The 115,343-nt window shown below is 36.8% G+C and carries 100 protein-coding genes, 1 other RNA gene, 4 pseudogenes and 2 riboswitches (1 of these 107 running past the window's edge); of the genes and pseudogenes, 84 read left to right on the top strand and 21 right to left on the bottom strand.

Going from position 1 to position 115,343, the window contains the following annotated elements:
• The 8 genes and pseudogenes from ACQKMV_RS09030 to ACQKMV_RS08995 all read left to right on the top strand — a co-directional run.
• Positions 1-379: pseudogene (locus tag ACQKMV_RS09030) on the top strand (CPBP family intramembrane glutamic endopeptidase) (it extends 382 nt beyond the left edge of the window).
• Between the two features lie 370 nt (positions 380-749).
• A complete protein-coding gene (gene panB / locus ACQKMV_RS09025) occupies positions 750-1,586 on the top strand; it encodes a 3-methyl-2-oxobutanoate hydroxymethyltransferase (protein ID WP_427503497.1) in 837 nt (278 codons plus the stop codon).
• The gene (panC, locus tag ACQKMV_RS09020) at positions 1,586-2,440 is read left to right on the top strand and encodes a pantoate--beta-alanine ligase (protein WP_427503496.1); all 855 of its coding nucleotides are present in this window, start codon (positions 1,586-1,588) and stop codon (positions 2,438-2,440) included. Before panB ends, panC begins: the two co-directional genes overlap by 1 nt.
• A gap of 1 nt (position 2,441) precedes the next feature.
• Positions 2,442-2,825, top strand: a complete 384-nt coding sequence (gene panD, locus ACQKMV_RS09015) for an aspartate 1-decarboxylase (RefSeq protein WP_427503494.1) — start codon at positions 2,442-2,444, stop codon at positions 2,823-2,825.
• A 464-nt stretch (positions 2,826-3,289) separates the two neighbouring features.
• Positions 3,290-6,061, top strand: a complete 2,772-nt coding sequence (dinG, locus tag ACQKMV_RS09010) for an ATP-dependent DNA helicase DinG (protein ID WP_427503493.1) — start codon at positions 3,290-3,292, stop codon at positions 6,059-6,061.
• Positions 6,062-6,474: 413 nt separating this feature from the next.
• Positions 6,475-6,963 (top strand): cupin domain-containing protein, encoded by a 489-nt coding sequence (locus ACQKMV_RS09005; protein WP_427503492.1) that lies wholly within the window; start codon positions 6,475-6,477, stop codon positions 6,961-6,963.
• A 109-nt stretch (positions 6,964-7,072) separates the two neighbouring features.
• Entirely contained in the window at positions 7,073-8,851 is a 1,779-nt protein-coding gene (locus ACQKMV_RS09000; protein WP_427503491.1) for an aminopeptidase P family protein, read from the top strand.
• Positions 8,852-8,877: 26 nt separating this feature from the next.
• Positions 8,878-9,111, top strand: a complete 234-nt coding sequence (locus ACQKMV_RS08995) for a hypothetical protein (protein WP_427503489.1) — start codon at positions 8,878-8,880, stop codon at positions 9,109-9,111.
• Between the two features lie 52 nt (positions 9,112-9,163).
• On the opposite strand, the gene ACQKMV_RS08990 is transcribed toward ACQKMV_RS08995, so the two are convergent.
• The gene (locus ACQKMV_RS08990; protein WP_427503696.1) at positions 9,164-10,966 is read right to left on the bottom strand and encodes a sensor domain-containing diguanylate cyclase; all 1,803 of its coding nucleotides are present in this window, start codon (positions 10,964-10,966) and stop codon (positions 9,164-9,166) included.
• Between the two features lie 468 nt (positions 10,967-11,434).
• Here ACQKMV_RS08990 and ACQKMV_RS08985 point away from each other — a divergent pair, with 468 nt between their 5' ends.
• Positions 11,435-11,803 (top strand): DUF378 domain-containing protein, encoded by a 369-nt coding sequence (locus ACQKMV_RS08985; protein WP_427503488.1) that lies wholly within the window; start codon positions 11,435-11,437, stop codon positions 11,801-11,803.
• Positions 11,804-11,958: 155 nt separating this feature from the next.
• Here the strand turns inward: ACQKMV_RS08985 and ACQKMV_RS08980 are convergent.
• A pseudogene (locus ACQKMV_RS08980) lies at positions 11,959-12,270 on the bottom strand (transposase); the annotation flags it as partial.
• Positions 12,271-12,858: 588 nt separating this feature from the next.
• Positions 12,859-14,028 carry a PucR family transcriptional regulator gene (locus ACQKMV_RS08975; RefSeq protein ID WP_427503487.1) on the bottom strand — a complete coding sequence of 390 codons (1,170 nt, stop codon included), beginning with the start codon at positions 14,026-14,028 and terminating at the stop codon, positions 12,859-12,861.
• A gap of 140 nt (positions 14,029-14,168) precedes the next feature.
• Between ACQKMV_RS08975 and ACQKMV_RS08970 the strand changes: the two genes are divergently transcribed.
• The 7 genes from ACQKMV_RS08970 (at position 14,169) to ACQKMV_RS08940 (ending at position 23,773) form a co-directional block, all read left to right on the top strand.
• Positions 14,169-15,413 carry a Zn-dependent hydrolase gene (locus tag ACQKMV_RS08970; RefSeq protein ID WP_427503486.1) on the top strand — a complete coding sequence of 415 codons (1,245 nt, stop codon included), beginning with the start codon at positions 14,169-14,171 and terminating at the stop codon, positions 15,411-15,413.
• A gap of 78 nt (positions 15,414-15,491) precedes the next feature.
• A complete protein-coding gene (gene hydA / locus ACQKMV_RS08965) occupies positions 15,492-16,895 on the top strand; it encodes a dihydropyrimidinase (protein ID WP_427424588.1) in 1,404 nt (467 codons plus the stop codon).
• A gap of 381 nt (positions 16,896-17,276) precedes the next feature.
• Positions 17,277-18,659, top strand: a complete 1,383-nt coding sequence (locus ACQKMV_RS08960) for an NAD(P)-dependent oxidoreductase (protein ID WP_427503485.1) — start codon at positions 17,277-17,279, stop codon at positions 18,657-18,659.
• 236 nt (positions 18,660-18,895) lie between these two features.
• Entirely contained in the window at positions 18,896-20,158 is a 1,263-nt protein-coding gene (gene preA, locus ACQKMV_RS08955) for an NAD-dependent dihydropyrimidine dehydrogenase subunit PreA (protein ID WP_427503484.1), read from the top strand.
• 109 nt (positions 20,159-20,267) lie between these two features.
• A complete protein-coding gene (locus tag ACQKMV_RS08950) occupies positions 20,268-21,788 on the top strand; it encodes an NCS1 family transporter (RefSeq protein WP_427503482.1) in 1,521 nt (506 codons plus the stop codon).
• A 57-nt stretch (positions 21,789-21,845) separates the two neighbouring features.
• Complete coding sequence (locus ACQKMV_RS08945) at positions 21,846-22,055, top strand: hypothetical protein (protein ID WP_427503480.1); 210 nt, start codon at positions 21,846-21,848, stop codon at positions 22,053-22,055.
• A 350-nt stretch (positions 22,056-22,405) separates the two neighbouring features.
• Positions 22,406-23,773: an amino acid permease gene (locus tag ACQKMV_RS08940; RefSeq protein WP_427503479.1), complete on the top strand. Its 1,368-nt coding sequence runs from the start codon at positions 22,406-22,408 to the stop codon at positions 23,771-23,773.
• 54 nt (positions 23,774-23,827) lie between these two features.
• Here the strand turns inward: ACQKMV_RS08940 and pgeF are convergent, their stop codons facing one another.
• Positions 23,828-24,589, bottom strand: coding sequence for a peptidoglycan editing factor PgeF (gene pgeF / locus ACQKMV_RS08935; RefSeq protein ID WP_427503477.1), 762 nt, complete (start codon positions 24,587-24,589; stop codon positions 23,828-23,830).
• Positions 24,590-24,750: 161 nt separating this feature from the next.
• Here pgeF and ACQKMV_RS08930 point away from each other — a divergent pair, with 161 nt between their 5' ends.
• From ACQKMV_RS08930 to ACQKMV_RS08910, 5 genes are all read left to right on the top strand, one after another.
• On the top strand, positions 24,751-25,374 hold the full coding sequence (locus ACQKMV_RS08930) for a hypothetical protein (protein ID WP_427503476.1): 624 nt from the start codon (positions 24,751-24,753) through the stop codon (positions 25,372-25,374).
• Positions 25,375-25,878: 504 nt separating this feature from the next.
• The gene (gene safA, locus ACQKMV_RS08925; RefSeq protein WP_427503475.1) at positions 25,879-26,487 is read left to right on the top strand and encodes a SafA/ExsA family spore coat assembly protein; all 609 of its coding nucleotides are present in this window, start codon (positions 25,879-25,881) and stop codon (positions 26,485-26,487) included.
• Between the two features lie 430 nt (positions 26,488-26,917).
• Positions 26,918-27,046: an S-layer homology domain-containing protein gene (locus ACQKMV_RS08920; RefSeq protein ID WP_427503473.1), complete on the top strand. Its 129-nt coding sequence runs from the start codon at positions 26,918-26,920 to the stop codon at positions 27,044-27,046.
• A 137-nt stretch (positions 27,047-27,183) separates the two neighbouring features.
• Positions 27,184-28,179: a VanW family protein gene (locus tag ACQKMV_RS08915; protein WP_427503472.1), complete on the top strand. Its 996-nt coding sequence runs from the start codon at positions 27,184-27,186 to the stop codon at positions 28,177-28,179.
• Between the two features lie 107 nt (positions 28,180-28,286).
• Complete coding sequence (locus ACQKMV_RS08910) at positions 28,287-29,111, top strand: methyl-accepting chemotaxis protein (RefSeq protein ID WP_427503471.1); 825 nt, start codon at positions 28,287-28,289, stop codon at positions 29,109-29,111.
• Between the two features lie 47 nt (positions 29,112-29,158).
• On the opposite strand, the gene ACQKMV_RS08905 is transcribed toward ACQKMV_RS08910, so the two are convergent.
• From ACQKMV_RS08905 to ACQKMV_RS08895, 3 genes are all read right to left on the bottom strand, one after another.
• Positions 29,159-29,776, bottom strand: coding sequence for an HAD hydrolase-like protein (locus ACQKMV_RS08905; RefSeq protein ID WP_427424573.1), 618 nt, complete (start codon positions 29,774-29,776; stop codon positions 29,159-29,161).
• Between the two features lie 288 nt (positions 29,777-30,064).
• Positions 30,065-30,841: a YibE/F family protein gene (locus tag ACQKMV_RS08900; protein ID WP_427503470.1), complete on the bottom strand. Its 777-nt coding sequence runs from the start codon at positions 30,839-30,841 to the stop codon at positions 30,065-30,067.
• Entirely contained in the window at positions 30,841-31,911 is a 1,071-nt protein-coding gene (locus ACQKMV_RS08895; RefSeq protein ID WP_427503695.1) for a YibE/F family protein, read from the bottom strand. The genes ACQKMV_RS08900 and ACQKMV_RS08895 overlap by 1 nt, the downstream gene beginning before the upstream one ends.
• A gap of 324 nt (positions 31,912-32,235) precedes the next feature.
• Between ACQKMV_RS08895 and ACQKMV_RS08890 the strand changes: the two are divergent.
• The 15 genes and pseudogenes from ACQKMV_RS08890 to ACQKMV_RS08820 all read left to right on the top strand — a co-directional run.
• Positions 32,236-32,507: pseudogene (locus ACQKMV_RS08890) on the top strand (SDR family oxidoreductase); the annotation flags it as partial.
• A gap of 126 nt (positions 32,508-32,633) precedes the next feature.
• The gene (locus tag ACQKMV_RS08885; RefSeq protein ID WP_427503469.1) at positions 32,634-32,786 is read left to right on the top strand and encodes a hypothetical protein; all 153 of its coding nucleotides are present in this window, start codon (positions 32,634-32,636) and stop codon (positions 32,784-32,786) included.
• A gap of 474 nt (positions 32,787-33,260) precedes the next feature.
• Positions 33,261-34,886: a ribosomal protection-like ABC-F family protein gene (abc-f, locus tag ACQKMV_RS08880; protein ID WP_427503468.1), complete on the top strand. Its 1,626-nt coding sequence runs from the start codon at positions 33,261-33,263 to the stop codon at positions 34,884-34,886.
• 71 nt (positions 34,887-34,957) lie between these two features.
• Positions 34,958-35,716: an SDR family NAD(P)-dependent oxidoreductase gene (locus ACQKMV_RS08875; protein WP_427503466.1), complete on the top strand. Its 759-nt coding sequence runs from the start codon at positions 34,958-34,960 to the stop codon at positions 35,714-35,716.
• 197 nt (positions 35,717-35,913) lie between these two features.
• Positions 35,914-36,039, top strand: a riboswitch (FMN riboswitch).
• Between the two features lie 125 nt (positions 36,040-36,164).
• Positions 36,165-36,290: riboswitch (FMN riboswitch) on the top strand.
• 140 nt (positions 36,291-36,430) lie between these two features.
• Positions 36,431-37,069, top strand: coding sequence for a riboflavin synthase (gene ribE, locus ACQKMV_RS08870; RefSeq protein ID WP_427503464.1), 639 nt, complete (start codon positions 36,431-36,433; stop codon positions 37,067-37,069).
• A gap of 29 nt (positions 37,070-37,098) precedes the next feature.
• Positions 37,099-37,692: pseudogene (gene ribB / locus ACQKMV_RS08865) on the top strand (3,4-dihydroxy-2-butanone-4-phosphate synthase); the annotation flags it as partial.
• A gap of 363 nt (positions 37,693-38,055) precedes the next feature.
• Positions 38,056-38,523 (top strand): 6,7-dimethyl-8-ribityllumazine synthase, encoded by a 468-nt coding sequence (gene ribH / locus ACQKMV_RS08860; RefSeq protein WP_370082743.1) that lies wholly within the window; start codon positions 38,056-38,058, stop codon positions 38,521-38,523.
• 170 nt (positions 38,524-38,693) lie between these two features.
• Positions 38,694-40,136 (top strand): spore germination protein, encoded by a 1,443-nt coding sequence (locus tag ACQKMV_RS08855; protein ID WP_427503463.1) that lies wholly within the window; start codon positions 38,694-38,696, stop codon positions 40,134-40,136.
• A 127-nt stretch (positions 40,137-40,263) separates the two neighbouring features.
• Complete coding sequence (locus ACQKMV_RS08850) at positions 40,264-41,307, top strand: C45 family autoproteolytic acyltransferase/hydolase (RefSeq protein ID WP_427503462.1); 1,044 nt, start codon at positions 40,264-40,266, stop codon at positions 41,305-41,307.
• A gap of 600 nt (positions 41,308-41,907) precedes the next feature.
• Positions 41,908-43,215, top strand: a complete 1,308-nt coding sequence (locus ACQKMV_RS08845) for a Spo0B domain-containing protein (protein WP_427503461.1) — start codon at positions 41,908-41,910, stop codon at positions 43,213-43,215.
• Positions 43,216-43,564: 349 nt separating this feature from the next.
• The gene (locus tag ACQKMV_RS08840; protein ID WP_427503459.1) at positions 43,565-44,119 is read left to right on the top strand and encodes a histidine phosphatase family protein; all 555 of its coding nucleotides are present in this window, start codon (positions 43,565-43,567) and stop codon (positions 44,117-44,119) included.
• 20 nt (positions 44,120-44,139) lie between these two features.
• Positions 44,140-44,988 carry a GNAT family N-acetyltransferase gene (locus ACQKMV_RS08835; protein WP_427503457.1) on the top strand — a complete coding sequence of 283 codons (849 nt, stop codon included), beginning with the start codon at positions 44,140-44,142 and terminating at the stop codon, positions 44,986-44,988.
• A 232-nt stretch (positions 44,989-45,220) separates the two neighbouring features.
• Entirely contained in the window at positions 45,221-45,442 is a 222-nt protein-coding gene (locus ACQKMV_RS08830) for a DUF2829 domain-containing protein (RefSeq protein ID WP_427424561.1), read from the top strand.
• 55 nt (positions 45,443-45,497) lie between these two features.
• Positions 45,498-46,253: a 3-oxoacyl-ACP reductase gene (locus tag ACQKMV_RS08825; protein WP_427503456.1), complete on the top strand. Its 756-nt coding sequence runs from the start codon at positions 45,498-45,500 to the stop codon at positions 46,251-46,253.
• Positions 46,254-46,405: 152 nt separating this feature from the next.
• Positions 46,406-46,915: a QueT transporter family protein gene (locus tag ACQKMV_RS08820; protein ID WP_427503455.1), complete on the top strand. Its 510-nt coding sequence runs from the start codon at positions 46,406-46,408 to the stop codon at positions 46,913-46,915.
• 167 nt (positions 46,916-47,082) lie between these two features.
• Here the strand turns inward: ACQKMV_RS08820 and ACQKMV_RS08815 are convergent, their stop codons facing one another.
• Together ACQKMV_RS08815 and ACQKMV_RS08810 are read right to left on the bottom strand one after the other, a co-directional pair.
• Complete coding sequence (locus tag ACQKMV_RS08815) at positions 47,083-48,426, bottom strand: TldD/PmbA family protein (protein WP_427503454.1); 1,344 nt, start codon at positions 48,424-48,426, stop codon at positions 47,083-47,085.
• Between the two features lie 3 nt (positions 48,427-48,429).
• Positions 48,430-49,818: a TldD/PmbA family protein gene (locus ACQKMV_RS08810; RefSeq protein ID WP_427503453.1), complete on the bottom strand. Its 1,389-nt coding sequence runs from the start codon at positions 49,816-49,818 to the stop codon at positions 48,430-48,432.
• Positions 49,819-50,036: 218 nt separating this feature from the next.
• Here ACQKMV_RS08810 and ACQKMV_RS08805 point away from each other — a divergent pair, with 218 nt between their 5' ends.
• The 3 genes from ACQKMV_RS08805 (at position 50,037) to ACQKMV_RS08795 (ending at position 52,695) form a co-directional block, all read left to right on the top strand.
• Positions 50,037-50,264, top strand: a complete 228-nt coding sequence (locus ACQKMV_RS08805) for a transcriptional regulator SplA domain-containing protein (RefSeq protein WP_427503694.1) — start codon at positions 50,037-50,039, stop codon at positions 50,262-50,264.
• A gap of 154 nt (positions 50,265-50,418) precedes the next feature.
• Entirely contained in the window at positions 50,419-51,348 is a 930-nt protein-coding gene (locus tag ACQKMV_RS08800; protein WP_427503451.1) for an arginine deiminase family protein, read from the top strand.
• A gap of 24 nt (positions 51,349-51,372) precedes the next feature.
• Positions 51,373-52,695 (top strand): amino acid permease, encoded by a 1,323-nt coding sequence (locus ACQKMV_RS08795; RefSeq protein ID WP_427503450.1) that lies wholly within the window; start codon positions 51,373-51,375, stop codon positions 52,693-52,695.
• On the opposite strand, the gene ACQKMV_RS08790 is transcribed toward ACQKMV_RS08795, so the two are convergent.
• Positions 52,692-53,468, bottom strand: coding sequence for a YqcI/YcgG family protein (locus ACQKMV_RS08790; protein ID WP_427503449.1), 777 nt, complete (start codon positions 53,466-53,468; stop codon positions 52,692-52,694). The genes ACQKMV_RS08795 and ACQKMV_RS08790 overlap by 4 nt on opposite strands.
• 145 nt (positions 53,469-53,613) lie before the next feature.
• On the bottom strand, positions 53,614-54,051 hold the full coding sequence (locus ACQKMV_RS08785; protein ID WP_427503447.1) for a MarR family winged helix-turn-helix transcriptional regulator: 438 nt from the start codon (positions 54,049-54,051) through the stop codon (positions 53,614-53,616).
• 121 nt (positions 54,052-54,172) lie between these two features.
• On the opposite strand from ACQKMV_RS08785, the gene ACQKMV_RS08780 reads away from it, so the two are divergent.
• A complete protein-coding gene (locus ACQKMV_RS08780; protein ID WP_427503445.1) occupies positions 54,173-54,760 on the top strand; it encodes an NAD(P)H-dependent oxidoreductase in 588 nt (195 codons plus the stop codon).
• 72 nt (positions 54,761-54,832) lie between these two features.
• On the opposite strand, the gene ACQKMV_RS08775 is transcribed toward ACQKMV_RS08780, so the two are convergent.
• The 4 genes from ACQKMV_RS08775 to ACQKMV_RS08760 form a co-directional block, all read right to left on the bottom strand.
• The gene (locus tag ACQKMV_RS08775; protein WP_427503444.1) at positions 54,833-55,906 is read right to left on the bottom strand and encodes a HAMP domain-containing sensor histidine kinase; all 1,074 of its coding nucleotides are present in this window, start codon (positions 55,904-55,906) and stop codon (positions 54,833-54,835) included.
• Positions 55,903-56,580 carry a response regulator transcription factor gene (locus tag ACQKMV_RS08770; RefSeq protein ID WP_427503443.1) on the bottom strand — a complete coding sequence of 226 codons (678 nt, stop codon included), beginning with the start codon at positions 56,578-56,580 and terminating at the stop codon, positions 55,903-55,905. Before ACQKMV_RS08770 ends, ACQKMV_RS08775 begins: the two co-directional genes overlap by 4 nt.
• Positions 56,581-56,597: 17 nt before the next feature.
• Positions 56,598-58,352, bottom strand: coding sequence for an ABC transporter ATP-binding protein (locus ACQKMV_RS08765; protein ID WP_427503442.1), 1,755 nt, complete (start codon positions 58,350-58,352; stop codon positions 56,598-56,600).
• Between the two features lie 193 nt (positions 58,353-58,545).
• Positions 58,546-59,748 carry a CynX/NimT family MFS transporter gene (locus tag ACQKMV_RS08760; RefSeq protein ID WP_427503440.1) on the bottom strand — a complete coding sequence of 401 codons (1,203 nt, stop codon included), beginning with the start codon at positions 59,746-59,748 and terminating at the stop codon, positions 58,546-58,548.
• Between the two features lie 106 nt (positions 59,749-59,854).
• Between ACQKMV_RS08760 and ACQKMV_RS08755 the strand changes: the two genes are divergently transcribed.
• The 4 genes from ACQKMV_RS08755 (at position 59,855) to ACQKMV_RS08740 (ending at position 66,392) form a co-directional block, all read left to right on the top strand.
• On the top strand, positions 59,855-60,751 hold the full coding sequence (locus ACQKMV_RS08755) for a LysR family transcriptional regulator (RefSeq protein ID WP_427503439.1): 897 nt from the start codon (positions 59,855-59,857) through the stop codon (positions 60,749-60,751).
• Between the two features lie 389 nt (positions 60,752-61,140).
• Positions 61,141-62,403 carry an MFS transporter gene (locus ACQKMV_RS08750; protein ID WP_427503438.1) on the top strand — a complete coding sequence of 421 codons (1,263 nt, stop codon included), beginning with the start codon at positions 61,141-61,143 and terminating at the stop codon, positions 62,401-62,403.
• A 187-nt stretch (positions 62,404-62,590) separates the two neighbouring features.
• Positions 62,591-63,355, top strand: a complete 765-nt coding sequence (locus ACQKMV_RS08745) for a MerR family transcriptional regulator (RefSeq protein ID WP_427503437.1) — start codon at positions 62,591-62,593, stop codon at positions 63,353-63,355.
• Between the two features lie 43 nt (positions 63,356-63,398).
• A complete protein-coding gene (locus ACQKMV_RS08740) occupies positions 63,399-66,392 on the top strand; it encodes an efflux RND transporter permease subunit (RefSeq protein ID WP_427503436.1) in 2,994 nt (997 codons plus the stop codon).
• A 105-nt stretch (positions 66,393-66,497) separates the two neighbouring features.
• Here the strand turns inward: ACQKMV_RS08740 and ACQKMV_RS08735 are convergent, their stop codons facing one another.
• Positions 66,498-68,546, bottom strand: a complete 2,049-nt coding sequence (locus ACQKMV_RS08735; protein ID WP_427503434.1) for a multicopper oxidase family protein — start codon at positions 68,544-68,546, stop codon at positions 66,498-66,500.
• Between the two features lie 590 nt (positions 68,547-69,136).
• Between ACQKMV_RS08735 and ACQKMV_RS08730 the strand changes: the two genes are divergently transcribed.
• The 6 genes from ACQKMV_RS08730 to ACQKMV_RS08705 all read left to right on the top strand — a co-directional run bounded on the left by ACQKMV_RS08730 (position 69,137) and on the right by ACQKMV_RS08705 (position 74,079).
• A complete protein-coding gene (locus tag ACQKMV_RS08730; RefSeq protein WP_427503433.1) occupies positions 69,137-69,619 on the top strand; it encodes a DUF5590 domain-containing protein in 483 nt (160 codons plus the stop codon).
• A gap of 16 nt (positions 69,620-69,635) precedes the next feature.
• Positions 69,636-70,829, top strand: coding sequence for a pyridoxal phosphate-dependent aminotransferase (locus tag ACQKMV_RS08725; RefSeq protein ID WP_427503432.1), 1,194 nt, complete (start codon positions 69,636-69,638; stop codon positions 70,827-70,829).
• 28 nt (positions 70,830-70,857) lie between these two features.
• A complete protein-coding gene (gene asnS / locus ACQKMV_RS08720) occupies positions 70,858-72,153 on the top strand; it encodes an asparagine--tRNA ligase (protein ID WP_427503431.1) in 1,296 nt (431 codons plus the stop codon).
• Between the two features lie 211 nt (positions 72,154-72,364).
• Positions 72,365-73,093 (top strand): DnaD domain protein, encoded by a 729-nt coding sequence (locus tag ACQKMV_RS08715; RefSeq protein WP_427503430.1) that lies wholly within the window; start codon positions 72,365-72,367, stop codon positions 73,091-73,093.
• Positions 73,094-73,105: 12 nt separating this feature from the next.
• Positions 73,106-73,768, top strand: a complete 663-nt coding sequence (gene nth / locus ACQKMV_RS08710; RefSeq protein ID WP_427503429.1) for an endonuclease III — start codon at positions 73,106-73,108, stop codon at positions 73,766-73,768.
• Entirely contained in the window at positions 73,765-74,079 is a 315-nt protein-coding gene (locus ACQKMV_RS08705) for a YpoC family protein (RefSeq protein ID WP_427503428.1), read from the top strand. The genes nth and ACQKMV_RS08705 overlap by 4 nt, the downstream gene beginning before the upstream one ends.
• Before the next feature lie 490 nt (positions 74,080-74,569).
• Here ACQKMV_RS08705 and ACQKMV_RS08700 read toward each other — a convergent pair whose 3' ends face one another.
• Both ACQKMV_RS08700 and recU read right to left on the bottom strand, forming a co-directional pair.
• Entirely contained in the window at positions 74,570-77,317 is a 2,748-nt protein-coding gene (locus tag ACQKMV_RS08700) for a PBP1A family penicillin-binding protein (RefSeq protein WP_427503426.1), read from the bottom strand.
• The gene (gene recU, locus ACQKMV_RS08695; protein ID WP_427503425.1) at positions 77,314-77,964 is read right to left on the bottom strand and encodes a Holliday junction resolvase RecU; all 651 of its coding nucleotides are present in this window, start codon (positions 77,962-77,964) and stop codon (positions 77,314-77,316) included. Before recU ends, ACQKMV_RS08700 begins: the two co-directional genes overlap by 4 nt.
• Positions 77,965-78,392: 428 nt before the next feature.
• On the opposite strand from recU, the gene ACQKMV_RS08690 reads away from it, so the two are divergent.
• The 5 genes from ACQKMV_RS08690 to ACQKMV_RS08670 all read left to right on the top strand — a co-directional run bounded on the left by ACQKMV_RS08690 (position 78,393) and on the right by ACQKMV_RS08670 (position 83,282).
• Positions 78,393-78,587: an endonuclease gene (locus tag ACQKMV_RS08690; protein ID WP_427424533.1), complete on the top strand. Its 195-nt coding sequence runs from the start codon at positions 78,393-78,395 to the stop codon at positions 78,585-78,587.
• A 580-nt stretch (positions 78,588-79,167) separates the two neighbouring features.
• Positions 79,168-79,551, top strand: coding sequence for a YppE family protein (locus ACQKMV_RS08685; RefSeq protein WP_427503424.1), 384 nt, complete (start codon positions 79,168-79,170; stop codon positions 79,549-79,551).
• Positions 79,526-81,793, top strand: a complete 2,268-nt coding sequence (locus ACQKMV_RS08680; protein ID WP_427503423.1) for a DEAD/DEAH box helicase — start codon at positions 79,526-79,528, stop codon at positions 81,791-81,793. Before ACQKMV_RS08685 ends, ACQKMV_RS08680 begins: the two co-directional genes overlap by 26 nt.
• Before the next feature lie 515 nt (positions 81,794-82,308).
• A complete protein-coding gene (locus tag ACQKMV_RS08675; protein WP_427503422.1) occupies positions 82,309-82,773 on the top strand; it encodes a GNAT family N-acetyltransferase in 465 nt (154 codons plus the stop codon).
• 128 nt (positions 82,774-82,901) lie between these two features.
• On the top strand, positions 82,902-83,282 hold the full coding sequence (locus ACQKMV_RS08670) for a hypothetical protein (protein ID WP_427503421.1): 381 nt from the start codon (positions 82,902-82,904) through the stop codon (positions 83,280-83,282).
• Positions 83,283-83,572: 290 nt separating this feature from the next.
• Here the strand turns inward: ACQKMV_RS08670 and ACQKMV_RS08665 are convergent, their stop codons facing one another.
• Positions 83,573-83,764: a hypothetical protein gene (locus ACQKMV_RS08665; RefSeq protein WP_427503419.1), complete on the bottom strand. Its 192-nt coding sequence runs from the start codon at positions 83,762-83,764 to the stop codon at positions 83,573-83,575.
• A 334-nt stretch (positions 83,765-84,098) separates the two neighbouring features.
• Here ACQKMV_RS08665 and ACQKMV_RS08660 point away from each other — a divergent pair, with 334 nt between their 5' ends.
• From ACQKMV_RS08660 to mdh, 23 genes are all read left to right on the top strand, one after another.
• Positions 84,099-84,749, top strand: coding sequence for a 4'-phosphopantetheinyl transferase family protein (locus tag ACQKMV_RS08660; RefSeq protein WP_427503418.1), 651 nt, complete (start codon positions 84,099-84,101; stop codon positions 84,747-84,749).
• A gap of 522 nt (positions 84,750-85,271) precedes the next feature.
• Entirely contained in the window at positions 85,272-86,528 is a 1,257-nt protein-coding gene (locus ACQKMV_RS08655; RefSeq protein ID WP_427503417.1) for a ribonuclease H-like domain-containing protein, read from the top strand.
• Between the two features lie 118 nt (positions 86,529-86,646).
• A complete protein-coding gene (gene gpsB / locus ACQKMV_RS08650; protein ID WP_427424525.1) occupies positions 86,647-86,943 on the top strand; it encodes a cell division regulator GpsB in 297 nt (98 codons plus the stop codon).
• 62 nt (positions 86,944-87,005) lie between these two features.
• Positions 87,006-87,385, top strand: an RNA gene (gene rnpB, locus ACQKMV_RS08645) — RNase P RNA component class B.
• 294 nt (positions 87,386-87,679) lie between these two features.
• Positions 87,680-89,419: an EAL domain-containing protein gene (locus ACQKMV_RS08640; RefSeq protein ID WP_427503415.1), complete on the top strand. Its 1,740-nt coding sequence runs from the start codon at positions 87,680-87,682 to the stop codon at positions 89,417-89,419.
• Between the two features lie 3 nt (positions 89,420-89,422).
• Positions 89,423-90,559, top strand: coding sequence for a THUMP domain-containing class I SAM-dependent RNA methyltransferase (locus ACQKMV_RS08635; RefSeq protein ID WP_427503414.1), 1,137 nt, complete (start codon positions 89,423-89,425; stop codon positions 90,557-90,559).
• An 85-nt stretch (positions 90,560-90,644) separates the two neighbouring features.
• Entirely contained in the window at positions 90,645-92,552 is a 1,908-nt protein-coding gene (locus tag ACQKMV_RS08630) for an ATP-dependent DNA helicase (protein WP_427503413.1), read from the top strand.
• 255 nt (positions 92,553-92,807) lie between these two features.
• Positions 92,808-94,238, top strand: coding sequence for a sensor histidine kinase (locus tag ACQKMV_RS08625; RefSeq protein WP_427503411.1), 1,431 nt, complete (start codon positions 92,808-92,810; stop codon positions 94,236-94,238).
• Positions 94,231-94,809 (top strand): ANTAR domain-containing response regulator, encoded by a 579-nt coding sequence (locus ACQKMV_RS08620; protein ID WP_427424520.1) that lies wholly within the window; start codon positions 94,231-94,233, stop codon positions 94,807-94,809. The genes ACQKMV_RS08625 and ACQKMV_RS08620 overlap by 8 nt, the downstream gene beginning before the upstream one ends.
• Positions 94,810-95,104: 295 nt before the next feature.
• Positions 95,105-96,352 (top strand): ethanolamine utilization protein EutH, encoded by a 1,248-nt coding sequence (eutH, locus tag ACQKMV_RS08615; RefSeq protein ID WP_427503410.1) that lies wholly within the window; start codon positions 95,105-95,107, stop codon positions 96,350-96,352.
• 28 nt (positions 96,353-96,380) lie between these two features.
• Positions 96,381-96,722: an ethanolamine utilization microcompartment protein EutS gene (eutS, locus tag ACQKMV_RS08610; protein ID WP_053593758.1), complete on the top strand. Its 342-nt coding sequence runs from the start codon at positions 96,381-96,383 to the stop codon at positions 96,720-96,722.
• Positions 96,723-96,732: 10 nt separating this feature from the next.
• Positions 96,733-97,230 carry a EutP/PduV family microcompartment system protein gene (locus ACQKMV_RS08605; RefSeq protein ID WP_427503409.1) on the top strand — a complete coding sequence of 166 codons (498 nt, stop codon included), beginning with the start codon at positions 96,733-96,735 and terminating at the stop codon, positions 97,228-97,230.
• A gap of 20 nt (positions 97,231-97,250) precedes the next feature.
• Positions 97,251-98,675 (top strand): ethanolamine ammonia-lyase reactivating factor EutA, encoded by a 1,425-nt coding sequence (locus tag ACQKMV_RS08600; protein ID WP_427503408.1) that lies wholly within the window; start codon positions 97,251-97,253, stop codon positions 98,673-98,675.
• Between the two features lie 5 nt (positions 98,676-98,680).
• A complete protein-coding gene (locus ACQKMV_RS08595; protein WP_049666575.1) occupies positions 98,681-100,051 on the top strand; it encodes an ethanolamine ammonia-lyase subunit EutB in 1,371 nt (456 codons plus the stop codon).
• Positions 100,052-100,060: 9 nt separating this feature from the next.
• The gene (eutC, locus tag ACQKMV_RS08590) at positions 100,061-101,092 is read left to right on the top strand and encodes an ethanolamine ammonia-lyase subunit EutC (protein ID WP_427503406.1); all 1,032 of its coding nucleotides are present in this window, start codon (positions 100,061-100,063) and stop codon (positions 101,090-101,092) included.
• Between the two features lie 10 nt (positions 101,093-101,102).
• Complete coding sequence (eutL, locus tag ACQKMV_RS08585; protein ID WP_427503405.1) at positions 101,103-101,753, top strand: ethanolamine utilization microcompartment protein EutL; 651 nt, start codon at positions 101,103-101,105, stop codon at positions 101,751-101,753.
• A gap of 14 nt (positions 101,754-101,767) precedes the next feature.
• A complete protein-coding gene (locus tag ACQKMV_RS08580; protein ID WP_427503404.1) occupies positions 101,768-103,258 on the top strand; it encodes an aldehyde dehydrogenase family protein in 1,491 nt (496 codons plus the stop codon).
• A 16-nt stretch (positions 103,259-103,274) separates the two neighbouring features.
• Positions 103,275-103,553 carry a BMC domain-containing protein gene (locus ACQKMV_RS08575; RefSeq protein WP_004269321.1) on the top strand — a complete coding sequence of 93 codons (279 nt, stop codon included), beginning with the start codon at positions 103,275-103,277 and terminating at the stop codon, positions 103,551-103,553.
• A 446-nt stretch (positions 103,554-103,999) separates the two neighbouring features.
• The gene (locus tag ACQKMV_RS08570) at positions 104,000-104,590 is read left to right on the top strand and encodes a phosphate propanoyltransferase (protein WP_427503403.1); all 591 of its coding nucleotides are present in this window, start codon (positions 104,000-104,002) and stop codon (positions 104,588-104,590) included.
• A gap of 12 nt (positions 104,591-104,602) precedes the next feature.
• Positions 104,603-105,469, top strand: a complete 867-nt coding sequence (locus ACQKMV_RS08565) for a phosphate propanoyltransferase (RefSeq protein WP_427503402.1) — start codon at positions 104,603-104,605, stop codon at positions 105,467-105,469.
• 37 nt (positions 105,470-105,506) lie between these two features.
• Positions 105,507-105,791 (top strand): EutN/CcmL family microcompartment protein, encoded by a 285-nt coding sequence (locus tag ACQKMV_RS08560; RefSeq protein ID WP_427424510.1) that lies wholly within the window; start codon positions 105,507-105,509, stop codon positions 105,789-105,791.
• Positions 105,784-106,149, top strand: a complete 366-nt coding sequence (locus ACQKMV_RS08555; protein WP_134019289.1) for a BMC domain-containing protein — start codon at positions 105,784-105,786, stop codon at positions 106,147-106,149. Before ACQKMV_RS08560 ends, ACQKMV_RS08555 begins: the two co-directional genes overlap by 8 nt.
• Positions 106,149-107,093: a malate dehydrogenase gene (gene mdh, locus ACQKMV_RS08550; protein WP_427503400.1), complete on the top strand. Its 945-nt coding sequence runs from the start codon at positions 106,149-106,151 to the stop codon at positions 107,091-107,093. Before ACQKMV_RS08555 ends, mdh begins: the two co-directional genes overlap by 1 nt.
• 261 nt (positions 107,094-107,354) lie before the next feature.
• Here mdh and ACQKMV_RS08545 read toward each other — a convergent pair whose 3' ends face one another.
• Positions 107,355-108,509, bottom strand: a complete 1,155-nt coding sequence (locus tag ACQKMV_RS08545) for an MFS transporter (RefSeq protein ID WP_427503398.1) — start codon at positions 108,507-108,509, stop codon at positions 107,355-107,357.
• A 62-nt stretch (positions 108,510-108,571) separates the two neighbouring features.
• Positions 108,572-109,168 (bottom strand): TetR/AcrR family transcriptional regulator, encoded by a 597-nt coding sequence (locus tag ACQKMV_RS08540; protein WP_427503397.1) that lies wholly within the window; start codon positions 109,166-109,168, stop codon positions 108,572-108,574.
• Between the two features lie 181 nt (positions 109,169-109,349).
• Between ACQKMV_RS08540 and ACQKMV_RS08535 the strand changes: the two genes are divergently transcribed.
• The 6 genes from ACQKMV_RS08535 to ACQKMV_RS08510 all read left to right on the top strand — a co-directional run.
• On the top strand, positions 109,350-110,174 hold the full coding sequence (locus tag ACQKMV_RS08535; RefSeq protein ID WP_427503396.1) for a MerR family transcriptional regulator: 825 nt from the start codon (positions 109,350-109,352) through the stop codon (positions 110,172-110,174).
• Positions 110,175-110,198: 24 nt separating this feature from the next.
• The gene (locus ACQKMV_RS08530) at positions 110,199-111,203 is read left to right on the top strand and encodes a serine hydrolase domain-containing protein (protein ID WP_427503395.1); all 1,005 of its coding nucleotides are present in this window, start codon (positions 110,199-110,201) and stop codon (positions 111,201-111,203) included.
• Positions 111,204-111,522: 319 nt separating this feature from the next.
• Positions 111,523-111,963, top strand: coding sequence for a hypothetical protein (locus ACQKMV_RS08525; protein WP_427503394.1), 441 nt, complete (start codon positions 111,523-111,525; stop codon positions 111,961-111,963).
• 6 nt (positions 111,964-111,969) lie between these two features.
• The gene (locus ACQKMV_RS08520; RefSeq protein WP_427503393.1) at positions 111,970-113,166 is read left to right on the top strand and encodes a sensor histidine kinase; all 1,197 of its coding nucleotides are present in this window, start codon (positions 111,970-111,972) and stop codon (positions 113,164-113,166) included.
• A gap of 13 nt (positions 113,167-113,179) precedes the next feature.
• The gene (locus tag ACQKMV_RS08515) at positions 113,180-113,851 is read left to right on the top strand and encodes a response regulator transcription factor (RefSeq protein WP_427503391.1); all 672 of its coding nucleotides are present in this window, start codon (positions 113,180-113,182) and stop codon (positions 113,849-113,851) included.
• Between the two features lie 137 nt (positions 113,852-113,988).
• Positions 113,989-115,343, top strand: a 1,355-nt coding sequence (locus ACQKMV_RS08510) for a carboxypeptidase M32 (protein WP_427503390.1), incomplete at its 3' end; no start/stop codon positions are given.

Below are 115,343 nucleotides of genomic sequence, written 5' to 3'. Positions count from 1 at the left end.
AATCGGTTGGCGTGGTTTTTTACAGCCTACATTACAAAAAAGATGGTCTCCCTTCACGAGCACAATGATTGTGGGCGTTATTTGGGCAGTCTGGCATCTGCCATTATGGTTTGTCATTGGATCAAATCAAATAAACATGAACTTCCTATGGTTTTCTTTAATAACTTTAGCGTTATCCTTTTTATTGACGATCATTTACCAATCCACTAAAAGTATTTTTCTCTGTATTATTTTCCACGCTTTCACCAATTCATTTTGGGATGTTTTTGTACCAGTGACAAATGTATCGTCAGGTTTATTAATATTATTATTTGCCCTGTTCCTATTTACAATGTTTGAAGTTTATCGAAAATCAATCTTTCAGAAACGGATGATTTGAATTTAGTAATATATATTAACCGTAATTATTAGAAAATAATATTTGAAGATTACAAGTGGAATCTGTTATAGTATGTGCGAAGGGCAGTATCCTTGTGAACGGCACCTTCAAAATGTAAGACCTATTTACAATAAATATCTGCCTTGATCTTTTAATGACAGGGACGGAAGAAAACAAGCGTTCAAAAATATAACTTGATCAATGGAATGGGCAATTCTCTTAAAGAGATTACAATTCCTTTATTTAAGTTATGGCCTCTATTCATGAATAAGAGGTGATTTTTGATAACGAACGAAACACTACCCTTCTGTCCATTTTAGGAACAGAGGGGTTTTTCTGTTTTCTTCCCTTAAAAAAGGAGGACTACATGATGAAAACGACTTCAGATTTTGTAAAGATGAAGGCAGCAGGTGAGAAAATCGTTATGCTTACTGCGTATGATTATCCTGCTGCAAAATTTGCCGAGGAAGCAGGCGTCGATATGATTCTAGTGGGAGATTCACTAGGTATGGTAGTACTAGGCTATGATTCTACAATGCCAGTAACAGTAGCCGATATGGTTCATCATGCAAAAGCAGTGCGCCGCGGGGCAAAGGATACGTTTGTTGTTGTGGATATGCCATTTGGTTCGTACCACGGCGATGTAAACGAAACGTTGAAAACGGCAGTATTCATGATGCAGGAGACGAGAGCTGATGCACTTAAGGTAGAGGGTGCAGGAGATGTTATTCCAGTAATTCGTAAATTAACGTCGGCAGGCATTCCGGTGGTAGCACATTTAGGTTTATTACCACAATCGGCAGGTGTGCTTGGTGGTTACAAAGTACAGGGCAAAACAGCTGAGCAGGCAACGAAACTTATCGAAGATGCGAAACAATGCCAGGAGGCGGGTGCTTGTGCAGTTGTTTTAGAATGTATTCCACATCAGTTAACAGAAATGGTATCTGCTAATCTTATCATTCCAACGATTGGTATTGGAGCTGGAGTAGAGGCTGATGGACAAGTTTTGGTTTATCATGACATGTTAAGCTACGGTTCACATCATGTACCAAAATTTGTGGAACAGTTTGCTAATATGGGACAAGAAGCAAGCCGTGGAATTGCTGGTTACGTGGAAGCGGTAAAGGCGGGTACATTCCCTGCACCGAAGCATTTCTTCACGATGAAAGAGGAAGCATTGGATCAGCTATATGGGGGCGTAAAGTAATGAAAGTTGTAACTACTATCCAGGCACTAACCGTAGAAATCCAAGCAGCTAAGCAAGCTCAAAAAACAATTGGACTCGTTCCAACAATGGGTTATTTACATGAGGGCCATTTAACGCTAGCAAAAACAGCTCGTGCTGAAAATGATTTAGTCGTTATGAGTATATTTGTAAACCCAACGCAATTTGGGCCAAACGAAGACTTTGAAAGCTATCCGCGTGATTTGCCACGCGATACAGCTTTGGCAGAGTCTGCTGGTGTAGATATTGTTTTTGCACCAAGTGTTGAAGAAATGTATCCGCATGACGGTGGTATTCGTATTCATGCAGGTGAACAGGCAACAATTCTTTGTGGGGCGAGCCGTCCAGGACATTTTGATGGTGTTTTACAGGTCGTATCTAAATTATTTCACTTAGCACAGCCTACACGAGCTTATTTCGGACAAAAAGATGCACAGCAGGTTGCTATTATTGCTACGATGGTACGCGATTTTAATTTCCCGTTGGAAATGCGAGTAGTACCCATTGTACGGGAGGAGGACGGCTTAGCGAAATCCTCTCGTAATGTCTATTTAAGTGAAGCGGAGCGTCTTGAGGCACCAGCGATTAATGAAGCGCTACAGCTTGCTCGTGAAAGCTTTTTAGCGAATGGTGATGTAGCGAATGCACTTGCTAAAGCAAAGGTGCACATTGCAGCACGTACACATGGCCACATAGACTATATTGAGCTATTAGCGTATCCAGATTTAACACCAGCAACTGCTGAAACTGAGCAAGTGCTTTTAGCAGTAGCCGTCTATATTGGTAAAACTCGTTTAATTGATAATTGTATCTTTAATGTGAAAGAAGGATTGTAAAATGTTACGAATGATGATGAACAGTAAAATCCACCGTGCTACAGTGACACAAGCAGATTTAAACTATGTTGGATCTATTACGATTGATGAGGATATTTTAGATGCGGTAGGGATGCTACCAAACGAAAAGGTGCACATCGTCAATAACAACAATGGCGCACGCTTTGAAACTTATATTATTGCGGGAGAACGTGGATCAGGCGTTATTTGTGTGAACGGTGCAGCAGCACGTCTAGTACAACGTGGAGATATTGTGATTATTATTTCTTATGTGTATGTAGATAATGCAGAGGCGAAAGATCATAAGCCAACAGTAGCCATTATGGGCGAGGGCAATACAATTAATGAAATGATATCGTATGAGCCAGAAGCAACAGTGATGTAATTGGCTGAGACATAAGTATATATTTAACGTAAAATTGAAAAATTTCACATCAGAAAAGCGCGAGAAATCAACGTTTCTAAAAATTGATTGCTCGCGCTTTTTAAAGTTATGACTAGTGTTGTCCTGGTCTCTTCTATGTTTTAGTAAATAATTATTGGTGAAACGAGATAAACCAAGGGCAATCGCTGATAAACCTTCAACAATCGCTGATAAAATAGCGAAATCGCTGATAAACCTTCAACAATCGCTGATAAACCTCCAAAGATCGCTGATAAAGGTAATAAACTCACCAATAAAACTCTGAAAAAAGATTTCTGAAATTGATTGCTCAAGCTTATTAAAGTTATGAGTAGTTTCGTCCCGGTCTCTTCTTTTTGTGTACTATCTAAAAGGGCAGAGGGATGCCGCTGAGCCAAATATATGATAAAATTCATCTATCTAATGTGAACTGTGAGTTGAGATGTATGATGGAAAGTCAAAAGTATGCAATTGTTGATTTAGAGACGACTGGTCATTCACCGGCAAATGGGGACCGAATGATTCAAATAGCAATTGTAATTATGGAAGATTGGAAAATTGAGCGTACCTTTACGAAGTTTATTTATCCAGGTAAAGCTATTCCAACTTTCATTCAGGATTTAACGCATATTACGGATGAGGATGTAAAGGATGCCTTGCCGTTTGAGGCACATGCCGACTACATATATGAACTGCTTGCTGATTGTGTGTTTGTCGCGCATAATGCGGATTTTGACTTATCTTTTTTACAAGCAGAGTTCAAGCGCGCGGGCTTACCGAAATGGCAGGGTAAAAAGATGGACACGGTTGAGCTTGCCAAAATATTGTTCCCGATGTCGCTAAGCTTTAAGCTAGGTGATTTAGCAGCAGATTTAAATATAGAGCTAACAAATGCACACCGAGCAGATGACGATGCGCGTGCAACAGCTGAGCTTTTTAAACGTTGCTGGAAGGAGTTACTCAGTCTTCCTCAGCTAACCCTTGAACAAATGCATAAACGTTCATTCAGATTGAAATCAAATTTATCTCAGCTTTTCTTCGAGGCTCTTCAAATTAAACGACAGCACGTAACTGCTAATGAAAATGTCTCCTACTACCGCAATTTGGCTATTTGTGATGGACGGAAAAAGCATACAAATAATACGGAGATTGTATCATATCCACAAACAGCAGCTGATAAAACATCTTTAATGGCAAAGGCCATGTTGAATTTTGAGCAACGACCAGCGCAATTCGAGATGATGGACACTATTTGGCAAGCACTAAATGACAAAAGAGAGTGCGTTATAGAGGCCTCAACAGGGATTGGTAAAACAGCGGGCTATCTACTTCCTGCGATTTTGTATGCTCGATCAGTCGATAAAAAAATTGCGATTAGCACATATACATCACATTTGCAGGAGCAGCTTGTTGAGGAAGAGTTACCAAAGATTGAAAAAATCCTTGGCACTAAAGTAAATATTGCTGTTCTAAAGGGCATGCAGCATTATATTGACGTGGCACGCTTTGAGCAATGTATGGCTTATGCTGATGAATCTTATGATGATACCTTTACGATTTTACAAATTCTTGTCTGGCTGACCAAAACAGAAACAGGTGTGTTAAGTGAGCTCAATGTATCTGGTGGTGGACAACTATTTTTAGAGAAAATCCGGAAAATTCCTGATGAAAAACCTTCAAAGGGCATTGATTTCTATGAGCAAGCGTTAAAAAATAGTGAGTTTGCCGATTGTATTGTAACGAATCATTCTATGGTACTCAGTGATTTAGTCCGTCAAACTCCGATTTTTACAGAAATTGACGGATGGATCATTGACGAAGCACATCAATTTATACAGTCTGCCATGCAGCAGGACGAAATTGTCTTCTCCTATACGCAGTGGAAGTACATTTTTGGTCAAGTAGGAACGATGGAGGAAACTGCTTTGTTCCAGCAATTTTGTCAGGCAGCTAAGAAAAAACAACGTGTTCCTATGCAAAGTTTGCAACGATTAGATGCACAATTTATACGCCTGCAACGCACATTCGATGAAACTATTCAACGAGCTGTTCAAAAAATGCAGCAACAAATCAAAGGTAAACAAGCTAGTAGCAAATGCACTTTGTTTTTAGAAGATGTATCGCTAGCAAAAGAACCGCTTTTACAAGTGAGTAAGCTCACACAGCAGTGGCTTGATCTTGCGACAGAAGTAGGGCATGTCTTTGAAAATAATATTGAGCAATTAGATAAAAATGAGCTCTATATTTTATCGGAATGGCATTATTGGATCCGTGAATTAAAGGTAAAAATTGCGGAATGGGAGGAAATTTTCCTATCCCCACAGGTTGATAATTCAGTGTGGTTAGAATTCGATTTACGGAGCGTTCCAGGAAGCTTACATGTCTTTAAAAAGCCTGTTAATGTCACACCTATAATTGAAAAAGTACTTGCACCGCTTCGTAAACAGGCAAGTATTGTGTGGACTTCAGGTACTTTAACTGTGCCAGGTAATGAGCGTTTTGTGACGCGTCAACTCGGTATTTCTGATAGTGTGCAAGTAATAAAGCTACAAGCGCCACCATCCTATTATGCAGGGGCGAAGGCATTTATTGTCACAGATATGCCTGATATTCAACATGTGTCACAGGATGAATATATTGAAGCGGTCGCCCAAGCCATTACACGTACAGTCCGAATGACAGAGGGACGTTGTTTTGTCCTATTTACCTCACAGGATATGCTTCGAAAAACTGTGGACCTTATTCAAGATAGTGAACTCCTTGATGACTATATGCTCTTCGCACAAGGTGTAACTGGTGGTAGCCGTATGCGTATTCTGAAATCATTCCAAAAGTTTAGCCACTCCGTCCTCTTTGGTACAAATAGCTTTTGGGAAGGTGTGGACGTTCCAGGAGACGCACTTGCATCGGTTATTGTTGTGCGCCTGCCGTTCTCCTCGCCAGAAGAACCTGTATTTAAGGCGAGAGCAAAACATATTACCGCACAAGGTCGTAATTCCTTCAATGAGTTATCGCTACCAGAAGCCATCATGCGTTTTAAACAAGGCTTTGGTCGTTTAATCCGTTCATCACAGGATAAAGGAGCCTTCATTGTTTTGGACCGCCGCATTTCAACAAAGTCGTACGGTAAGGAGTTTATCAAGGCTTTACCACCGATTGATGTAAAGAAATTGCAGCTACCGGAGTTGTTAAAGGAACTTAATAATTGGCATAAATAGATGGAATCCCTTTTAGTAGTTAGCTAAAAGGGATTTTTTTGCTGGCTACCCATTGTTCATACAATAGAACGTTAATTAAACGAATTTTATATTTATTAAATTATTTCATAATACATTGAATATTGAATTGATACATATTATATTATTCACGAATATGAAATCAGGGGGAATGATGAATATTGGAATGGAAATAAAGAAAATGAGAACTGAATAGGAATTACTTTGAAAGAGTTAAGTGAAAAAAGCGATCTATCTGCTGGATTTCTGTTCTCAATTAGAAAGGGGGGCTTACAACCATAGCAGTTGATTCACTTGAAAAACTAGCTGATATTTTGAAAGTACATTTTACACATTTTATTGATTATCCACATTAAAGGAAAGATATAGTTTTAAGAAGTTATGAACATGAGATAATGGATTCAGTAGAAGGTGGTTTTGTTAAATATAGTTTAAGTACAAATTTGGAAAATAAACAACTTGTTCCAAGGCTTATAGAAATTCTTCCTCAAAAGAAAGATGAAGAAATATTTTCCTATAAGCATGAGGAAGAAGAGTTCATTTATGTTTTAGAGGGAATATTAACAGTTTACATAAATGGAAAGAGTCATGAAGTGTATCCTGATGACAGTGTTCATATGGGCTCAAATATTGCCTACAATTGGGCTAATTATACAAACAAAAAGATCAAGATCATGGCTGTTAATACGGCCTATTTTTCTATAATAGTGGGTTTAATACTATACCGAAATGACCGACGTCGTATCGGCCCTCACGTTGTTGCTGTCGCTACGCTTTCGCACAGACAAGAACACGTTGTTGCTGTCGCTCACTGCGCTTTCGCACAAAAAATCTGCAGGACTAAGCACAATTTAAAATCCGGACGCAATTACGCCAAGGCGTGATTGATAATAACAAAGTTTACAGCTGTAATAATTAGTATAATACTAGCTACATGGTAGTATGGTCGTGAAAGTAAGGAATTTTGTCTTAAAGAAAACGGAGGTATTGTTAATGAATATCAAGGATAGGGTCGAAAAGTTAAGACAGCTAATGAAAGAAAATCAAATGGATGCTTATATCATTCCTAGTTTTGATGCACATCAGAGTGAATATGTAGCGGAACATTGGAAATGTAGACAATGGATATCAGGATTTACAGGATCTGCAGGTACTGTAGTTATTACATTAGATGATGCTGGATTATGGACAGATGGTAGATACTATATTCAAGCTGAAAAGCAGCTTGAGGGCTCAGGAATCAGATTATTTAGAATGATGGATCCAGGAGTACCATTTTATACAGAATGGCTAGCAGATGTTCTTAAAGAAGGTAGCATTGTGGGCTTTGATGGAAATGTTTTTTCAATTAAACTGGTTAAAAAGATGGAAAAAGATCTAGAGGCAAAGAGAATCGTATTAAATATGAATCAAGATTTAATTGGTGGTCTTTGGGAAGATAGACCAGAGGTTCCTAAAGGACCAATTTTTACACATGACGTAAAATATGCAGGCAAGTCACGAGTAGAAAAATTAAATGAAGTAAGAGAAGAAATGAAAAATAAAGGAGCAAATTATTATATTTTCACTGCTCTTGATGACATTGCATGGCTATTGAATATAAGAGGGTCCGATGTGCCTAACAATCCAGTTGCAATAGCTAATGTAATCGTAGCAGAACATAAATGTTATTTATTTATTGATTCTTGCAAGGTTCCCTCTTTGGTTAAATTAGAACTAGAGGCTGAAGGAATCGAGCTAAAAGCGAATCATGAAATACAAACATTCTTGGGGAATCTTTCAAGTGGAGATGCCATTATTTTAGATTCGAATAAAACAAATATCACATTATATAATGCCATTAACAGTAATACAAAGAAAATTGAAAGTCCTGACATCACAACTAATTTAAAAGCCATTAAAAATGAAGTTGAGATAAAAAATTTAAAATGGTGTGAAATAAAAGATGGTTTAGCCATGGTGAAATTTATAAAATGGCTAAAAAACTTTGTAGATAAAGAAGTAATTACAGAGATTACTGCAGAAGAAAGATTAGAAGATTTCAGAATGGGGCAGGAAGGATATTTTGGACCTAGCTTTGATACGATAGCAGGTTATAAAGAACATGCTGCGATGATGCATTATAAAGCCAATAATGAAACGCAATATACTCTTAAGAATGAAGGTCTTTTTTTAATTGATTCAGGCGGACAGTATTATGATGGAACAACAGATATTACACGAACGATTGTTTTAGGAAAACTTACCGATGAACAAAAAAGAGATTTTACTTTGGTGTTAAAAGGATTTATTGCATTAAGCGCAGTAAAATACTTATATGGAGCAACAGGTTCTAACTTAGATGTTTTAGCAAGACAACCCATTTGGCAGTATGGTTTGGACTATAAATGCGGGACAGGACATGGAGTAGGTTTTTTCTTGAATGTTCATGAAGGACCACAAAGCATAAGAAATAATAATAATGATGTTATATTAGAAAAAGGCATGATTATTACGAATGAACCGGGAATATATCTTGAAGGTAAATATGGAATTAGAATTGAAAATATGATGTTAGTAGTTGAAGACGAGAAAACAGAGTTTGGTCAATTTATGAAGTTTGAAGCAATCACGTATTGCCCTATTGATTTAGACGGTATTGATAAAGATATGTTAACAGAGAGTGAAAAGCAATGGTTAAACAATTATCATCAAGAAGTATACACAAAGCTATCTCCTTATTTAAATGAAGAAGAGCGAGTATGGCTAAGGGAAGAAACTAGGGAAATATAAATAGGTATTGCCGGATAGTAATATTTATGGTTACCCGACAGAAGACTCCCACTTCAAGGAATGAGAAGGGTGTAGCCCATGCTCATGCTGGGAAAGTTATGGCTGCCATTGCTGCTGCGATGCTGGCGCAATCGGAATTAATTGAACAAGCAAAGCAAGAGCTTAAAGAACGTTTAGGAAATGAGATTTATCAAAATCCAATTCCTCAAGATGTTAAACCTTCATACATCCGCAAATACTTATCTAACGTAATCGAATAATTGAAAAAGAGGCGTCAAGACAAGAAATTGTCATCGACGCTTCTTTTGTTTTTTATAACGAAGAGGAGACATGGACATCATCTATTAAAAATTCAACACAGTTTCTGCCTCGTTCTTTTGCTTGATATAACGCTTTATCACATCTTGATAATAATGTATTTCGTGTATCACCATCTACATAGCTAGTTACCCCAAAGCTACTAGTTTTTCGCTGCACAATAGGGAATTGATGATTTTCTAATTGTTGTCGAAGCTTTTCAGAAAGCTTAATAGCACCATCTAGTTTAGTTTGTGGGCAAATAACTAAAAATTCCTCGCCACCCCATCTACCAACTGTATCTTGCTCTCGAATCGTATTTTGTAATATTTCTGCTACATTCATTAAAACTAAGTCGCCTACTTGATGGCCGAACTCATCATTGACTTCTTTAAAAAAATCAATATCTAATAGAATAATAGCGAATGGAGCCTCATGATGTTGGGCTTGTTCAATAGCCTCTTCTAACACATCGTCTAACCTTACACGATTTGGAATTTGAGTAAGGCGATCTGTATTTGCTAATTTTTCAAGCTCAAGTTTTGCTCTTTCTAGCTCTTGTGTTCGTTCTTTTACTTTATGTTCAAGCGTTTCATTGAGCGTTTGTTGCATTTCCTGATGCTCTTTTTTTATGATATTGATTTTATCGCCTAATGCTAATGATAAAAATATTGATTCAAAAATAGCACCAATTGCAGGAATATCCTCAAATATAACTGGATGGAATGGAATAATACTTAAAAAAGCCAATGCTTGTACTATGATGGAACCAAGCAGAACAGTCCAACCTACCATATAAAATCTAGCCATTTTCTGCCCTTTTAACAACACAAATATTCCCGATAGCCAAAGAAAAATAAAGACAACTACAGAAAGAATGATTGTTAAATTATTTGCAATCGCAACATCAGGGACAAAGAATGAAGCAATTAAAGAAAGTAAAGTGATTAATAATAGAAAATTCCCGATTTTGTAGAAGCGGGGTAAGTATTTTTTTAATTCAAGAAACTCTTTGCTAAATAGAATCATACATATAAGTAATATATTTCCACTTATCGCTGCAGATTTTAGAAATAACCATTTAGGCAAATGTTGACCTACTAATTCAATATCTAAAGAATTCAAAGTAGCTTGATAGAGAATAAAACTAAACATATACAAAACATAGTAAAAGTAAGCCTTATCTTTCAACGAAAAAAATAAAAATAAATTGTAAATTAAAAGTGCAGACAAGAACCCATAAAAAATCCCTGTTAAATATTTGTAGTCAATAATCTTATTGATAAAGCCATCCGTTGTGAAAAGATAAGAAATTGAATTTAATGGTAATTCGCCATCTAATTTTATATAAATTTCTTTGACGGATGGGTCATGGAATTGAAATAAATTAGAACGATAATGAATGTTTTGTTCGTCAATATTTGAAATCCCTCTTTTTTGAACACGATAGGAGCCATCTTCTTTCACTAAAAACATTTCAATGCTATCTAGCTTGTCTGTTACCTCTAACCAGTAAGATTCCTGTTTATCTTTTAATAATTCTTCGGTATCTAATCGTAACCAAATCGTATCATTCGTGTGCCAAAAGAATAGATAATCGTCTTTACTAGCGACAAATGAATTGTCATATGTACCACTTAATAAGTCATCTATCGTAATTTTTTTTGAAGAGTCACGAAAAATATCATAATGCTTTCCTAATATAATAGGTTCTGATAGTTCCGCAGCATGACATGGTATGCTGAATTGTGTAAAAGTAACTATAAGTACGATAAAAAAATAAAATAACAGGTTGGTTTTCATAATTTTATTTTTCATCAATCATTCTTTCTCCTATCCCTTTCCTTCAGTCACTGGTAAGTATGTTGATGAAAGGTTAAATAAAGTGCTATAAAAATAGAGTATTATGTAAATATATCACACTTTACCTATGTTTAGGATATTTTACGATTACTAAATAATTGATTAAAAAAGTTACAATAATTTTTAACAAAAGAAGAGAATTAGGTTTATGATGATGAGCAGTAAAAAGCGGTTTATTATCTATGATTCACTAACATTTCCTTTGCTTATAGAAATAGCTTAGCCAAGTATGCCTTTTGTATAAATAAGCGGTTATTGCTAAAAATAAGACCGTCAAAATGGGCGATTTAATTACAATAAGTATTTGTAATTTTATCACTTGTTATGACAGGTTTTTTGCAATTTCGACGCTTTTCATACATGTGAGGAATGAACTTCAAGTGTATAACTGGCTTCGTATCTACAAAAAAAGGAGGTGTAAATATGAGCGTAGTTTATAGAATCGCTTTAGTGTTAGTAATCATTGGAGCAATCAACTGGGGACTTATAGGATTCTTTAGATTTGATTTAGTTGCCTATTTGTTTGGTGGACAAACAGCAGTAATGTCACGATGGATTTATGCATTAGTTGGATTAGCAGGACTAATATCCTTACCGATACTTGTTATGCGATTTGATGAGGATGAAGAATTTGATACTCATACTCGCATAGACAGAAATCCAAGCTATGGTATGGAAGTTGGTGATGAAGCTGATTTTACTGCATTAAAAACAACTAATGTGCTAAAAGAAGAAAAAAAGGATTCACAAAGCAAAAATAAAAACAAAAACAAAAACAAAAATAAAAAATAACCTTAAGTTTATCGATAGTACCTCAAAAAAACTGGTGACCATTTAGTGAGGACACTGAAACTTACGCTTTTATAATAGCGAGCCTTTTTCAGATAAAAATAAGGCACTTCTTGTTCAATTTTGAACAGGAAGTGCCTTATTTCTGTCTCTATTCCTTATTCATTTTCGTTTAGTAACTTTAATATCCGTTTCAAATTGACAGCGAATATCGTTATAGCACCTTGAATTTCCATGCCAAATAGACCCGCAGTCGATGCCGTATCGTACCCGTGACCGTTTTTTAATTCACTATTCTTCGCTTCTACTTATTTGCGGCTAATTGCTTAAATGCTCCGTATTTTGAAATGCCTCTTGTTCGGCATGTGTATCCGACTTAATTGTGACAGAATACGTTTTACTTTTTGCGCCTTCTTATAACAGCCCTCTCTTATTGGACATACTTTGCATTTTTCAATATCAAAATAATATGGGCACCACCTGCACATTAATTCTTTTATTATAAAGGAAAGCGTGACTAAAATAATTGTATGATACATTGCGTTGTTTGGAGAAGCATCGCTCGCCCGCGGAAAGCGAGCGTAATGCTTCGGAAAACAACAGTAGAGTCACAGTGCCAAATGAAAAAAGCGAGGTACTCAACGATTTAATCGTTGAATACCTCGCAATGTGAGAAGATATGGACTTTTTCAGTGCCCTCCCATTTGGTTCGTCAGTTTTTTTGTTTATGGCTAGGAGAAAAGGGAAAATCCGCAAAGATATAAAGGATTGGAACCCAGATAACGAAGCGGATTTTTACTAGAAGTTCTTATATTAGTCTGTCGCATTAGCCGTTATTACTTGGAATGGCGAAGGATTAAATTCTTGGATTGTTCAAGCAAATTGTTGTGGCTTTAGTGAAGAAACGTACATGATTTGGCCCAAACATATGTCTATCATCGAATTTTGAACGTTTCCAGCCTAAAAATCATGATAGCCAACGAGAATTGGAATTGGTACATTAACACCAACCATACCGACTTGAATTTTGGAGCGGAAATCTTCTGGAGATAAACAGTTTATTGGTGTGTCAATATATCTTCAATCAAAAATGCGATATAGAGATTTGTTTTTGTAAATGGGTTATTTAAGTCCATATCTAATAGCATTTCTATTTTTTTTATTTTATATAGGACCGTGTTACGATGAATAAATTGACGTTCACTAATCCTACCAGTACTACCATTTTCCTCGAGAAAAATGCGTAAAAATTGGACATAATCTGTGTTATTCATTTCATCATAGCGATAGAGCTGACCTAAAATGTCTTGACTATATGATTTGATTAATGTTTGATTTTGCACGGCCATAATAATTTTATAGGCACCAATTTCTTTATATTTGTATAGGAAGCGGTTGTTATGAAGCTTTGCTAATTGGATTACTGTTAATGACTCATCATAGCTTTTGCGAACATTTTCAAGTTCTTTGTGATAATTTCCTTTACCAATGATAATATCCAAGTAACCATTTTTTTGCGTAATTTTATCGTATATTTCTTCAACGATTTTTGAGAAGGGAGTATTTGGTGTATTGATTTGTGTTTTGTCGATTAAAAAGATGAGGTGATTTTTATGTTTTAGTTTTAAAAAACGTTTATATCTATTTTGAAATGCAAATTGGATCATGACCTCATAACGGTCAATACTAGACTGTGGTCCTTTGGTTGTGCATGAAATGATAGCTAGCTCTCTACCTTGTGGAAAACCAAGCAGTGCTAATTGATCTTTAATATAGTTGGTGTTTTGTTTGTAGTGAAAAAGCAAGTTGTAAAGAACCTTTTCTTCGATAGATAGCTCTCGATGGTTGTTGGAAATAAATTGAAAAGTCGTTTTTAATAAATCTGCTATTCGATAACTCCAAGGCATTTGAAAAATAGGGAAATCATGTTTATTGGCAAAAGAGATTACTGATTCTGGTATATCTGGAATGTATGGGCCGGTATTAATAATGAAACCTGCTACCTTTTTAGAGAAAGCTAGTTTTACAAGCTGCTCTAAGGAATCTCCTTGTGAAGATAAATTAATACCTGTAGTAACGACTAATTCATTAGGTCTACAAAACATAATTAAATCGATGCTTTCTACTACGTTAATCCCTGTAACTCTTCGATACGTTCCGCTATGTCCAGCTATTAATGTTAGCATTGGGAATTGAACTCCCTCTACAATTTTGCGAATCGTCCCCATTTTTCCCCCCCCTTATTATGAACATAACTTACCATATATCATGTGCAGATGCACATATTTTTTTAGTTTTATATCTATATATCATAATTTTTAACTCTTATAGAATGTGTATTAACTACTGTGAAAGAGAGGACTTGCATATGTATAAGTGTAATAGTAGACGATTGCAAGAGTTAATTGAACAATTTAGTCAATTTGGAGCTACTGAAAATGGTGGTGTAACCCGTTTGTCTCTTTCGAATGAGGATGTATTAGCAAGAAACTATTTTTGTGAGTGTTGTGAAGAATTAGGAATGGACATTAAAGTCGATGATATGGGCAATATTTATGCCATTTTACCTGGAAAAAAAGATGTTCCTTCAATTATTATGGGGTCACATTTAGATTCCGTTGAAAAGGGTGGCAAATTTGATGGTGTATTAGGCGTTTTAACGGCCATAGAGGCAATTCGAACGTTAAAAGAAAACGAGATTGAACTAGATATACCGTTAATGATTGTTAACTTTACGAATGAAGAAGGTGCTCGTTTTGACCCAGCAATGATGAGCTCTGGTGTCATCTCAGCAAAATTTGAAAAAGAAAAAATGCTGCAATCTGTCGACAAAGATGGTACCAGTTTCAAAGAAGCGCTGCAAGCAAGTGGATATGAGGGAGATCAAGAAAATCGATTAAAAGAAGCTCTTGCTTATATAGAGTTGCATATCGAGCAAGGACCTGTTCTAGAGGCAAAGCAACTGGAAATAGGCGTTGTTGAAGGTGTATTAGGCATGGTTTGCTATGAAATTACGGTTACAGGGCAGTCCAATCATGCTGGAACGACACCGATGACAATGCGCCAAGATCCGATGATAGTAACTTCAAAAATCATTACGAATTTACATGAAGAACTCGGAAAAATTGATGAACAATTAGTGTTTACCTTCGGTCGAATGAATGTATCTCCAAATATTCATACCGTTATACCGAACAAAGTGACTTTTACGATAGATTCACGTCATCAAAGTCCAGAGATCATGCAAAAGGTTGAGGACATACTGAAAAATCTTCCTACAGAGGATATGGGCTGTAGCATTAAGCCCATTAAGCTATGGGGTAGAGATACAGTCTATTTTGATACACATATTTGTAATGAAGTGGCAAGGGCTTGTCAAAGCTTCGGCTATACTACTCATCGGATGTTTAGTGGGGCAGGGCATGATGCGCAATATATAGCAAGCATTGTTCCATCAGCGATGATTTTCGTGCCAAGTATTAATGGTAAGAGTCATTGTGAGGAAGAGGAAACAACATTTGAGGATTGTGCGAAAGGAGCAGATGTATTACTTGAAACAGTGTTGACGCTGCAAACAAAGTTCAGTATGGGGGAGACCTACACGTTACATTAAGGTGGGTTCTATGTATGGTCTTTCCTAACATTGTCATGATTGAATATTCTCCAATATTTTATGAAGGGTGAGGGCAGAATGAAAAAAATCATTAAAGGTGGACGAGTAGCAACAGCGGCAGATGTTTTTGAGGCAGATATTTTAATTGAAAACGGAAAAATTGTTCAAATAGGCAAAGATTTATCCGACGTGGGCGCAGAAATTATTGATGCTACTGGTAAGATCGTGATGCCAGGCGGAATTGATCCGCATACTCATTTAGATATGCCATTTAACAATACTGTGACAGATGATGATTGGAAATCTGGTACTATTGCAGCGGCTTTCGGTGGAACAACCACTATTTTGGACTTTTGTTTAACGGCTGGTGAGGAAAAACTTTCAGCTGCAGTTGAAAAGTGGCATGACAAGGCGAAGGGGAAATCAGCCATCGACTATGGATTCCACTTAATGATTGGTGATTTAACCCCTGAAACAGAAGCCGAATTGCCGAAAATCTTAGAGCAGGAGGGTATTACTTCTGTAAAGGTATTTATGGCTTATGCAAAAGAATTTCAAGCAACAGATCGCACCCTTTTCAAAGCTTTTAAAATAGCGAAAGACCTCGGTGCAGTTGTTATGGTGCACTGTGAAAATGGTTCTGTTATTGATGAGCTTGTAGAAGAGGCTCGACGTGCAGGTCATAAGGAGCCGATTTATCATGCGCTCACTCGTCCAGCTGAATTAGAAGGCGAAGCGACAAAACGTGCGATTGAGTTAGCTCATATTGCTGGTGCTACCCTTTATGTTGTGCATGTAACTTGTAAAGAGGCAGTAGATGAGATCATTGCTGCGCGTGAAAAAGGCTATGACGTCTATGGCGAAACATGTCCACCATATTTAACTTTGGACCAATCTGCTTTAGCACAACCAGGTTTTGAGGGCGCAAAATATGTTTGGTCCCCACCACTTCGTCCAAAATACCATCAGGCTCATTTATGGAATGCTCTAAAAGCAAAACAACTACAAACAATCGGCTCTGACCAGTGCTCGTTTAGTTTTAAGGGTAAAAAGCAGTTAGGAATTAATGATTTTTCTAAAATTCCTAACGGTGGGCCATTTATTGAAGATCGCTTCAGTATTTTATATTCAGAAGGTGTAGCAAAAGGGAAAATTTCTATTAATGAGTTTGTCGATATGATTTCCACGAGTGCTGCAAAAGTATTTGGTCTATTCCCACAAAAAGGAACGATTGCAATCGGTTCTGATGCGGATATCGTTATTTTTGATCCAGAGGTAAAACGAGAAATTTCGGCAAAAACGCATCATATGAACGTGGATTATAACCCATATGAGGGATGGGAAGTAACAGGTGAACCAGTAAGTGTACTAGTACGTGGAGAATATGTCATTAAAAATAAAGAGTTTGTTGGTGTACTAGGTAGCGGGCAATATATAAAACGTGCATTAAAAACAACTGCTGCAGAAGCACTAAACATTTAGTTTGATGACCGATTGCTTTGAATGGAGAGCAGAGCAATCGGTCTCGTAATATTTTCATTTAGCTACAGAAGACTATTTATCCCTATACGTGGTGAGATGAATGTTGAATGTGGCTCTTTTTTCAATGGTTTAATTAATAAGGCTCATCACCAAAAGTTGTGGATGACATATGTTCAAACGTATGCCATTTATATAGGTTGATTGGAGTGGAGGCTGGCGACTCCTTGGGGATCAGCGTCACAGATGAGACCCTGCAGCGCAGCGAAGCGGCTCATCGGACGCCCCCAGGAAAGCGCCCAGCCGGAACGGAAATCAACCACACGTTATGGTGACGAGCCATGATAAGAAGGAAAAAAATGAACACAAGAGGGGGATGTGGAAATGGCTCCGAATCAAGAAAATACAATGTCCCAACAGTTAAACCGTAATTTTATGGAGTTGACTAGCAGGATGACAAAGAATGAAGCAATTGAGGAATCTAATCGTTGCCTTTATTGCTATGATGCACCGTGTATTAAAGCCTGTCCAACGAGTATTCAAATCCCAAATTTCATAAAAAAAATTGCTTCTGGTAATATGAAGGGCTCTGCTACGACTATATTAGAAGCAAATCCAATTGGTGCAAGCTGTGCAAGGGTTTGTCCAACGGAGGAACTATGTGAAGGGGCGTGTGTGTTAAATTCCTCAACAAAGCCAATTAAAATCGGAGAGCTACAGCGCTATGCAACAGATTGGGCAATGGAAACGAATGCTCAGCTATTTAAACAAGGACAAAGCAACGGACAGAAGGTAGCTATTATTGGTTCAGGTCCCGCTGGTTTATCGGCTGCTCGTGAACTAAGTCGATTTGGTTATCAGGTTACTATTTATGAAGCTGAATCGAAAGCTGGTGGCTTAGGGAGCTATGGTATTGTGTCGTTCCGTTTACCAAATGCTGTCGTTGATTGGGAAATTGAACAAATCGAAAAGTTGGGTGTGGAAATCAAAACAAACACAACTGTCGGTGTTGATATTTCTGCTGATGAAATCTTAGAGCAATATGACAGTGTTATTTTAGCAGTCGGTATGGGAGCTGTGCCGAATCTAGGTATTGAGGGAGAAGATTTAGACGGTGTTCATGATGCGATAGAGTTTGTCAGAAAGACAAAAATGGGACCGCTTACAAAAGATATTGTTGGGAAGCGAGTGGCTGTCATCGGTGCAGGAAATACCGCGATTGACGGTGCTACATGTGCAGTGCGATTAGGTGCTGACAATGTTCAAATTCTTTATAGACGAACACAAAAGGAAATGACTGCGTACAAATTTGAATATGAATTTGCCAAGCAGGATAGTGTGGAGTTTAAGTGGCTAACAGCACCGAAAAAAATTATTGGCAATGAGTCAGGTGAGGTCGTAGGCATTGAATGTGTGAAAATGAAGCTCGGTGAAGCGGGTGCTGATGGTCGACAAAGACCTGAGGAGATTGAAGGGTCCAATTTTATTATTGAAGTGGATGCTGTTATTAAGGCAATTGGGCAAACACGTTTTGTGTCATTGATTGAAGCTTTTGGCTTACAGCATACAAATGGTGTCGTCGATATTGATGGAACGACAATGCAAACTTCGAATGACAAAGTATTTGCATGTGGAGATGTCGTCTTTGGAAATGGTCAGGGCGAGGCGATGGTTGTAACAGCTGTACAGCAAGGAAAAGACGCAGCATACAAGATCCATGAACGTTTAACTTCTTTCAGCAAAGTGTCTATTGTACCGAAAGCGTAGCGACAGGTACAGATGAGTTGCAGAAATCTCCCATCTCTATAGGTGGTGAGGTGAATGCAAGTTTAAGTTACTTTTCAGCAGTTGTCCAAACATCCGCTGAAAGAAGTTAAAGCCTCCGGCGGATGTCACAGAATCGGAATGGAGTTCTTTGTGCAAGCACAAAGCCGATTCTGAACGCAATTATGCCGAGGCATAATTGATGAAACCAAGTGAGATTGCATAAGGGAGGAACTAAGATGGCAGACTTACGTATTGACTTAGCGGGCATCAAATCGCCGAATCCATTTTGGCTTGCGTCAGCACCACCAACGAATTCAGGCTATCAAGTACAACGTGCATTTGAAGCGGGGTGGGGTGGAGCTGTATGGAAAACATTAGGAGATCCTATTTTAAATGTTTCTTCACGCTTTGCAGCTGTTAGCTATAACGGACAAAGAGTAGCAGGCTTCAATAATATTGAACTGATTACGGATCGTCCGTTAGAGGTAAATTTAAAAGAAATTTATGAAACAAAAAAAAGGTTTCCACATCATGCAATCATCGCTTCCTTAATGGTGGAGCCAAAGCAAGAAAAATGGCATGAGATTGTTAAACTAGTAGAAGATGTGGGGGTTGATGGTCTTGAGCTTAACTTTGGTTGTCCACATGGGATGGCAGAACGAGGAATGGGCTCTGCCTCTGGTCAAGTACCTGAATTGGTGGAAAAGCAAACGTACTGGGTGAAAGAGGCAGCGAAAACACCAGTAATTGTGAAGCTAACGCCAAACATTACTGACATTACGGTAACGGCAGAAGCGGCTACAAGAGGTGGAGCAGATGCCGTTAGTATGATTAATACGATTAACAGCTTAGCAGGTGTTGATTTAGATACATGGAATACAGTGCCTCATGTAGCAGGAAAGGGTGCACATGGTGGCTATTGTGGTCCTGCTGTTAAACCAATTGCACTCAATATGGTTGCAGAGTGTGCTCGTAATCCATTAATCAATGTTCCGATTTCGGGCATTGGTGGTATTTCCAACTGGCAAGATGCTGCTGAGTTTATATTAATGGGAGCTACGGGCGTGCAAGTTTGTACAGCAGCAATGCACCATGGCTTTAGCATTGTTGAGGATATGATTGATGGACTCAATAATTATTTAGACGATAAAGGCATTGCCTCTGTTATGGATTTAGTAGGTCGCTCAGTTTCCAGATATTCTAATTGGGGTGACTTGGATTTAAATTATAAAATCGTGGCTGAAATTAATAACGATGTTTGCATTAACTGTAACAAGTGCCATATTGCATGTGAAGATACATCGCATCAATGTATCGATTTATATACAGAAGATGGTCGCCCAATGCTAAAAGTTCGGGAAGAGGACTGTGTAGGCTGTAATTTATGCTCAATCGTCTGTCCTGTAGATGGTGCTATTACAATGGTTGAACGCAAATCTACAGTTCCACCAATGACTTGGAATGAACGTCAATCTCTGATTAGTAGTCTATCAAAGTAAATAAAACTTTCAAATAAACTGAAATTCCACCATCCTTCAGCATTTTCGTTGAGGGAAGGAATAACCCCATGTAAGTTGTCACGAAAATTGGAAAAAAAGGAGAGATTATATGGAACGTGAAGGGAATTATTTGAAATCCCCAGATTTACTTCCAGTGACACATCAACAAAGAAATATTGGAACATTTGGTTTTGCGCTAATTTGGATAGGAATGGCAATTGTATTAGCTGCTTTTGCAATCGGTGGCTCAGCAATCATTAACTTAACATTGCCAATGGTGATTTTAGCAACGTTGATTGGCTCTTGTCTAATTGGTGTATTGATGACGTTAATTGGTGATATAGGCATTGAACATGGGTTATCATTCCCAGTCTATATGCGTGCTCCGTTCGGGATATTTGGCACACATATTCCGTCACTTGTCCGTGGAGTAACGGCTGCATGTTGGTTCGGTCTGAACACTTATTTTGGAGCACTAGCTATAAACGGCATTTTAAATTTACTTTTTAATTTTGATAATTGGTTTATCTGTTTCCTGATCTTTGCAGCACTTCAGTTATTTAATACATCACTAGGTATTAAATCTATTGAACGCTTTGCAGATTTGGCAGCACCAGTTATTATTTTAATTTCTTGTTGGATGTATTATACACTCGCAGATACTGCAGTAGCTCAAGGAAAAAATATTTGGACGTGGGTAGAATCGCCAACAACAGGATTCACAGCTTTCACTGCATTTATGGTAGTGATTATGGCGAATATGGGATTTTGGTCGACGCTAGCAGCCGACATGCCCTCACTTTCACGCTTCTTTAAAGCACCAAAAAATGAACGCAACTGGTTCAAACGCAATAAAACACAGTTAATTGGCTCATTAATTGTTATGCCGATTACAAACACTTTCATTGTGACAATTGGTGCTGTATGCTATATGGCTGTTGCCTCTGCTGATCCTATAAATGCATTGCAGCAAAGTGCAAGTGGCTTTATTTTAGGAATTTTACTGTTAATGATTGTATTAGCACAATGGTCAACTAATACCTCTGCAAATGTTATCCCAGCGGCAACGATTTTCTCCAATATTGGTGGTCCAAAAGTACCGTTTTGGGTTGGGGTTGTTATCGCAGGAATAATTGGTATTCTAGCACAGCCATGGAGTTTATTTGATGTATTAGTAAATGCACTTTTAATTATCGGGGGAATTTTAACAGCAATCGTTGGTATATTATTTGCTGATTATTATTTAATCCGTAAACGTCGCGTGCATGTAAAAGCACTATTTGAATTAGATGGTCAATTTAAATATTTGAGTGGCTTTAACTTAGCTGGTTTAATTGCTTGGATTATCGGTGGTGTAGTGGCAAATATATTCTCCACTTATTCTTCATTAGTAGGGTTCTTTGTAGGGGCACTCGTATATTATGTATTAGCGAAGTATTGGTGGTTCAAAAAATACCCTCAAGCTGAGCTAGAGGATCCTAGCGATACAAAATATTTAGGTATTACAGCTGGTCACAATTTGGATGAACTATTTGGACAGCAACATGCGCCTGTTCCAACTGTTGTTCCAGATGAGAATGATGTCGTTGAACAACCAGATCCGCTGTTGGATATAAAAGGTGCTGAATAATCTTAAGCACCTAACAAAATATCATGAGGTTGATTAACGGAAAGGTGAGGTGATTGCATGTCAGAACATCAACAAAGCACAAAGGAAATAAAAAAAGTGGATCATTATTTAGATAGTGGCTTTAAAATCCAATATGTTTATGAAAATTTAAGTGGGATGTTTGTAGAGTTCACGCGTCAAGAAGAGGTTATTCTGTTGCAAATTCTAACAGCCGATGCACGCAAATACTTCTCTGCAAAGCTCCAAGAACAGACGTTATTGCAGTAACAAAGTAAACTCTATTCCATTCGATGGAATAGAGTTTTTTTACGTAATAAAATAGGTTTTTACCCCGCTGAAATGATGGATAGAACCGCTGAAATGATGAATAGAACCGCCGAAGTGGTGGATAAAACATTCAAAGTGATGGATAGAATAGCCAAAGTGGTGGATAGGACCACCGAAGTGACGGATAGAACTGCCGAAGTATTGGATAGAACACCAAAATTCTCAGAATCCTTGTCTTATTGTCATAATTATGTTTTTCCTAAAAATACAATTGTGTTTTTCAGAAGAATTTATTATTATTATTAAATAATTCATCGTAGAAGAACTTCAGAGAAAGAGGCGGAATTTGAGTGGCAAATAAAGAATTAAAAAGGGGATTAGAGGCACGTCATATCCAAATGATTGCTCTTGGTGGTACTATTGGCGTGGGCTTGTTTATGGGTTCTGCTAGCGCCATTCAGTGGACAGGGCCTTCTGTACTCCTTGCATATGGTATAGCAGGTATATTTATTTTTTTCATTATGCGAGCAATGGGAGAGATGCTTTACGAGGAGCCAAGTACAGGTTCCTTTGCAACATTTGGCTATAAATATATACACCCATTAGCTGGTTATTTAACTGCGTGGAGTAACTGGTTTCAGTGGGTTATTGTTGGGATGTCAGAGATTATAGCAGTAGGAACATATATGCAATACTGGTATCCAGATTTACCAGCATGGATTCCAGGTTTAGTTGCAATGGTGATTTTAGGTGTTGCCAACTTTATTTCTGTTAAAACTTTTGGAGAATTTGAGTTTTGGTTCGCCATGATTAAAATTGTGACGATTATTTTAATGATTGTTGCAGGCTTTGGTCTTATTTTCTTTGGCATTGGTAATGGAGGTGTGGCAATCGGATTATCGAACCTTTGGAATCATGGAGGCTTCTTTACAGGCGGTTGGACTGGCTTCTTCTTTGCGTTATCATTAGTAGTTGCAGCCTATCAAGGTGTTGAGCTCATTGGGATTACAGCAGGAGAAGCGAAAAATCCTCAAAAAACTATTACGAATGCAATTCAAAGCATTATTTGGCGTATTTTAATATTTTATATCGGTGCAATCTTTGTCATTGTAACAGTTTATCCGTGGGATGAATTAGGCACGATTGGTAGCCCATTTGTTGCAACTTTTGCAAAGGTTGGAATTACTGCTGCAGCAGGAATTATTAATTTTGTTGTCATTACAGCGGCAATGTCAGGCTGTAATAGTGGAATTTATAGTGCGGGACGTATGCTGTATACGCTTGCCATGAATGGACAAGCACCTAAATTTTTTGCGAAGCTTTCTAGTAATGGTGTTCCGATATTCGGTACAGTAGGCGTGCTAGTTGGTTTGGTCATTGGCGTTATTCTAAGCTATATTGCGCCAAAAAATTTATTTGTATATGTATACAGTGCAAGTGTATTACCAGGGATGATTCCGTGGTTTATTATTTTAATAAGTCAAATACGATTTAGAAAAATAAAAGGTGAACAGCTATCAAAGCATCCATTCAAAATGCCCTTTGCACCATTTACAAACTATATAACGATTGCCTTTTTAGTAATGGTGCTTATCGGTATGTGGTTTAATGATGATACACGAGTTTCTCTAATTGTCGGAATTATTTTCTTAGCGCTTGTTACAATGAGCTACTATGTGTTTGGTATTGGAAAAAATCGTCCAATTAAAAATCAATAATATTAAAGGATGTGTCTCTACATTTATGTGAGATACATCCTTTTTTGTTCTCTACTATTCTTTTCTCATAATAAAGCTTAAATGTCTACCAGCCTGTTTATCTTGGCGATAGGAAAAGCCATCTGGGTTAAGGAATGTACATGTTGAATCAATTAATATCTGCTTAGAAGGGATACCTGCAAGCTCGCATTGTTTTTTCACGGTTTGTTGATTATCAATATGATATTTATTCGTTTCAGCATTAAAATACATAAAATCTTCAGCATACCCTAGATTGTGAAATTTTTCGTAGACATCTACATCCACCTCAAACTTTTCTTGACTCAGTGCCATACCAATTTGTACGTGGAAATCTTGTGGGTTGCATTGCTCATGCTCCATTAAATGTTGGAGCAGTTTTAATGTCACTTCCTTAATGGTCCCTTGCCAGCCTGAATGAACCACGCCAATAAGGCCAGTCACTTCATTATAAAGAATGACAGGTACACAATCTGCAGTAAAGCTACATAATAGTAAATTGGGCTCTAATGTATATAGTGCATCCGTATTCGAAATGGCACTGTCCATCTGCACAGCGCCACGTCCTTTATCAGCAAGAGTGACTTTATGGAAGTTAGCACTATGTGTTTGTTGAGTGCAAATAAAATCATTCAAGTCACAATGCAAAGTAGCTGCTAATTTTTTTCGATTGTTTAACACATCTGCTTCATTTACACATGTATGCAGTGCCATATTGTTATGTTCTAGCGCGATGTCATCCTTTAAGGTAGTTCCTGCAATAAATTGGTCGTTATCAAAATAAATTTTGTTTTTCATATCATCACCTCGTCTTACTATATATGATTGGTTAATGAATGTATAGGCGTTTACTGTTATTAAGATCCTTGAGTATTTTCTACAATTCTTTTGACATAAACAATAGATTTCTTCACATATAGTATCGAAGAATCAATATTAGAGGGAAGGAGTTTGTAAAAATGACGCAAGAGATATTCTTACTAATCTGCCAATTAGGCTCGGGGCTTTTTTGGATTATTACATACATACTCGTCATCAAACAAGGATTTCAAGATAAGAAATATGGCATGCCAATGGCCGCAATTTGTGCCAATATTTCATGGGAATTTATCTTTTCATTTATGTATCCGCAAAATGACTTGCAAAAAATTATTAATTTGCTGTGGTTTCTTTTAGACGTCTTCATTCTGATGCAATTTTTACGTTATGGTTATAAGGAGTATAAAAAAATTATCCCGAGAAAGATATTTTATTCATCTTTTTTCATAACACTCGTCATAAGCTTTTTCACTATTTTAGCGATGATGCATGAATTCGAAGATATGATAGGCATGTATGCTGCATTTTTACAAAATCTGATGATGTCAGGGCTTTTTATCGGTTTATTAATACAAAGAGGGAACTTAAGTGGACAATCAATGGGCATAGCCGTCTGTAAAATGATCGGTACGGTGTTTGCAGCAATTGGCTTCTATATGTCATTTAGAACACCGTTAATTACTATTATTTCGCTTGCAACCCTGATTTATGATTGGATTTATATAGTATTAATCTATAGGTTTTATGTGAAATATGCTAAATAAAAAATTTAAAATCTGCACGCTTTTTGCGGTAGAAGCACCCTTAAGAGAGGAGGGCTTATATTCATCGCAAATTGTTTTGCAGTTTTTTTTCAACTTCTTTCAAGAAGTGTTTTTGGTAACGTAAGTGAAACCGCAGTTACAAATGTTTTTTATAGAGAAAGCGAAGCGACAACAACACACGACTGAGTGACCAACATTCCGGACGCAATTATGCCGAGGAACAATTGATTGAAAGAGTTTAAAAATTTAGTAACAATAATGATATGTATTGGTGATAATAACCAGAATTCTGCTTGTGAAAACTATAGTAATATATCCCAATTACAATAGTGTTACAACTATATTACAAGGCTAGAGCTTAAGAATTGCGCTATATTGGTAATGGTTTAATTCCCCTTACCTCATGTCATACAATTGTAAAAATCCTTCCAAAAATTTAGTGATGAATAATATTCTGAAACTATTTACGATAAATATAGAGCAAATCAGGAAGGATTGAATTATATGTTTAAAAAAGTAAAAAAAGCAGTACTTGCTTCAGTGTTATCCGCATCATTATTAATTCCAGTCGCAGCCATGGCAGCCGACTCATATACAGTAGTATCAGGTGATTCTCTTTGGAAAATTGCTGTAAAAACTCAAACAGGTACACAGGAGCTAATTGATGCAAATCCTCAGCTAGCGAATCCAAATCAAATATCTCCAGGCCAAAAAATCAATATTCCTACTAAAGAACAAGCGGGTGTCGAACAAGAGGTTGTTAAACTAGTTAATGAAGAACGTGCTAAAGCCGGTCTACCAGCTTTAAAAGAAGATTGGGAACTTTCACGAGTGGCAAAATATAAATCTCAGGACATGCATGACAAAAAATACTTTGATCACACAAGCCCAACTTACGGTACACCATTTACGATGATGAAAAATTTCGGTATTTCTTATAAATCTGCAGGCGAAAATATTGCAATGGGCCAACGTTCAGCAGAGGAAGTTGTCAAAGCGTGGATGAACAGTGAAGGGCATCGAGCAAATATTCTGAACAAAAATTACACTTATATTGGTGTAGGATATGTGAAGGATGGTAACTACTGGACACAAATGTTTATTCAAAAATAACAATAATGAACTGCCCCGAACTCAGCATTTACCGAGGGAAGGGTAGTTCTTTTTTCGTTGTGATTTCTAACGGCGGTATTACCGTAGGACACATTGATATAAGTGTTATGGATGTCGAATCAGCTTTTAAAGCAAGTCCAAAAACAAAGATCGCCTTTATTGGATGTGCAATTAGGAACTCAGCTTAAAGAGACTCAGGAGAGAAATGAGAAAATTACTGTTTTACATAATCATCTTAACAAGCTAAATAGTAAAATAGCTAAAGTAACCGAGGCTTCAAGTCAATCAAATTAGATAATAAAATCAAGGACGTAAAAAATTAATTAGATACATTACAAAATACACATCAACTAGAAATGCTTCGACTTCAAAGTCTTACAAAGTTCTTGCCATTGGTATAACATCAGGAGGAACAAGCACATTCCAAGATGTGCCAACACCGCATTGGAGCTATAATTATATTGATGCATTAGCAGATTACGGTATTTCACTTGGCTATAACGGTAAATTTAGCCTCGACGAGCCAGTAACACGTTTACTACAACTAACGATAAAATAAACACTCTACAAAGTGATTCACTCGATTTTGTAGAGTGTTTTCACTTTATAGACAAATAAAAATGAACAAAAAGCAACACACTATCAACAATACACGAATATGATGTCTCTGTAGTATGACGATAGGGTAGGTGTGTTATGTTGAAAAAGAAGTGGATGACCACACTATGTATTATTTGTACCATTGGGCTAGTTGGCTGTCAGGGGAAATCTGCGGATGAGAAAAAACAAGAACAACAATTTCAAGAGTCAGAGCAAAAGGCTGAGGATTTAAAAAAGCCTGTTACCTTTGAACAACAACAAACAGAGCCCGTCGTTGTTGAAATTGTGGACCCTTCAACAAAAGCCATCATACAAACAATCTCACCGAAAGAAATGGACTATGAACGTGATAGACAATCGTATATAAAACAAATTGAGCAATTAGTAAAAGAGCTAGCGAGAGGAAATGAAAAAACAGCCGGCTATGATAAGCGTATGGTACTCGATAAGCTGGACGATCAAGGAAAAGTAATTAAAGGTAGTCCTTTAATTGTTTTAAAAGAAAGTGAATTAGTAGAGAAAATATTAGAAGTATCAGCGACCGGTGGTAAAGTGGAGATGCCTCTTTATATTACAGAAAGCAGGTATTATTTTGAAGATATTCCTTCTTTAGAAAACGTAGTTGTTGCATCCTATACAACTTACTTCAATACCCATGATGTAGGAAGAAATAAAAATATAGAACTTTCTGCAAAGGCAATCAATAATGTTATCGTTGGAAGTGGAGATTATTTTTCCTTCAATACAGTTGTTGGACCAAGGGATGAAGTAAACGGTTTTCAGCCTGCGCCAGAAATCATCAATAAAAAGGTTGTGATGGGCATTGGGGGAGGTGTTTGTCAAACGTCCTCAACCTTGTTTAACGCAATCGATCAAATACCAGTAAAATTTGTAGAACGTCATCACCATTCCTTAGATGTTGGGTATGTTCCAAAAGGAAGAGACGCTACAGTTTCCTATGGTGGCTTAGATTTTAGATTTCAAAATACAACTGACGTACCATTTTTAATTAAAGCTACCTATAGTAAAAATGCTCTTACAGTTGAGATAAGGACAGCAGAAAAATATGTAGAAATCTTGAAAAAGCCATAGTATTTTTCCCGAAGACACTAATGCCAATGGTGTCTTTTTTTAGGTGTCATGCTATAGTTAAATTGAGGTATTTCAGTATAATTATGTTATGAGTAAGGGGGAGAATAATGCATCCGAAACTACAGGCAGCAATAGATTCTATTGATTTTTACCAAGTAACATATCCAGAAGATGCTTGTATTATAGTTGCTGATACTGAGAAAGTCATTGCCTATAAGCCAGGTAAACAAGTGGACTTAAAGATTAAAGTTGGTGATCCTGTAGTGAAGTATCGTGGAACAACAACTGAAAATGCTCTTAGCTTGGGAAAGTTTATTAGGGAAGAGCGAGGTTCTGAGGATTTTGGAATGGCGTATATTGCCTCAGCACAACCTATTTTTGATGGCGGGAAAGTAGTTGGTGTGTTAAGTGCCGTTATTTCGAATGAAAAAATGGATGGTATGCGTTTATTAGCGACAGAGCTTTCTAGTTCTGTTGAAGAAATGACCGCAACGAATGAAGAGTTAGCAGTAGCAAGTGTAGATGTATCAAATCGCTTAGAGGAACTATCCAACTTTTCGGAATCAATGACTGGAGATATTCAACAAATCAATACGATTGTTAATTTAGTAAAAGATTTAGCTATGAAATCTAAAATTCTTGGATTAAATGCTTCCATTGAGGCTGCTCGCTCAGGTGAGCATGGACGGGGCTTTGCTGTAGTAGCATCTGAAATACAGAAAATGTCTCAAAGTAGTAATGAAAGTGCCAATAGCATTACAAATCAATTAGAAAGCATTAAACAATCTATTGATCAAGTCAATAAATCAGCAAATCAAATTACAGCGTTTACCCAGCAATTTTCTGTGAGTATGCAGGAATTAACTGATACATATAAAGGAATTAACAGCACAGCAGAAAAATTAATGCATATTAGCGAGGTAAAAGCCTAACATTCTAAAAAGGATAATAGCAATTTAATCGCTATTATCCTCTTTATTTATATGATATTTAAAATTTCTTGCGGTGTAGCAACTTTGTACTCGGGTTCCTCTTGTTGTACAACTTCAATAGCGTCATATCCCCAGCTGACCCAAACAATAGGCACTCCCGCTTTTTTGCAGGCTACGATATCTCTTTGTTCATCACCAATGTATAAAACATCTGATGGTGTAATACTTGAGTCCTTTAAAAATTTCTTTATCACCTTATCCTTTCCGAAAATACGGTTTGAACAAAGAACATTTGATACACAATGAATACCGTTCATTTTTAGAAATTCTAAAATGTTCTCCTGTGAATTGGAGGAAATGATAAGGATTTTATAGCCCCTTTTATCAATTTCCATTAGGACTTCTTTAATACCATCATAAAGATGAACATCATTTAATGACTGACGGTACAAGCGATAAAACTGTGGTAAAATCATAGGCAATTTATACATAGGAAAGTCGAATAATTTACTTCGTTCCGCTATCGATAATTTTTTCAATGATTCAATTTCTTTTAACTCTATTCCTTTAAATTTGTATTTTTGTGCTATGGTATTCCAAGCCGATGCAAACACTGCCGTAGAATCTGCCAATGTTCCATCAAAATCAAAGATGATATATTTCATTACAAATTTTCTCCTTTATAATCTAATTGTAAAGACGTTTTTTTCTTGAAAATGTTACTGCCTATTCTTAAATTAATGACATGATTATACAGGATATGAAACAGCGTATTACAAATAACTCTAGATGAGCATTTTTTTTTACAATGAGGAATTATTTTTTCAGCTAAAGTGGGAGCATGATACGTGAAATTCAATAAGAGCAATAAAAGACTTCATTAAATAAATCATATTGAATGGACAAAAAAGTACCTGTCATCCGTTGTTTGAGCTGGGGGACAGGTACGACTATTATGAAGCATTTTCTGTTTTTTCTCGTTTTTTTGTTAAATAATATGCATTTACTGAGGAAGTAATAGGAATGATAAGTGCGATTCCGATGCCTGCGCAACAAATCATAATAATTTCAGTGACAAATACTTTAGAATTTATAATTTCGCCAATTGAATAAGATAAATCTTTAAACCATATGAGCAAGCTTAAATATCCACCAAAGAAAGCGTAAAATAATGTATTAGTATCTGTACCTAAAATGTCCTTTCCAATGCTTAAACCTGATGTGAATAATTTTTTTCTGCTAATTAATGGGTTATGGTGAAGAATCTCATGCATGGAAGTAGCAATGGAAATGGCAACATCCAAAATTGCACCAATCGTACTCATAATAATAACGGAAGCTCCAATTTGCACAAAATTGACCCCAATATAAAGTGAAAATATGCTAATTTCTTCTGTGGATTCTGCTCCAAATCCTCTAATCATTGATTTGTCCGTTACAAAAACAATGAATAGTAATAAAATGACAATTGTAACCATCGTAGAAATGAAAGCAGTCATCGTTTTACTGCTCAATTCATTAATAAAAAATAAGCTAATCCAACTTATAACGGTACAGGCAACGAGCGTTAATAAAATCGGACTATTCTTCGGATTGGTCATTAAAAAGATAGTTATAAAGAGTACTCCGAAGTTAAAAAATAAAGATAGAAAAGATCGTACTCCTTTTTTTCCACCAATAACGATCATCAATATGAATAAAATGGCAGTTAACCATACTAATACATTCATTATTTTGCCCTCTTTCGATTAATGAAAAAAATAGAAGTATATAGACTGATCGGAATCGTTAAGACAACACCGATTCCACCTGCTAGGGCCCGAGCTAATTCTAACGAAAGGTTCAAGGACAGTGTTTGTCCTAATGGATAAGAGTTTTTCAAATATAAAATTAACATAGGAATTGAACCAGAAATATACACAAAGAACAAAATACTTGTAATCGTTCCCATAACGTCTTTCCCGATATCCATTCCAGAAGTTCTTAAAGCTTGGTCAGAAATATCTTGGTTTTGCTCAAATAATGCGAACATAGAAGAAGCCATTGTGATGGAGACATCCATTACAGCCCCTAATGCCCCAATAAATAACCCAGCCATAAAAATCACTCGATAAGGTCGTGTTAAAAATTGCATTTCTTCATATCGAAGCCCATTCTCGGATGTAATCCACAGAACTAAAGCGCTAATCAATAATGAAATAAAAGTTCCTAAAAGCGTTGCAACTATAGCTGCATATGTTTTCTCATTCAAGCCGTTAATGAGAATTAAGGAAATGACCGTAAATAAAAGAACACATACCCCACTGATAAATATCAAATTTATATTGGAATGCACATATAAATCCAAAGCAAAGGATAATACAAGCGAATTAACAACTAAACTGATGATTGAAAATAACCCTTGCCTTTTACCAACAATCAGCAAAGCAAAAATAAAAATCCACGCTACTATCAAGACGAACTGATCACGTTTAACGTCTAAAATAGTTCCCGTCAAATCTCCATTTTTGTCCGTATTTGCTTTAATGGAAACAAATAATTTATTCCCAACATGGTACTCCTGGTCGAAGGCACCAGATGCTGAATATTCATTTGTAAAATGAATAAGCTTCCCTTTTTCTTCACCATTTTTTAATACAGCTGTAATAAGCTGAGTATATAAATGATCATCATTTTCATACATATCCGTTACAGGGTTTGATTCTTTTAACTCCGTTTTTATAACTTCAGCAATTGGACGATCATAAAATGCTTCATTGTGATAAACGAAAAAAACAGAAGCGATAAAGCAAATTGCCATAAAGGTATAAAATATAATTTTATTAAAAGATTTTTTTTTCAAGATGTTTTGCAATAAAAAACCTCCAATGTGAGAAGGGAATCTAATCATATTCGTTGCGGTCATTGTTTGAGTTGACACGAACAATGACTCACGATATCACTATGATTTTTTAATGTCAATAAGATTAAAAAAGTGCCATTATAATTTAACGTGCTAATTGAATAGAAGTTCCTTAATTATATATTCGAGGTTAATATGGCTTTTAGCGTACTAAGTTAGTTATAGCATAATTAAATTATTGTTATTCATTGATGTAAGTTTATTCATTAAATCATATATGAGACAGCCTATGCCGGTGCACAGTTACTGGTTGATTATTCCTATACAAAAGGAAGCTATTATTTCATTTACTAGGTCATTATCATTGCAATTATAAGGGAATCCGTGTGAACGCAGTTGCCTCAGAACCGATTTAAACGCCATTAACTGTCTCTAGTTATCCAGCGGAATATGTCAAAACAGTTGCCTCAGAGACGCCAATGAAACGAGCGGGGCAGCCATTTGAGCTTGCACCACCTACCTATATATAATTAGTATCTGATGTCTCATCCTAAGTTACTGGTCAGGTACTTCATGTGAATGGGGGTATAATGACGGAAACTTAGGCAATTAAGGGATTTGTATTCTTTAACGTTTTGTGATAGATTAATAGATACTAAATTCGAAAGGAGGTAAAAGTGATGGAAACTGTATTCGCAAAAGGCTTAGCAGAAAAAGAGGTAAAATCTTACATGCTTGGTGGGAGATTTGCTGTCAAAGGGAGTAGTCAGCCCTTTTTTAAGCAAATTTCATATCGGAAACAGATTCCGGAAGCTTTTGCCTTCTTATTTTAACAATTGTAGTCGTTAATTTTTGATGAACTTGTATAAATATAATTACGTATTGTGGCGCCGGTTCTGTACGGCGCTTTTTTATGTTCAATTGTGAGTCATAAGAAATCTTTCCCTTGTTTGTAGGGTTTTTTTCGCACTTTTAAGGCGCCGTTCTTTCGGCGTCTTTTTTTGTGTTTTAACTTCTTTCATCAGGTGTCCAAACACCTGATGAAAGAAGTTAAAGCCTCCGGCGGATGTCACGGAATCGGAAAGGAGTTAATAAAGGATGTTAGCCTAAAATCATCGCATCCATGCGATAACGGCTAACTGACCTGCATCTTGCAGGCCTAAGCACAAAGCCGATTCCGGATGCAATTATGCCGAGGGATAATTGATAGGAGTGAAAAGAGATGTGTAACCTTATATGTCCATTCATCTGTTAAGCGTTTTAGCTTTGCAAAAGAGATGGTCAAAACCTATAAGGAGATTAAATAAATGATACTTCAATTAAATGGAATTAGTAAAAGTTATTTGGGAGATCCAGTTCTCTCAAATATAACGATGAAAATTGAGCGAGGAGATAAAATTGGCCTCATTGGTGTTAATGGTGCTGGTAAATCAACATTACTAAAGATAATTGCGGGAGACCTTCCTTATGATAATGGAGAGCTCTACATCGGAAAAGGTATTAAAATTGGTTATTTGCGTCAAGACAGTGGGTTGAAGCTAGACAATACAATTTGGGCAGAAATGTTAGAAGCGTTACCTGACCTTCTTGAGGTTGAAAAAGAACTTCGAGAGCTTGAAAAGAAGATGAGCGAACCGACGTTAATAGACAATCCTGAAAAATTTGAAAAAATTATGGATCGATATGCAATAAAATCAGAGTGGTTTATGCAGCATGGTGGCTATGAAATGGAAGCTAAAATTAACAGTATTCTTAATGGAATGGGCTTTGGGAGTACATCAAAAAATACCCCTATTCATCAGCTAAGTGGTGGACAAAGAACTCGACTTGCATTAGCGAAAATTTTATTGGAACAGCCAGATTTACTTATGTTAGATGAACCGACGAATCATTTGGACTTAACAACATTAAATTGGCTTGAAGCGTATTTACACTCATACCAAGGTTCCATTATTCTCATATCGCATGATCGATATTTTTTAGATGCACTTGTTAACGGTATTTATGAGATAGAGCGAGCAGAAGTCAGGAAATATGTTGGGAATTACTCCAAATATGTAGAAAGTAAAGAAAAAACTCGCAACTTGATTGAAAAAAAATATGTCCTGCAACAGCAAAAAATTTCGAAAATGGAAGACTATATACAACGCAATATTACTATGGCTACTTCTTCTAAAAGTGCAAAAAACAAAAGAAAACAGCTTGAGAGAATAGAACGAATTGAGAAACCTATAAAGGATTTAAAACAACCACAGATGGGATTTTTAATGGAAAAAAACTCTCATAAGGAAGTGCTAAAGGTACGAGATTTATCGGTTTTCTTTAAGGTAGATTATGGGCAACAACCGCTATTAGAAAATATTAATTTTCAGCTACAGCGTGGTGATAAGGTTGCATTAATTGGTCCGAATGGTGTTGGAAAATCAACATTAATAAAGACGCTGTTAAAGGAGATTAGTCCAGATAGTGGCGTTATCACTTGGGGTAACGGTGTGACGGTAGGTTACTACGATCAAGAGCAATCGAACTTACACCCAAATAACACCATTTTACATGAGGTCTGGAGTATGTTCCCACACATTGAAGAAGCGAGAGTTCGTACTGTTTTAGGGAATTTCTTATTTACTGATGAAGATGTCTTTAAAAGGATATCTACCCTCAGTGGAGGTGAGAGGGCACGAGTAGCTTTATCGAAACTCGTAATGCAAAAAGCAAACGTGCTTATTATGGACGAGCCAACTAATCACCTTGATTTATTTAGTAAAGAAGTATTAGAACAGGCTCTTTTGAATTATGAGGGAACACTTTTCTTTATTTCACATGATCGATATTTTCTTAATAAGCTAGCATACAAAATGGTGGAGCTTTCTCCAACTGGCATGAGTATCTTTAACGGTAATTATGACGATTACATGAAAATGAAATTAAACTAAGGGCCATGAGCGTGGAAAGGCAAAGAGGACGATTACGTAATAAAATATAAAAGCGAAAAGAGGAAAATAATATGACAAATAAAAATAGAATTGCAGTTATTACAGGATCAGGTAGTGGAATTGGTAGAGCAACTAGTCTTAAATTTGCTGAAAATGGCTATAAAGTCGTGTTAGTTGATTTTAACGAGAAAACTGGAGAAGAGACACTTAAACTAATTCAACAAAATGGCGGTGAGGGGATTTTCGTTAAAGCGGATGTTTCCAAAGTAGAGGATGTTCAGAATTATGTACAGCAAGCTGTAAACACATATGGCCGTATCGATGTTTTCTTCAATAACGCTGGCATTATTCAAAAATTTGCACCATTTACAACGGTTGAATTGGAAGAATACGATCGTCTTATGGATATCAATGTAAAAGGTATTTTTCTAGGAATGAAATATGTTATTCCAGTAATGGAAAAGCAGGGTAAAGGGTCGATTATTAATACTGCTTCATCGGCAGGTATTCGTCCGGAACACAGTATCGCTGTATATTCCGCAAGTAAGCATGCAGTAATTGGTTTAACGAAAGGCGTTGCGATCGAGTATGCAAATAAAGGTATACGTATTAATGCTGTGTGTCCAGGTGGTATCGTTACACCATTATTTCAAAGTGTTGGAGAGACACTTAAAAAAACAGGATACGTACCAGAAGAAATGTCACGTGTTCGTATGGGACGCCATGGTGAACCAGAAGAAGTAGCAGAAGCGGTTCTATTCTTAGCTTCAGATAAAGCAAGCTTCATGGCTGGTGCTGTTGTCTCTGTTGACGGTAGTTTAACTGTGTAATTTTATTGTCTTTGGAACAGCCACGCCTTTGGTCTTTAGTAATGACCAAAGGTGGTGGCTGGTTTTATGTAGCGAATGTGCAAACGTAACGACAGCACAAACTTGCGAATGCGAAATGAATTAGAGAAAAAATTTTAAAAAAGAATTATCTGGATAATAAAATGAAATAGTGTTATCGTAAGAAATAGCTAAATAAAAATATCCTTCAGGGTAGGGTGAAATTCCCAATCGGCGGTGATGAAGAAATTCAAAGTCCGTGAGCGCAAGCTGATTTGGTGCAAATCCAAAACCGACAGTTATAGTCTGGATGGGAGAAGGGTAGAAGTGTGAGCTTTTTAAATTCGCTTGAGTTTATAAGGTTTGTTTGAGTATGCTTTTATGTTAACTACTTCCCATCGTTTAGTTGGGAAGTAGTTTTTGTTTTATTTGGCTAAAAAATTGAATAGCAATAGTTCTTCGGGGTAGGGTGAAATTCCCAATCGGCGGTGATGAAGAAATTCAAAGTCCGTGAGCGCAAGCTGATTTGGTGCAAATCCAAAACCGACAGTGACAGTCTGGATGGGAGAAGAACGATGAGATGACAGCCTATGGAAAAATTTTGTATCCATGAGGTTTATTTGTTGACGTCTTATGTAAATGAACTCCCAAACCCCTTTAATCTAAGGGGTTTTTTGTTTGAACAGAAATTAGAAGTAAATGAAAGTAGGTGAAAAAATGTTTACAGGAATTGTTGAGGATATTGGCACCATAAAAACCATGCAAAGCGATAGAAAAAGTATGGAAATTACCGTACTTTCAAAGAAAATGGTAGAGGATGTAAAGCTCGGGGACAGTATAGCGGTCAACGGTGTTTGTTTAACAGTGATACATTTTAATGAACAAGAGCTAACGATGGATGTCATGCCTGAAACAGTGAGAGCAACAAATTTACAGCAGCTCGCAGTTGGAGATCCTGTAAATTTAGAGCGCGCTATGTCAGCTAATGGACGTTTCGGAGGTCATTTTGTATCCGGACATGTAGACGGAGTAGGGAAAATATTGCGCAAGCGGCCATTAGCAAATGCAGTCTATATTGATATTGAACTATCAACGGAGTTAACGAGCTACTGTATACCAAAGGGCTCCATCACCATTGACGGAACGAGTTTAACACTCTTTCATGTCGAGAAAAACGGTGTCACAGTATCCCTGATACCCCACACTTACAAGGAAACCATTTTAGGTAAGAAGAAAATTGGTGATCACGTCAATGTAGAAACAGATTTAGTTGGAAAATACATTTTGCATCAACTTAAGCATGGACAGGAACCACCGACTGTTACAAGAGACTTCTTAGCACAAAACGGCTTTTAACCAAAATTTACGAACAGGAGGTGGAGATATTGCTACATTCAATCGAAGAAGCAATAGAGGATTTAAAACAAGGTAAGATGATTATTGTAGTAGATGACGAGGACCGAGAAAACGAAGGGGACTTACTCGCACTTGCGGAATTTATGACCCCAGAAACGATTAACTTTATGGCGACCTATGGAAGAGGTCTTATTTGTACGCCGATTTCACAGCAGCTAGCACAAAAACTAGCATTAAAGCCAATGGTTAGTATTAATACAGATAATCATCAGACGGCATTTACCGTTAGTATAGATCATGTAGACACAACAACTGGAATTAGCGCCTTTGAACGGGCAATGACTATACAAAAAATGATAGAGCCACAGGCAAAAGCTGCGGATTTTCGTAGACCAGGCCATGTATTCCCACTAATAGCAAAGGAAAATGGTGTATTAGAACGTAGAGGACATACAGAAGCTACAATTGATTTGGCAAAGCTTTGTCATAGTATTCCTGCGGGCATTATTTGTGAAATTATGGGAGACAATGGCGAAATGCTACGCTTTAATGACCTCATTAAATATGCAGCGCATCATCATTTAAAAATGATTTCAATTGAAGCATTGGCAACATATCGTCGTCAACAAATAATGGAAGAAAACACACAGACAATATAAAGGATCATCAACAAAAATTTGGAATGACATTTGTTAAAACGTACTTTATGTATATAAGTTGATTGGAGTGGAGACTGGGCGACTCCTTGAGGATTAGCAATTGGGGAACGAAGGCTAAAACCATCACGTCCTGTGATAACGCCTTTGTGACCGACATCGGTGCTGTTGCTGTCGCTTCGTTGCACTACGCTTTCGCGCAAGCCCCGACGCCCCCAGGAAGCTTTGCTCTGCGCGAAAGCGAAGCGGCAGCGATAAAAGCGCCCAGTCGGAACGGAAATCAACCCCACGTTATGATGATTAGACTAAATAATAGAGGAGAGATTCAAAATGGTTAAAACATTTGAAGCACAATTAATTGGTACGGATTTAAAAATAGCAGTAGTAGTTGGTCGTTTCAACGAATTTATTACAAGCAAATTATTAGATGGTGCATTAGATGGTTTAAAGCGTCATGGTGTGGATGAGAACTCTATTGATGTAGCGTGGGTTCCTGGTGCATTTGAAGTTCCATTCATCGCGAAACAGTTAGCTGAAACAAAGAAATATGATGCAATTATTGGATTAGGTACAGTGATTCGTGGCTCAACAACACATTATGATTATGTATGTAATGAATCAGCTAAAGGAATTGCAAATGTGTCACTAACTACAAATGTACCTGTTATTTTTGGCATTGTTACTACTGAAAATATTGAACAAGCAATTGAGCGAGCTGGGACTAAGTCAGGAAATAAAGGCTATGATGCGGCAATGTCTGCTATTGAAATGGCAAATTTAAAGAAGATGATTGGATAAATCTATCTTGATATAGTATGGAAATTTCATAGGTAAATTATTCTGGAAAGCATTTTAAAATGAATATTTTTTAAAACCATGGGGAAAATATCCTTAAGTGTATTTATGGTAATACTCATAAATGCACTAATTAGGAGCTGGCTCAGCAGGAGATGAGGGATATTTCTTCAATGGAACAAGAATTAAATTTGAAATCTTTGAAGTCACTATTTCAACGATCTGCTGATGTGGTATTCCAGGAGTATTTCTTTCAGCAACATAAAGTACATTTGATAAAATGTGAAGCGATGATTGATGAACGTTTACTACAGACCGTTATTGTACAACGAATTCAATCATTATTTACTGGAACATCGGATGAATTAGAGCAACATATAGAAAATAAATTACACATTCCCCATCTTCAGAGAATAACAAGTAAAGATGAGGCCATGACGAGAGTCTATAAAGGACATGTTTTACTGTATTTTGAAGATATGAATTTGCTGTATTCAAGTTATATCGCTAAAAAACCGAATCGGGAGCCTAAAGAAACGACCCTTGAATTAGTAGTCAAAGGTCCGAAAGATGATTTTATTGAGGATGTTTTTATCAATATTGCTTTATTACGCAAGCGATTACCTACTAATTCATTAAGTGTTGAGACATATGAACTTGGTAAACGATCCAAAACAACCGTAGCTGTACTTTATTTAGAAGATGTCGTAAATCAAAAGATGCTTGAGATAATAAAATTACAGCTGCAGAGAATTGATACGGATATTGTATTTAGTGGAGATTTATTGATGGAGAGAATTGAGCGGGGTGGAAAGATTCTACCTAGACATGATTATACTGGACGCCCTGATTTTGCTGTACAAGCTTTAAGCAGAGGGCGCATTATTATCATAGTTGATGGTGTATCGTATGCAGTTATTACACCCTCTAACTCAATGTTACTTTTTAAATCCGGTGAGGATAACGAGTATCCAGTTATTGTAAGTTCTATGGAACGTTTACTCCGAATAGTGGCTATCTTAATAAGTGTACTTTTACCAGGTTTTTGGCTTGCACTGACTACCTATCATCAAGAGCAATTGCCTTTCATCCTATTGGCAACAGTTGTTGAGTCAAGGACAGGTCTTCCATTTCCAACTTTTCTTGAAACATTAATGATGCTTTTTATGTTTGAATTATTTCGAGAAGCAAATATCCATCTACCCAATGTTATCAGTGGGTCCATAAGTGTTGTCGGGGGATTAATTATTGGAGATGCAGCGATTAAATCGGGTGTTACGAGCCCTTCCATGATTGTAGTTATTGCTACTTCAAGTATTGCAGCCTTTACACTCGTCAATCAATCTATTGTAACAGCAATGAGTATTCTCAGGATCATCATCATTTTAGCATCTGCCTTTTTAGGGTTATTTGGATTCTTCATTTCGGTGTTTTTCATACTTCTTTATACTGCAAATATAAGAGTATTAGGTATTCCGTACTTAAACATGGGAGCAGATTTAGATTGGCAGAACATTAAAGGATCTTTAGTTCGCTTATCTTCTGCAAATTATCGTAAGCGTCCGAATTTTTTAAATGTACAGGATGAGACAAGGACATCGAGTAGGAAAAAATAAATACTTAGAATGAAGAGATCAGGTTTATATAAGCCTGGTCTTTTTATATTTTACTTGACCTTTTATTAACTTGAAGCTTTACGATGAATAATAGATATCTATCACATTAGGTAAGGAGAGAACAGCAATGAGATCTTATGAAGAGTTAATCGTAGAAGTTATAGATGTAAGAGGCAGCTACTATCAAATTGGACTCCAACAAAGTAAAGTGCTACTATCACATTCACATCCAATACAGAATGGATTTCCGAACTTAACAAATAAAACAAATGTCCAAATGGCAAAACAACTACTACAATTCCATTGCCCTAGCCTTGTACAAGAAATGGAAGGATTGGCTGTTGGGTTGACTCAAACGACGGATTCTGTGATTAAAATGTATAGTGGGTATAATATTACCTTTCCAGAAATGGGCTGTACATCTTTTGTGCAAAACGGCAAATACATAAGAAACTATGATTTTAGTCCAACATTGTATGATGCCAGACTTGTATTTTCTAATCCAATGAATGGATACGCAAGTGTTGGATTTAGCCAACAAATTATCGGTAGACTCGATGGAATGAATGAATTTGGGTTAGTTGTCGGTCTGCATTTTGTTAATAGTGAGTACCATGATGAGGGCTTTATCGCTTCAACGATTGTCCGAATATTATTAGAGCAATGTAAAAATATTGAAGAAGCACTTAAACTAATCAGAGAGCTACCACATGGTTATTGCTATAATTACTCAATGACAGATCAAAGCGGTCAATCTATAGTAGTAGAAGCTTCCCCACAGAAGCAAGAAGAAAAATATGGAAATCCGTTAATTTGTACGAATCATTTTGAAGCAACTAGCATGAAAGAGAAAAATAAGAAAAATATTCAAGGGTCCGTTAATCGAAAGCATTTTTTAAATAGTTTAGTAGAAAAGAATTTGACTACAATGGCTACTTACCGACATTTTAATAATGGAAATTCTCCGCTATTTTTTAAACACTATAAAGAATACTTTGGCACACTACATACCGTAATTTATTCGCCAAAGCTTCTAGAAGTTATTGTTGGAATAGGAGAGGATGCAGAACCGATAATAATTTCTTTTAAAGATTATTTGGACGAAGCGCTAACGCTTCCAAAAAGGTTAACAGGTCGGATTTATCCACACAACGAAGATGGAATAGAATAAACAATATATAATAAGGAGAGAGGCATGATAAAATGCTGTTCTCCTTTTTTGTTTTCTTTCTAGAGAAGGATTATTAAACTATTGGTTGCGACTTGTACAATATCTCACTCGAAAAATAAAATCGTTTTAGAATTTTATCAGTACCTTATAGACGACTCCAATTTCAAGTATAGGAAGGAAATAGCTCAAACAGTAGTGGAGGTAAAGAAGGTTTGGTGATAGCCAAAACTCTTTTGTGATGATAAGATAAGAACGAATGTTTTTATTTAGAGAGGCGAAGAATCCTTTATCGTATGTATTTTCTCAAATGAATTGAAACGGTGCTATTAAGATTAACTGATAGCAGATAAGTAGATAGCCATTGCCGTCCAAATCGCTCTGAAATATCTTGTGACAATGAATGATTAGCTAATGATTAATTTTAAACAACCATAAAAAAAAGAAGTTTACTATAGTATAATAGGATTGTTGGATATGAAATGAAATTGTTTCCCTAGTAGAAAGTATGACCGACTAACAATTTTTGTATTTAATGCGCAAGCCAAGCCCAACTAAATTAAGGCAATATTCATTTCTATAGATGAGGAAGTACCAGGTTTTATGAAAACACGAAAAATAAAATTAATTTTAATACTATCGACTATCTTATTAATATTGTTTACAAGTTTAAACATCTTTACATCCTATATAAAAATGAAAAAGACAGTAGAGGAGTCAATAGCGAACCAAAGTCTGGAAGCGGCTATTTCTATTGCATCTTCAATTGATGTAGAGGCGTACAAACAATTTTTAGATAACCCCGAGAAAAACGATTATTATTGGGAATTAAGAAGCTACTTAAATGATGCAAGAGTAAAACTAGGTGCTTTATTTGTTTATACTTTAAAAGTTGATAATCCAAAAGTATCCAAAGCAATGATTATGGGATTACCAGGTGATTTGACTAAAGGCTTCGATATCGGAGAGGTCTGTACAGTACCTGAAAAGCAAGTGCAAAAAGCCTATAAAGGAGAAACATATGTAACAGAAGTAATACCAGATTCTGTACACGGCGCCTACTTATCTGTTGGTGCGCCGATAAAGGATAAAACAGGAAAGATCATTGCATACCTAGGCATTGATATTAGTGCAGAAACATTAAATGGCATCAAGGGAAAAGTGATCGAAGACAATCTTTTTATCTTTATTTTTAATGGTGTACTCATTTTACTCGTAATAGGCTCTTTTTTCTTTTTACAGAGATGGTATCAGAAAGAAGTGGCGAAGGAAGTTGGAGCGACAGAAGATACATATCAAGCAGAAATTAAAACTTTAATCACTTCCGTATCCTCTTTAAGACATGATTTCACAAATCATATACAAGTATTACATGGATTTCTGCAATTAAACAAACCTGAACAGGCCAAACAATATTTATCTTCATTGTCCAAAGAGGTTCAGGCTATTAAGTCCCTCAAAGTAAATATTGATCATCCTGGCTTGTCTATATTATTACAAACGAAAAAACTAACGGCACAAAATCATAATATTGATATGGATTTCACAGTCTCACAGGATGCATTTAATAAAATTAAAACGACGGATTTAATCAAAATTTTGTCGAATTTAATAGATAATGCTATTGATGCGGCAAATGAATTGCCGGAAGAACAACGAAAAATAACAATTCGCTGTAAAGCAGATGACACGCAATATGAATTTAAGGTTACAAATTCTGGGCCAAATATTGTAGAGGCGGGGCAAATATTCAAGCAAGGATTTTCCACTAAAAAACCAGAAAGTGGTAAAATAAGAGGGCAGGGCTTGTTTATTGTAAATGAAATTGTCAATAAGTACGAAGGTCAAATTTCTATCGATTCATCAAAACATTTAGAGACAACCGCAATAGTAACTATTCCAATAAAGTAAATTTCTAAACTTCCTACAGAAAATTGTAGGAAGTTTTTTTGAGGATAAACTATTGTGTCAATTAAAGCTTGGCCCTTCGGCAAAACAACCACTTCACATAGCATGTATTATCTGGCAGTGATAAAAAGAAACTTTAGCAACAATGTTTTTTATGTGCGAAAGCGAGAAACTGAAATCTGCTACCGGCGAAGTAAAGGAGTTTAGCGGCTAAATTGGCTGTTCTACTGGCGAAGTAGCTGCTTCACTATGCGAAAAGATGATTCAACTTTCATTTCTACATTTTTTGAGCAATTCATTTCATATATTACTAATAATCAAAATGATACTCTATTATGAGGAGATGGAATAATTGGATAAATCAATCCTTGATTTATTGAAAAAGGGTGGATTTGTTTTGTATGCAAGGCATGGCCAAGCAACTGTCGGATTAGATCAGCCAAATTTAAATTTTCAAGATTGTTATACTCAAAGAAATTTGTCTGAAGTTGGGCGAAGGGAGGCAATTTACTTTGGACAAATGCTACGCTATTTACAAATTCCAATCAGTTCACCGATTGTAGTAAGTCCTTTTTGTCGTACAATTGAGACGGCACAGCTTGCGTTTCCTTATGCCTATATCCAAATTGACCCAATTGGTTATGGAATTTATAAATTGGGTGGGAATGTTCCTAACGATGAAAAAACAAATATATTATCAAATCTCCAATCAGTGTTAGAAAGAAAGCCACCGCAGGGTATGAATCAAGTGATCGTTGCCCATAGCTTTCCCGAAGGTGTTGGATTAGGGAATATTTCTAATATGGGAATGGTTATTGTGAAACCAAAAGGTCCTGGAAATGGGTATGAAATAATAAAAAAACTAACTTTAGAAGATCTACCACTTTTAGGTAGTAACTCTAATTAAGCTAAGGATGGGAGAAAAGCATGGAATTAAAAACAGTCTCACAGTGCACTTTAGAGGAAACTTTAAAAACTTGGAATAAAGGCTTTGAGGGGTATTTTGTACAAATAGAAATGAATGAAGAAAAGTTTTTAAACCGAATCGTTGGTGAAGGACTATCGCCAGAGCTTTCAATAGTCGCATTTGATCAGAATAATCCTGTAGGCATTGTATTAAATGGCTTTAGACAAATAGATGGTAAGAAAACCTCTTGGAATGGTGGAACGGGCATTTCTCCAGATTATCGCGGTAAAGGTGTTTCTCGTGTTTTAATGGAAGAAACCATTGCCATCTATGAAAGAGAGAATGTGGAAGTTGCAACACTTGAAGCTATAAAAGAAAATAAAATAGCCATTGCGCTATATGAGAAATATGGTTATATAATTACAAATCAATTGCTATTTTTAAGTGGCGAATATGAAGCAAAAGTAGAGGAGCAAGCCGCAATTTATGTGGAAACTATTCGGCCAGAGCAGCTACCACATTTATCTTTTTATCAGGAGGATGTTCCTTGGCAATGTAGCTGGCAAAGCAACAAGCAAGGAGAAGCTAAAGTTTTTTACAATGAGAATAATGAAGCGATTGGCTATATGTTATATAGAACCGTATGGGGTAAGGATGAATCCATCGACCACATAGTACTTTATCAATTAGAGCTATTGCAGAATAGCAATGTAGAAAATATTCCACACTTTATCGCAAGCATTGCAAATCACAAAGTAAATCTGGCCACAGTTAACTTTTTAGCAAGCAATCCAGCCACTAGCTATTTAATGGAGAATGGACTAGAAGTGAAAACTGAGCAAGTACAAATGAAGAAGAAAATGGATTAATAGTTTACGAGTAGATAAAATTACAGAAGGCTTGAAATGTCAATGTTAAGCTGAACAATTGCTTGAATTTTGGGAGTTTTAAATGGCCAACGTTATACTTATACAATCATCGCGGACTCAAATACGTTTGCTTGAGGGCTAGTTATCTTAGCAGTACTTATATCAGGTTGTAAACATTTAAAAATTCCAGTATACTAATCCGATAAAGAATGTAAATAAAGGATGAGTTTAAATGACGTTTGAAGAGATATTACCACGCTTAAAAGCCGGAGAGAAAGTAATTCGTAAAAATTGGGGCGGTGCCGAATTGTATGTGAAGCTTGTTGGACAAAGCGAACATGATGGCGAGACTTTGAATCCTTATTTTTTAATTAATGTACGTGGTGAGGGCTATACTATGTTCACACCGACAGTCTGTGATTTATTAGCGGAAGATTGGATAATTGTCAATTAATCGGAAGAGCCATCTCAAATGAGGTGGTTTCTTTGTTTTTTAAGGAGAGAGATCAATGACGTTTGAAGAATATAAGGGTAAAACAATATTTGTAACGGGGGCTGCTTCAGGAATTGGACAGGCTCAAGCTATTGCATTTTTAGAAAATGGGGCGAGTGTATTCGGTTTTGATTTAGATGAACAAGGGTTAGTAAATCTACATCACCAATATCCTGAACAATTTGCCTATAGAGTAGGTAGTGTATGCAATAAGGACGATGTAGAGCAAGCATTTGAAGCTACGATTTCAATATTTAAGCAGGTAGATATTTTATTAAATACCGCAGGCGTTTTAGATGGCTTTGCAAAAACACTCGATACAGATGAAGCGCTATGGGATAAAATTATGAATACCAATGTAAAAGGTACTTTTTTTGTGACCAATACGATATTACCCCATATGGTAAAAAGAAAATCAGGCGTAATCGTTAATATGGCATCTATTGCAGGGCTTGTTGCAGGCGGTGGTGGGGCGGCGTATACAGCGTCAAAACATGCGATTGTAGGCTATACGAAGCAGTTGGACTTAGATTATTGTCGTGAAGGAATTCGTGCCAATGCCATTGCACCTGGAGCCATTCAAACACCGATGAACAAGGCAGATTTTGAAGGTGATGGAGAAATCGCAAAATGGGTCGCCAATGAAACGCCTGCTGGACGCTGGGCTCAACCAAGTGAAGTGGCGAGTTTAACACTTTATTTGGCTAGTCAATCAGCTGATTATATACATGGTACAATCATACCGATTGATGGCGGATGGCTTACTAAATAATATTGTTCAATAATAAATTTTTTTGCTATAATACGCAAGTAAGCAAAATTTAGCTTGCACTGCGGCACTTCAGATAGGGTGAAAAGCTCTCTTCCTTTGGCCGTAGTTATTACTAAAATAGCGGATGGGCTATTTTACAAAGGAGAATAAAATTGAATACATCTATTGTAAAAGATTCAAGCCGTACTTCTGTAAACGAACTTACAAAGACGGCACTTGTTGCAGCTTTATATGTGGCTGTAACTGTTTTATTGTCAGTCATTAGTTTTGGGGCTGTACAACTACGTTTGTCGGAGATGTTCAATTATCTGGCATTGTACAACAAGCGCTATGTGTTAGCCGTGACTCTAGGAGTAGTACTCGCAAATTTCATGTCACCAACGTGGATATTAGATGTACCCATTGGTGGAATTGCGACATTTCTCGTTTTAATTCTTTGTCGAAGAGTAACGAAAAATATAACAAATGTTATTGTAAAAATGGTTATAACTGCATTGATTTTTGCAATATCAATGTTCACCGTTGCAGGACAATTAACAATTCTCTATGATCTTCCATTTTGGGCGACATGGTTTACAGTAGGAGTTGGAGAATTGCTGTCTATGACTGTTGGCGGTATAACTATTTATTTATTAAATAAAAAAATTGATTTGACAAAATAAATTAAAGTAAAAAAGCAAGTCGCCATTAAAAGGATGACTTGCTTTTTTGATTGTATATTATTTATTGAGGCCCCATAATTCTGCTGAAAATTGGTTTGCAATAAGTCGGCAAAAAGGGGGGCAGTGCCTGAACATTAGAAGCCTCACTCAATAAATCCGCTTCCGCTTTATTCTACTGTTACAGATAATTCCTTCACAAGGAGGGAGGAGGAACCATATCCATCTGGCAGGAAGAAAAACTCGGAGCTAATTTCTTCGATATTATTTAAGAACTCAAAGAAGTTCCCGGCTATTGTCATTTGCTTCACTGGTGATGCAATTTTGCCATCTTGAATATGGAAACCTTTTGCCGCGACTGAGAAATCACCAGAAACTGTATTCGTACCGGAGTGTAGGCCAGATAATTCAGTAATAAGTACTCCTTCAGAGACTGAGGCAATTAACTCCTCCTGCGATCGCTTACCTGGTGAAATATATAAATTTTGAGGTGCGATTGATAAAGTGCCTTTGTATGAGTTTTTATGTGCATGCCCACTTGTTTCGCAGCCTTCCTTTTTTGCCGTTTTTCTATTGTGTAATAGTGTTTGCAGTGTTCCATCTAAAATTATCGCCTGCTCCTTTGTTGCAACACCTTCACCGTCAAAGCTTGCTCCAGACAAAGCTTCAGGATGGAATGGGGCATTCAATAATGTAAAAGTATCTGACGCCACTTTTTGTCCGACTTTCCCTTTTAATAAAGATTGATCCTTTTGTGCATTCTCAGCTGACAGTACAGGCATAAAAGTACTTAGTAAAGAAGCTGTCGCATCAGAGCGTAGGATGATTGGATATTTTCCAGATGGAATCGACTTTTCACCTAGATTCGCAAGTGCTTCCTCGGCCGCTGCTTTTGCAATTTCATCAGCATTGAGAGAATGAAAATCGCGTGTCATTTTCAAATAACTACCCGTTTTTAGTTCCTCACCTTCTTTGACTACTGTGGAAAGGAAGATGACTAAGCCGTTCTCCTTATGTGATAAGGAAAGGTTTTTACTATTCGCTAATGAACGTTCAGTACTATATTCTTGAAGTATACAATAATCAAGCGTTACAATGCGCGTATCGTACGCACGAATTTTTTGTTCAATTAAACGAAGTAGCTCTATTTTTTCAGGAATCCCAATAGTCTCTAATTCTTCATTGTAAAATTCATATGGCGTGTAATCATTACTGCCTTCAAAAATATCTATGCCCTCATCTTCATCTAGAATGTCTGCATTTTCTTTTGCGCTGTTGATTAAAAAGGAAATAGAATCATTGTCTAATTTCTCTGTATAGGCGTAACCCATTTTTCCGTTGTGCAGCCCACGTAGACTTAGCCCTCCATCCTCAGACGTTTCATAGCTATCAATCTGCCCTTCGTAAAGCATGCACTGAAAAGAGTTTTTTCGTTCATAATAAACTTCTGCCTCTTTAAAACCCGCCTCTATCGCCTTATTTAATAGTTTTTCTTGATATTCAACAATGTTCATGAATTATTCCCCCTTTGTTCCTCCAACTGTCATTTCACTAACACGAATCATCGGCTGGCCAACATTGACGGGAAGACTACCACTAATTGATCCGCACATGCCAGCTCCGTGCGCAAGATTATTACCAACCCGATCAACTAGCTGCAATGTTTTTGCTCCGTTTCCTATAAGTGTTGCACCACGTACTGGACGATCAATTTTTCCATCCTTAACAATATAAGCTTCCATTACCGCGAAGTTGTAGTCACCAGTCGATGGATTTACTTGCCCACCACCCATATATTTCGCATAAATACCATATTCGGTAGATGTAATAATTTCTTCAGGTGTAGATGTGCCTGGAGCGATATATGTGTTCGTCATACGAGATGTTGGATTGAAACGATAGGATTGGCGACGTGAAGATCCAGTTGGTTCAGCATTCATACGGCGTGCATTAAATTTATCAATCATGTAACCTTTTAAAATACCATTTTCAATTAAGATGTTTTTTCTCGTTTTTTCCCCTTCATCATCAATATTAAGGGAACCCCATTCGTTTGGAAGTGTGCCATCATCAATATATGTAACAATATCAGGGGCAACTTTTTCACCAATCCGATTTGCAAAAACGGAATTGTTTTTCGCGACAGCAGTTGCTTCAAGACCATGACCACATGCCTCGTGAAAGATAACACCACCAAATTCATTATCAATGATGACTGGGAATTTACCGCTTGGACATTCATCGGCATGAAGCATAGTAACTGCAATACGTGCAGCTTCACCAGCATAGTGCTCGAGATTTAGATTTTCGATAAATTCAAAGCCTGCATGTGCACCAGGACCGTAGAAGCCCGTTTGCATTTCTTTACCCTCGGAGGCAGTTGCCTGGATGGCAAGTCGACTATGAATACGCGTATCTTCTACAAATTTTCCTTCAGAGTTGGCAATTAAAACATGTTGCTCTTCGTCAAGATACCGAACTTTAACTTGACTGATACGTTCATCATAATTTCTAGCAATGTCATTAGCCTGCCGCATGATCGTTGCTTTTCTAGTATGCTCCACATTGTTTGGTAGAATAATAATGTTATGAATTGGCGTAATAATTTCTTTTTTTAGAGGTTGAATCGTTCCAGTAGTACCTCCTTTAATGGCAAGTGCTGCTCGTTTTGCTGCTGCTAGTAAGCCTTCCTCCGAAAAGTCATTTGTGTACGTATAGATGCTTTGAAGGCCAGAAAAAATGCGTATGCCGATGCCGAAATCACGCCCTGAAATACTTTGTTCAATTTTTCCACTTTGTAATGTTAATTCATTAACAAACTTATCCTCGATGAAAACTTCGGAAAAATCACCACCTGTAGAAAGTGCTGCTTCAAGTACATTTTCAATTACTGATTGTTTGATCATATTTTTCCCTCCTTTTCTTGATTATACCAAATAATTCGAAAATTCTGTATTTGTGAAGTGTATCACATGATTATTTATATTCTATTTGTGACATTTTATGATAGGGAATGTTGTTAGTGGAGAAATATTTCAATGAATATCTACAAGAGAATCAAAAATTAATTATATTTAACATCTTCTTACACCAAACTAGTGGAAAGGCAAAGGAAGGTGATGGAATGAAACAACAGCAATATAATGCAGGGGATATCGTTTATATTTTTTATCGACATCCACATATTCAGGAAGTAGCAAACATACAGGAAGCGGTAGTAGTGAACAATCCGGATAATCTAAAGGAGCTGGCGCTATTTCTATTTGAGTCGTATTATCCGCTAACAAACGATATGTTCATATTTACAAGTGAAATGGATGCTGAGCAAGCTTATCATCAGTATTTTCATTGATGGGAATCCACTTATAGGAACTGATTTTCCTGCAACTGCGTTTTTTTCAAGCGACAGCGGCAATTACGCCAAGGCGAAATTGATTTAATTTGTATAATCCCAATCTTGGTGGTAACGCTAACAGAGATAGTCATGAAGAAGGGGAGAATACATTATGTACTCATTTCAACCAAATTGTTGGTCGGAGCACGAAGAGCTTAAGGTTGTTATGCTTTGCGCGCCTTCAAAACTAAATGTACCAGATTTAACAATCGCTGAAAATGTAGGGTGGAGTGCTACTGTCAATCATGTAAAAGCAATGGAGAATTTCATGGAATTTAAGACAACACTAGAAAATGAGGGTGTCCATGTTATTGATTATTCGAAAGAGCTAACAAATGATGAGAATACAGTAAGTGAGCAGCTTATTAATAGGTACTTTGTGCGCGATCTTGCCTGTGTTATAGGAAATAGTATTTTCCTTGGAGAGGCGTGTAGTTCGCTAAGACGTCCAGAGTATCCACATGCTCACTCATTATTAGAAAAGTGGTTTCCAGAAAAATTAAATAAGCAACCTTCTACTGCTTTAGAATGTGGAGATGTGCTGATCTTAAATAAGGATGCCGTGCTTATTAATATTGGAATGAGAACAACATTAGAGGCTGTGGAAAGTATCAAAGATCGTATTTTCCAAGAAGGATTTTCGGAAATTGCGATCATTGATTTGCCAAGACGCTCCGATACACTTCATTTAGATATGAACTGTAATGTTACGAACGCTAATCTGCTAATAGCTAAAAACTTTATGCGTTATTTTCCTGTACATGTGTTTACAGTTCAAACAAGTCGTTTTGAAATGACTGAGCAATTTTTAAATCACCATGGCTTTGACGTTTACTGGCTTGAAAAATATAATACAATCCCTGATATCAATTTTATTAATCTTAATCCCGAAACATTGTTGATTAGTAAGCAAGCAACGGAGCAGCAATGGACGAAGCATCCACAAATGCAAAAGAAAAATTTGATAGAAATTGAAGTCTCGGAGCTTGAAAAGGGCGGTGGTGGCATTCGTTGCATGACATTGCCATTGTTAAGAAAGTAGCAAAAGGCAGGAGGGTTGATCAAAATGACATCTAAAACAAGTAAAGGGAGGTTGTCTTGGTGGCAGCTTTCGCTTCTCGGTATAGGTTGTACACTAGGAACAGGATTTTTTCTTGGGACAAGTATGGCCATTCATAAGAGTGGTCCTGCTGTTGTGATTCCTTTTTTGTTAGCGGCGATTGCTACATACATTGTCTACGATGCTCTTGTGAAGATGTCAGTTGACAATCCAGATAAAGGATCATTCCGTACTTACGCAAAGCAAGCTTTTGGAAGTTGGGCAGGATTTAGTAATGGCTGGATATACTTGATTTCTGAGATGCTTATTATGGGCAGCCAATTGACGGCGCTTGGTATTTTTACGAAGTTTTGGTTTCCGACGCTGCCATTATGGGTTGCAGCATCTATTTATGCTGCACTTGGATTAGCCGTTATTCTTACGGGTATGAAGGGCTTTGAAAACTTTCAAAATATTTTTGGTGCGTTAAAGGCAGCAGCGGTTGTGATGTTTATTATAGTAGCGGTAGTCTTAATAATAAAAGGATTTAATACGGAATCAACGACACTCGATGCATTGCATGCGAATTATGAAGAATTTTTCTCACAAGGTGTGAAAGGAATTTGGCTGGGATTGCTATATGCCTTTTATGCATTTGGAGGAATTGAAGTTATGGGTTTAATGGTCATTGATTTGAAAAATCCTAAAGAAGCACCGAAAGCTGGGAAGGTTATGATTATTGCTATAACTGTCATTTTTATAATGGCTATTATGCTTGCCTTGGCGCTTGTTTCTTGGAAGGACTTTAATATTGAGGAGAGCCCATTTATAACTGCGCTTAATGGTTATCACATACCTTTTTTTGCAGACATTTTTAATGGGGTTTTAATAATTGCAGGTTTTTCAACAATGGTAGGCTCTTTATATGCGGTTATAACGATCCTTATTACACTGGCCGAGGATCATGATGCCCCAGCTTCCTTGGCTGAAAAGGGGAAAATGAAGATTCCATTTCCTGCATTTCTTTTTTTAGCTAGTGGTTTAATCATAACTATTGTTATAGGCTTCCTTATGCCAGAAAAGATTTTTGAATATTTGGTTACAGCTGCAGGCTTAATGTTAATTTATAACTGGCTCTTTATACTAATGACATATAAGAAGCTAATGAAGTTGTCGAAGTGGGAGCTTGTGAAGACTTGTATCGGAATGTTACTCATTGTTGTGACAGTGTCTGGGACATTGGGGGAAAAAACTAGCAGACTCGGTTTTTTCGTGAGCCTGCTTTTTATCGTCATAATAGGATTTGCGACTTGGATTGTAATGAAAAGGCAAAAACAAGGTAAGCATTAATGTTTTTCTTTGTTCTGTGGAAACAGCAGAGAATGTTGCATGCGTAAAAAAGGACATTTCGATGGACTACTATTATCATCGCTTAAAAAATACTGCTTCCATTCATAACTACCTTCTTGCCCATACCATTTTAAATCAGGATGAGCTGGAATAGCATCGTATTCGGTAATGCGTTGACGAATAAGCTTCTTTAATTTTCGACCAAATACAGTAGAGTCATTAATTTCTTCAAATATCCAGCGTGGCTGAAATGCCATTAATAAAGTAGAAAAATTACGACTCTTGCGCAATTTATGTGCAGGCGTTGCACAAGACACAAAATAAGGCTCACCGTTAAAACAAAATTCCCATTCATGATGCGATGGATCGGTTGGAATTTCCTTTGGCCAATCGATATCATCAAATTTAGTTAAATTGTTTAAAACTGACCAAAATAAATGTCTATAATCCTCAACATCGAAATTATTATGCATATCATTAGGGGTTTTGAAGAAAATGGTATGAGTTGTATATTTTCCGAATGTATGAGAGTACTTATCGTACTCCTTTAAACATTGTGCTAGCGTCTTTATCGATTGCTCTTCTCGTGGATCTCCGATGAAACTATAACGAAGCTCGTTCGACAAAAAACCTTTTCTAGCTGGAATACAGGGAAACGTATTTGCTTCATCTGCAACCATGGCAGCGAAGTCTGTATATGCTGACTGTTGCCATAATGGAAGTGTTTCAAAATGTTCTTCAATCCACTTCTTGTCTAACACTGCTACTTCCACTTATGTCTCCTCCTTCTTACATCCTTAGACTATTAAAGAAAGAGTAAAAATGTGACGATGTAACTGCGTTAACCTTTTTCTAAATGATAGCAGTAAGGAAACCCACTAAATAGTTCCAATTATATTATAGAAAAATTGATTGAATTTATGATTTTTGATGAAAGATCTTATTATCAAGAATGTTTAATGCATTATGAATATCCTCTAAATCTTTCTTAGATGCATGTTGGATAAGTTGTTGAAAGCGGTCTTCTATACAGGCGAATGCTTCCTCCATTATTTTTTCTCCATCTTCTGTAAGGCAAACATAGTGCTTTCTTCGATCTTCGGTATCGCTAATTTTTTCAATAAAACTTCTTTCCTGTAATTTTCGTAATTCACGGCTTGTATTAGGTAATGACATATGCTGACAGTCACTAATTTCGGTAGGTGTGACTGGCTGGCTTACTTTAATATATTCAAGAATTTTATATTGTACGGGTGTAATATTATCGATTTTAACGTTTTGAGTTAATTCATGCGTTACTTGGTGTACTGCTGCTGTAAATGCTACAAACTGATTGAATAATTCTTTTTTGTCCACACTTGTTCACCTCTTAATGACAAGATAACAAAAAACTTATCTTAAAACAATTATCATTTGACAACTAAAAATGAATGGTTTACTATTTTGTTATCAAATGATAAGTAATGGAGGATGCATGATGAATACATTAATTATTTATACATATCCCAATCATAAAAGTTTGAATTATGCTTTTTTACATGAGGTTATTAAGGGCTGTAATGACAATCCGTTCATAAAGGAGATTCAAGTAGTAGATTTATATGAGGAGCAGTTTAATCCGCTTTTAGTATTTGATGAACATAAACGCCGTCGAGATATGTTTCGTGATCCAAAGCTTGAGAAATATCGAGAACAAATTAGGTGGGCTGATAAAATCGTTTTTGTCTATCCGATATGGTGGGGTAGGCCACCAGCAATGCTTTTGGGGTATATTGATCAATTGTTTGCGGCCAATTTTGCCTATAAAGATAAAAAGGGGTTATTTCCTGAGGGGCTTCTAAAAGGAAAATCGGTGGTGTGCATTTCGACAATGAAAGGGCCAACCAAATATCCACTATTATGGCTGAATAATGCGCATAAAATATTAATGAAAAGAGCATTATTTAATTTTGTTGGCATTAAACAAGTGAAGTTTTTTGAATTCGGCAATATGGAAAGTAAGAAGGGGAGACAAAGCAAAAAACTCGAAAAAGTTTATCAATATTTTAGAAAAGTAGCTTACTAGTTCATCTGCCTAATAGAATCGTGCAGCCGAAAGAAAGCATCTCCAATTCGTTTGCACGAGTCTGATTTATCTTCATTCAGCAGATGTTTTTTGTAGCGAAAGTTCTAGTGGTAGTGTTACAAAAAACGTTGTAAATTCAGCAAGCTTGCTTTCAACAGTAATTGTTCCGTTATGCATATCAATGATTTTTTTAACAATGGATAGCCCTAAACCACTTCCGCCATTCTCAGCTGTCCTCGATTGGTCGGCCTTATAAAATCGTTCGAAGACATACTTTTGTTGTTCCGCCGTTAAACCAATACCATTATCATGGATGGCAATAGTGAACGTATCCATTTGCGTCGACATAGATATTGTAATGGTGCCAGCTGCTGGAGTGAATTTAATGCTGTTGCTTAGTAAATTCATCCATACTTGATTCATTAAGTCTTCATCCGCCATTACCGATAGGTTTTCTAATTGCAAAGCCATCTCTATATTTTTAGCTAACCAATTTGGTTCTAGTGCTAGCACTACATTGCGCAATTGCTTATCGAGTCGGTAGTGTTTTGGCTCGAATGGGGGATGTTGTGATTCTAATGCTGTTAGCTTTAGCAAATTGTCACTAATTTTCGATAGTCGATTACTTTCCATCTCAATGATTGTTAAATAATGCTGTCGCTTATCCTCTGGTAGGTCCATGTTTTTTAATGCTTTAGCGAAGCCATTAATAGATGTTAGAGGTGACTGAATTTCATGAGATACGTTCGAGATAAATTCTTGGCGCATTCTTTCTAGTTCGCCTAATTCGACTGCCATATGATTGATGCCATGTATTAGTTGACCGAACTGTTCTTCATCTGCTTTAAGATCTAATTTAACGGTAAAATCACCTTTAGCAATTCGGCTTAATGCATCTACAATCGAATCCCAATAGTTTCGTTGTTTTTTTAGCCCAATTAAAAAGGTGATGATAACAGAGCAAGCAAAGAGAACAAAAACACCAACTACGGTCCATAATTGAAGCCAGAAACCTTGTGGATGTTTGCCTAACCAATCATAAAGCCAGGACGTTATATGGTAAGAAATAAAAGCAAATATGATGTTGATGATAAGTAGAAGCATTAAAGTTATAAAAAGCTTTAAAAAGAATTTTAGTTTTCTCATGAATCAAGTTCCAATCGATAGCCTAGGCCGCGAATTGTACGAATAGCAAATCCACTTGTTTCTTGTGGGAAACGTTGCCGCAGTCTTTTAATGTGAACATCGACTGTACGTTCATCACCTTCGTAGTCGTACCCCCATATTTCTTCGATTAGCTGTTCACGTGAAAAAGTTTTCCCAGTATAACTGGCTAACGCAAATAATAGTTCGAATTCCTTTAATCGAAGTGTTAAAGATTCACCGTTATACAAGACTTCATGTGTATTACGATTTAATTTGACATTGCCAGCTTCCACAAGTTGAGATAGGGAAATATGGTATCTTTTAAGTATTGATTTCACACGGACAATTAACTCTGCTGGCTCAAATGGTTTAACAAGATAATCGTCCGTTCCAAGATGAAAGCCCTTTACCTTTTGTGAGGTTTCACCCTTTGCAGTAAGCATTAAAATTGGTAGATTATCATTAAAGGAACGAATTTCTTCACATAATTCCCAGCCATCCATTTTCGGCATCATGATATCCATAATAATCATATCCACCTTATCTGAATCCAATTTGGACAGTGCATCCACACCGTCCGTTGCCTCTATAACTTCTAACCCTTCATTTTGTAAAAATACCTTTATTAATTCTCGAATATGCGCATCATCATCCACAACTAATAGCTTTGCCATGCTAACAAATCCCTTCGTTATTCCTCTTTAAGACGTAATTGCTGCTTAGCAAACTCTCGATACATATCATGTGTCTCATAAAGTGTATCATGAGTACCACTGCCCGTAATATGCCCTTTCTCTACAAAAAGAATTTGATCTGCATCTACAACTGTTGAAAGGCGGTGTGCAATCACTAGAGTTGTTCTACCTTGCATTAAATTATCTAATGCTTTTTGAACATAAATTTCCGATTTACTATCTAGACTAGATGTTGCTTCATCTAACATTAATATTTGAGGGTCACGTAACAATGCTCTTGCGATGGAGATGCGTTGTCGTTGACCGCCAGAAAGCTTAATACCACGTTCTCCTACTTCCGTGTCAAATTTATCTGATAGTTCGTTGATAAATTGATCGGCATAGGCCATTTTGGCAACTCTTTCAAGCTCTTCATCCTGCACTACTCTATCAATACCATAGCAAATATTTTCACGAATCGTCCCAGAAAGCAGTGCACTCTCCTGAGCAACATAGCCGATTTGACTTCTCCAAGAATGTAGGGAATACGTGTCAATAGGAGTTTCACCGAGTGTAATACTTCCATTAGTAGGCTGATAATATCTTTCTAACAGAGAAAACGTTGTTGTTTTTCCTCCGCCACTAGGTCCTACGATGGCCGTAACTTTACCTGGTTCAATGGTAAAATTAATATTCGATAAGATTAGTTCTTCTCCATAAGCGAAATCAACATTTTTTACATAAATCGGCTGATCCACTTTTTCTAAAGTGTTTCCTTCGAAAATATTTTCCTCTTCATGCTCAAGTAATGCACTAATACGCTCTGTAGCACCCATTGCTTTTTGAAGCTGTGTAAAGAACATCGTTAATTGGGTCATCGGCATGATGATTTGGATTAAATATAAAATAAATGCTACCATGTCGCCAGCTGTAAGCTCTCCAGAAGAAACTCGTACACCACCATAGCCAATAATGGCCACAAGTACTGACATTAAGACAAATGAAATAAGTGGCGAAATAAGCGCGTGAATTTTCGCTTCTTTTAAGCCGAACGTAAAGAGGTTGGTAATACCTTTCTTGCCACGCTTATATTCGATATTCTCAGCATTTGAAGCCTTTACTAAGCGTGTTTCAGGTAATACTTGATTGAGCACCGCCGTAAATTTTGCTGTCTCATCTTGCATTCCTTTTGAAATGACAAACATACGCTTCCCTAATAGCATTAAAATAACCATGGCAAGTGGAACTGCTATTAGCATTACTAAGGTCATTTTCCAATCTAAAATTAATAGAATGATGATTGATCCTATAATAGAAATTACACCCGATAAACAGTTTGCAAGGTGTTCTGTAATCAACTCTTTGACGACAGCTGTGTCATTCGTAACACGACTTAATGTTTCACCTGTATCATTTTCATCATAATATGGAATAGGTAAATGAAGTAGTTTTCTCCAAAGTTGATCACGTAATTTCGCAACAACATGATGTCCAACACGATTTAAATAATAAATGGAAAGCCCACTTGCAATAGCTTGCGCGATAAAAGCAATACCTAACAAAACAATTTGCCAATAATCAAGGGATGCTAAGGAAAAGCCATCCACTAATTTTTTTGTAAATAATGGCACGATAAATCCTACGCCCGTAGTCGTTAAACTCATCATTAATGCAATAATTAAAAGCCATATTGGTGGCTCAGCTTGTTTCACTAGGCGCACAAAGCGTCGCCAATCCGTAAGTTTAGTAGAATCTTTTGAAGTCTCTTGCAATATTTAGAATCCTCCTTATTTTCATCAACAATAATAGTTATCTTTTATGTTTCTTACTATAACACTTCTTTGTGAACTGAATATGAAATGAAAGTGTAGTGGAGAGATTTCATAGGTTGCTTGATTAGGAGAATAGCGTGATGGTAGAAAGGTGCAACAAACGATTCATTAAATAAAAAGACGACCTTCCTTGCTAGAAAGTCGTCTTTTTTATGTGGACATGATTGATGTGCGGTTGCTTCTGATTCCCAATTTTCATTTGAATAAGGATCATAGCCATGACGATGATGATCATGCCAATAATTGCGGCAGTAAAATTTCCTGTGAAATCTCGTATTAGACCAACAAAGAAAGGGCCAAGTGCAGCAAATACGAAGCCAACTGATTGTGTCATAGCAGCCAATAAACTAGCCTCTTTGATATCTTTGGCTTCATCAATTGGTAATGTTAGTCCTAATGAGAATAGACCCCCTGCACCAAGGCCGATCAGAACACTGCTTAGCCAAGGATTTAAAGAAAACAGTAGCATCAATAAACCAATTAATTCTAATGATGAACAGCCTACTAACCATACAGCTCTATGCTGAAAACGACTATTTAAAATGGGCACTAAAAACGTTGCAGGCATTTGGGCAACCGTTAACAGTGTCAACATCATTCCAGCCTCTTGTTTACTATAGCCCATGTCCTCCGCTATAGGTGGCAACCAAGCCATAATTGTATAAAACATGAAAGCCATTAAACCAAAGAAACCAGTTAATAGCCAAGCTTTTTGATTTGTTAGGAGTTGCTTTAAATTATCTTCAGCACTAGAAGTGTCTGAGGTAGTCGTATCGACTGGATGTTTTACAATTGGTTTCCACCAAAAGAAAACAGCGATGACAGTAAGAATAGCCCATGATGCAGTAGATGCTTGCCATGTATGAAAAAGGGTGCTTAAAGGTATGGAAAGTCCTGAGCCAAGTGAAGCTCCTATAACTAATGCTAACGAATAAATACCAACAACACGAGAAGGATTCGTGAAATTTTGTTTAATAAAGCCTGATAGTAAAGGCCCTGCAATAGCGATACCAATGCCTGCAAGAAAGGCTGTTAGCAGCATTAACCATGTAGAGTAGGCAAAAAATCTTGCAGCTGTTGCCATTCCAATAAGAATAAGGGAGTATGCAATGGTCCGCTCAATGCTAAAGCGATTGGCAAGTTTTATTGCAAATGGCGCAAATAGGCCCATACATAGTACTGCTAATGATGTTAATAAACTTGCAGTAGCAGCACTCATTTGTAATGAATCTCGAATGGTTCCTAACAAAGGTGAAACGGAAGTTATCACGGGTCGTAGATTAAAAGAAGCTAAAATAATAGCGATAATTGGAATAATCGTACGTTTTACATTCATTCTCTTTCAACTCCTTCTATAGCTAATAATAATCACAATTGAAGTCTATAATATTGCAGATAATTGAACAATACTATTATTACTATTACAATGATAGGTATTAACTATGATAGGTCGTGATATATTGGAAATTCGTCATCTTCATTATTTTATGGCTGTTTGTGAGGAGTTACACTTTACAAAAGCTGCTGAAAAACTAGGTATTTCCCAGCCTACGCTAAGTCAGCAAATTCGAGTACTTGAGGATGAGGTTGGTATGCCACTGTTTGATCGGATTGGCAAAAAAATTATACTTACCGAGGCAGGCTCGTTACTGTTAAGGTATGGAACAGAAATATTAGATACATTACAAAACGTCAAAGATTCCATTAAAGATTTAAAGGAAATGAAAAGTGGAGAGATTATAATAGGAATTATGCCATCAGATTTAGATTATCGAATTACACAGCTTGTCATCGATTTTCACCAAAAATTCCCTAATGTTAAACTAAAGATTTTGTCGTCCGTCGAAATTGTGCGACAAGTTCTTGAAAATGAAGTCGATCTGGGCATTGCTATAAACGTTCTTCCGAATGACCGACTTGTTACGATTCCCTTATGTCAGGAGGAATACGTACTAATTGTTTCGAAGGAGCATCCAATGGCAAATCGAGAAAGGATAAGCATAGTAGAATTAAAAGATTTGCCAGTGGTTATATATCCAGAAGGCTTTGTAGGGAGGGAAATTGTGGAGGAGACTGTAAAAAAACATGGTTTTCAATTAAATTCTGTTCTTGAGACAAATTCAGTTACGTCGATTATTAATCTTGTTAGAGCGAATATAGGTGCCACAATACAGCCCAATCAATTAATCCAACAGATGAATGATCCATCCTTAAAGATCATACATATACAGGACTACGCACCAAGTCGCAGTTTGTCAATTGTTTATCGAGTGGATCGTTATGTAAGTCAAGCAACAAAAGCGTTAATTGAACAAATTAAAGAATATTTCCATAGCTAGTCCGAAAAAGGGACTAGCTTTTTGTTGTCTAATACCCAATGATCTTCAAATACTGAATGCTCTGTTTGTGGGGGATTGCTTTGTTTAGAGAAGCAACTTGTGAATCTATGATAAGCGAGTGGAATGCAGATATAACGGCACCAAGTACAGAAAAATGAAGAATAAATAAAAAAAGAGGTTCCTTTTTTTGGATATGTACCATATAATGAATATAAACCGACAGTCGGTCTATATAATGGAGGTTCATATTACAATGCCATCGTTAATGTTTTTAGTAATCTCCTTGTCCTTGCAATTCGAAAAGAAGATCATAGTTTCTTTACCTTCACTCTTGAATGACATTTATAAGGAATTCAACATCCATTGACTAAAAGGCAGGTGGCTATCGAATGGACTCACAGATAAAAAGAAAAGGCTTTTCAAAAGATTTTAACCTGATGGTGGTTGGGCAAATTATTTCTATTTTAGGATCTGCTCTCTTAAGATTCGCTCTTTCACTATATGTACTTGATATTACAGGGCGTGCAGATCTTTTTGCAGCACTATTTGCGATATCGAGCATTCCAATTTTACTATCACCGCTTGGAGGGGCAATTGCTGATAGGTTTAATAGACGTAATTTAATGGTGATTTTCGATTGTATAAGTAGCATAATTGTTTTTATTTTCTTTGCAATACTAGCAATTGGAAATGGTTCCATTTTGCTTATTGGTGCTGTGATGGTACTGCTTTCGTTAGTTAGTGCTATGTATGCACCTACAGTAATGGCTAGTATTCCAGTACTTGTAGAAGAGGAAAAGCTTGAGCAAGCCAATGGAATTGTTAATGGTATTCAAGCATTGTCTAATGTAGCTGCTCCTGTATTAGGAGGAATACTTTACGGTATGATTGGCTTAAAAGTGCTTGTCGTGGTGAGTGGAGTGTTCTTTTTCCTTTCTGCCATATTAGAGATGTTTATTCATATACCATTTATGCAACGAGAGCAGAGCGAACATATTATTCCGACGCTTGTCAATGATTTGAAAGAGGGCTTTAGCTATGTAGTGAAGCAATCTTTTATCTTCAAATGTATGATTTTAGCGGCATTATTAAATTTATTATTAACACCGCTGTTTGTTGTAGGGGTTCCGATTATTCTCCGTGTTACAATGCAAAGTAGTGATACTTTGTATGGAGTAGGGATGGGGTTAATTGATTTTGCTACAATTTTAGGAGCTCTATCTATGGGGTACTTTGCGAAAAAAATGGGTATCAATAATTTGTACTTTTGGGTGTTTATCACCGCTTTATTGATTATTCCAATGGCTCTAGCGGTTACGCCTCTCGTGCTTAATATCGGCTATTATCCATCGTATACTTTATTTGTAGGTAGTGCACTGATCATAGCTATGATTCTTACCGTTATTTCAATATATGTTATTACGCTTGTACAAAAAGAAACACCTAATGAAAACTTAGGGAAAGTCATGGCTATTATCATTGCCGTTTCACAATGTATGGCACCAATTGGGCAAATATTGTATGGCTTATTATTTGAAGCATTTAGTGTTAAAGTCTACGTTCCTATCTTAATGATTAGTGTTGTCATGGTATTGATGGCAATAGTGACAAAAAGGATTCTACGATATGAAAAGAGCAAGGCAGCAAAATGATTCACTTTAATGATAGGAAATTAAATGACTAATATCCCTTATATTTGCCTCTTAAGTCCCTTGATGCTCCATAAAAGGGGCTTTTTTTGTAGATAAATAATTCTATTTCACGGCAGAAAATGGTAAATAATACTTGACCTTCAAGTTAGTTGAAGGTTTACATTGAAATTAAGAGAGGTGTGATGATTTGAAAAAATATATGACAATTCAAGAATTCTCTGAAAGAACAGGTATCGCCAAAAGTACATTACGCTTTTATGAAACCAAAAAATTACTGTTACCGGAGGAAAGAAGTTCAAATGGCTATCGAGTGTATGCAGATAGTCAAATTGCAACAGTAAAGTTAATATCCACTTTGCGATTAGCAGATGTATCTATTCATGAAATTCAAAATTATTTACATGAACAGGATGAAACAACTCGCCAGGAAATGAAGAAAACGTGGATTCAAAATATGAAACAAAAACGTGATTTGTTGGATATCAGCTTACGCTATTTTGAAAGTGACTCCATTCGTGATGATATCTATTTGATTGATAAAAGTAATGAAAAAATTATTTGGTATACAGCTCAATCCACAACGGGTAAATTTGGAGCACATTTTGAAAAAAGAGCAAACGAATTAAAACAATTAAATATTAGTATTAAAAGTTATTATTTAAATTATTTATCAGGCCAAGATGTAATCAAAGCTCAAATCGGCTTTGGTGTTCCAGAAAATACAAAAATAAATGATATAGCTGAAAGTGATTTTATTGAACATATGCCTTCTTGTATATGTCTGGCATTACCATTTAAAGAACAAATGTCAACGATTAAGGACGGATATATAAAATTACTTCAATATGCGATTCAACATAAATGGGTGCCGACACGCTCTATTCTTGAATGGTATCGAGGTTATGACTTTACTCAATTAGATTTATTGTTACCTGTTATACAAATTGAGTAGGGATAGAAAGAAATTACTAGGAATAGTTTGAGGAAGGTGAAATATGAAACGGTTCATCCGCTTTAGTATGAAAAATGCTTTAACAATGATATTAGTAATACCTCTTATTATTGTAGGAGGAATTTATTCATTACAAACATTACATAGTGAGAAGTACCCGAATATTGATATTCCATATTTAACAGTAGTTATTCCTTATCAAGGAGCTTCACCCGAACAAGCGATGAATGATATAGGGGAGCAAATGGAAAGGGAATTTATGAAGCTAGAAGGGAGAAAAAATGTTTATACAAACGGTGTAGCCAATGCAGTATATTCAACTATTGAATTTGAAATGACAATGAATATGAAGGAAGCTGAGCAGCTCGTAAGGAGAAGTGTAGATAAATTACAGTTGCCTAAATTTGCAGGGGAACCGAGGTTTGAATTAATTAAACCTGGTGGGAATCCAATTATTTTCTCAATGGGTATTTATGCTACAGAAAAAATTGATGAAGTTCAAACCTTTGTAAAGAATACTATAATTCCACACCTTACTGTAATAGAAGGTATAAGTGATATTGAAATCAGTGGAACAACGGAAAAGCTTGTCTTTATTCGACTCCTGCCACATCAATTGATGACAAGGGGAATTACATTAAACGATGTTCGAGAAGCCATTTTGGCAAATAATCTTTCAATGCCGGTTGGAGATATCTCCATTTCAAATGAAGTATTGCCAGTGCGAATAAATAGTGAACTAAAATCTATTGAGGAAATTAAAGACATAAAGCTTTTTACTAAAGAAGGAAGTTCGCAAAACACAACAAGCATGAATTTAGGCGAAATTGCTGAAGTTTCATATGGAAATGAATACACAAACTATCTGACACGCATTAACGGAAAAGAGGGCGTTAGTTTCAGCATTATTCCTGAAGGTGGTGCAAATGTAGTAACAATCGTTGATCAAGTAAAAAAAGAAATAAATAATTTAGCTATTCCGGAAGATTATAAAGTCGAAATCTTAAGTGATCAATCCATCGAAATTAATCAATCGGTCCATTCTATGTTACGTGAAGTATTTTTAGGGGCATTAATGACAATCATCATCACTTTATTATTTTTAAAAAATATTCGTTCGACTATTATTGCCGTCATCTCTATCCCAGTCTCAATTTTTGCATCTTTTCTTTTGTTGAAGGCAATGGGATATACATTAAATATTATGACACTTGCTGGTATTGCTGTAGCAGTTGGACGAGTTGTAGATGATTCAATTGTCGTTATTGAAAATATATTTAGAAGAGTAAGAGCTACAAAAGAAAGAAATGAAGAATTAATAGAGCAGGCTACAAGTGAAGTAGCATCTGCGATTACTTCCTCAACGATAACAACTGTTGCTGTTTTTTTACCACTAGCCTTTGTGCCAGGAATTGTAGGAGGTTTTTTTAAGCCACTTGCATGGACTATTGTTATTTCATTGTTGATTTCGTTAATTGTTGCTGTAACCGTTGTTCCAATATTGTCAAAGATCTTTTTATTAAAAATTACTCCTAAAGAATCACATGAAAATAGAATTCAAACTTGGTATCGAAACAGTTTGACTTGGGTTTTACATCATCGTTTAGTTACTTTAACTGTGGCATTATTAATTTTGATAGGTTCTATTTTCATTATTGCACCGAGGCTAGGGACAACCTTCCTGCCACAAGAGAAAGTGAATGATTTCAAGATCGAAATGACAATGGCAAAAGGAACTTCTTTAATGAAAACAGCTGATGTCGTAAGTAGAGTAGAAAATATATTATTAGATCGAAAGGACGTCAACCTTATAAGTACTAATATTGACGGACAATCTGAAAGTGCGACGATTGCATTCGTTGTCAATGATTCTGTTGGAAATTTGACCGACTATGTAAATGACGTTCGACTACAATTAACAACGATAACTGAACCAGAGGAAATGACAATCTCAGGTATTGGTGGAATTATAGGAGGGGAAGAAAGCAGATACACACTAGTTATAAATGGAGCGGATTTTGAGGATATTAAAAAAGCAAGTGAGCAGATTACAACTGCTTTAAAAGAAGTACAGGGAATGGAGGATGTGACAACATCTTTAGAGGGAGATGTACCTGAAATCGTTTTCGATTTGGATGATAAAAAACTTGCTGAAAAAGGAATAACTCCAGCTATAGTTGCACAAAGCCTTCGAACACTTATTAATGGGGATGTAGTGACGACCATGAGAGTTGAAGAGGAAACGAGAGAAGTGAACCTTGGATTGAAAATGGATGAAGTTACATCTCTTAAAGATTTAGGACAGCTCCAAATCAGTAATACAATGGGAATGCCTGTCTTTCTTCATGAAATAGGAGAGCTGAAGAGGGTTAATAATATAACTTCAATTACTCATCTAAACGGCAATGAATATCTCATGGTATACGGAACTATTACTGATGAAAAAGTAGGAGATGTAACTACTCAAGCGGATAATGTAATTAATAACTTACGGCTTCCTGACAATATTAGCTATTATAAGGAAGGTGTATCTGCATCGATGGATGAAGGTTTCAAAGATTTGTCGATTGCTATAGGAATTAGTGTTATCTTAGTTTATTTGGTTATGGTTTTTACCTTCAAAGAAGGAAAAGCACCGTTTGTTATCTTGTTCGCTATTCCATTTTCTATTATTGGTGCATTAATTGGACTTTATATTATGAAAGAACCAATCGGTATGCCAGCAATGATCGGTTTACTCATGCTAAATGGAATTGTCGTAACGAATGCTATCGTTCTAGTTGATAAGGTGAAGCAATTTGAAAGTTGTGGAATGACCAAGCAAAAAGCTTTAATTGAAGCAGGGGTCATACGTATTCGCCCAATTTTGATGACTGCTATTGCAACAATGGGTGCATTAATCCCAATGGCTATTTCGAATGAAACTGGGATGATATCAAAATCTCTTTCTATTGTAGTTATAGGCGGACTATCTACTTCTACTTTTTTAACACTATTTATCGTCCCTGTTCTTTATAGTTTATTTAATAAGAATTAAAAAATCATAGAAACCACCTTTTTTTGAACTTCCCCGTAAAAGTTTGATGTTGTGTCTAACTTTTACGGGGAAGTTCATTTTAAAGGTAGTTTTATCAATGTAACATTAGTACCATCTTCTCCGACGCCTAATAGATCTTCTTTGTTGAGGTTGAAACTCAGTAGACGGGAAGGTTGGTTGAGGAATATTTTCTATATCAGAAACTTTATGAACAATTTGATGTTCTGTGACGTCTTTTAAAGAAGATGTGTGAGGGAGCTCTACTTTTGAAAAAATGATATTTGGAGTATTGTTCAAGAGTGGTGTAGATACTTGATTATATTCCACATTGTCTTCTAAATAAGCTGTTTCAGAAGAGCGAGTAATGTTTTGAGTACTAGTTAAGAGAGGGATAGTTTGTGGGTTATATTCTATGTCGTCTTCTAAATAAGCTGATTGCAAAGAAGCATGAGAGTATTCTATTTTCTCTTCAGTTGGAGTGATGTATTGAGTATTATTCAAGAGTGGTGTAGTGTGCTTATTATTGCCCGTAACAATAGTAGAGTCATGGTTTTTCTGTTCTGGCATTTCATGCTGGATTTCAGCATGTTGCTCTTGTACAGGATGAACGTCCTTCATGACAAGTATTGGTCGCATCATATCGTGATCCTCATGTTCAAGGAAATGGCAATGCCACATATAATGACCGGCGTGATCTTTCCAATGCATAATAATTTTCGTAACCTTCCCTGTTACAGCTTTTACAGTATCCTTCCAACCTTGCTCATAGTCATGCGGTTTTTCAGAGGGACCTGTAAATTCCAGTCTGCCTTCATTTTGATATAGCTCCTTATCGAAAGGACGTCGTTCTAGTATTTTAAATTGAATTAAATGTAGATGAATAGGATGATCAAATTGTGTAGCATTAATAAAATTCCATATCTCTATACTATCAAGAGCAGGCTTTTCAGTAGCAGGGTCATGATACATACGATTATTTAATAATAACATTGGTCTACCAAAATCATCTGTTGTAGCAGTTAATGGTAAATGTCTCTCGATATGTGCATCGTGTGGATGTAAATCCAATGATACTGCGAGTCTTTCTGGTATTTCACTAGTATCCTCACATTTTAGAGGAAGACATACTTTAAACTGCATGATTACTCTTGTATGTTCATCAATGAAAATTTCATCAGAATTGACTAACGTTATTTCTTGACCTTCACATTTTGAAAAATCGACAATGACATCTGTTCGTTCTGCCGGCAATAACTCAACTGATTGAATTTCTTGAGGGGCTGATAAAAAGCCTCCGTCTGTTCCGATTTGTATCATAGGCTCACCATTTGAAAGGCTAATGACATAGCCTCTTCTATTGGAGCCATTAAGAAAACGAAATCTATATTTACGAGGCTCGACATTTAAATATGGCCAGACCTTTCCGTTTACGACAATAGTATTACCTTCAAAGCCAGGCGTAATAGATGGATGTACCGGAACAGGGAATGGTGGTTCATCAGGATAGAAAAGGGAGCCATCTTCATTAAACGATTTATCTTGAATTAATATGGGGTACTCATAATCACCACGAGGTAGGTTAGAGCGCTCCTCAACTGTATCCCGAAGTAAATAAAAACCGGCTAATCCCGCATACACATTTAAACGAGTTAGCGCCATTGCATGATCATGATACCAAAGCGTTGTGCCAGGTTGATGATTGGTATATTCATGTATTTCTTTATTAAATTTTGGACCTATTTGTGCATAATCTCTTGTATACCATGCCTCGGGATGGCCGTCACTCTCCCAATCTACATTTGCGCCATGCAAATGTGTAACAGTTCTTACTTCTTGTGAATCGTTTGCCGCATGAAGTGTAAAATCGACTGGTAAAAAGTGCTTTGAGGGTAATAGGTTTGTATATCTAACATAAATGCTTTTGTCTTTTGTTGCTTCGATAGTTGGTCCGGGATAAAGCCCGTTATAGCCCCAGATAATTGATTTTGGGAAATCTTTATGGAAACAATGCTCTGCTTGAATCATTTTAAGTTCATAATAATCTTTTCTCTGTTGGCCCTTAAAGTATTTTGGTTTAGCGGTAACCGGTTTTGGCAGCTCATCCACAAATTTTGGTATTGTTGCTGGATCTGTAGGATTAACTTCTGTACTCAAAACATCACGTCCCTTTTCCATTCTTAAAATTGCTAATCACCTTATCATATGGGTAAAAATAATAGGCAACATGGACAATAATGGAGATTATTATGATAATAAAAAATCGACAATTAAAATCTGCAGAAGTTCGATATTCAAAGCAAACCACGGGTGCATGTGTCAATACAAAAAAATCAATATAAAAAATCTGTTTGAGCAAGCAGATTGGTGCTTGTACCGTGCTAAAAACGACGGTCATGCGAACTGTTTTATATGTGAATTATCGTTGTTTTTAGCGAGAATTTTACCTCCAATTTGCAATTGTGAATAGGTAATTCTCCATTGAAAGGGTTATCATTTTTTAGGGCTGAACGAAAAAGAGAAAAAATACTACCCGAATCATTTGAAAACGTTATTTTAACAGCGTACAATATATGAAATTAAGAAACACGACAGCATAAAATTGTTGTATAATGTTGTGGTATGAGGAAAGAAAGCAGGTTGACAAAAATGGAAAGCAATATGAATGTAAACGCAGTTATAAACTTGCAAAAGCATCAGGCATTCGTGTTAAAGAATAAGCTAGATGTGAAACATAAGGTGAATATATGAAAAACTGGTTGATTTTCATTTCTGTCTTTATGGTTTCATTGTCACTTGTCATCAGTATTTTAGTACTCTGGAAAGCCGAGGCTCCATTCGGTTCAATTGAAGAGAAGGCTGAACAGTTGGCACTCGATGCCAAAGCCCTCGCAATTGTCTCGGAGTCCTACACATATAATGGTAAACATCCGTATGTCACTGTGTTCGGGGTAGATGAATATGGTGATAAAAAGGCTGTCTTTGTTCCGACGAATCTAGAAGCTGATTCAATTAAGGACGTATTTTTAAAAGATGGTATTACGGAAAAGGAAGCATTATCGGTTTTAAAAAAGGAAGGCAATGTACAAAAAGTCCTCAATGTGAAATTAGGCTATGAGGAGCCAGGTGCTGTTTGGGAAATTACATACCTAAACGATCACGATAAGCTCAACTATGTCTATATTATGTTTAAGGACGGCGACTGGTGGAAGCGCATTACGAATTTATAAGAGGAGTAGATCCCGTATGAAAAATTTATTAGCAAACCGTGTAAAAACTTTAACACCTTCTTCAACTTTAGCAATTACTGCGAAAGCAAAGGAATTAAAAGAGCAAGGTATTGATGTTATTGGTCTAGGTGCTGGTGAGCCAGACTTCAACACTCCACAAAATATTTTAAACGCTGCCATTGACTCGATGGAAAAAGGTTTAACAAAATATACACCTGCTGGTGGTCTTCCAGTACTAAAGAAAGCGATTATCGACAAACTTCAACGCGACAACAATCTTACATACAAGCCGAATGAAGTAATTGTAGGTGTTGGTGCAAAACATATTCTTTATACTTTATTCCAAGTTATTTTAAACGAGGGCGATGAAGTTATTATTCCGATTCCTTATTGGGTATCTTATCCTGAGCAAGTAAAATTAGCGGGCGGTGTACCTGTTTATGTGGAAGGCACAAGTGAGCAAGGCTATAAAATTACTGCGGATCAATTAAGAGCTGCTGTGACAGATAAAACAAAAGCAGTTATTATTAACTCTCCTAGCAACCCATCAGGTATGATTTATTCTCGTGAAGAGATTGCAGAAATTGCTGCTGTTGCAGAAGAAAAAGATATTTTAATCGTGTCAGATGAAATTTATGAGAAGCTTGTATACAATGGTATTGAGCATTTTTCAATTGCACAGTTATCTGATGCAGTGAAAGCACGTACAATCGTTGTAAATGGTGTTGCAAAATCTCACTCTATGACAGGCTGGCGTATCGGGTATGCTGCAGGGGATGCGGACATTGTTAAATCAATGACTGATCTTGCGTCACACTCTACATCAAACGCAACAACAACTGCACAATATGCAACAGTGGAAGCGTATAATGGACCACAAGACGCTGTAGAAGAAATGCGTCAAGCATTCGAAGCTCGTCTTGAAAAAATTTATCCACAGTTAAGTGCAATTCCTGGCTTCAACGTATTAAAACCACAGGGTGCATTCTACTTATTACCAGATGTAGCAGAAGCTATGGCTCATACTGGCTATGATTCAGTAGATGCATTCGCTTCGGATATTTTAACAGAAGCAAACGTAGCAGTGATTCCAGGTTCTGGTTTTGGTGCACCAACTACAATGCGATTATCTTATGCTACATCTTTAGACTTATTAGAAGAGGCAGTCCGTCGAATTGATACATTTGTAAAATCAAAATGGCAAGACTAATCCTTTTAACCAACTTTGGAGGATTTCTATGAAAAAAATTATGATTCAAGATATGCCAAAACATATCGGTGAAACCGTCAAGCTAGGAGCTTGGTTAGCGAACAAACGATCAAGTGGGAAAATTGCCTTCTTACAATTACGTGATGGTTCAGGCTTTGTTCAGGGCGTTGTTGTAAAAGAAGAAGTAGGCGAAGAAATTTTCGCCATTGCAAAAGGTATGACTCAAGAAACTTCAATGTACATTACGGGAGAGGTTAAAGCAGATGAGCGTTCAAGCTTTGGCTGTGAAATTGCTGTAACTGGTATTGAAGTATTACATGCTGCAACTGATTTCCCTATTACACCAAAAGAACATGGTCCAGAGTTTTTAATGGATAACCGTCACTTATGGCTACGTTCTCGTAAGCAACATGCGATTATGAAAATCCGTAATGAAATTATTCGTGCAACTTACGAGTTTTTCAACGACAATGGCTTTACAAAAATGGACCCACCAATTTTAACAGGTTCAGCTCCTGAAGGTACTTCTGAGCTATTCCATACAAAATATTTTGATGAGGATGCATACCTTTCTCAATCTGGTCAGCTTTATATGGAAGCGGCTGCGATGGCATTAGGTAAAGTATTCTCATTCGGTCCGACTTTCCGTGCTGAAAAATCTAAAACACGCCGTCACTTAATCGAGTTTTGGATGATTGAACCGGAAATGGCATTTGTGGAATTTGAAGAAAACCTAGAAGTGCAAGAACAGTATGTAGCGCACATCGTACAATCAGTTCTTGCAAATTGCAAATTAGAATTAGAGCGACTTGGTCGTGATACATCAAAACTTGAAAATATCAAAGCGCCATTCCCTCGTATTTCTTACGACGATGCTATTAAATTATTACATGAACAAGGATTTGACGATATTGAATGGGGCGATGATTTCGGTGCACCACATGAAACAGCAATTGCTAATTCATTTGACAAACCTGTATTCATCACTTGTTACCCAGTAGGCATTAAGCCATTCTACATGCAACCACATCCTGACCGTGATGATGTAGTATTATGTGCAGATTTAATTGCACCAGAAGGTTATGGTGAAATAATTGGTGGTTCTGAGCGTATCCATGACTATGATTTATTAAAATCACGTCTTGAAGAACATCAATTATCTTTAGATGCTTATGCATGGTATTTAGAGCTACGTAAACAAGGTTCTGTGCCACATTCAGGCTTCGGTCTTGGATTAGAACGCACAGTGGCATGGATTTCTGGCACGGAGCACATTCGTGAAACGATTCCATTCCCACGTTTACTAAACCGTTTATATCCATAAGCAACAATTAGTTTGGTTGTAGATTTTATAAAGTGAAACTTAATCAATGGAGCTTTCTTTATCCCCACTGATTATAAGTCTTCATCAATCGGGCTTTTATCGGCAGATAACAGATAAATTACTGCCCGTTAAAGCGGGATAAATTTAAAAGTCGCGTAGTGATATGTCTACGCGGCTTTTATACTTACGATGGAAAAAGGAGTCAAGTAAAATGAGTACAAATAATAATCGACTCCGTACATGGACTGAGCAGAGAATGATTCATATTCCTCAGCTTTTTTTTCAGTTTTATAAGGAGTTAAATATTGAGGATGATGAGGCACTTATTGTTATGCATTTACTTGCATTTCGTATGGAAGGCAATGATTTTCCGACGCCTAATGATTTGATGAATCGTCTAACAATGCATGACAATGACATTACTTCACGTCTACAGCGATTAATGCAAAAAGGTTTCCTTGAAATAACAAGCGACGTCGATGCAAATGGTAAACTATATGAAAAATATTCGGTATACCCACTTTGGGAGCGCATTATGCAGATTGTTGAAATGAAGGAACAACAAAAATCAGCAGCATCACTTCGACAAGAAGAGGGTGAGCTATTCCGGTTATTTGAAGAGGAAATGGGGCGTCTTTTATCTCCTTTAGAGCTAGAAAAAATCGGGTCTTGGCTAGATGAGGATAAGCATAGTCCAGCGCTTATTAAAGAGGCGCTTAAGGAGGCTGTATTTGCTGGCAAGCTAAGTATTCGTTATATTGATCGAATATTACTGGAGTGGAAAAAGAAAAATATTACGACACCACAAGCTGCACAGAAGCAAAGCGAGCAGTTCCGTGAAAAACAATCATTTAACAGACCGCCAGTCCGTACAACGCAGCAAGAAACGCAGTCGACAAATAAAGTACCATTTTATAATTGGTTAGAGGAAAGAGAATAGGGGGCTGCCGATATGTTAACTAAAAAACAATGGGAGCATTGTCTAGCGGAAATGGATCGTATGTTTCCTGATGCGCATTGTGAGCTTGTGCATGACAATCCGTTTGAACTGACTATTGCCACGTTATTATCGGCCCAGTGTACGGATGTACTTGTAAACAAAGTCACGAAAACATTGTTTCAAAAATATAAAAAGCCAGAAGATTATTTAGCTGTACCCTTAGAGGAGTTGCAACAGGATATTCGCTCCATTGGCTTGTATAGAAATAAAGCGAAGAACATTCAAGCATTATGTCAGCGACTGCTGGAGGAATATGACTGCAAAATACCAGCAAGCCGAGAAGCACTAGTTACATTGCCGGGGGTTGGTCGTAAAACAGCGAATGTTGTATTATCGGTAGCCTTCGATATTCCTGCACTCGCTGTGGATACACATGTTGAGCGCGTATCTAAACGATTAGGGCTTTGTCGTTGGAAAGATTCAGTGCTTGAGGTGGAAGAAACGATTATGAAAAAAACACCGATGGACAAGTGGTCGAAAACACATCATCAGTTAATTTTCTTCGGTAGATATCATTGTAAGGCTCAAAATCCTGGCTGTGATACATGTCCTTTACTTGATGATTGTAGAGAAGGACAAAAGCGTTTGAAAAAAGGGCTGGTGAAGGAAGCGTGAATGTAGAGGCAATTGAAAAAGAAAAAATAGATGCTTGGTTTGCAGAGTGGACAGAACTAGAAGCCAAAATTCATGCAGCTCATGATGCAAGGAATGGTGAAGCAAAAGGATTGATGGAAAAGGCCATTTTATTGTTTGATTACTTAGTGCAAGAAGCAGGAGATGAAGTGTTGCCCATTAACGGTATCGAACGATTAACCTTTATAAAAGCAAAGCCTGGCCAATATGCTTGTTATCGTCAGCTTGATGAATTATTTAAGGAAACAAAAAAACGAGCAGCACGGTTACGCTTGCAGGCTACAAAAAAGTAATATAGACGGATAGATTAAGCAAACTGAAAGATATAAAAAGAGGCTGGTACATAACTGGTCAAAACCTTAAAAGCGCGAGAAATCAATTTTAGAAATGTTGATTTCTCGCGCTTTTCTGTGGTCAAAGTGTTAAGCCATTTCCACAGTCTATCGCTACGTTTTCGCGGAAAAAAAGTAACTTTTGAAGTTTTAAATTATCACTATAAATTAGATTGCCATGCCAAAGAAACATTCTATGTGATGTGGTTGATTGGAGTGGAGGCTGGGCGACTCCTTGGGGATTAGCAATATAGGAACGAAGGCTAAAAGCATCACATCCTGTGATAACGCCTTCGTGACCAACCTCGGTAGCGATATAAGCGCCCAGCCGGAACGGAAATCAACCTTTTTGCCGAAGAGTCATACTTTATTGTGACACTTTGATTTATAGACATATAGTTTTCCAACAACAAAAAAGCAGAGTAGCGTTAATAAGCTACTCTGCCTTTTTTTATTCAGTTTTACCGGAACCGTCATCTGGTACGGTTGGTTCAGTTGGCGTTGTTGGCGGTTTGCTACCATTATTGTTGCCATTGTTTCCTGGTGGGGTACCGTTATTTCCTGTATTGCCATTGTTACCATTCCCACTAGTGTTACCATTGCCATTAGCGTTGCCATTGTTATTGCCATTGTTATTGCCATTGCCATTGCCATTGTTACTGTTATTGCCATTGTTACCATTTCCGTTACCGTTGTGATTACCATTGTGATTACCGTTGTCTCCGTTATTGCCATTTTGATCAGGCGCTGTTGGATCTTCGACATCAGGTTTATCCGGAGTATCTGGCTCTTTATTTTCATCAGGAATACCTGTTACTTGGAAAGAGGTTGTACCTGGTTTACTGCGAGTACCATCTACAACTGCCACGACAGAAATCGTGTAATTGCCATCTTTTAGTTTGTTGCTAACTGTTAAGTCTTTGCTTTCCGATGTACCAAGAGAAATAGTCTCTCCACCTTCTTTTGTAGCAGATACTTCGAAGGTTGTTGGTAGCGGTTCATTTGTTTCCGGATTAAGCATTGCATCATGCTCCCAAGAAATATTGATAGATTGACCTTCTGTATCAAGGCTTGCACTTACATTGTAAGGTGTTGAAAGTTCTGGCATAGCGTATTCATTTGAAACTTCCTTAGGCTCTGTACCACGTACAAATAGCTCTGTACGACGTTTCTCACTTGGAGTAAAATCACTTGCTAATTTAAGTGGTTTTGTGCCTACTTCAATTGTAGCTTCCACAACTGAGTTTGGTTTTTTGAAACGTGATGTTTCAACGTTCGCCGAAATATCTTTCATTATTTGTTTAAATAAATGTTGTGGTAAACGACGTTCATCCCAAGTAGTAATTGGATCAAAATGTTTTTCATAACCACTCCAAATAGCGATTGAATAGTTTGTTGTGTAACCAGCAAACCATGAATCCGGCACACTTGTATCCGGTAAATTATGCTTGTTAAAATCTGCACTTGAATAGTTTGTTGTACCTGTTTTACCTGCGATATCTAATCCAGATACATTAGCAGCAGTACCTGATGCATCAGGCTTACTGCCGACAACGTCACGTAACATATCTGACACCATATAAGCTGTATAATCGCTCATTGCTACATTAGACTCTGGTGTGTAGTCTTTTGTTGTTTTACCATCGCGGTAAACGATTTTTGTAATCGAATAAGGATCAGTATAAACACCATTATTCCCAAATGCTGCATAGGAAGCTGCCATTTGTGTAGGAGACATTGTAATATCCCCACCACCGATTGCATCAGATTCATAAACATTTTCAGGATTAATACCTAAATGACCAACAAATTCTTTAGCTTTATCAATACCAACTTCTTTTAATGCTTTAACAGCTGGAACGTTTCGTGAAGCATATAAAGCTTTACGTGCTGTTATTGCACCCATATATTTATTATCCCAGTTCGTAATGGTTTGTTTAGATCCTGTGTAGTTCATAGGTTCGTCCACAAGTGTTTGACCTGTTGACCATTTTAAATTTTCGATAGCTGGTCCATAATCTAGTAATGGCTTCATTGTCGAGCCTGGTTGATGTTTTAAGTCATATGCATAGTTGAAACCACGTGCAGCTCCGTAATGGCGTCCGCCACCGATTGCTAGAATTTGACCAGTTTTCGTATCAACGACAGACACACCCGATTGAATTTCTTTTGTTGGGAAGTTACTGTCATCATTCATAATGTTTTCAACAGTTTGTTGTGCTTTCGGGTCAAGTGTAGTATAGACTTTAATTCCTTCTGCCATTGCACTACCATCACCGTTTTTCTCTAGTTCATTAATAACGACATCTAGGAAGGCATCGTATTTAGAGCCAGTAAATTTTTGACGTGTCGAATCGTCAGTTAGACCAGCTTGAATGTTTACTTTCTTTGCTTCTTCCATCTGAGCTTTTGTAATTTTACCATGTTGATACATTAATCCTAGAACAGTATTACGACGTTTTTCTGCAAGCTCAGGATTTTTTAATGGATTGTAAGCATTTGGACGTTGTACTAAACCTGCAAGTAATGCTTCTTCATCTAAAGTTAAATCTTTAAGTTCTTTACCATAGAAATATTGAGCTGCTGTTCCGAAGCCATAAACACGACCTGACATCAGCATTTTGTTAAAGTACATTTCAAAAATTTCTTCTTTTGTATATTTACGTTCTAATTGGAAGGAAAGCCAAGCTTCCTGTGCCTTACGTTTTAATTTTTTCTCATTTTGTAAAAATGAGTTTTTAACAACTTGTTGTGTTAATGTCGAGGCCCCTTGAGCCCCGAAGCCATCACGGAAGTTAGCGAGTATTGCACCACCGAGGCGATAAAAATCCATACCACCGTGTTCGAAAAAGCGTACATCTTCCGTTGCAAGGATAGCGTTAATCATATCCTGGGGTATATCTTCATACTTTACATATTTACGGTTTTCTGCACCAATTGTTGCAAACAAATCACCGTTTTTATCATAAAACTCAGACGAAACGGGGTCCTTCAGTAATTTTTCATCAAGTTCTGGTGCGGTACTTGCATAATAGGCAAATAACCCAGCACCTCCAATAAAGCATGCAGCAATAATAGCTACAAGTGTTAATGTAATGCGCTTGAACCATTTTTTCTTTGATGGTTTCGGAGCGCTTTTTTTATTTTTTTGAGCGAGAGCCTTTTGATGCTCACCGCGTGTCGCACGACGTTCAGTCATTCTTCTATCTCCTCACTTTCAGACCCATGGCTTTGTGCTTCAATGAGCCGTTGGATAATCGGTAAATAGTCGATACGTGGGTAATAGCTTGTAGGAATTTCAAAAGCTTCCTTTTCTATAGTTGAAAAGGGTATCGATTTACGTTCACCTTTTTCCATCGCTAGCCAGGCCTTTTGTAAAACATTGTATGGCACAATAAAATATCGTTCAAAAGCTGAGAAACGAACGATGATAAAAGCCACACCATTTTGTTCCGTCACTTGCTGCATATGTGTCATTTGATGTAAGTGAATATTTTTTAGTGGAAAACTAGTTTTTGAAGCCGTTTCCTTTGCATCAAAATCAATATAATGCCCTTTCCACACACCATTGTAATCTGTTGTTGATGGTGTTCGGAAATAAGCCTCACGAATAACTGCAGCACTTCGTGATGGGTACTCTACTTTGACGATTTGCACGGGAACAGGTTTCTTATGAATGATAGCAAGTTGCCTTTTTACATAAAAATCGTTTGCTTCATTAATTTCATCTTCGAGTGTTTTTCCTCGATTACTAAAAGAAAAATCTTTGTCCTTTCCCTTATTTACTGTTTTTTGAACAGCTGGATTAGGAGAATATAATTTCCCGTTCGGATAACGAATTGTCACTTAGTTCACCCTCTATAATACTGCTATTATACAATAGTTTACCATGATTAAGTAGCAGTTCTTCACTTCCATCGATAGTATGATTGATGCTAGATTAACAATAGATAAAATTACCAACAAATAATCGACCTTTGAACAATTTTCGTTACTTAAAGTCGAAAAATATCATGTAGTATAACTAGTTCTTTCACGAGAATCGTCAAAATAACAGATGAAATTTCCAAGCTAATTTATAGAAAAAACTATGCTCCACGTTAGCTTCACTACTTGATAGACGATTTTGAAGACAACGAAATTTAATAGAATAGTTCAACTAAATTTTATCGAATTTCTTCTTCTTTCAGCTAACTTACGCTTATTTTGTCACGCATGAAGGTAATTTTATACATGCGGGGAATACATAAATTAAAGCTAAAGGAGGCGTTATTTTGAACAAGTTAAAACAATTAGTTGCGCAGTTGGATCTGGTCAATCAATTACTGTTAACGAGAGTGTCTTTGGAAAACAATGCACAGAGTTTACATTTTTTTATGCAGCTCAAATCTGTTAGCCAGAAAGTAAGCTTAGCAGAAAAGAACTGGCAAGTAAAGAATGCTTGTTCGCCTATTAGTAGTGAAAAATGATAGACTTTGGTACACTTATCTCATATGCAATTTAAATAACTCAATATGAGTATTTTTTACACATTATTTACCATAAAAAATGTGGTGCATTGAAATAAATAAAGGCATTTATACTCAGTGGGAGTAAATTTACTCATATAAAGGGAATAATTTAGCAGATGAATTTTAAAATAGCATGTTTGGAAAATTAGCTTAAAGTGATAGTATGCGTTTAGGTTAATGCAGATGAATTTTTGTTTTAAAAATGGAACTAACAGTTGAAATTCGAACTTCTTTTTTAGAGGTCAAAGAAATTGTCAGCTAATAACGAGAATATTTTAAGGTTTATCACTAAAACTTGGGAATACATTTCGAAACGTATGCCATGTATATAGGTTGATGAGGTGAAGGCTTGGTGACTTTTGGGGGATCAGCGTCACAGATGACACACGGAGCGAGCAGGAAGAGAACGAAGGCAAAAAGCATCACTTCCTGTTGCGCCAAGCATCTCATCGGACGCCCTCGGGAAAGCCCACAGTCGGTACGGAATCAAATCCCACGTTATGAAGATGAGCCTTAATTGATGAGATGAGGTACGAAATTGGTATTAATACAGCAAACTTTGGAATTAATAGATGAATGTGAAAAATGTGTAGTACGCTTTTGGCAAATGCGTGAAGAAGACCGAACGCCAGATTTTTTTGCGGAGGTTAAGCCACATGCTGACGTCATTCACAAGCTTTTAAAGGAATGGCAGCTAGAGGCAAATAAATGGATTCAAAAAAATAGACCAAAATATATGCATACACAACAAATTGCTTCAGCGGTGGAATCGATGGAGCAATTTGTTGTGCAATCTTTTTATAAAGAAACGAGTAAAAAGCGTTTTTTAGATGCAATTCATTCAGTCTCTTATACGTTAAAAATTTTTGAACGGCTAGTGAAGGAGATAGAAACAGATGTTATCGAAAAAAAGGACCATTAGTGAACTGTTAAACGAGTGGAGATATGATGAGGAAATGAAGGAACGCATTTTACATTGGCAAACGCTTGAAGGGCGTGAAGCTAAATATGCACCTTTCCCAGGGAATTTACATCCTTCACTTGTAAAGGCTCTCCGAAACAGAGGGGTAGAACAACTGTATACTCATCAACGTCAGGCATTTGATTACGCTGTGGAGGGTGTTTCCTTTACTGCCGTTACACCAACAGCGTCTGGAAAATCATATTGCTATCATTTACCTGTACTTCAAAAAATATTAGAAGATAAAAATGCACGAGCAATTTATTTATTTCCAACAAAAGCTCTAGCACAGGATCAGAAAAATGACTTAAATGAATTGATTGAACAAAGTGGTGAAGAAATATTAAGTTATACGTATGATGGGGACACTGCGCCAGGCATTCGTCAAAAGGTTCGTAAGGCAGGGCATATTGTGATGACTAACCCTGATATGCTGCATTCGGGGATATTACCACATCATACGAAATGGGTTTCCTTATTTGAAAATTTACAGTATATCGTCATTGATGAGTTGCATACATATAAGGGTGTATTTGGTTCACATGTTGCCCATGTTATTCGGAGATTAAAGAGGATTTGTGAATTTTATGGCAGTAAACCGGTTTTCATTTGTACGTCAGCAACCATTAAAAACCCGAAAGAGTTAGCTGAAGCTCTAACGAATGAAAGCCATGCCTTAATCAGCGATTCTGGAGCGCCAGTTGGGAAAAAGACATTTCTTTTTTATAACCCGCCTATTGTCCATAAAACATTTGGCGTGCGTCGAAGTGCTGTTTTAGAGGTGAGTGATTTAGCCAAAAGACTTTACACTGCTGGAATTCAATCCATCATTTTTGCCAAAAGTCGTGTACGTGTAGAAATGATTGTGACCTATTTAAAGGAGCTTACACGCAATAAGCTTCTGGATGAATCGGTGCGTGGTTATCGTGGGGGGTATTTGCCATCTGAGCGACGTGTTATTGAAAAAGGTTTGCGTAATGGCACAATTCAAACAGTTGTGAGTACAAATGCGTTAGAATTAGGCGTCGATATAGGCCAATTACAAGCTTGTATCATGACGGGTTACCCGGGAAATATTGCAAGTGCTTGGCAGCAGGCGGGACGTGCGGGAAGACGGCAGGATGAGGCTTTAATTATTTATGTTGCGCAATCGACCGCACTTGATCAATACGTTGTGAATCATCCGCTGTTTCTACTTGGCAGTAACCCTGAGGAGGCGCGTATTTATCCTGAAAATATGCTGATCTTAATGGATCATTTGAAATGTGCAGCTTTCGAGCTCCCATTTTCAACATTCGATACGTATGGAGAATATGAAATTCAGGAATTGTTGGATTATTTAGCAGAAGAAGGGGTGGTCTTTAAGACGAGTGACAAATGGCATTGGATGAATGACAGATTTCCTGCACATGACATTAGTCTTCGTTCGGCTTCACAAGAAAATGTTGTGATAATTGATATGACTGTCCCTGCACAAACAAAGGTTATTGGTGAAATGGATCGTCATAGTGCTATGACATTGCTACATGAAGAGGCTATTTATTTGCATCAAGGCATTCAATTTCAAGTAGAAAAGCTTGATTGGGAAGAAAAGAAAGCCTTTGTGCGTGAAGTAGATGTTGATTATTATACAGATGCTAATCTAGCAGTTGAAATGAAAGTGTTAGAGGAAGATCGAAGTCGAGATTATAAGAGTGGTATGATTAGTTTCGGTGATGTTGGTTTAGTTGCACAGGCAACGTTATTTAAAAAAATAAAGCTCCATGAAAAACATGACAATATCGGGTCAGGTCCAATTCATTTACCGCCTGATGAAATGCATACAAGTGCATCATGGTTATCATTTAAGATGCCTCATGGTTGGTCAGAGTTAGATTTAGATGCTGCCATGATTGGGGCTGCTTATGCTATGAATGCCTTTATTCCAATCTTTATTCAATGTGATAGTAGTGATATTGCTGTCGTGCCTCAAATTAAGGCCACACATAATGAGCTACCAACATTTTTTGTTTATGACAAATACCCTGGTGGTATTGGTCTTAGTGAAAAAGTTTATGACTTGTGGGAGGACTTATTAACAAAGACGCAGCAACATATCGAGAGCTGTCCTTGTGAATCGGGTTGTCCATCTTGCATTGCTCCACAAGACTCAATATTTAATGTGAAAAGTAAAATCGTCAAACTGCTTCAAATATTAAACTAACAGTAGTAAAGAGGGTGAGAGGATATAGATTAAATCTTCAATCCCTCCTCTTTGATTATTTTATAAATCATTTTACGGTTAATATGAGTTAATTCCTCTAATCTTCGACTCCATAGTAGCAGTAGGGAATAGACTACCAATCAAATTTTGCTGTTCTCGTTCGATTAAATCATCCCCCAGTTTTTCTTTTGACCATGTTCCATCCAATTTATTGGAAAATGGATTGCGACAGTCATAAAAGGTTTTCAATCGAAAGCTGGTAAATCGATTGATGCGAAACTAAAAATTACGGATTACAAAGTGACATTTGGATTTTCTTAATTGTTCATTTTTATTTTTTTTATTAACTGTATAAACGGTAAATCGAAGGGGAAGAAAGAATGCAAGTGGCCGAAATAAATAGTGAGCTATTTATGAATTTAGGTGATAACACGGGGAATACTCGTTCTAATCGATTTATTCGATTAGGGCGTTTTTTATTTTAATGGATCAATTAACGGCAAAGGGTGATTAGCATGAATATTGATTTTTTATCAAACCATACCGATAAAATAAAAGAAGTTTCTGAAATGATTTTTAAGGAATTTGTAGTAAAAAATGAAAGTGATATGAAATTTGAAGATGTTGTTAAACATTTTTCAAATACTAAGGATAATGAATTTCCGATAACACTTGTTGCTTTAGAGAATGGAGAATGTTTAGGAACCGTATCAATCTTTGAAAACGATTTAAAGATAAGAGATATGTATAAACCTTGGCTTGCATCGCTATACACGAATCCTGAGTATCGTGGCAGAGGTGTAGGACAAAAGTTAGTAGCCAAAACCATAGATGTAGTCAAAGAATTAGGATTTAAAGAACTTTATTTAAGAACAGAAGATGCATCTGACTATTATAGAAATAGTGGATGGACTTATCTTGAAACTGTTTCTGACGATAAATACGAAAAAATTGATGTATTTAAAATAAAGTGCATTTGATTTAATAAACCAACTATTTTGTGAAAAATTGTACTTAAAGTAACGAGTGCTTTAGTAAATTATCATGGATTGCCATAGGTAATTCTAATTTCTTTTTCATACAAGGCAACAGTTTAAGGAGGAAGTGAATGACAATATCTATTCACGATGGTGTGTTAGTTGGGTACACAGTAAATTTTCTAGAAAATGAATTGCTATTAGATATTGAAACGGCGGCAGATGAAATTGTAACTGTTACATTCGAGAATTACTTAGCACATTATTTCGATCATGTAATGGCAGGGAGTATTTTATTCGATATTGAAGAAATAGATTTGCATACATTTTTCGTAGAGAACAGAGAACAATTTGAATCACATAAATTATATGCTTGGCCGATTTGGTACGATGATACGAATGAACTCGAACAATACTTACAAAAAAATAATTATAAATGCTATGTTATTAGTGCATCACTAGGATTAACAGGTTATGTATTTGCTAAAACGCAGAAAATCAAAAGGAAATGATAAGTTTCTTTAATTAAAGATCATTTATTGCTTAGGCAGCTCTTTTTTTACGAAGTATTTAGCTAAACAAGTTATAAAATGAAAAGAATAAACATTAAAAAAAGCATTCAGGGAACAGTTTACCCTTGAATGCTTTTTCACTTCTTTTATTTAGAGTGGATTTCCTGTACACGTCTGATTTGGTAAAAATATCTTAAATGATATCTCTGGTAATCTTCCCTTTTTCGATCCTTTTTTAACAATATCAACAGCTTTACTTGGTAATACGTCTTTCCGATATTGTCCGTATATTAGACACCCATTTTTCTACGGGTATTGCTTGTTTTTTTCGTTTGCTGGCTTTTCATTTTTTTTGTTGAAAGGTCGGCATTCTTTTTTCCTTTATTAGCTGAGGAATGGTTCTTTTTGTTTTCAAGCTGACGTTTCACTGCCTCTTGCAGGCTAATTTTTTTTGGTACTTCAGATTGATTATTCTCGGTCATAGAAAATGCTCCTTTTTTGAATATGATAGTTAGTCCAGTATAATCTATTTTTTATTATTTGTGAAACTTTCCGCTTTAACTTACAACAAGTGAAGACGCTTTTTTACTAACTGCGCAGTTTAGTTTAAGTAAGACTGCTGGTAAAATAAAAGGAAAAATGTAGTTTAGGATATGGCAGAGGGTGAATAAGTTGTCTTCTTTCATGTGTGTATAAATCATTTTACGATTACAATGTTCTGTTCTTAATTTTAGCAAAATTTATACGGTTTTAAAGAGGTAACCAAAGTACTCTAACGAAATAAAAATAAGAGCATGATTCTTGAGGGAGAGAAAGATGATATTTGTATACAACTTAGAATTAAAAAACACTGATTTCAGTCATCAGACAAAGCAACTATTGAATTATGTATCAATTGATAGAATAAAAAAGATCCAATCATACAAATTTAGTGTCGATCAACTTCTTTCATTATATGGGGAATTATTAGTTCGTAAAGGAATAATGGATTTAACCGGTATGAAAAATGAGGAAATCGATTTCAATATAGGGCTTTATGGGAAGCCATATGTGATGCAACTAGATGGAATATTTTTTAATATATCCCATACAAGAGATTGCGTGTGTTGCTGTTTATCAACTGAACATCAGATTGGTATTGATGTCGAAAGAATACAAAGTCCACCATATGAAATAATGAGGGATTTTTTTCATCCTAACGAAATCAAAATGATTAATTCTCCAAAAAATGATGACAGAGATAATTTGTTTTATGAAATGTGGACTAGAAAAGAAGCTTATTTGAAAAGAAAGGGCATTGGAATCAATCAGGAAATCACTAAATGTGACACTTTACAAGTTGAGGATTGTTTCCATACTCTGAGAATTAAGAATTATTTCTGTACTATTTGTAGCGAGGAATCTACTCTCCATTCTCTCACTGAATTATCCGAAAGAGAATTGTTCAATTATTTTATAAAAGAATAGACAGTGTAATGTTTTGGAATCCATATATCAACATCGCTACATTTATTTTGTCTTAAAACGGAGCGTCGGTTTAGGAGGCAGAATTTCGGACCTTTTCGGACCTTTTCGGTACACCACATAAGTAGCCTTATATCAGACCTTTTAATCGAATATACGGCTTAGTTCGTTTGTTTAATATAGTAGGTCAATGCAGTTTTCGAACTAAAATTTTCAAGGTTTTAATGGATGTCGAATTCGAAGTTTCTTCATATATACATTAAAATCCAAACTGATGCTTTCACCTTACTATAAATCGACTTTAACCAAAATAGCATATCTTCTCTTTGTGCAAGCTAAAAGATGCGCTATGATTAATATAGTTTATACTTGTAGTAAAAAAACAATGACAATCCTCAATTTTGAAAGTGTAATAATCAAAGAGTTTTATCCATTGTGATTCAGTTTTTCCTTCAAGATAGTTTTCAGGAACCAAAAAATACTACAAGTTTTAGCAATCTTACATGCAGAAAATGAGTGAAGAAAATGTCTTACGAAAATAAAATTTTACAAATGAAAAAAATGCTCGGTAAAAAAACGACAACAACTATAAAAAAAGAGAATAAACCTGCCTATCAAAAACCTGTTGCTCCAAGCTATACTGAACGGTGGGAAAAGGCGGGACTGACAGTTGTAGAAAATGAATTCGGTATTGTTTTTAAACGACAGGTGCGTTATCCGTTTAGTTATCAGCATGGTCATTATAAGTTGCAGTCATTTTTTGAAGCATTAGTAAAATGGCAAGAGGCAAAGTTCGAACATCCATATGCCCTAGAAATGAATGAAAGGGTATTGTTTTTTGATACGGAAACGACTGGCTTAAAGGGTGTAGGCACACAAATTTTTCTTTTAGGCTTCTTAGAAGTATCGGAGGAAGATGAAAGCTTTATTTTAACTCAATATATTCTAGCCGATCCTGCTCATGAAACAGCGTTACTTTTTGAATCAAAGCTTTGGCAAAAAACAGCGACGGTTATTACCTACAATGGAAAAAGCTTTGATTGGCCGCAACTTGAAACACGTTGGACACTCAACCAAAAAGAATTACCTAAACTGCGTACACAGCGGCAAATCGATTTACTGCATAGTTCAAAGCGTTTATGGAAAAATGATATGGAACGAATGAAATTAAAAGCTGTGGAAGAAGAGAAGCTTGGCTTTTCTCGCACTGGAGATATACCTGGATATCTTGCACCAATTATTTATTTAGATGCAGTCAAAAGCGGTGTTCCAGATGCACTTATGAAAGTCCTTCTTCATAATGAATGGGATTTACTTTCACTGATTACGCTTTATGTCCATTCCACAAATTTGCTATTTGAAGAGACGAGTGAAGAATCAGCAAAAACGTTTACGAATATTGGGAAATGGTATGCTGATTTAAAAGAGAGTTCACAGAGTGTAAAGGTTTTAGAGAAAGTTACGACCCAATTTGATGCGCTTGAAGCAGGAAATGCACAATATTATTTAGCAATCCAACATAAAAGAAATAAAAAGTTTAGTGAAGCGATAGATGCATTTGTAGCTGCCCTACATTTTGTTGATCAACGAAAAAAGTTGCATGTATTAGAACAGCTAGCTATGCTCTATGAGCATCAAATGAAAGACTATAACCAGGCCCTTTATTATACGCAAGAGGGCATAAAATTAATTGAAGAGAATGAGCAATGGAGAGTGGAACAAAAGAAAAAATGGGAAATTTCCTGGGATAAGCGGTTACTCAGGTTAGGAAATAAGAAATAATTTCCCGGGTAAGCGCAAGAAACGACAAGTTTAGCCTTACATTTGAGGTTTTCAGACGATATAATGTGATGAAGTGTGCTATAATGAAACGTATGTAGTGTGAGGAAGGGCGATGTGAATGGATATTAAATTAACGTCAAAAATGATCCTTGAAAAGGAATTTAAGAAAAATTTTAAAGGCTACAATGTAGAAGACGTCGATTCATTTCTTGATGAGATAATACAAGACTATGAAACGTTTGAAAAAGTGGTGGCCCAACTTCGTGAAGAAAATAAACAGTTAAGAGAAGATATTGATAATACTCCTAAGAGACAACCTGTCGCATCGGCAGCAGCTGGGACGACAAACTTTGATATTTTAAAACGTCTTTCGAATTTAGAGAAACACGTATTTGGTAGTAAGTTGTACGAATAATTTTTTTGTCAATTATATTGTATTTATCATAAAACTCTAGTATAATCTTTTGTATCATCATGAATTTCGAGTAATCGCTGCGGCGCTAGACGTCGTAGAGGAAAGTCCATGCTCACACGGCTCTGAGATGACCGTAGTGTTCGTGCTTACTGAAAAAATAAGGTAAGGCAGCTGTAAAGGCTGACGGCGAAAGGAAAACCTAAGTCTTAATGATATGGTTGAAACTTTCTGAAAGTGCCACAGTGACGTAGCTTGCTTGGAAACATGCAAGGTGGAACGAGGTAAACCCCACGAGTGAGAAACCCAAATTATGGTAGGGGCACTCTCTAGAAGGAATTGAACGGATAGAGGGACAGAGTTCGCTCTGTAGATAGATGATTACTACCCGGCCGTACGAGGCATTAGCTGTTTGAGTACTCGGGAACAAAACATGGCTTATGAAATTTTTTGATGCTTATTTATGAAATGACAAGCGCTCTCCAATTTGGTGGAGAGCTTTTCTTTTGAATACAGTAAGAAAAAGTTACTTGTTAATCATGTCTAGGCATGTGCGATATAAGTTAGAGAATAAGGCTGTACACTGTTAGTCATGCCTCTGTCACTACGATTTAAACATAAACATCTAAAAAACAGATATCGCAACGATGTACATATTTGTCTACTTATGAGTAGACTGGCGCAAATGCGCTTTTCTAAAAAATAAGGGTAGTAAAGAGAGATAGGATGGAGCGGTAACATGAACAGAGTGAACGATAGTCTGGAGAAGCTAAATTCAATTTCCAAATATCCTATTGCCTTAATGACGAAAATTTTCGAAAATGTATCTGAAGGCATCATGATTACGGATAAATATAAAAGAATAGAAATGGTCAATCCTGCATTTGAATTTGTTACTGGCTATAAGCGTGATGAAGTGAATGGAAAAACGCCAGCCGTTCTACAGTCAGGTGTACATGAATTGCAATTTTATTTAGATATGTGGCAAAAGATACGACAAGAAGGCATTTGGCAGGGGGAAATATGGAATCGTCGTAAAACCGGAGACATATATCCAGAATGGTTAACAATTGTCGGTATAGCCAACGATGAGGGAGAGATTACAAATTACTGTGGTATTTTCACAGATTTGTCTGAAAGAAAAATAGTAGAAAATGAACTAGAAAAGCGTTTATTAACTGACTCATTAACGGATGTATCAAATCGATTTGCTTATATTGAAAGAATGGATAATCTATTAGAATCAACTTCTACTATTTCTCATTCAGTACAGCATGCAGTCTATTTTTTAGATTTAGATCGATTTAAGCAAATTAATGATACGTTAGGTCATTCAGTAGGGGATACCATTCTAGTGGAAGTGGCAAAGCGCTTAAAAACATTGTTAAAAAATAAAGATATCATTGCAAGATATGGCGGTGATGAGTTTATTATTACGTTAACAAATGTAAAGAATGCTAAAGAAGCCGCCAATTTTGCTGAACAAATTATTGGGATTATTGAACAACCTCTGGATATTAATGGTCAAGATATATTTATTTCTACGAGTATTGGTATCAGCATGTATCCATCAGATGGTGAAACAACGGAGCAATTGATTCATTGTGCTGACAAGGCAATGACTTATTCTAAAAAGAATGGCCTGAACGACTATGCGTTTTATTTTGATGAATTGAAGACTGACTCCCAGCGTGTTTTATTATTAGATTCGGAACTACGGAGAGCTATTGAAAATCGAGAATTTGAGCTGCATTTCCAACCTAAAATATCTATGGCAAATGAAGAGATTCAAGGCTTAGAGGCTCTAGTTCGTTGGAATAGTGAAAGGTTAGGATTTGTTTCTCCAGCAGAATTTATTCCTTATGCAGAGGAAACAGGATTAATCATTCCTTTAAGCGAAGTGATTATAGAAAAAGCTTGCGAGGCAGTTATAGAGATGCGTCAATGTGGTTACAAGACTTCAGTTGCCATCAATATTTCAAGTATTCACTTTAAGCAACAAAACTTTTTAGACTCAGTTCAAGCGATATTAGAGCGTTATAACACGCCTGCTAGTAATTTTGAAATAGAAGTTACAGAACGTACTGTAATGAACAGTGCAAATGAAACGGTTAGCAAGCTTGTGCGACTCAAGAAAATGGGCTTTAAAATCTCTATTGATGATTTTGGGACAGGCTATTCGTCTCTTAGTTATTTAGTTCGCTTCCCCCTTGATTATTTAAAAATCGATCGAAGCTTTATTCAGCACATTGGCTCACTTGATGAAAAACAGGCAGTAGTGGATGCGATTATCCAAATGTCGCATCGCTTAAAAATGAAAGTTGTTGCTGAAGGTGTAGAACAGGCACAACAAGTGGACATACTACGTAAAATGAACTGTGATATAATCCAAGGCTATTATTACAGCAAACCGTTGCCACTTCACGAACTTATTGAGTTTATGGAGTATTGGGAAATTGAACATCTAGGAAGGAATTAGTGTATGGCAAACTATAAATTAGTAGCAACTGCTGCAATGGGGTTAGAGTCCATTGTGGCACAAGAGGTACAGGCATTAGGTTATGAAACAACAGTCGATAACGGCAAAGTATATTTTGAAGGTGACGAAACGGCCATTGCACGAACAAACTTATGGCTACGTGTAGCAGACCGAGTAAAAATTGTTGTAGGACAGTTCCCTGCTAAATCTTTTGAACAGTTGTTTGAAAGTGTAAAAGCTCTACCTTGGGAAAATTATTTACCAGTTGATGCAGCTTTCCCGGTATCTGGGAAGTCTGTTAAATCCAAGTTATTTAGTGTGCCAGATTGTCAGGCAATTACTAAAAAAGCAATTGTAGAGCGCATGAAACAGCATTATAAGCGTTTAGGATTTTTAGATGAATCCGGTGCAACCTATAAAATTGAAGTTTCAATTTTAAAAGATGTGGCTACACTTACTATTGATACTTCGGGTGCGGGCTTGCATAAGCGTGGTTATCGTCAAGCGCAAGGCGAAGCACCATTAAAAGAAACATTAGCAGCGGCACTTGTACAAATTTCAAGGTGGAATCCGAATCGACCGTTCGTTGATCCATTTTGCGGTTCTGGCACAATTGCATTAGAAGCAGCAATGTTTGGACAAAATATTGCACCGGGCTATAATCGTGAATTTATTTCAGAAGATTGGCCATGGATGAAGGCAAAAATTTGGGATGCAGTGCGAGATGAAGCGGATAGCATAGCGAACTATGATCAACCACTTGAAATTATTGGGTCTGATATAGATCATCGCATGGTGAGTATTGCACAAGAAAATGCACTAGAAGCGGGCTTTGGTGATATGATTACGTTTAAGCAAATGCAAGCTCGTGATTTTACAACACTGCTAACAGATGGTGTTATGATTGGTAATCCACCATACGGAGAGCGTATTGGTGATATCGAAGTCGTGGAGCAGGTAATTCGTGATTTAGGAAAGGTCATGAAAAACTATCCGACTTGGTCTGTGTACATGCTTTCTTCAATGAAAAACTTTGAGGAATTGTATGGTCGTCAAACGACGAAGAAGCGTAAATTATTTAATGGCTTTATTGAAACGAATTATTACCAGTTCTGGGGACAAAAGTCTAAAAGAGATTAACGAACGATAACGGAAGATAAGATTTTTTCTTATCTTCCGTTTCGTCGCGTATAATAGGACCAGATAGTAAGAGGGGGAACGTCAATTGCGTAAATCTTTACCATTTGTATTAACGAAGGACCGCTCATTTTTTGAGTCATTAGGTGACTGGATGGGGGACGTCCTTTATGATGAATTACCTGAAAAGGGCTTTGAATGCCGTGATGAGCAAATTTTTATGGCGTATCAAATTGAGCAGGCCCTAAAAGAGAAAAATGTGCTTTTTGCAGAGGCAGGGGTAGGGACTGGGAAAACAATTGCCTATTTACTACCAGCTGTATCCTATGCACGCTATACTGGTAAACCAGCCCTTATCGCATGTGCAGATGAGACCTTAATCGACCAGCTAGTAAAAGAGGGTGGCGATATTTATAAGCTACAAAAAACGTTAGGTCTTGAAATTGATGTTCGTCTAGCGAAGTCACGAGACCAATATTTATGCTTAAAGCGTTTTGAGGAAGCTGAAAAAGTGGAAACAGATGAATGGATCGATGATATTGCGTTTTCTATACCTGATGGAGTATATGCCCAGGGCTCGATGATTGCTATACAACCTTATGGTGATCGCAGTGATTATCCAACTGTCAGTGATGAAGATTGGCAAAAAGTAAACTACAACTCGATTATGCAGTGTTCAGTATGTGATCTACGTAATCGATGTGGCCAAACATTAAATCGTGCACATTATCGTAAATCGACGGATTTAATCATTTGTTCACAAGATTTTTTAATGGAGCATTTAGCAACAAAGGAATCTCGCGAACGTGAAGGGCAATTAGCTTTATTGCCTGAAGTGTCAATGATGGTGCTAGATGAAGGCCATTTATTAGAATATGCCGCACAAAAAGCCATGACGTATAAAGTACAGGCGACAACAATTGTTACATTGTTAGAGCGTTTAATGGTGGATGGTGTACGAGAGCGTACATTATATGCAATGGAAAAATTACAAGATGACCATGAGTTATTTTTTGACCAGCTACGAGATGATCTAGTAGCTTCAGAAGAAGAGCGTAAACGTATTAATAAATCACCAAATCTGTTGAAATACGGTAAACAACTTATTGCTGATGTAGAAACATTACTTGAGGAATTTGTCTTTGAATCAGAAATGTATATGATTCCAGAGTATGAATTAAATATGGCAGAGGAGTATTTAGAACAATACGAGGCATCTTTACGTATTTTCATAGCGCAGGGAGATGCAGTTGATTGGTTAGAGGAAACTGATGGGGAAGAAACGCTCGTCATCATGCCGCGACTCATCACAGAAGTTTTAGCAGAAAAATTATTCTCTAAAAAACTTCCAATAGTATTTTCTTCAGCAACTTTATCAGTCAATAAAGATTTTTCATATATTGCCTATAGTTTAGGAATTCGTGATTATCAATCGTTTTCTGTTCCATCTCCATTCGATTATGAAGAAGTTATGCGAATTTATTTACATGAGCTATCTCAAAAGGCGAAAACGGCGCGTGTTCAACAGCTATTGCGTGATGGTGAAAAAACACTAATTTTATTTAAATCAAAACAAGCAATGTTAGATTTCAAAGCGGAACTACCTCTTATGGAACGGATGCATGTAGGGTTTGAGGGGGACCGTGAACTATCAGGAATTGTTCGTGATTTCCAAGAAGGCACAATCAAAACATTATGCTCCTATCATTTATGGGAAGGTCTAGATTTGCCTGAGGAAGCACTAACAAGGGTCATTATTTATGATTTACCATTCCCTCCACATGATCCTTTATTTGATGCGAAACGTACATTTGCAGAAAATCCATTTGAAGAAGTTGAATTACCGTTTATGCAGCTTCGTTTGCAGCAAGGAATGGGGCGTTTAATTCGTACTTCAAACGACCATGGGGATATCCATATTTTGTTAAACGAAGAAGAGGCAAAGCAGCGAGAAACATTTGAAAATATATTAGCTGTTACACCAGAAATAAAGTAGAAAAAAGCGAGTTTGCATTGTTGCAATCTCGCTTTTTTTCTATATTAAAATAATATTTTAATCGCGAGAAAATGGTGGATTTGAAAAAAGTGTTGAATATTTCTCTTTTACGCTATATAGTTCTTTGTAATGCAACGAAAATTATTAAAATAAATTATTTTTTTTATTGAAAATGATATTGCAAAAGGTTTATAATGATGACAAGTAATTTTAAGAATAATCAAATATAATTTTGGTTATTCCTTGATAGGGGGTTTGAGCCTGTCGAACATTCAATCGTTGTGCCAAAAATATTCGAACTTATCTGCAACAGATGTAGAAAAGTTAATAGAAATAGAAGCTACATTATCGTATTATGCTGAGTTGACAGATTGTTATATGTTCATAGATTGTATGATGGAAAACTTACCACATGCAATTGTTGTAGCAGAGGCATTCCCACAAACAGAAAGTGGCTTATACGAAAAATCTGTAATTGGTAAATTTGTTTTTGAAAGTTTTGAACCAGCAGTATTTGCTGCTTTCAAAAATAAAGAAAAATCGTCAATTACTAGAGCAATTACACAGGAAGGTATAACGGTTGAACAAAACGTTGTCCCTCTCTTTAATGACCAACAACAGGTTATTGCAGTGTTAATTCAGGAAAAAAGGGTGGAGATGCAAACTACACCTAAAGATGATTTTCGGAATATGCCTTTTGCATTAATTGAGCATATTGTAGAGCCAAATTCTCAACCGATTCCCGTTGTTTCTGATTTGCTAGTGGAATCAATTATTCTCACAAATCATGAAAACAAAGTCATCTATAGCAATCCTGCAGGCTATCGATTTATATCGGAACTATCAGGGCTGGAACGTTTTGACAATGTTGCATTGAATAAGATTTTACCTTTTTTACAGGAGGTCTATGATAAAGGCGATGATGTCTTTTTCTTAGAAATTACGATTGATCGTAAATCCTTTATCGTGAAGAAAATCCCTATTCGTGATCAAAACGATAAAGTAACACTCCTCATTATTCATGATCTTACAGAGCTTAAGTTGAAAGAAAATGAACTAATGATGAAAACATTTGCTATACGGGAAATTCATCACCGAGTCAAAAATAATTTACAGACAGTAACAAGTCTTTTGCGTTTGCAAATGCGAAATGACTTATCAGATTCTAATGCAAGTGCTTTTCAAGAGGCATTAAATCGAATATATAGCATTTCATCTGTTTATGAACTTATTTTAGAAAATGAGGATAACGCTGAAGAGAAAGTAGACGTTATCGCGTTGGCTAAAAAGATTGGACATAAAATGGTTGGGACATCTAACTCACCATCTATTCAATTAATCTTTCATCACGATAATATACAGTTATTTTGTCATTCTAAAAAAGCTGTTTCGCTCGCGTTAATCATTTGTGAGCTACTGCAGAATGCACTGAAATATGCTTTTATTGGTCGTGAGGAGGGAACAATCGATTTAAAATTTCAACAGGGTGCTTCTACTATTTCACTGCATATTTCTGACAACGGCGTTGGAATGCAAGAGGTGAAGGCATCATTAGGAATGGAGATTATTACAAGGCTTGTTGAATATGATTTAGCTGGCACATTTTCAATTATCCCTAGCGAACAAGGTACACATACTCAAATTCAGTTCCCTGTAAGTGAGGAGGTATTTATCCTAAATGACTAGGAAAGTTATGATTGTCGAAGATGAGTCGCTTATTGCAATTGATTTGAAGTTTATACTAGAAGATAATGGCTACGAAGTAGTAGCACAAACGAATAATGGAGAATCAGCAATTGAGTTGGCTTTTACACATAATCCACAGTTAATCTTAATGGACATTAAAATGCCAAAGCTAGATGGTTTAAAGGCAAGCAAAATTATAGAACAACAGCTCGGTATACCTGTGCTATTTATATCAGCTTATAGTGAAAAAGAATTGTTATTATACATGAAGCAAGACAATATTTTAGGCTATGTTATGAAACCGTTTTCTGAGAAGAATGTCCTTCCAGCGTTGGAAGTGGCATTTCACCAGATTGATAAATTCAACCGTCTGAACGGGGAATTGCTGCATAAACAAACAGAATTAGAAAAACGTAAAATAATCGAACGAGCAAAAGGTTTGCTAATGCAATCAGAGAACCTTAGTGAGGACGAAGCGTATAAAAAAATTCGCAGTGAGAGTATGCAGACTCAACAGGAAATGGCGCTTATTGCAAGGCGCATTATCAATACCTTACAAGTAAATAGTTAAAGCAAAGACGCTTTAAAGAGATTTCCTCTTTATTGCGTCTTTTTTATTTTCACTCAGCTCCCACCGCTAAAGGTGATGAGATGAATGTGGTTGTGGTTCCTTTACAGTGGGTGTCCAACACCTGCTGATTAAATATAAAGCCTCTGACGGATGTCATGGATTTTAAAAGGAATGAATTGTGCCTGCACAATTCAAAATCTAGACGCATTGTTTACTTATGCGAAAGCGAAGCGACAATACAATCCAGCCAAGGCGAAATAGATATATAGATAAAGATAAAGGGGTGATGAGTAGGATGGCAATGATAGGAACGGTTATCGTTTATATTATTATGACATGTGCAGTTTTAGGGGCAATCGGAGCAATTCGAGATGCTGAATATGGAATCGGTAAAGAGTTTATGAATGGGATTCATACGGTTGGACATATTTTTGTACCTGCTGCAGGGATCATGGCTGCTATACCTTACTTAACGTGGTTTATTAGTCATTTTATTAGTCCGATTTTCGAATTGATTGGTGCTGATCCAGCAATTGCAGCAACGACAATTTTAGCTTCTGACATGGGAGGATATCAATTAGCAAATGCGTTAAAAGAGTCTTATGAAGGATGGGTCATGGCTCTAGTTGTCGGATTTATGTCTGGCGCAACAATCGTGTTCTCTATTCCAATGGGTCTTGCCATGTTAGATAAGCGAGATCATAAATATATGGCGTTAGGCATTATGGCGGGTGTTTTAACAATTCCGATTGGAGCATTTATTTCTTCGATCATGATTGTGACGTTTAATACAGATGTTCGTGAAGTGATTAGTACAACAGCTGCACCAACATACGTGTTTGCCATTTCTGTTTTACAAATATTAATTAATTTATTACCTTTATTCATTTTCGTAGTGTTAATTGCGTTAGGTCTTAAGCTAATTCCAAATGGCATGATCAAAGGTTTCATGATTTTTGGACGTGTGATGGATGCTGCTATCAAACTTGTGCTAGTGTTCTCGATTGTAGAAATTTTCACAGGTATTTTTACAAAGGTCTTCGGCGCATGGGGCTTTGATCCGATCATGGCAGATAAAGTCGATCAATTCCGGGCATTAGAAACAGCAGGGTATATCGGTATTATGCTATCGGGTGCATTCCCAATGGTGTACTTAATAAGAAAATATGCATCGAAACCTCTAGAAGCGCTAGGGAATAAATTAGGCTTATCGTCAGTAGGAAGCGCAGGTCTTTTAGCGACAATTGCTAATATTTTAGCGATGTTTACACTTATTCGACATATGCCACCAAAAGATAAAGTTATCAACATTGCTTTTGGTGTTTGTTCAGCATTCCTTCTAGGAGATCATTTATCGTTTACAGCTAACTTCCAACCGACAATTATTTTACCTGTTATTACAGGTAAGTTTTTAGCGGGTGTGATCGCTATTATTCTAGCCTATAAACTATCTGTTCCAACAGCTCTAAGGCTAGAACAAGAGGATCGTAAGGCAGGCATTATTAAAGAAGGTGAATATCTAACAGATCAAAAGTCTGATTAGAACAAAAAATTGAAAGAGGTGATGATGTGTGAGTGAAGAAAAGAAACGGTTTATTCAGGAGTTTGTGCCAGGTAAGCAACTAACATTGAGTCATCTAATAGCAAATCCTGATCCTGATATGTTTCAAAAACTGGGCATTCAAGAAGCGGGTGCACTGGGCATCATGACATGTACACCGAGTGAGACAGTTATTATCGCAGGGGATTTAGCAACAAAGGCAGCCAATGTAAGACTAGGATTTTTAGATCGCTTTACTGGCAGTCTCGTTATTGTTGGTAGTGTCTCCGAGGTTGAAATGGCGATGTTAGAAATTAATCGCTTTCTATCAGAGATGCTAGGCTATACGCCATCAAAAATAACTAAGTCATAGGATGTGCCATATGAAGAATCGAGTAATGATAATAGGTGGTGTACAAGCAGGTAAGTCGACACTGATGAATGCGTTATTGGGGAAAGATGGACAAGCCAATAAAACACAGGCGCTCGTTTATGATGATTGGATTGTTGATACACCTGGAGAATATATAGAAAATCCGATGTATTACAGAAACATTATGGCAACATCGCTTGAAGTGACACATGTGATTTACTTGCAGGATGCTACTTCATCAAAGAGTGTTTTTCCTCCGCAATTTAGCTTAGGAATACCCAAAATACAAATTGGTGTCATTACTAAAATTGATGCACCCCATGCAGATGTAGAAAGAGCAATAACGTTATTACAAAATGTCATGACGCATGGTCCTATTGTGAAAACTTCTTCATGGCAAAAGCTTGGTGTTGAGTTTATTGCTCCACTTATTCAGCTCAATACTGACGAAGAAATTCGTCAGTATGTGAAGGATCGTGATAGTCCTTATCTCAAGTATTGCCCGTAGTGGCGAGAGGGGAGAGTAAGTTGAAGACGGAAAAAATTTATAGTGCAGGCATTGATATTGGTACAAGTACAACAAAGATGGTTGTCAGTAGTTTTCTGTTGAAAAACGTAGCAGGTGTAACGCATGTGCCACGAATAGAAATTATTGAAAAAACGGTGTTGCATCAAAGTCCTATTATTAAAACACCGTTTATCAATAAAGAAATTATCGATATGGAAAAAATCGAGCAATTTATTTTTCAGCAATATCAATTGGCCCAAATATCACCAGCAGATATTTCAACAGGTGCCATTATCATTACCGGTGAGTCTGCAACAAAGGAAAATGCCAGCGAAGTTGTTCATGCGATTTCAGAGACAGCCGGACACTTTTTAGTTGCTACTGCTGGCCCGGATTTGGAAGGCATTATTGCAGCAAAGGGCGCAGGTACCTTACAGCAATCAAAAAATACTGCCAAAATCATTGCTAACATCGATATCGGTGGTGGTACAGCAAATATTGCGGTAATGCAGTTTGGAGAAGTAATTGGTACGTGTACATTGCATGTCGGTGGAAGACTTATAGAATTTAACAATGGCATTATCCAATCGATTTCACCACCCATAATGAAACTTATGGAGAAATGGTCAAATCCATTAAATGTTGGTGATTCAGCAGAAGATGTACGAGTCAAACAAATAATCCAAGAATTAGTGGATATAGTAGCGAAGACGCTAAGCGGACAATTAACAGACGAACAGCATCCATTATTGCTAGGACATTTACCAACTTGGGATAAACCGGTTGAAGCTATCGTTTTTTCCGGTGGAGTAGCTGCTTGTATTTATGAAGATGAATGTACAAATCGACAGTATGATGATATTGGCGAAAAATTGGCAAAAAATCTTTTGCAGCATGAACAGTTACAATCCTTTTTATGGCTAAGACCAGAGGAAACAGCGCGAGCAACAGTGACTGGTGCGGGTACGCAAACAACTGAGATTAGTGGCGCAACGATTCAGGTAGATGCGGAAGCATTGCCTTTAAAAAATGTGCCTGTTTTCAATTGCCATATAGACACGCACAGCAAAGAATTCGACTATGCAGTGAAAACAGCTGTTGCACAAGCTGATGCTCTATTTTCTATACAGGAGAATCGCTCTCCTTTTGCACTCTATTTTAGTCAGTTACCATATTTAAGCTTCCGGGATGTCCATACATTATGTGAGGCGATTTTGAAACACTTAGCGACGAGAAGCTCCAAGGAAATACCAATTATCATAGTCATTCAATCAGATTATGCAAAGGTTATTGGGCAAACGATACAAGCGATCAATCAAACAGTTCCCATCATTTGCATCGATCAAATCAAAGTAGAAACAGGTGATTATATTGATGTTGGGGAAGTACTACCATCTGGTGTTGTCCCCGTCGTTGTAAAAACACTTGCTTTCCACTCAAAGTAAGGAGGATGAATGTGAATCTATCGGTGATATTTGGTGGAGAAAAATATAATTTTAATTCATTAAAAGATGTAATGGCCAAGGCCAATGAAGAGAAATCAGGAGATCAGTTAGCTGGAATTGCAGCTGAATCTGTACAGCAGCGAATTGCGGCAAAAGCCGTTTTAAGTGAGCTATTAGTGAAGGATATACGAGAAAATCCGTTAGTTCCTCAAGAAAATGATGAAGTATCACGCATTATTGAAGGTGATATCAATGAGCAAATTTACGGAGAAATAAAAAACTGGAGTATCGAGCAGTTAAGAGAATATATTTTATCCAATGAAACAGGCGATCGTGAATTAAAACGATTAAGCAAGGGCATGAATTCAGAAATAATTGCGGCCGTTACAAAGCTGATGTCCAACTTAGATCTTGTACATGCTGCCAATAAAGTAGAAATACTGTCGACTTGCAATATTACGATTGGACAAAAGGGCACACTGTCCTCGAGATTGCAACCAAATCATCCAACAGACAATATTGACGGTATTATTGCCTCATTAAAAGAAGGATTGTCCTATGGTATTGGTGATGCAGTTATTGGTATTAATCCAGTAGATGATTCCGTTGAAAGTGTGAAAAAAGTATTGCATGCGACAAAGGAGTTTATCAATGATTGGTCGATTCCTACACAAAACTGTGTATTAGCACATATTACAACACAAATGAAAGCTATTAAACAAGGTGCACCAGCCGATATGATTTTCCAAAGTATTGCTGGAACGGAAATTGCTAATCGCTCGTTTGGTATTTCTGCTGACCTAATAAGAGAAGCAGAGGAGCTTGTGAAAAAGCATGGAACAGGAACTGGTCCGAACTTATTCTATTTTGAAACGGGACAAGGTTCGGAGCTATCTGCTGAGGCACATATGGGTATTGACCAAGTAACACTCGAATCGCGTAATTATGGATTTGCTAGACATTTTAATCCGTATATTGTGAATACCGTTGTTGGCTTTATTGGACCTGAGTATTTATACAATAACAAACAGGTAATACGTGCTGGCCTTGAAGATCATTTCATGGGTAAAATGCACGGTCTCCCAATGGGCGTGGATATTTGTTACACAAACCATATTAAGGCAGACCAAAATGATATTGAAGATTTAAGTGTTTTACTAACAGCAGCTGGTGTCAATTTTATTATCGCTGCAGCTATGGGCGACGATGTTATGCTGAACTATCAATCAATGAGCTTCCATGATGTCGCAACATTACTTCAAACGTTTGGTAAAAAACCAGCTCCTGAATATCTAGCATGGTTAGAAAAAATGGGCATTTATGAAAATGGTCGTCTATCTGCAAGAGCTGGCGATTTATCTATATTTGAAAGGTAGGTGAGTCCATTGAATGAACAATTAGTTTCGATGATTACACAGCTCGTTATGGAACAGATAGGCAATAATGGGTCAGACAAATCTTCTCATGAACCAGCTGTACCAGCAGAAGAACAAAAGGAAACACTTATTAAATTTTACGATTCGGTAGCTAATGTTAATCATGCTGATGATGTAGCAAGTCCAAGCACAACAGAACAATCTAATGAACCATTAATTAAGCTTTATCATACTGAGGCACGTCATCATGAACAATCATATTACAGCGCAAGTAATGATGAACCGACTTTTACTTCGGTACCTATCACAGAATTTAAATTTGAAGAGGACGAAGTGTCTGAAAGTGTTCAAGCTGCTAAAAAGCATACACCAGCAAGAATAGGTGTTGGAAGAGCTGGGACAAGACCAAAAACTAAAACTTGGCTAAAGTTCCGACTCGATCATGCAGCAGCAGTAGATGCAGTATATGGAGAAGTGACAGAAGGGCTACTACAAAAGCTTGATGTCTTTCAAGTAACTACTAGAGTGACAGATAAGGAAGAATACATTACTAGACCGGATTTAGGTCGTCGTTTATCAGATGAATCGAAGGCACTTATCCAATCGAAGTGTGTAAAAAATCCAAAGGTACAAATTATTATTTCTAACGGATTAAGTGCAAGTGCGATTGAAGAAAATGTGCAAGATGTTTATTTAGCGTTACAGCAAAGTCTTAGCAATTTAAATATTGAAATTGGCACTACTTTCTATATTGATAAAGGCCGTGTTGCTCTTATGGATGAAATTGGCGAGCTTTTGCAAGCAGAAGTGATCGTTTATTTAATTGGTGAGCGTCCTGGGCTTGTATCAGCTGAATCAATGAGTGCCTATATATGCTATCAACCTAGAATTGGCACAGTAGAAGCTGATCGAATGGTCGTTTCGAACATTCATAAAGGTGGTATCCCGCCATTAGAGGCAGGTGCTTATTTAGGAACAGTAGTTCAAAAAATATTGCATTACAAGGCAAGTGGAGTAGGTCTTGTGGCAAAAGAAGGTTAGGGGGCCAACAATGAATCCTCAAAAAATTATGGCTGAAATTTTGGCAATGCAAATCATTCCAAGAGTGAATAGTGAATTGGCAGAGCAATTAGACTTAAAGCCATATCACAATAGCATTGGACTCGTAACTCTAACAATAGATGATGTTGGATATGTAGCTTTAGACGAGGCTACGAAAAAAGCAGACGTTGATGTTGTTTATGCAAAAAGCTTTTATGCTGGAGCGGCACATGCATCTGGGCCATTATCTGGTGAGGTCATTGGTATCATTGCTGGAAGATCGCCTGATGAAATACGCAGTGGTTTAGATGCGATTCAACAGAAGATTCAGTTTGATACGTATTTTGAAGCCATTCTTCAAAATGAAAACCACGCTCTTTTTGCACATACTGTAGCAAGCTGTGGTACGTATCTGGCAGAGATAGCAAACGTTAAGGTTGGAACAGCTCTTGCTTATTTAATTGCACCGCCACTTGAAGCTGTAGTTGGTTTAGATGCAGCATTAAAGGCGGCAGATGTAGAGCTAAAGGTATTCTTTGGTCCACCATCTGAAACCAATTTCGGTGGCGGTTTAGTAAGTGGTAGCCAATCTTCCTGTCAAGCCGCTGCAAATGCTTTTAGAGAAGCTATTGAGAATTTAGCGAGAAATCCAGTTGTTTAGAAAGGAGGGGCTTTATGGCCACACTAGATAAAGATTTATTAGCAATTCAAGAAATGAGAGACGCCGTGAGAAGTGCCAATATTGCACAGGCTGCTTACATGCAGTATTCACAACAGCAAGTAGATAATATCGTCAAGGCTGTTGCGGATGCCGCATTTAAAGAGGCAGAACGTTTGGCAAATATGGCCGTTCAAGAAACGGGGATGGGTATACCTAATCATAAAAAAATGAAAAATGAGGTTGCCTCGAGAGATGTCTATGAAGATATTAAAGATTTAAAAACTGTTGGTGTCGTTGGTTTCGATCGAATGAAGAAAGTTACAGAGATTGCTAGTCCGTTTGGAGTAGTCGCGGGCATTGTTCCAACGACAAATCCAACATCAACAGCAATTTTTAAAACACTTATATCATTGAAAACTAGAAATGGTCTTGTATTAAGTCCACATCCATATGCGGTTGAATGTACAAAGGAAGCTTTAGAGATTTGTAGAGTAGCTGCGGAAAAAGCAGGAGCACCAGAAGGATTGCTACACTGTTTAACAATGTCTTCTATGGAGGCTACGCAACAATTAATGAAGCATCCAGATATTCATTTAATTTTAGCGACTGGTGGCGGTGCGCTAGTAAAAGCAGCCTATAGTTCAGGCAAACCTGCTTATGGTGTAGGACCAGGAAATGTTCCAGCTTACATTGAAAAATCAGCGAATATATCCAAATCTGTTCGCCAGCTTGTACAAAGTAAGTCATTTGATAACGGCACAATTTGTGCTACAGAGCAGTCAATTATTGTAGACAAAGTCATTGCAGAGCAAGTGTTAACAGAGTTAAAGAAAAACAATGCTTATATTTTGAGTGATGAAGAGAAGGTGAAGATGGAGAAGTTGATTTCTCCTGTTCCTGGCAAGGTAAATCCTCAAATTGTAGGTAAATCAGCAGCTTGCTTAGCAGATTCTATCGGAATTACCGTACCGGAAGATACAAAAGTACTTGTTGGTATGGAAACAATGATCGGCAAAAACATTCCATTTTCACTTGAAAAACTGTCACCGATATTTGCGTTATACACAGTCGAGGACAGTACAGAGGCAAAACAGGTGATGATTGATTTACTAAACATTGGTGGACGCGGACATTCATGTTCGATTCATACAGAAAATACAGCTTTAGCTGAGCAGTTTTCAGTAGAATTACCAGTATCCAGAATTGTTGTCAATACATTATCATCTATTGGCGCTGTTGGTGGAACTACTGGATTAGCACCATCCTTCACATTAGGATGTGGTACGTTTGGTGGCAATATTACGTCCGATAACATTACAGCGAGACATTTATTGAATATTAAACGTATGGCTTATGGCATTAAAGATGTAGAGGTACCAAAACCAGAATTTTTAGCAAATCCAGTAGTAGAGAATATTAAGGCACAAGATCCATCTTTGGATACAGCAGTTGTGCAACAAATTGTTGATCAAGTATTAAAACAAATCACATTACAAAATAAATAATTTGGAGGAATGACAAATGAGTACAGCATTAGGAATGGTAGAAACAAAAGGATTAGTAGGAGCAATTGAAGCAGCAGATGCAATGGTGAAGGCTGCTAGCGTTAATTTAGTAGGAAAAGTACATGTTGGTGGCGGTATTGTCACTGTATTAGTTCGAGGTGATGTAGGTGCAGTAAAAGCAGCTACTGATGCAGGTGCAGCAGCAGCACAACGTGTAGGAGAACTTTTATCAGTACATGTAATCCCACGTCCACACCATGAGTTAGAAATGATTTTACCAAAAGCAGAAGCTTAAGATTGTGGGCGAAAGCTCTTAATAACTAAAGTGACGGAAAGAAGAGCCGAAGCGACGGAAGGAAAAGCCAAAGCGACGGAAAGAAGAGCCGAAGCGACGGATAGAGGCCAGAGCGACGGAATGAAGGTCCGAAGCGACGGATAGAAGCCAGAGCGACGGAAAGAAGGTCCGAAGCGACGGATAGAAGCCAGAGCGACGGAATGAAGAGCCGAAGCGACGGAATGAAGGTCCGAAACTACGGAAGGAAAAGCCAAAGCGACGGAATGAAGGTCCGAACCGACGGAAAGAAAAGCCAAAGTGACGGATCGAACAGTCAAAGCGACGGAAAGAATCCCCGAAGCGACGGATAGAACATCATAAACGGAAGGGCAGGGTGTTAGACATTGTTCCTCATCCTGCTTTCATTCCTATAACAATATAGCTAAAAAGATATAGAGGTGGCTAATTTGAATACAGCAACAAAAACATTTCCTGTGGCCATTTCAGCTCGTCATATACATGTCAGTGAAGAGGATTTACAGGCACTTTTTGGTCCAAATGCAACGCTAACGAAGGATTTTGATCTTTCGCAACCAGGACAGTTTGCAGCTAAAGAGCGCGTCTCCATTGAGGGACCAAAAGGTGTCCTTCACAATGTACGTGTACTAGGTCCTGTAAGAGCGGCAACACAGGTGGAAATTAGTCGAACAGATGCAATGAAATTAGGATTAACCCCTCCTTTAAGGCAATCGGGTGATATCGAAAGTTCAGCTGGCATCAAATTGATCAATCAAGAAAAAGAAATAATCATCAAGCAGGGAGTCATTATTGCACAGGCACATATTCATATGACGGAAGAAGATGCGTTAGCATTGGACGTACAAAATAATGAATTAGTATCTGTTGAGGTTGAGAGTGAGCGACCTGTGACATTTCGTGGGGTTGTAGTTCGTGTGTCAAACGATTTTAGTTTAGAGATGCATATCGATACAGATGAAGCGAATGCTGGCTTTATTGAACAGCAAGCACAAGGAAGAATTATTAGATCATTGACATAAGGAGGAGGTTAGATGCAGGAAAATTTAATCCAAAAAATTGTTGAAGAAGTATTGCAGCAAGTTTTAAAAGATCAGCCTTCCTCTCAACATGACGGAAAAATCCCTATTGGTGTTTCAGCACGACATGTACATCTTGCACAAGCGGAAGTTGAGCAGCTTTTTGGTGAGAATTATCAATTAACACCGAAGTTTGAGCTTTCACAGCCAGGACAGTTTGCTGCAGAGGAAACAGTTGTTATTGCTGGTCCAAAGGGTTCCATTGAGCGGGTACGCATTTTAGGTCCAGCTCGTTCATTATCTCAAGTAGAAATTAGCTGGACAGACTCGATGAAATTAGGGGTTAAGCCACCTTTAAGGGTATCAGGAGATATAAAAGGCTCTAGCCCCGTTACACTTATTGGTCCAAAGGGTAGTGTTGTGCTAAATGAGGGACTCATTATTGCCCAAGCACATATTCATATGTCACCGACTGACAGTGCTCGGTTCCAAGTAGTGGACGGACAATCGGTACAAATGAAAGTAGAAGGTATAAGACCGATTATTTTATCAAATGTAATGATTCGCGTTTCAGAGCGTTATCGATTGGAGATGCATATCGATACAGATGAGGCAAATGCCGGTTTAATCCAACAAGGTGCATTTGCGGAAATTGTCAATGCTCAAGCTAAGGAACAAATAAATGTCAAAGAACTTCCGCTAGTCGTAAGTCAGGCTGAAAAACCAATAAGCTATCAATTTGATAAGAAACTGCTTTCGCAAGTAGAAGTACTTGAAATAGAAGCACAGGAAATTGTTGTTCCTAAAAAAACAATTGTAACAGCATTGGCTTATGACAAAATACGAGAGTTGAATAAGACGTTAACAATTCGCTCTGAGTAATTAGAAAAGTCCATGCAAGGTAAAGAAGGTGAAGTTCATGCAAATGGGTAGAGTGATAGGCAGTGTATGGGCAACACGTAAGGAAGAAGGGTTGAATGGTTTAAAATTATTAATCATTCAACCAATTGACTCCAATCAGCAGCCAATTCGCACGGAAATAGTAGCAGCTGACCGAATCGGGGCGGGAATTGGAGATGATGTGCTCATTACAAGTGGTGGATCATCCCGATATATTATGAAAGAAAATCCGTTGCCTATCGATTCAGTTGTAATAGGTATTATAGATTCTACGGAAGTTATGCGAGGTGAAGAGAATGAGTAGCGCAATTGGAATGATTGAGACAAAAGGTTTAGTTGGTTCTTACGAGGCAGCCGATGCGATGATTAAGTCATCAGATGTAACCATCGTCAAGCAAGAGTTCGTAGATGGTGGGATTGTGACAGTCGTCGTGAAAGGTGATGTTGGTTCTGTCCAAGCAGCAGTAGAAGCTGGAAAAGCCGCTGCAATGCGCGTTGGAGAACTATTAGGCGCTCACGTAATTCCGCGTCCAGATGAAGATGTTTTCCAAATGATTAAAGGACCAGAAGCACCAAAGAAAAAGCCAGCATCAACTCCAACATCAACGCGTGCTAAAAAAACGACGGAAACAGCAGCTACTGAAAATCGAGGTGAGGCTTAATGACATTTCGAAAAAGTAAAATCGCTGTTATTGGAGCTGGTCATACAGGCGCGACATTAAGCTTATTTTTAGCCCAAAAAGAGCTAGGCGATGTTGTTCTGTTGGATATTCCAGAAGCGGAGAATCCGACAAAAGGAAAAGCGTTGGATCTATTACAAACAGGACCAATCGAAAAGTTTAACGTTTCTATTAAAGGAACGAGCAATTATGAGGATATAGTTGGAGCAAATATTGTTATTATTACAGCTGGTATTCCTCGTAAACCAGGCATGAGTCGAGATGACTTAGTGACAACGAATGCAAAAATAATTCAACAAATTTCTAGACAAATCAAACATTATGCACCTAACAGCATAGTCATTGTATTAAGCAATCCTGTTGATGCCATGACCTATGTTTGCTATAAGGAAACAGGTTTTCCGAAAAATCGTATCATTGGCCAATCAGGTGTATTAGATACAGCGCGTTTTAATACATTTGTAGCTCAAGAACTACAAATTGCACCAGAGGATGTGTCAGGATTCGTTTTAGGTGGACATGGCGACGAAATGGTCCCTCTAATTCGATATTCCTATGCTGGAGGTATCCCATTAGACAAGCTGATTCCTCAAGACAGACTACAGCAAATCGTAGAACGTACACGTAAAGGTGGCGGAGAAATTGTTGGTTTGTTAGGCAATGGTAGTGCATATTATGCGCCAGCTGCTGCATGTGCACAGATGGTCGAAATCATCATGAAAGATCAACGTAAAATAATTCCTTCTATCGCCCTTTTGGAAGGAGAGTACGGTTACCACGAATTATTTTTAGGGGTGCCGACAATATTAGGTGGCAATGGCATTGAATCAGTTATTGAATTGCACCTGACAAATGAAGAAAAAACAGCGCTTCATCAATCAGCAGAAGCCGTAAAACAAGTATTACAAATTTGCCAAAACATTTAAATAGGGTAATCAGACCCTATTCGTCAATATGATATATTGGATCCCCAACAATATATCTATTGTCATAAATTTTAGCTCTAAAAAATGTTTGATTGGAAACCGAACATTATAATTGAAAGCTAGTTAAAAATTCCCCTGAATTTATATAGTATAAGAAGCTCTCCTTGATCGTGAAAACGACGAGGAGAGCTTCTTTCGTTTACTAATTAAAAATGTGATAGCTCCTATTAAAGATTTTATGATTGGGGGAGAAGGAAGTATCTATTTAGAAAGATAATTTTCCTTCCTTTTATGTAAGTAAGGGAATAATGATAGTAACCCTAGGATAGCTAAAATAACGCCAATCCACAGTGGTGATATATAGCCATATCCATTACTAATACCTAGGCCGCCAAGTGATGAACCAATAACAATACCAAGCGTAATAAAAGAACTATGAATGGTATTTATCATCGTGCCATTATTAGCTGTTTTCATCACTCTCGCCACCATAGCTGGATTCATTGCTACACCAGTAAAGCCAATAAAAATAGTAGTAATAACTGCAATATATTTATTTTCAGCTCCTAAAGCAAATAAAGACAATGCTACGATTAAAATAATCAATCCACTCAAAAGTGTTTCCATTGTATATTTATCAGCAAACTTGCCAATCACTATATTCCCGATTACTGTTGCACTACCATAGAGAGCAAGTAAATATGGAATACTTGCGCTTGAAAAGCCTGTGATATTTGTAAAGATAGGCGTGAAATAGCTAAATGCTGCAAACGTACCACCTATAATAAACATACTTGTTATGTACGCTGCCCAAAGATGAATATTTTTAAAGCTCATGAGCTCGTCTTTCCAGTTTAATAGTTCTTTGTTTGGTGATGATGGTAGTAACAATTGAATCATTATCCCGGAAATTAGTACAAGAATAGAAACAAACCAAAAACTCGTACGCCAACCAAAATTTTGCGAGATAACTGTTGTTATAGGTAAGCCTAAGACTGTTGCGATCATTAAACCTGCAAGAACAATAGATGCAGCTTTTCCCCTTGAATTAGGGGGAACCAATGTTGCAGAAAAGGAAATGGCAACACCAAATGCTGAAGATGAAGCAATACCGGTAATAATGCGAGAGACCATCATAATATCATAGTTCCAAGCGATAGCTCCGAGCGACTGGCCGATTAAAAATACAAACATTAAAAATAATAATGCTTGTTTACTGCTTATTCGTAGAAGAATTGCAGTTAAAATAGGTCCTCCTACTACCATTGCTCCTGCATAAGCTGTAATTAAATACCCGATTGAAGATACAGAAACCTGAAATGCTAGAGCAAGCTCGTTCATCATACCTGCAACCATAAATTCAGATGTAGTCATACAAAAAATTGCTAGAGCTAGTAAATAAATAATCGATGGCATAAAAACACTCCTAATATATTATTGTAACGATTGGTACAAAAATGATGCTAAAAAAGAGCGCACTAAGCGCCAAAAATAGATTCTAATGTTCCGTTCATAATCTGCTCAGATAACATCCGATTTTGCATCGAAACATTAAGAACACGAAACCCGTAATAACTGCTTAAAAAAAGACTAGCTAATTCCTCAGCTGTTTGCTTTTTTGAAATTTCGCCAGTTTGCAATCCTTCCTCCATTACTTTTTCAATAGCTAGTTTAAGAAGTTCGACATGTCGTGAGAAAATTTCTTGAACCATTACGTCAATATTAGCTCTTTCCAAACTCGCATTAATTAATAAACAACCCTTTTGATCAATATTCTCAAAATCTTCCTTCAATGCCCATTCGAAAAAATTACATAACCGCTCTTTCAATGCAATTGGAGCATTTAATAATTCCTGCTGTTCCTTAATTCCAAACTCATGATAGCGTTCTAATACTTGTTTATACAGTTCATGTTTGCTACCAAAAGTATTGTATAAGCTGCCTTTCCCGAGTCCAGTATCATTGCATAAGTCCTGTGTAGAACACCCCTCATACCCTCTTATCCAAAAAGTTTTCATAGCGACATCTACAATTGAGGAATAATCAAACTCCCGGGGTCTGCCTCGTTTAGTCAAATTTATTCACCTCTCATTGACTAATAGCATATCTTTTTTGTACTAAACGGTCAATAAAATTTTTCAGTCAAGGAAGTTAAAGATAAAGGTAGTAAAGCATAAATCTTGATTGACTTTGTCCTTAGGGGAAGGTGTATAAATGAATTGTAGCAAGTAACAAATCAATGAGTGAGGTGGTTTTGTGCTATCAATTGGAGAATTCTCGAAGATATGTGGTGTCTCGACAAAAACACTTCGATATTACGATGAAATTGGATTAATAAACCCAGATGAGATTAATACTGAAAGCGGTTATAGGTATTATTCCATCGAACAGCTTAAAAGGATGCTCTATATCAACCGTTTAAAATCCTATCATTTTTCTCTTGAAGAAATTAAAACTATGTTGGAATTAGAAAAGGATCAATCCGAAGAAATGCTTTATTCGGCGCTTAACCATAAGAGAAATGAGATGCAAGAAAAACTAAAGGCTTTTGAATATCTTGTAAAACAACTAAGTCATGATATTGCAAACTTAGAAAAGGGAGTACCAATCATGTCGTACCTTGACGATATCGAGGTACAGCTAGTTGAAACAAAGCCAATAAATATCCTTTTTAAGCGTCTAATAATGAGCAGTGATGACTATTCATCGGGATACGGTAACTATTTTAGCAAGCTATATGAAAAGATTGCGATGGAGCAGCTCACTTTACTCGGTAAGCCGATGACGATTTACCATAGCCCTGAATTTAATCCTACTGGTAATGATACTGAGTTCGCTATTCCAATAGCTGAGTCTGTCAAAGGAACGAGAGATTTGCCTGGTAGCCTATGTGCTAAATCTGTTTTAAAGGGGGCTTATCCAGAATTAACATCTGTCTATGCTAATTTGATGAAGTGGATTGAAAACGAGGGTTATGAATTGATATTACCGCCATATGAAATATATGTAACAGATCCAATTCAAGCAAATTCTCCTGAGGATTATATTACTGAGGTATATTTTCCTGTAAAGAAAAAATGACAAAATTAACAATAGGAGGTTCCTATGCAATCAACAATTAATTGGCAAACGGTAAAGTCTGAAAGCATATATATGAACATTGAAAAGCTTTCCGAGCTAGAGCAGACGATAACAAGTGATTATAACAATATAAATGGCATTGTTATAATACGAAATGGTCATTTAGCATATGAAAAATATTTTAACAGCAAAGGTCCTAATGATTGCCACCATGTTGCATCTGTTACCAAAAGTGTACTATCAGCACTTATAGGTATCGCTATCGATAAAGGATATATTAAAAGCGTGGAAGAGAAATTGATAGATTTTTTCCCAAAATATATTTCTGATGCTGATAAGCAGAAACAACAGATTACTATACGACATCTTCTAACGATGACAGTACCATATCCATATGAGGATTGGCAGGAGCCGTTAGATGTTCTTTGTCAACAGCAGGATTGGATAAAATATACACTTGATATAATGGGAAAAGATGGGGATATAGGCGCATTCAAATATTCCACAGCTGGAGCACATTTATTGTCAGCTATTCTTACTCAAAGTACGGGCAAGAGTGCTCGAGCGTTCGCCAATGAACATTTGTTTACACCGCTTGGGATGAGAGAAATTCCTGACTACCAAATGAACGCATATGGGTTTGATGATTTATTTGGGAAAAACGTTAAGGGGTGGGTACATGATCCAAACGGTCATTCGACAGGTGGATGGGGACTAACATTAACTACTCGTGATATGGCACGATTTGGCTACCTCTATTTAAACAATGGCATTTGGGAAAATAATAAGGTTCTTTCAGAGACATGGATTCGTGAATCAACAGAGATGAACTCTAATAATTACGGTTATTTATGGTGGCTACGACAAGAAGATGGACTTTCTACATATTCAGCTATCGGGGATGGTGGCAATATGATTTGTTGCATACCGAAAATGAATATGGTTGTAGCAATTAGTTCGGAATTCATCATGAATCCACTTGATAGATGGCCATTAATTAAAGAGAATATAATCCCAACGATAATATAAATTTTATGCTGTTCATAAAAGAGAAAGATAGAGTTATCCAAATAATAACTACTGATTCGCAATCTTAAAAGTAAATTTGCCCTCTCCGAGTAGAAATGGAAAGGTGACTAAAGTCACTTACATTCCTAAATGGAGAGGTTTTTTCAATGAGGGGACGAATATTATTGAAATAACGATTTAGTCGTTTCTCAGGTACCTCTTTGGCACTACATCTACAGATGGATAGTAGTTCAAAAAATCAATCCAAAAATGGACTATTTTTCTTTTCTTTTCAATTATACTTTCATTAAGAATTTATAAAATAAAGAGAGGGAAAGAAATGAGTAGCTACTTAGGTGTCTTTATTGTCATAATTCTTCTTATGTTAAGGGAGAAACAAATTAGACCAACTCGGATGTGGATAACACCGATTTTGTTAATATGGTTAGCGTGTACTTCTGTTATAAGCTCAGATAAATTAACGCCAATAAGCTTAATATTGTATTTCATTTGTTTAATAATTGGCATAGGTATAGGAAAATGGAGAGGAAAACTAGAAAAAATTCGTGTTAATCATGAAAGAGGAATCGTAACTTCTCAAAGTTCTGCCGCCGGAGTTATTGTATTTTTAGGCATTCTTCTTTTACGTCTACTTGCAGCAAATTGGGGAAAAGAGCATGCGGTAATCTCATTAACGAATGCTCTTATATTTATACCGCTTGGTAGTATATGTGCTCGCCGGTATATTATTTATATGAGATACAAACAACTTACGGGATGAAAAAATATGAATTTAAAAAGTTTCTTACACAATCGAATGAGAAGAGTTTTTTTTAACTTATTATTGTTATGTATTTTAATAAAAAATATAAATGCTGTTACCGTACCAAACTTAATATTTGCTATGGTAATTTTCACACTGTATTCGGTTCTTCTATGGTTAGCGAATACAGTGAGTAGTACAAAACGCATTTATATGGGATCCATGGTATTGATATTAATAGCATTTTTCTGGGGAGGTTTTGGAGAGGATCGGGCAGCAATTGTCTTAATGTTTTATCTTATAGGATATGTTGCACTACGACTACCCGATAAATTATCCATTATTTTTGCTACTATAGTGATTGCTACAAACGTAATAATTTTACTCAAATTTGAACATAGCACGATGGATGAAATATTTACACTTTTTATTGCCTATGCAGGAATGTTTGCGATTTTTCGAAGTGCTCGCATTAGACGTGAAGCGAATGAATTAAAGGCTCATCACTTTAAAGAATTACAAGAAATCCATACACAGTTAGAGTCTGCACATAAAGAACTCCAACAAGCACATAAGGAGTTAGAAGATTCTACAGTCCAATCTTTACGCTATGCAGTGCTTGAAGAAAGGACCAGAATTGCTAGAGATATTCATGATAGTATTGGACACGGTCTTACGTCCATCATTGTTCAATTACAAGCCTTTCCTTATATCATGAAGGCAGATTCCTCAGAAATTGATAAAACGTTACAAACGATTTTAGAAATAACTCGTGGGTGTTTAACGGAAGTACGAACAGTTGTACATCAAATGGCACTAGATGATGAAGGAATAGGTTTGATTGCTTTGCAAAGCCTAATCAAACAAGTTCGAGAGCATAGTGGGTTAAATATCAAATTCACGATCACTGATGAAATTACAGAATGGAAACTGGAAACTTGTGAGCCGCTTTATCGAATTTTGCAAGAAGCATTGACGAATGTTATTCGCCATGCTGAGGCAACGAATGTTGAAGTAACAATTTTTAATAATGAAGCGAATGTAATAATGAGCATTGAGGATAATGGGAAATTTACAGAACAAACACAATTCAAACCTGGATTTGGATTGTCTGGGATAAAGGAACGATGTCAAAAAGCAGGCGGATCTTGTCTAATCCAATCACGTGATCCTCATGGATTAGCTTTAATAGTAAAAGTGCCATTAGATAGCGGTATTTGAAAGGTGAAGAAATATGAAGAAAAATCTAATTCGTGTAGCGATTGTAGATGATCAAAAATTAATACGTCATGGATTGAGTTACATTATTAAAGCTCAAGAAGATATGGAGGTTGTGGGTGAAGCGGCAAATGGAAGTGAAGCTGTAGATCTAGTTAAGAGTACTGTTCCTCACGTTGTATTAATGGACGTTCAAATGCCAGAAAAGAGTGGTATTGAAGCAACTCGTGAAATTTTAACAGCATTTCCGGATATAAAAGTAGTCATCCTTACAACGTTTGATTTAGAAGAATATGTTTATGATGGTATTCGTTCAGGCGCAGTGGGATATTTACTTAAAGATGCAACACCAGATGAACTTATTGATGCAATAAGGGCCGCATACCGAGGAGAAGCAATTTTTCGTACTTCTATAGCGGCAAAGGTTATGGCCAAAGCGATTAAATCAACGAATGAAGATGTTGAAGCGAATAAAGCAAAAATAGAGATGTTTGAGATGTTCACCGAACGTGAGCTTGAAGTTCTCCAACAAATGGCGTACGGATTAAAAAACGAAGAAATTTCCAATGTGCTTCATATTAGTGAGAGCACAGTTAAGACGCATGTTCATCGTATTCTACAAAAAATTGGTGCAGAGGATCGAACGCAAGCTGTTGTATATGCTATTCGTAATAGAATAGTTTTGTAGATAAACTGAGGAAGAATGTATAACAAATTATAAATTGTGAGTAGCTACTATATGCTGCAACAAATACTATAAAGTCCATAATATACAAAATTTTCGAAAATATGATAAACTAGTAGCGTGAAAAGGAGGTTGTTAGCATGACTGTACAACAATTTACTGACTATGTGAAAAAAATGCAGCACTACGGAGAAGCACTGAGTGTGATTTATTGGGATATGCGAACGGGTGCGCCTAAGAAAGGATTAGCTCAACGTTCAGAGGTAGTTGGAACATTATCTGCCTCCTTATTTGAGATGCAAACTAGTGAAGAGTTAGGGGAATTACTAACGGATCTAGAGGGGCAAAAGGGAGATCTCGATTATGTTACGCTGCGTGTAGTAGAGGAAGTACGTAAAGAGTATGATCAAAATAAAAAAATTCCGGCGGATGAATATAAGGAATTCGTAATTTTACAATCTAAAGCGGAAACAGCATGGGAAGAAGCAAAGGCAACTAATAATTTTGCTTTATTCCTACCTTATTTAGAGGAAATTATAAGCTGTCAGAAGAAATTCATTCAATATTGGGGTATTAAAAACGGTTCTCCTTACAATACATTACTAGATTTATATGAACCTGAAATGACGACTGATGTTTTAGATCAAGTTTTTGGTGAATTACGTGAAACAATCGTTTCTCTTGTGCAAAAAATCGCAGCTTCACCAAATAAACCAGATACAAGCATATTATTTAAGCATTTCCCTCGTGAATCTCAGCGTGCATTATCATTAGAAATGTTAACACAACTTGGCTATGATTTTGATGCAGGTCGCTTAGACGAAAGTGTGCACCCATTTATGATTGGCTTAAATCATGGAGATAATCGTATTACAACGAAATATGATGAAAACGATTTCCGTTCAGCAATTTTTGGAACAATCCATGAGTGTGGACACGCCATGTACGAACAAAATATCGATGTGAAGCTTGATGGTTTACCATTAGCAACGGGGACATCTATGGGAATACATGAATCTCAATCTTTATTTTATGAAAATTTTGTTGGTAGGAACGAAAAGTTCTGGGAGCATAATTACGAGCGACTGCAAAAATATTCACCTGAGCAATTTGGTGATGTAGCATTAGCTGACTTCCTGCGAGCAATTAATATGGTGGAGCCATCGTTTATTCGTATTGAAGCAGATGAGTTAACATATCCGCTACATATTATGATTCGCTATGAAATTGAACGTGACCTATTCAACGGCGATCTTCAAGCAAAAGATCTTCCACAAGTATGGAATGATAAATACGAGGAATATTTAGGCATTCGTCCTGAGACAGATGCAAAAGGAGTACTACAAGATATGCACTGGTCAGGTGGTATGTTTGGTTATTTCCCATCTTATGCTCTAGGAATGATTTATGCTGCTCAATGGAAGCATGCAATAGATAAAGATATTCCAAACTTTGATGAACTGCTTGAAAAGGGAGAGCTTCTTCCAATTCGAGA

Source organism: Lysinibacillus sp. NPDC094403 (genome assembly GCF_050278745.1).
Lineage (GTDB): Bacteria > Bacillota > Bacilli > Bacillales_A > Planococcaceae > Lysinibacillus.
The sequence above is the reverse complement of the archived record's forward strand: the minus strand, read 5'-3'. Positions and strand labels throughout refer to the sequence as shown.

Excerpts from the sequence above, each read along its gene's own strand:
- panB (WP_427503497.1), top strand. The coding sequence starts at position 750 with ATGAAAACGACTTCAGATTTTGTAAAGATGAAGGCAGCAGGTGAGAAA.
- panC (WP_427503496.1), top strand. The coding sequence starts at position 1,586 with ATGAAAGTTGTAACTACTATCCAGGCACTAACCGTAGAAATCCAAGCA.
- panD (WP_427503494.1), top strand. The coding sequence starts at position 2,442 with ATGTTACGAATGATGATGAACAGTAAAATCCACCGTGCTACAGTGACA.
- dinG (WP_427503493.1), top strand. The coding sequence starts at position 3,290 with ATGATGGAAAGTCAAAAGTATGCAATTGTTGATTTAGAGACGACTGGT.
- ACQKMV_RS09005 (WP_427503492.1), top strand. The coding sequence starts at position 6,475 with ATGGATTCAGTAGAAGGTGGTTTTGTTAAATATAGTTTAAGTACAAAT.
- ACQKMV_RS09000 (WP_427503491.1), top strand. The coding sequence starts at position 7,073 with ATGAATATCAAGGATAGGGTCGAAAAGTTAAGACAGCTAATGAAAGAA.
- ACQKMV_RS08995 (WP_427503489.1), top strand. The coding sequence starts at position 8,878 with ATGGTTACCCGACAGAAGACTCCCACTTCAAGGAATGAGAAGGGTGTA.
- ACQKMV_RS08990 (WP_427503696.1), bottom strand. The coding sequence starts at position 10,966 with ATGAAAAATAAAATTATGAAAACCAACCTGTTATTTTATTTTTTTATC.
- ACQKMV_RS08985 (WP_427503488.1), top strand. The coding sequence starts at position 11,435 with ATGAGCGTAGTTTATAGAATCGCTTTAGTGTTAGTAATCATTGGAGCA.
- ACQKMV_RS08975 (WP_427503487.1), bottom strand. The coding sequence starts at position 14,028 with ATGGGGACGATTCGCAAAATTGTAGAGGGAGTTCAATTCCCAATGCTA.
- ACQKMV_RS08970 (WP_427503486.1), top strand. The coding sequence starts at position 14,169 with ATGTATAAGTGTAATAGTAGACGATTGCAAGAGTTAATTGAACAATTT.
- hydA (WP_427424588.1), top strand. The coding sequence starts at position 15,492 with ATGAAAAAAATCATTAAAGGTGGACGAGTAGCAACAGCGGCAGATGTT.
- ACQKMV_RS08960 (WP_427503485.1), top strand. The coding sequence starts at position 17,277 with ATGGCTCCGAATCAAGAAAATACAATGTCCCAACAGTTAAACCGTAAT.
- preA (WP_427503484.1), top strand. The coding sequence starts at position 18,896 with ATGGCAGACTTACGTATTGACTTAGCGGGCATCAAATCGCCGAATCCA.
- ACQKMV_RS08950 (WP_427503482.1), top strand. The coding sequence starts at position 20,268 with ATGGAACGTGAAGGGAATTATTTGAAATCCCCAGATTTACTTCCAGTG.
- ACQKMV_RS08945 (WP_427503480.1), top strand. The coding sequence starts at position 21,846 with ATGTCAGAACATCAACAAAGCACAAAGGAAATAAAAAAAGTGGATCAT.
- pgeF (WP_427503477.1), bottom strand. The coding sequence starts at position 24,589 with ATGAAAAACAAAATTTATTTTGATAACGACCAATTTATTGCAGGAACT.
- ACQKMV_RS08930 (WP_427503476.1), top strand. The coding sequence starts at position 24,751 with ATGACGCAAGAGATATTCTTACTAATCTGCCAATTAGGCTCGGGGCTT.
- safA (WP_427503475.1), top strand. The coding sequence starts at position 25,879 with ATGTTTAAAAAAGTAAAAAAAGCAGTACTTGCTTCAGTGTTATCCGCA.
- ACQKMV_RS08915 (WP_427503472.1), top strand. The coding sequence starts at position 27,184 with ATGTTGAAAAAGAAGTGGATGACCACACTATGTATTATTTGTACCATT.
- ACQKMV_RS08910 (WP_427503471.1), top strand. The coding sequence starts at position 28,287 with ATGCATCCGAAACTACAGGCAGCAATAGATTCTATTGATTTTTACCAA.
- ACQKMV_RS08905 (WP_427424573.1), bottom strand. The coding sequence starts at position 29,776 with ATGAAATATATCATCTTTGATTTTGATGGAACATTGGCAGATTCTACG.
- ACQKMV_RS08900 (WP_427503470.1), bottom strand. The coding sequence starts at position 30,841 with ATGAATGTATTAGTATGGTTAACTGCCATTTTATTCATATTGATGATC.
- ACQKMV_RS08895 (WP_427503695.1), bottom strand. The coding sequence starts at position 31,911 with ATGGCAATTTGCTTTATCGCTTCTGTTTTTTTCGTTTATCACAATGAA.
- ACQKMV_RS08885 (WP_427503469.1), top strand. The coding sequence starts at position 32,634 with ATGGAAACTGTATTCGCAAAAGGCTTAGCAGAAAAAGAGGTAAAATCT.
- abc-f (WP_427503468.1), top strand. The coding sequence starts at position 33,261 with ATGATACTTCAATTAAATGGAATTAGTAAAAGTTATTTGGGAGATCCA.
- ACQKMV_RS08875 (WP_427503466.1), top strand. The coding sequence starts at position 34,958 with ATGACAAATAAAAATAGAATTGCAGTTATTACAGGATCAGGTAGTGGA.
- ribE (WP_427503464.1), top strand. The coding sequence starts at position 36,431 with ATGTTTACAGGAATTGTTGAGGATATTGGCACCATAAAAACCATGCAA.
- ribH (WP_370082743.1), top strand. The coding sequence starts at position 38,056 with ATGGTTAAAACATTTGAAGCACAATTAATTGGTACGGATTTAAAAATA.
- ACQKMV_RS08855 (WP_427503463.1), top strand. The coding sequence starts at position 38,694 with ATGGAACAAGAATTAAATTTGAAATCTTTGAAGTCACTATTTCAACGA.
- ACQKMV_RS08850 (WP_427503462.1), top strand. The coding sequence starts at position 40,264 with ATGAGATCTTATGAAGAGTTAATCGTAGAAGTTATAGATGTAAGAGGC.
- ACQKMV_RS08845 (WP_427503461.1), top strand. The coding sequence starts at position 41,908 with ATGAAAACACGAAAAATAAAATTAATTTTAATACTATCGACTATCTTA.
- ACQKMV_RS08835 (WP_427503457.1), top strand. The coding sequence starts at position 44,140 with ATGGAATTAAAAACAGTCTCACAGTGCACTTTAGAGGAAACTTTAAAA.
- ACQKMV_RS08830 (WP_427424561.1), top strand. The coding sequence starts at position 45,221 with ATGACGTTTGAAGAGATATTACCACGCTTAAAAGCCGGAGAGAAAGTA.
- ACQKMV_RS08825 (WP_427503456.1), top strand. The coding sequence starts at position 45,498 with ATGACGTTTGAAGAATATAAGGGTAAAACAATATTTGTAACGGGGGCT.
- ACQKMV_RS08815 (WP_427503454.1), bottom strand. The coding sequence starts at position 48,426 with ATGAACATTGTTGAATATCAAGAAAAACTATTAAATAAGGCGATAGAG.
- ACQKMV_RS08810 (WP_427503453.1), bottom strand. The coding sequence starts at position 49,818 with ATGATCAAACAATCAGTAATTGAAAATGTACTTGAAGCAGCACTTTCT.
- ACQKMV_RS08805 (WP_427503694.1), top strand. The coding sequence starts at position 50,037 with ATGAAACAACAGCAATATAATGCAGGGGATATCGTTTATATTTTTTAT.
- ACQKMV_RS08800 (WP_427503451.1), top strand. The coding sequence starts at position 50,419 with ATGTACTCATTTCAACCAAATTGTTGGTCGGAGCACGAAGAGCTTAAG.
- ACQKMV_RS08795 (WP_427503450.1), top strand. The coding sequence starts at position 51,373 with ATGACATCTAAAACAAGTAAAGGGAGGTTGTCTTGGTGGCAGCTTTCG.
- ACQKMV_RS08780 (WP_427503445.1), top strand. The coding sequence starts at position 54,173 with ATGAATACATTAATTATTTATACATATCCCAATCATAAAAGTTTGAAT.
- ACQKMV_RS08775 (WP_427503444.1), bottom strand. The coding sequence starts at position 55,906 with ATGAGAAAACTAAAATTCTTTTTAAAGCTTTTTATAACTTTAATGCTT.
- ACQKMV_RS08770 (WP_427503443.1), bottom strand. The coding sequence starts at position 56,580 with ATGGCAAAGCTATTAGTTGTGGATGATGATGCGCATATTCGAGAATTA.
- ACQKMV_RS08760 (WP_427503440.1), bottom strand. The coding sequence starts at position 59,748 with ATGAATGTAAAACGTACGATTATTCCAATTATCGCTATTATTTTAGCT.
- ACQKMV_RS08755 (WP_427503439.1), top strand. The coding sequence starts at position 59,855 with ATGATAGGTCGTGATATATTGGAAATTCGTCATCTTCATTATTTTATG.
- ACQKMV_RS08750 (WP_427503438.1), top strand. The coding sequence starts at position 61,141 with ATGGACTCACAGATAAAAAGAAAAGGCTTTTCAAAAGATTTTAACCTG.
- ACQKMV_RS08740 (WP_427503436.1), top strand. The coding sequence starts at position 63,399 with ATGAAACGGTTCATCCGCTTTAGTATGAAAAATGCTTTAACAATGATA.
- ACQKMV_RS08730 (WP_427503433.1), top strand. The coding sequence starts at position 69,137 with ATGAAAAACTGGTTGATTTTCATTTCTGTCTTTATGGTTTCATTGTCA.
- ACQKMV_RS08725 (WP_427503432.1), top strand. The coding sequence starts at position 69,636 with ATGAAAAATTTATTAGCAAACCGTGTAAAAACTTTAACACCTTCTTCA.
- asnS (WP_427503431.1), top strand. The coding sequence starts at position 70,858 with ATGAAAAAAATTATGATTCAAGATATGCCAAAACATATCGGTGAAACC.
- ACQKMV_RS08715 (WP_427503430.1), top strand. The coding sequence starts at position 72,365 with ATGAGTACAAATAATAATCGACTCCGTACATGGACTGAGCAGAGAATG.
- nth (WP_427503429.1), top strand. The coding sequence starts at position 73,106 with ATGTTAACTAAAAAACAATGGGAGCATTGTCTAGCGGAAATGGATCGT.
- ACQKMV_RS08700 (WP_427503426.1), bottom strand. The coding sequence starts at position 77,317 with ATGACTGAACGTCGTGCGACACGCGGTGAGCATCAAAAGGCTCTCGCT.
- ACQKMV_RS08680 (WP_427503423.1), top strand. The coding sequence starts at position 79,526 with ATGTTATCGAAAAAAAGGACCATTAGTGAACTGTTAAACGAGTGGAGA.
- ACQKMV_RS08675 (WP_427503422.1), top strand. The coding sequence starts at position 82,309 with ATGAATATTGATTTTTTATCAAACCATACCGATAAAATAAAAGAAGTT.
- ACQKMV_RS08670 (WP_427503421.1), top strand. The coding sequence starts at position 82,902 with ATGACAATATCTATTCACGATGGTGTGTTAGTTGGGTACACAGTAAAT.
- ACQKMV_RS08665 (WP_427503419.1), bottom strand. The coding sequence starts at position 83,764 with ATGACCGAGAATAATCAATCTGAAGTACCAAAAAAAATTAGCCTGCAA.
- ACQKMV_RS08660 (WP_427503418.1), top strand. The coding sequence starts at position 84,099 with ATGATATTTGTATACAACTTAGAATTAAAAAACACTGATTTCAGTCAT.
- ACQKMV_RS08655 (WP_427503417.1), top strand. The coding sequence starts at position 85,272 with ATGTCTTACGAAAATAAAATTTTACAAATGAAAAAAATGCTCGGTAAA.
- gpsB (WP_427424525.1), top strand. The coding sequence starts at position 86,647 with ATGGATATTAAATTAACGTCAAAAATGATCCTTGAAAAGGAATTTAAG.
- ACQKMV_RS08640 (WP_427503415.1), top strand. The coding sequence starts at position 87,680 with ATGAACAGAGTGAACGATAGTCTGGAGAAGCTAAATTCAATTTCCAAA.
- ACQKMV_RS08635 (WP_427503414.1), top strand. The coding sequence starts at position 89,423 with ATGGCAAACTATAAATTAGTAGCAACTGCTGCAATGGGGTTAGAGTCC.
- ACQKMV_RS08620 (WP_427424520.1), top strand. The coding sequence starts at position 94,231 with ATGACTAGGAAAGTTATGATTGTCGAAGATGAGTCGCTTATTGCAATT.
- eutH (WP_427503410.1), top strand. The coding sequence starts at position 95,105 with ATGGCAATGATAGGAACGGTTATCGTTTATATTATTATGACATGTGCA.
- ACQKMV_RS08605 (WP_427503409.1), top strand. The coding sequence starts at position 96,733 with ATGAAGAATCGAGTAATGATAATAGGTGGTGTACAAGCAGGTAAGTCG.
- ACQKMV_RS08595 (WP_049666575.1), top strand. The coding sequence starts at position 98,681 with ATGAATGTGAATCTATCGGTGATATTTGGTGGAGAAAAATATAATTTT.
- eutL (WP_427503405.1), top strand. The coding sequence starts at position 101,103 with ATGAATCCTCAAAAAATTATGGCTGAAATTTTGGCAATGCAAATCATT.
- ACQKMV_RS08580 (WP_427503404.1), top strand. The coding sequence starts at position 101,768 with ATGGCCACACTAGATAAAGATTTATTAGCAATTCAAGAAATGAGAGAC.
- ACQKMV_RS08575 (WP_004269321.1), top strand. The coding sequence starts at position 103,275 with ATGAGTACAGCATTAGGAATGGTAGAAACAAAAGGATTAGTAGGAGCA.
- ACQKMV_RS08565 (WP_427503402.1), top strand. The coding sequence starts at position 104,603 with ATGCAGGAAAATTTAATCCAAAAAATTGTTGAAGAAGTATTGCAGCAA.
- ACQKMV_RS08560 (WP_427424510.1), top strand. The coding sequence starts at position 105,507 with ATGCAAATGGGTAGAGTGATAGGCAGTGTATGGGCAACACGTAAGGAA.
- ACQKMV_RS08555 (WP_134019289.1), top strand. The coding sequence starts at position 105,784 with ATGAGTAGCGCAATTGGAATGATTGAGACAAAAGGTTTAGTTGGTTCT.
- mdh (WP_427503400.1), top strand. The coding sequence starts at position 106,149 with ATGACATTTCGAAAAAGTAAAATCGCTGTTATTGGAGCTGGTCATACA.
- ACQKMV_RS08545 (WP_427503398.1), bottom strand. The coding sequence starts at position 108,509 with ATGCCATCGATTATTTATTTACTAGCTCTAGCAATTTTTTGTATGACT.
- ACQKMV_RS08530 (WP_427503395.1), top strand. The coding sequence starts at position 110,199 with ATGCAATCAACAATTAATTGGCAAACGGTAAAGTCTGAAAGCATATAT.
- ACQKMV_RS08525 (WP_427503394.1), top strand. The coding sequence starts at position 111,523 with ATGAGTAGCTACTTAGGTGTCTTTATTGTCATAATTCTTCTTATGTTA.
- ACQKMV_RS08520 (WP_427503393.1), top strand. The coding sequence starts at position 111,970 with ATGAATTTAAAAAGTTTCTTACACAATCGAATGAGAAGAGTTTTTTTT.
- ACQKMV_RS08515 (WP_427503391.1), top strand. The coding sequence starts at position 113,180 with ATGAAGAAAAATCTAATTCGTGTAGCGATTGTAGATGATCAAAAATTA.